Here is a 112865-nt window from a genome sequence, read left to right as displayed (position 1 = left end):
TCAGCTTCGATCCGCTCAGCTTCGATCCGCTCAGCTTCGATCCGCTCAGCTTCGATCCGCTCAGCTTCGATCCGCTCAGCTTCGATCCGCTCAGCTTCGATCCGCTCAGCTTCGATCCGCTCGGCCTCGATCCGTTCGGCTTCGGTCCGTTCGGCTTCGGTCCGTTCGGCTTCGGTCCGTTCGGCTTCGATCCGCTCGGCTTCGATCCGCTCGGCTTCGATCCGCTCGGCTTCGATCCGCTCAGCTTCGATCCGCTCGGCTTCGATCCGTTCGGCTTCGATCCGCTCGACTTCGATCCGCTTGACTTCGATCCGCTCGGCTTCGATCCGCTCGGCTTCGATCCGCTCGGCTTCGGTCCGCTCGGCTTCGGTCCGCTCGGCTTCGGTCCGCTCGGCTTCGACCCGCTCGCCTTCGATCCGCTCGCCTTCGATCCGCTCGGCTTCGATCCGCTCGGCTTCGATCCGCTCGGCTTCGATCCGCTCGGCTTCGATCCGCTCGGCTTCGATCCGCTCGGCTTCGATCCGCTCGGCTTCGGCCCGCTCCAGCTCGGCGCTTTCGGTATCAGTCAGCGTGGCCTCGTCAGCCACCCCGGCATCGTCGTCACCCGCATAGGGGGTCAGATCAACCATCGATATCCCGCTGGTGGCAACTGCCGGCAGTGGGACGTCGATGTCGACCAGTGGCCCCGATGCCCGCGCATCGGGCAGGCTGTCGCGCAATGCTCGCATCCGCTCGGCCACACCGGCGAACTCCGGCACCCGCGGCCGCTCCGATTGCAGTGCGGCAAGCGTGCTGGCGACGGCGGTCGCAACCCCGGCAATCGCCAAGACACCCTCGGCGGTGGCCGGCAATCCGGTGGCCAACAGTCGCCGGACATAGGCCTCTGCCGGCGTGGTGATCTCGGTAATGACGGGCACTTCCGTCATCGCGAACGCGCCATTGAGGGTGTGGATCGCACGCTGCAACTGGTCATCGGCCGGCTGCGGCTGATCCTGACAAGTGCTCAGCCAGTCCTGGATCGTGCCCAGGTGCCCGGTGACTTCGGTACCGAGGATCTCCAGCAATACCGGGTCGACCGACGCGGGAATTCCGGACGGTTCCTCGGCCAGCACTGGCGTCTCGAATCCTTCTGGCTCCGGTGCCCGGTCAGCCACGTCGGGTTCGGGTTCGGGCTCGCCAGCAGCGCCGATATCAACCGGGCTTTCCACCTCCACGGCCGTCGCGATGGTCGGGGTATGGAACGCTTCCTCGCCCTCGGCGATCCGGTCGGCAACAGACTGCAGGCCCTCCAGATCAGCGGTGATCTCCCCGACACCTTGCAGCGCCGCGTGCAACTGGGGCAGCGCGATGTGCGCATGCTCGACGATCGCCACGACTGCGGGGCTGGCCAGGCGCGTGCCTTCCAGTACGCGGTTGAGGACATTCTCGATCTTCCAGCTGAATTCACCCAGGGTGCTGGCCCCGACCAGGCGGCCGCTGCCCTTGAGGGTATGGAAGACGCGACGCAACGAGCGCAGCTGCTCCATGTTTTCAGGCGCCTGGCGCCAGACGGACAGCTGTGTCCCCAGATTACCGATCTCCTCCTCCAGCTCCTCCAGGAAGACTTCGCGGATCTCGTCGTCGATGTCGTCGTTGCTTCCAAAACCATCGACACCGCGGCCCACCAGGACGACCGGCCCGGAGCTATGCGCTTCGACTCCGGTCTTGACTGCTGGCGCGTCTGGCTCCGGCTCCGCGGTCTCGTGCAGGATTGGGGCATCGACCGACAACCGGTCGATCGCGGCGGCAGCCTCGTCCTCATCCCGCGACGACAGGGGTGATGGCGTCACGACCTGGTCGGCGTCGAGTGGTGCCGGCACTGGCCAGTAACCCAGTGTCGCCAGGCTATGACGGGCGATCTCCAGAATGCGGTCGCGGCTGGGCCGCTGCTCGCGCAGCGCTTCCAGGTAGTACTCGACACTGGCCAGGGCGTCGGCCATGGTGTCCAGCTGCTTCCCGTTGGGGACACGTTTGCGGTCGATCAGCTCGACCTCGACATAACGTTGTATCCCAAACAGGTAATCCGCCGGCAGGTTGAAATCCAGGATGCGCAATGCACCGCTGACCTCCCCGAGCAGGCGCGGAACCTCGACCAGCTCGGCGTGGTCCCAGTTGGTCTCCACGAACGCGACGAACGACTGGCGGGCGTCACCGAAGTTCGCAATCGCCTCGCGCACCACGACCTCAAGGATCTTGCGCGACTCGCTCGCCAGCAGATCCTCGTCGGCGTGATCGTCGGACAATCCCAACCGGGCGACTTGCTCGTCGAGCGAGGCGTCCACATACAAAAGCGCGCCGGCGACATCCAGCAAGACCGATTCTTCTGCCGCACGCTGGCCGGAGACGATCTCCTGCATCGCATCGCGTTGCTGCACCACCACGCCGCGAGCGATTCCAAGCCCGAGCATGCCGAGGGTGTCGCTGACCCGGCCAAGCGTCTCCACTTGCGGGCGCAGGTCCTCCACCCCGGTCTGACCCGTGCGCAGATGCAGATCGAGTGCGTCCTTCACTCGCAACAGGTCTTCCTTGAGCGCGCTGGATACGGTATCCAGCAACGCGCGATTGCGGCCACTCAGGCTGCCTCGAGCGTGCTCGAGCTCCGATACGGTGGGTGGTGCCACATCCAGCTCGAAGGTCTTGCGCAGACTGTCCAGTGCCGGATGGCCGTCGTCACTATGGGCAACGTGGTACAGCAGTTGTCGGGTTGGCTCGGCATTGGGCTCGCCGCCCGGTGCACGGTAGCCGGTTTCGCCCAGCAGCTGCCGCGCCTCACGTTCCACGCCGCCAAAGGCGAGGCGCAAGGTGCGCGTCGGAGGCAGTGCGCCGTCACGCAGCGCACCGGCAACCGATGATGCGACCCACAGCATGCGTCGCAATGGCTCGATCGAGACTTCCGAAAGCAGGCCATCGACCAACTGGGCCAGCCGCGCGGCATCCGCCGGCGCGCCGTTCTCGGGCCATTGCGCCAGCTCCCGACCCAGTGCCACGAGGTTCTCACTGGCCGGCTGTCGGCCGGTGCGAATCGTGTCCGCGCTCTGCCGGGGTGCCGGCAAGTCGACCGGCAACGGTCGGTTCATATTCGGCGCGAACAAGACACTTTCGTTCAGTCCGGCCTCGCCCCGCGTGGCGCGCAATTCGTTGAGCAGCGGCAGCAATACGATCGGAATATCCCGGTGGCCACCCTGCAGGCGCTCAAGGTAATCGGGCAACTGCACCACCCCGCGCATCAGCATCGTGCAGGCGTCGTCGCGATCGCTGATCTCGCCATGTAGCAAGGCCAGGGCCAGTCGCTCCATTTCCTCGGCAACCATTGCCGGCGCGTACAGCTCCACCATGCGCAAGGTCCCGTGGACCTGGTGCAGGTGGCTGGCGCAGGTCCGCATCGCGCTGCCGTCGCCAGGCGATTCGGCATACGCCTCGATCTCCTGGCGCGCCAGGCGCAAGGTCTCGTCCAGCTCCGGCTTGATCCAACCCAGCGTGGTGGTGTCGATCGCGTCGCGCATCACTGTCATCACGCAGCACTCCACTGGTTGGCGAGCGGGCGCAGGGGTTGCGAGCGACCGGGTGTCAGGCTGTTCATCCGTCGATCCAATTTTCGCCTCAGGCCGGGAGCTTGAAGTCGGCAACCGAACGCCGCAGGTCGGCGGCCAGTTGCGCCAGGTTTCCAATCGACTGCGCGGTCTGGTTGGCGCCCTCGGTGGTTTGCGAGGTGATCTGCTGGATCGTGTTCATGGTCTGGGTGATATTGGCCGCCGCGCCAGACTGCTGTTGCGCGGCCGTCGAGATCCCCTGGATCAATCCGGACAGATCCGAGGAGACCTTCTCGATCTCGCCCAGCGCGGTACCCGCGTCCTCCGCCAGGCGCGCACCTGACACCACCTCGGTGGTGGTCTGCTCCATCGAGCTGACAGCCTCGTTGGTATCGGATTGAATGGTCTGGACCAGCGACTCGATCCGCTTGGTCGCATTGGAGGAGCGTTCCGCAAGCCGCTGCACTTCATCGGCCACCACCGCAAACCCGCGGCCGGCCTCACCGGCCGAAGCCGCCTGGATGGCCGCGTTCAGCGCCAGGATGTTGGTCTGCTCGGAAATGTCGTTGATCAGCTCAACGATCGAGCCGATCTCCTGGGAGGACTCGCCCAGGCGCTTGATGCGCTTGGAGGTCTCCTGGATCTGGTCACGGATGTTGTCCATGCCCTGGATCGTCTGGCGCACCACGCCGGCACCGGCCGTCGCGATCTGCACCGAGCGCTGTGCCACGTCAGCCGATTCCGCGGAGTTCTTCGAGACCTGGTCGATACTGGCGGCAATTTCGCTGATACGACCCGAGGCGGAAGTAATCTCCTGCGCCTGATGCTGCGCCGCGTCGGCCAGGTGCATGGCCGTGGCCTGCGTCTCCTGCGCGCTGGAGGCGACCTGGACCGAGGTGTCGGTAATGGTCTGTACCAGGCTACGCAACTGCTCGACGGCGAAGTTGATGGAGTCTGCAATGGCGCCGGTCATGTCTTCCGTCACGGTCGCCTTGACGGTCAGATCGCCTTCTGCCAGCGAGCCCATTTCGTCCAGCAGGCGCATGATCGCCTCCTGGTTGCGGTCATTGAGCTCCTTGCTGGTGCTGTAGCGGGCATGCTGGGCGCGGTTCAGCGAGAACAGCAGTCCGGCAATCGCCAGCAACGCGACCAAACCGGAGATGATGGATACCCACAAGTTGCCCAGCAAGCTGGTGTCCTTCAATGAGCCGAATGCGTTGAAGGCATCAAACAGCGAGCGACTTTCGGACAGCAATTTGTCCGAGCCATTGGTGATCGCGTCGGCCGCGGCCTGGGCACTGAACAGGTTCTGTGAACTTCCCAGGATCGCATCCAGATCGGTCTTCATCGCCGTCCACAACGTTTCAGCCTGGCCCAGGGCGTTCAAGGCGTTGGCGTTGCTCAGCGCCGTGATGCCGGTGCCCTCATCGCCATTGCGCAAGCCGGCCAGCACGTTCCCGAATACCGCAGCGTCGCGAGCCAGGCCTTCGCCCGCGGCTTCGGCAGTGTTTCCGCCGGCGCGGATCTCGGTCACCCGCCGGGCCATGGTCCCCGACAACACGACCTGGCGCAGCGCGTAGTAGACCTGTGACGATGGCGAGCCGCTGGCGGACATCGCGCGCACCAGCTCGTCCAGCCGCGCCTGCAGGTCCGGGACCTGTTTGGTGAAGCTGTTGGCACTACCGGCCAGGCCAAGCACGGCCTTCTCGCTGGCGATTACCTGCTGTGCACTTTTGTCCAACGGCGCCCAGGTCTGGCTGACATCACCGATTGCCCCGGATACCCCGGGGGTGTCACCGAAGTTCGTGGTCAGGTCGCCGATGTTCGCATCGACTTCCGCCTTGGTTGCCTTGAACGAGGTGAACGCCGCCTGGTCGCCACCGACGGCCTCCCGGCCGCGCACTGCCAGCTGCTGCGACAGCACCTGCAGGTTCGAGGCCGATGTACTGGCACCACCCAGACGCGCGGCCTTCCAGGTTGCATAACCGGTATTCAGGCCGAAAATCAGCACCGAAAAGCCCAGCACGATCAACCAGGTATTGACCCCGATGTTGCGGGTCTTGCCGGCGACGGAATTCATTTCAGTGCTCATGTTCGACCTCAAGTGCGTTGCTGGCGTGGGTTTCATTGCCGTGGAGTTCGGCGCGCGGCGATTCAAAGGCCGCCTGCCTGAATTCCGGGGTTCGGGCCAGCCGGTCCAGGCTGAACACCCCCCAGGGATGCTCGCCGAGGCGGTAAGCCCGGCTGATGAAATGGGTATAACGGCCTTCGATCAAGCCGGCATGGCCTGATCCATCGGCGGGCTCCAGCTGGGACTCGTTGAAGCTTCGTTGGCCGAACAGCTCGTCGACCAACACCGCGACGTCGCCGCCCGGCTGGCGCACCAGCAATATGCGCTGGGCTTCGTGCAGCACGGTGCGCTCGCCTTCCATGAACTGGCGAAGGTCCACTACCGGCAACAGGTTTCCGCGCACGTTGGCCAGGCCCAGCAGCCATGAGCGCGCGCCCGGCACCGGTGTGACCTGGGGCAGCGGCAGGATCTCCAGCACCTCGTCAAACCCGGAGGCGAGCCGACGATTGCCTATGCGATAACCCACGCCGCGCCACAGGCCGGGCGCTTCCAGCTGCTCTGGCAGCCCGGCGACATGCGCCAGGCTGCGGCGCTCGTAATTGACCAGGATCGCAAACGGATCCGGCGCCGTCGCCGCCGGGTGGTTCACGGCCCCAGCAGCTCGTTGATGCGCGCGATCAACTCGTCTTCGCGTGGCGGCTTGACGATGTAGTCCCGGGCGCCCTGCCGCAGGCCCCAGGCCTTGTCGGTTTCCATGCCCTTGGTGCTGACGATCAATACCGGTATAGCCTTGGTGGCCTCATCGCGCGACAAGGCGCGAGTCGCCTGGAAACCATTCATCCCCGGCAGGATCACGTCCATCAACACCAGGTCCGGCTGCTCGCGGCGACAGGTATCGATGCCGTCCTCGGCGTTGCCCGAAGCGAGCACTTCATGTCCGTTGCGTTCCAGCAACTGGGTCAGGACCGCCGTATCAGTCGGCGAATCCTCGATCAGAAGAATACGTGCCATTGGTTGCCTTACCCCCCGGTCAGGCGTTGTTGACGTGCGTTCGTATGGCGTCGAGGAGTTCCCCGCGCGTAAATGGTTTGGTCAGGTACTGCTGGGAGCCCACGATGCGGCCACGCGCCTTGTCGAACAGGCCGTCCTTGGAGGACAGCATGATCACCGGCGTGCTCTTGAAAACCTGGTTGTTCTTGATCAGCGCACAGGTCTGGTAGCCATCCAGGCGCGGCATCATGATATCCACGAAGATGATCTGCGGCTGCTGGTCGGCGATCTTTGCCAGCGCCTCGAAACCATCGGTGGCGGTCACCACCTCGCAGCCCTCACGCTTGAGCAATGTCTCGGCGGTACGGCGGATGGTCTTGGAGTCATCAATCACCATGACCCGCAAACCATCAAGGCTGCCGTTGCGAACCTCGTCGTGCATCTTCAAATGTCCCCGATATCCCAATGCGAAGCGCCAATGCCAAATCCCCGGGCGCGTTGCGTAGGCTCCCTTTATTCCAAGCCAGATGCAAGCTGTCAAGCACGGAATCGTTCGCGATCAAGATGAATGCGCGCCGCTGCGCCGATCTGCCGGAGCCCCTGCTACCATCGTTGCCACTCCCTACAGCCAGTGTCGCCATGCCCCTCGACATCGTCGTCGTGATGGACCCGATCGGGTCGATCAAGATTGCCAAGGACTCCACCTTCGCCATGCTGCTGGAAGCCCAGCGGCGTTCGCACCGGTTGTGGTACGTGGTGCCGGGCGGACTCGGCCTGCGCGACGGCAAGGCGGTAGCGAAGGTTGCCCGGCTGCGTGTTCGCGACGACCCGGCCAACTGGTTCGAGCTGGAAGCGGAGACCCAGGTCGACCTTGGCGCCGGCCACGTGCTGTTGATGCGCAAGGACCCGCCGGTCGACAACGAATTCATCTACGACACCCAAGTCCTCAGTCTCGCCCAGGACGCCGGTGCGCTGGTGGTCAACGACCCGCAAGGCCTGCGCGACTACAACGAAAAACTGGCTGCATTGCTGTTTCCGCAGTGTTGCCCTCCTACTGTGGTCAGCCGCGACAAGGCAATGCTGAAGGCATTCATCGCCGAACAGGGCGAAGCTGTGTTGAAGCCGCTGGACGGAATGGGAGGACGCTCGATCTTCCGCGTCGGCCACGGCGATCCGAACACCAACGTGATCCTGGAGACCCTGCTCGGCGATGGGCCCCACATGGCGATGGCGCAACGCTATATCCCCGAGATCAGCGCCGGCGACAAGCGCATCCTGCTGGTTGACGGGGTGCCGGTCGACTACTGCCTGGCGCGCATTCCGCAGGGCGACGAGTTCCGCGGCAACCTCGCCGCCGGCGGACGTGGCGAAGGCCGCCCGCTGAGTGAGCGCGACCGCTGGATCGCCGCCCAGGTCGGGCCGCAGATGAAACGTCACGGGATGCTGTTCGTCGGTCTGGATGTGATCGGCGACTACCTGACCGAGGTCAACGTCACCAGCCCCACCTGCATCCGCGAGCTGGACGCACAGTTCGGCTTGAACATCGCCGCCAGCCTGTTCGATGCCATCGAGGCACGGGCGGCTGCCGACACGTGAGCGTGGCAGCCGCGCCAGTGATCGGTGAACAACAACGTCTGGGCGCGACACTGGTCCTGTCGTTGCTGGTCCATGGGATGCTGCTGCTCGGCGTCGGCTTCGCGCTGGAAAACGCCGCGCCGGTAGTCCCGACTCTTGACGTGATCCTGACCCAGACCCGCAGCGCGCTGACTCCGGAACAGGCCGACTTCCTGGCCCAGGCCAACAATCTGGGCGGCGGCGAACACGACAAGAGCACGCGCCCGAGCGAGCGCCAATCGGGGCCATTGCCACAGGCCACCGATGGCATTGCCCAGCGCCAATTGCGCGCGCAGTCGCCCGCCCCGCAACCACGATCGCGGGCACGGGTCATCAGCAGCACGCGTAGCGAGGCCGCCGTTGCCACCGCACTGGAAACTCCCGAGGCCAGCGACCGTCCACTGCCTCCCGGCCAGGAAAAGATCGATCGCGACGTCGCGATGGCCCGGCTGGCAGCGGAAATACACTTGCGCTCCGAGCGTTATGCCAAGCGCCCCAAGCGCAAGTTCGTCTCCGCCAGCACCGCCGAATACGCCTGGGCCAGCTACCTGCGTGGCTGGGTCGACCGGGTCGAGCGCGTCGGAAACCTCAACTATCCCGACGAGGCCCGTCGGCGCCGGCTGGCCGGACAGGTGGTCATCAGTATCGGGATCCGCCGCGATGGCACGGTGGAGCACTCGCAGATCGTGCTGACCAGCGGCATCGCGCTGTTGGATGCTTCCGCCTTGCGTATTGCCAAGCTGGCCGAACCTTACGCGCCATTACCGGCGACCGACGAGGATCCCGACATCCTGCACGTGACCCGCACCTGGGCATTCTTGCCGGACGGCCAGCTGCAAGACCGTTAGGGACGCGGCGGTTTGGAGGCCCGCAAAGCCTTTTGTTCTGCCGTTGTCAGGGCAACGTGATTGCGCAGGTAGGCCGGTTCGATCCGCTCCGGCGCGACTCCCTCACCGCGAGCCAACGCCGCCGCCGCGATCGTGGCGACCGCAGCCGCATGCGGCAACGCCGTCGCATCGATGCTCGCGAATCTGGCAGCAAGGCGTGATCCCAACGCGCCATCGCAAGCCTCAAAGCCGGTGCCAACCCCGTGCCAGTCGCCGGGTCCGGAGGGCAGTTGCGCCGCGTCCGGGGCAACCACAACTTCCTCGCTGATGGCGATGAGTCCGTCATTGCGCCACTCGAACGCACCGGAATAGATCTCGCCCATGCGCGCATCGATTGCAGCAAGAATGCGTCCATCGGGCCTGCCCGCGACTTGCCCGGGCAACTGGGCGGCACTGGCCGGACGACAGCCAGCCGCGAGCGCGGCGAGCGTGGATACCGGGACAATCGGGCAGTCCAGCGCCAACGCGATGCCCTGTCCAATGGCGATCGCCAGGCGCACGCCGGTAAATGCACCCGGCCCGCGGCCGACGGCGATTGCATCCAACTGCGACTTCTTCAAGCCCGCCTGCGCAAGCAAGGCTTCCGCCCACGGCAACGCAAGCTCGGCGTGCCGGCGCGGTGCAACCTCGAAACGCTCATGCACCTCGCCATCGATCCACAACGCGACCGAGCAGCCCTCGGTAGACAGTTCAAACGCGAGCAGCTTCATTTCATCGGCCCTGGTCACTCATTGATGGTCTCCGCCAGGAGTGATGACTGTGACGCAAAAAAGTCCTCCACCTCCTCGATGCGCCGCGTCTTTGGCAACGGCGGCAACGAGTCCAGGAACACCCGCCCGTAGCTCTTGGCCGACAGCCGCGGATCGCACAGCACCAATACACCGCGGTCGGTCTCGCTGCGGATCAGGCGCCCGGCGCCCTGCTTGAGCGCAATGACCGCCTGTGGCAGCTGCTCGTCGCGGAACGGGTTCCCACCGTCGCGCCGGATCGCTTCCAGCCGGGCTTCGAACACCGGATCATCGGGCGCGCCAAAGGGCAGTTTGTCGATGATCACCACACTGAGCGCATCGCCGGCCACGTCCACGCCCTCGCGAAAACTCGCGGCACCCAGCAACACCCCGTTACCCGACCCACGGAAGCGCTCCAGCAGCAGCGAGCGCGGACCCTCGCCCTGCACGAACAGCGGCCACGGGCCGCCGCGCAATAATTCGGCAGCCTCACGCAGCGCCCGGTGCGAAGCAAACAACACGAACGCACGGCCTGCGGACGCCTCCAGAACCGGCTTGATCGCCTCCACGATGGCGGCGGTGTAGTGACGCGCCGACGGCTCGGGCAGCCCCGGGGGCAGGTAACACAACGCTTGCTGCGGCCAATCGAACGGGCTGGGTGCCAGTAACGTGGTCGGCTCATGCAGGCCCAGCTTGATGGCGTAATGCTCGAAGCGGCCGCCGATCGCCAGTGTGGCCGAGGTGAATACCCAGGCCGCCTGCGAGCGTGCGCGGTGCTCGGCCAGCGGACCGGCAACATCCAGCGGCGTGCGGCTCAGGCGAAAACCACGCGCCGTCAGCTCGTACCACAACACGCTGGGCTCACTGCCATCCAGCAGCGGACCGCGATCGTCCGGGTCGGCGACCGGGACATCAACATGCTGCGGGGCGAACGGCGACGGATCGATACCGTCGACCCCGGCATCCGCCACGTTTTCCACAGCTCCTGCATCGTCGGCATCACGCCAACGCAACAGGCGTTTCTCGAACTCCCTGGCCCGCGCGGTGCAACTGTCGAAACCCGGCGCCGCCTCCCGCAGTGGCAACAACGCGGCGTGCAGGTCGCGTAACGCCTGCAGCAGGCCATCCAGTCCGGCCTCGGCGTTGGCGTCCTCAGCGGCGCGGCGACGGGTGCCACGCACTGGCAGCTCGTCCATTGACGCGCGCAGTTGGCGCACCGCCTGCTCCAGCGCGCGCGTGGGCTCCTGCAAAACGGCCAATGCCCCCGGAGTTTGCTTGCACTCGGCCAGCGCGTCGCGGGCCAACTCCACCAATGGCCGGGCACTTAGCGCTTCACCGAAAAATTGCGCCGCCAGCTCCGGCAACTGATGCGCCTCGTCGACCACGAACGCTTGGGCACCGGGCAGTATCTCGCCGAAGCCTTCCTGCTTCAGCGCCAGGTCGGCCAGCAGCAGGTGATGGTTGACCACCACCAGGTCGGCGGCCTGCGCACGTTGCCGCGCCTGGACCACGAAACACTCCGAGAAGAACGGGCACTCGCTGCCCAGGCAGTTATCGGCGGTGGAGGTCACCATTGGCAGCAGCGGCGAATCGTCCGGCAGGTCCTCCAGCTCGGCCATGTCACCCATCCGGGTGCGACTGGACCAAGCCACGATGCGCTGGAACTGCGAGGCCATCGCGAGAGAGTGGAAGCGCGGCTCGCCCTTGGCCTGCTGCAGCCGGTAATGACACATATAGTTGGACCGGCCTTTCAGCAACGCGGTCTTCAGGCCGACCCCGAGTGCGTCGCGCACCCGCGGCAAGTCGCGATGGTAGAGCTGGTCCTGCAGCGCGCGGGTGCCGGTGGACACGATGGTCTTCAGACCGGACAGGATCGCCGGAACCAGGTAGGCGAAGGTCTTGCCGGTACCGGTGCCGGCCTCCGCCAACAGCACGCCGCGGTGTTCGAACGCATTCGCAATCGCGGCGGAAAAATCCTGCTGCGCGCTGCGCGGCGTGAACGCGGCAATATTGCGCGCCAGCTCGCCGCCTTCGCTCAATGCGGCGCGGCTGGCGGTGCCAAGTCGACTTGTCGCGTGGTCCATCGGTCAATAACGCGGCGGTGCGGTGACGGTGCACGCGTCGCGTTGCTGGCGTGCCTGGGCGAGCTGTGCGGCTTCGCCTTCCACCGCCAGCACCTGGACCACGGTTTCCCAGTGCCGCCGGCACTGCGGACCCACCTCGGCGCCAATCGTGATCGCCTGGCGCGCGAGTCCTTCGGCCTGTGGCAGATCCCCCAGCAGCACGGCGGCCTCGGCGCGTTGTTGCAGCAGTTCCGGATCACCCGGATCAAGGGCCAGGGCCTGGTCGAGGATCACCGCAGCTTCGGCGTGGTGGCCTTGCGCGTGCCGTTGGCGGGCTTGCTCCTGCAGGTCGGTGACGTGTGTGCCGGCCAGGGGATTGACGACCAGCTCGGGTGTTGCGGAGGCGCCCGCGGCCTGGATCGCTTTCACCATGGCGACCGGATCGAACGACGGCGCGGGAGCGACCACCGGCGCGGCGGAGCAAGCACTGAGCACCAGTGCGAACGTGGCGGCAATCAGCAAACGAAGGTTCATCGTGTTTCCTGTGGCGGTAGCGGCTGGGCGGCGGGTTCGGGCTGGGGCTGGGGCTGGGGCTTGTCATCGTCACGACCAAACCCGAACCACTCACGCCAACCGCCTTGTCCCTGTTCCTGCCCCGGCACGATCTCGGGTTCGGGTGGCTGGCAAGGCTGGTGGGCGGGTGCAAAGCCGGCAACGAAGGCAAACCGGCGCGCGCCGGGGCAACCGGCATCGGTCGTGTTCGACCCGACCACCCAGCGCCAGTCCAGGCCTTCGTCGCCCACCGTCAACGGCGCACTGGGCAGGTGCTTGAACAACCGTGACCACACGCGCATGCCGCCGGTCGAGCCATACAGCCCGGTCGGCTTGTTGTCGTCGTTGCCTACCCAAACCACTGCCAGGTGATCACCGGTATAGCCGGCGAACCAGCTGTCGCGGCTGTCGTTGCTGGTGCCGGTCTTGCCCGCCGCATTGAGTCGGCCGAGCCCGTCGGATACCAGTTGTCGACCGGTGCCGTTGGAAACCGCGCGTTGCAGCGCGATCGTGATCAACCGCGCCGCCACCGCATCGCCCGCTTGCGCCGGCGCCGGCGCGGTGTCGTACCGGTTGAGCGCGCGACCGTCGGTATCCAGCACGCCACGCACCAGGTGCAGCGGCTGGATCTCGCCGCCGGACGCAAGGAACTGGTACAGCTGGGCCATCGCGTAGGGGCTCTGGTCGAGCGAACCGAGGATCAGCGACGGGTTGGGTTCGGCCTTGATCCCCGCCAGCGTCTGTACCAGATCGGCGATCCGCCGCGGATCGACCTGCATGCCGACCCGCACCGTTGCCTGGTTGTAGGAGTTCGCGAGCGCGTCGACCAGGTGCACGCTGCCGTGGCTGCGGCCATCGGAATTGCCCGGTTCCCAGCGTTTTCCGTTGCTGAGCGCCACCGTCACCGGGGCGTCGCTGACCCAACTGGCCATCGACCATTGACCCGGTGATGCCAGCGCGAGCAGGTACACGAACGGTTTGATCAGCGAGCCCACCGGACGATGCGCCTCCACCGCACGGTTGAAGCCGGGCAACGCCGGGGTCGCGCTGCCGACCACCGCCAGCACTTCGCCGTCATGGACGTCGGTCAGCACCAGCCCGGCCTGCAGGTCCGGCCGGTTTTTCCCGTCCAGGCCGTCCAGGGTGTGGGTAACCGCGCTTTCCGCATAGGCCTGCGCCGATGGCGCCATTCCGGTCATCACGCTCAGCCCGGCGCCCGCCAGCGCGTCAGCCGGATAGTCCCGCGCCAGCTGGCGCCGCATCAGGTCGACATAGGCGGGGAACCGGTTGGCCGAGGTGCTACCAGGTTGATCGGTGACGCCCAACGGCGCGGCGCGTGCACGCTGGTACTCGGCGTCGTCGATCAGCCCGGTTTCATGCATCTCGCCCAACACGAAATTACGCCGCTGGGTGGCCCGGTCCGGATGCCGCCGCGGGTCGTAGTAGGACGGTCCGCGCACGATCCCGATCAGCAAGGCGATCTGCTCGGTGCTGATATCGGCCAGATCGCGCCCAAACCAGAACTCCGCGGCCGCCGCCACGCCGTGGATCGCCTGCGCGCCGCGCTGGCCCAGGTAAACCTGGTTGAAATAGGCCTCCAGGATCACCTGCTTGTCGTAGCGCGCCTCGATCAGCAACGCGTAGATGATCTCGTTGAATTTGCGGGTGTAGGTGCGCTCGCGGCCGATCCCGAGCAAACCACTACGTGCCAGTTGCTGGGTCAGCGTACTGGCACCCTGGCGTGCTTCGCCCGAGCGCAGGTTGACCCAGGCGGCCCGCGCCATGCCGGACAGGTCGATGCCGTGGTGGTGGGCGAAATCCCGGTCCTCGACCGCCTGCAGGCCGGTCACCAGCAATTCGGGGACTTCGTCGAGTTGTACCAGCCGACGCTCCTGTTGCTGCTGGCCGTACAGGGTCGCGATGCGGGCCGGGTCCAGCCTGGCCAGCTTCAACGCCTCATCGGCGCCGGCCGCGCGCAGCCCAGTGACCTTGCCGCCCGACACCGTCACCTCGACCCGGCGGGGAGCAACCGGCCCATCCACGTCGTTGAAGCCGCGGCTGGAGATCACCCAGTGCGTGCCTTCGTTGGAATAGCTGCCGGCCCTGCGCCCGTCGCCGACGTGATAGCCGGCCGCGTGCAGCTCGGTCTTGAGCGTGCCGGCGTCCATCGCCAGACCCGGCACCAGCGCCAACGGTCGGCCGTATACCCGGGTCGGCAACTGCCAGCGGAGCTGGTCGAAGCGCTCCCCGACCTCGTGGTTGAGGTACAGCGAATACGGGATCAGAAACCCCAGCCCCAACCCGATCGCCGCCAGCACCCAGGTCACCACGCGGCGGCGCCATTGCGGTGTCCGATGTTCGTCGGAATTCGAGTGCTCGGAATTCAAATCGTCTTCGTCGTAATCGATTCGGGCCACGGCATGGGACAATGACAGGGCGGTGCCCTCGTGGACTGAAGTCTAACGCAGCCCGAGCCGGCGCCCGTAGCGTGGGCACTGGCGTGAATTGGGCGTCAGTTCAGCCCGTTGCGATAGCGTACGACGCGCTTTTCCCTACTATCGGAGTTGTAAAGCATGGCGATGTCGCGGGCCGATCTGCGGTTTCTGTTCGATCGCAGCACCGGCCTGGTCCAACGCGGGCTGACCAGTTTGCGCACCCGTGGCCTTCATGCCTCGTGGCAGCGCGTGCTCAAACAGTTGCGGTGGGTCCGGCCAACGCCGCGCAGCGATCTGTACCTTCCCGCGCCGACGCCTTTCGCCGGCTTCGCCGTGCCTGCCAGCCAAGCGCCCGTCGCCAGCATCGTGATTCCCGTCTACAACCAGTTCCCGCACACCCTGGGGTGCCTGCGCGCGCTGGCCGCGCATCCACCCGGGTTGCCGGTGGAGATCATCGTCATCGACGACGGCAGCACCGACGAAACGGCCGCCGCATTGGCGCAGGTGGACGGGCTGCGCTACTTCCGCCGTGTCGACAATGGCGGTTTCGTCGCCGCCTGCAACGACGGCCTGGCGAAGGCGCGTGGCGAGTTCGTGGTGTTCCTCAACAACGACACGGTTCCGCAACCGGGCTGGCTGGACGCGCTGTTGGCGACCTTTGACCAGCATCCCGGTACCGGACTGGTCGGTGCGCAGCTGCTGTATCCCGATGGTCGCTTGCAGGAGGCGGGCGGAATCGTGCGCAAGGACGGCTCCGCCGACAAGCTCGGCCGGCTGGAGTCCGCCGACCACTGCGCCTTCAACTACGTCCGCCGCGTGGACTACTGCTCCGGCGCGGCGATCGCCCTGCCGCGGGCGCTGCTGGAATCACTGGGAGGGTTCGACACCCGTTACGCGCCGGCATTCTACGAAGACACCGACCTGGGCATGCAGGTGCGTGCACGCGGGCTACAGGTGCTGTACCAGCCGGCGTCCAGGGTGGTACACACCGAGGGCGCAACCGCGGGCACCGATACACGCCATGGCGTCAAGGCCTACCAGGTGCGCAACCAGCAGTATTTCCGGGAGCGCTGGCACGCACTGCTGCCTGACCACCCTGGCCATACCGCCAGCGTGGCTGGACTGACCGACCGGTTGTACTCGCGCACCGTATTGGTCATCGACGCACTCACCCCGCGCCCGGACCGCGACTCCGGGTCGCTGCGGCTGGTCAACCTGATGCGCATGTTGCGCGAGGAAGGCGCGCACGTGGTGTTCATACCAGCCGATCGCGACCACGATGGCGATTACACCCGCACCTTGCAGCAGTTGGGGGTCGAGGTCTGGTACGTGCCATTCGCAGCGCGGCTGCCGAAATGGCTGGCCGGGCACGGCGCGCGCTTTTACAGCGTGCTCGTGTGCCGCCACTACGTGATGCGCGAGATGCTGCCATTGCTGCGCAGGTACGCGCCGCAGGCACGGCTCGTGTTCGATACCGTCGACCTGCACTACCTGCGCGAGCGCCGCGGCGGCGAGCTGGCCAACGACCCGGTCCGGACCCGCGCCGCCGAGCGTACCCGCACCCTGGAGCTGGACGTCATCGCCCGCAGCGACGCAACGCTGGTGGTCAGCGAGGTAGAGCGCGAACTGTTGACCCAGGACGCTCCGCAGGCCCGCGTGGAAGTGCTGTCCAACCTGCACCGAAGCGGTGGCCACGGCCTGCCTTTCGAGGAGCGCCGCGACCTGATGTTCGTCGGCGGTTTTCGCCATCCGCCCAACGTGGACGCGGTGTGCTGGTTTGTCGAATCGGTCTGGCCATTGCTGCGAGCCCATGAGCCGGACCTGCAATTCCACTGCATCGGCGGCGACGTGAACGCCGAGGTTGCGGCACTGGCGACATCACCGGGCGTCATCGTGCATGGGCACGTGCCCAACCTGACCCCGTACCTGGCAGAAGTACGGCTATCGGTCGCGCCACTGCGCTACGGCGCGGGGGTGAAGGGCAAGATCAACCAGCCCATGGCGCATGGCCAGCCCGTGGTAGCCACCACCTGCGCGATCGAAGGCATGCATCTGCGCGCCGGCCAGGACGTGCTGGTGGCCGACGATGCCGCCGACTTCGCCGCCGCCGTCCTGCGCGCTTATCACGACGGCGCCTTGTGGCAACAGCTGGGGGATAACGGCCGCGCCAACGTCGAGCAGCACTTCTCGCTGGACGCTGGCCGCGCCGTGGTGCAGCAAGTGCTGTTGGGTCGGAACTAGTCGGCCACTATCGACGCGGCGCGCACACGGTGGGCGAAGGCCTCCATGCCTTCTGCAAGCGGATCCAGCGCGCGCGCCGTGTCCAGGGCATGTCGCGCGGCCGGCAGCTCGCCGGCCCCCAGACGCTCGTCACCCACGGCAATCCAGCGCAATGCCAGCCGCTGGCGCGCTTTCCGCACGTTGCCGTCATCGCCTTCCAACACCGCGTAGGCGTCCAGGCAGGCGCCTGCGGTCGTCAGCCGGTTGCGCGGCAATGCCTGCTCAAAACACTCCCAGGCCGCCGGACGCAGGCGTGCCGCCATGGCGAGCACCGCCGGGTCCCGCGGTGCGATGGCGCGCGCGGTGCGCAACTTGTCATAGGCGCTCTCGCCCGGCGGCAACAGCAGGTCGCCGCGCGCTTCAGCGGCCCCGGCAGCAGCCAGCAGGTCAAGCACGCGTCGACGCTGGGCGGCGGACGGCACGCCATCGTTGAAACGTGCCTGCGACACCCGCGCCTCGGTCAGGTATCGCCGCGCGGCGACCACTGCTGCAGCCTGCGGTGCGATCGCCTCGGCCGCCAGCAACTCGGCTTGCGCCGGCCGAAGCTGAAAATCGGCGGCGTAGCGTCGACTGCGCGCGGCATGTGCATCGGCCACCCGTACCCGACCGCGGACCGCCGCGGTGTTACCGGGGTAGATCGTCGCCACCTGGTCATAACCCGCCAGTGCGGCCACCAGCTCACGTCCCGCCAGGTCATCGTCCGCTTTCGCCAGCCGACGCTCGATACCGGCTCCCAGTTCGGCCAGGGTTTGTGGCAGGTCGACGTGACCGGGATCCACCGCCTGCACGCGTGCAACCAACCTCGCCGCGTGGCTGAGATCGGCATCATTCACGGCCTTGCGCGCCTGTTGCAGCAAGTCGGCCAAAGTGTCCTCCCTGCCCTCCAACGCGGCAATGTTGTTGGGTTGCAGTGCCAGTACGCGCTCAAACAATGGCAGCGCAGCCCCCGCATCGCCGTCAAGATGACCCGCGCCGCGCGCCACGACCGCCTCGCTCAGCAGCCGGTCCACCCCGGTAGCGTCCACTTCCCGTTTGCGCAGCCGCGCCTCCAGCGCATCGGTCTGCGCCGTCGGCACGGCCAGGTCGCGGGCCAATTGCAGCGCGTCGCGCGCTTCCGCCGGATGTCCCTGTTCAATCGCCGCATTGGCACGTGCCAATGCGGCGTTGCCGACCGCGACCAACCCGTCACGTGCGCCAATCCGGTCGGGATCCAGCGCCAACGCGGCTTCATACAGCTCGCGTGCGCCGCGCCCGTCCGCGCGACTCAGCTCTCCGGCTCCCAGCGCCTGGGCGGCATCGATGCGCAGTTGCTGGATACGCGTGTCCGGCCACAACCACTGCGATATCGGTTGGCGGGCCACCAGCAGCGCCGCCACCCCGCCTATCGCCAACACCACGGCCAGCCAGCGATGCCAGGCAGGGACGCGCGGCGCGCGGTCATCGCGGTGATTGTTTCGACGTGAGTGCAGACGCATGACAGCAGCATAGTCCGCCGACCCACCGGGCTGGCGTCAGCTCCGTCGAGCGTGCTCCACTCCCGGTAGCGCGCAGAGCTTTCCCAACAGGGCCGAGAGCTGGCCGAAATCGCCTACCCGCAACCGCATCCGGATCCGGACGCGGGCACCGTTTCGCTGCAGGTCGCTGCGGATGCTGCCGACATGCACGTTGGCCTGGGCAATCACGTTGGTGACCTCCTTGAGCAACCATTTGCGATCCACCGCGACCACTTCCACGTCCACCTCGTAACCGCTGCTGGCACCCCACTCCACCGTCAGGATGCGCTGGGGCTCCTTGTCCGCCAGTCGCTGGAACATCGCGCAGCTGTCACGGTGCACGGTTACCCCGCGTCCACGGGTCAGGTAGCCGGCAATGGGTTCGCCCGGCAACGGCTGGCAACAACGTCCCAGCTGCACCAGCAGGTTGTCGAGCCCCTGCACGGTAAAGTCGCGCGCCTTGTTGCGCGGCGGCCTGACCGGGGCGGCGGCGACCTCCGGGGTCGGCGCGGAAGTGGCCCCGGCACGTTCATGCTCCAGCAATACCCGGCCGACCTGATGCGGCCCCAGGTCTCCCAGGGCGACCAGCACATGCAAGTCACCATCGTTGGCCAGCGCAAAGCGCTCGCGAGCCGGTGCCAGGTCCGCGCCCAGCAGGCCCAGCCGACGCAGCTCCTTGTCCAGCAGCTCCTTGCCGGCAACCTCGTTGCGCCCACGATCCAACTTGTGGAACCAGTTGCGCACCTTCTCGCGCGAACGGCTGCTGGCAAGGAAACCATTGGACTCGATCAGCCAATCGCGACGCGGCTCGCCGGTCTTGGCGGTCTTGATCTCGACCCGGTCACCACTGCTCAACCGATGATCCAGCGGCACGATGCGCCCATCCACCTTGGCGCCGCGACAACGGTGGCCGACCTCGGTATGCACGCGGTAGGCGAAGTCCAGCGGCGTGGAGCCCAGCGGCAGGTCGATCACCTCGCCCTTGGGCGTCAGCACATAGACCCGGTCCTCGACCAGCTCGGCATCCAACTCGCCGGCCAGCGCGGCGTCATCCGCGCCCGCTTCGGCAGCCGGTTCCAGCAGTTTGCGCATCCAGGCGATCTTGCGGTCGAATGCGGCGTCACCACCGCTGCCTTCCTTGTAGCGCCAGTGCGCCGCCACGCCCAGCTCGGCCTGGCTGTGCATGTCGAAGGTACGGATCTGCACTTCCAGGGTCTTGCCCTGTGGCCCGATCACCGCGGTGTGCAGCGAGCGGTAGTCATTGCGCTTGGGCCGGGCGATGTAATCATCAAACTCGCTGGAGATCGGCACCCACGTGGCGTGCACCACTCCGAGCGCGGCGTAGCAGGCCGCCACGTCGTCGACCAGGATGCGTACCGCACGCAGGTCGTACAGCTCGCTGATCGGCGCCTGCTTGCGCTGCATCTTCTTCCAGATGCTGTAGATGTGCTTTGGCCGACCGGCGATATCGGCCTTCAGCCCGTGGGCACCCAGGGCGGCGCGCAAGGTCTTCTGGACCTGGTCGATGTAGCTTTCCCGGTCGCGGCGTTTCTCGGCCAGCAGACGTGCGATCTGCTGGTAGGTGTCTTCGTGCAGGTAACGGAACGCCAGATCTTCCAGCTCCCATTTCAGCTGCCAGATGCCCAGTCGGTTGGCCAGCGGTGCATGGATATCGCGGGTGAGCGAGGCCAATGCCATACGCCGTTCCGGCGGCAGAGTATCGGCTTGCTGCATGCGGGCCAGCTGCCGCGAAAGCAGGATCGGCACTCCCCTCATGTCGCGCACGATCGCCAGCAACAAGCGGCGCAAACCCTCGCTGCTGCCACGGCCCTGTTGCTCGACATGCAGCGCCCACACCTGGCCGGCGGCACGCTGGCCTTCCAGCAAGGCACCGATCACCGGGAAGTCGCGTTCGAGCGTTTCACTGATCCGCGCCTGCAGGCCGGGATAGGTATGCACGATCGCCGCGGCGAGGCTGTCGCTGTCGGCGCCCAGTCGCTGCAGCGCCGTCAGCATCTTCGCAACCGTCTCGGGAGGGTCGCGTGGATCGTCGGAAGCGCTTGCGTCCGTCGCCGCCGCCTGCACCATCGCCGCCAGCAGACCCGGCTCAATGGTGTTTGCAGGTGCCTGCTCCAACAACGCCGCCAACGCGGCTGCCGGCGCGGAGGTCGAGGGCGCGTCGGCCACCGGAACAGCCGCCTTGGACGCAGTGGGTCGCGAAGTGCTCATCGCGGTATCGGTTCATCTGTGTGCAGGGGAGTGTCTACACTAGCGACCAAACACCCACAGGAACAACTCATGCAAACGACTGAACGCAATGGCCCTGCCTCGTATCGCCTCCGTCCGCTTGTCCTGGTCGGCCTGCTGCTGCTGGCCCCATTCGCATCGGCCCAGGATGCCACCCGGATCGAGCAGCAAATGACCGCCGAGCAGTTCCAGGCGGCCGGCCTTGACCAGCTCACCCCGGCGCAACTGAGCCAGCTGAACAACTGGCTCAACCGCACCCTGGATACCGAGACCAGCAAGGCCACCAAGGTCGCCGAGGAACGGATTGAACAGGAGCAACGCGGATTCGCCGCCAACCTCGCCAGCGAGCCGGTGATCGCGCATCTGCAAGGCAAGTTCGAGGGCTTCCGCGAAGGTCTCAAGTACACCCTGGACAACGGCCAAGTGTGGCGCCAGACCAATAATGCATCGCTGGTCGGCGTGCGCCTGGACAGCCCCCAGGTCACCATCACGCCCGGCATGTTTGGCGGTATCTGGTACCTGCGGGTCGAGGGCTACAACACCCGCGCGAAGGTGGAACGGGTCGAGTAGGCGGCGCACCAACGTCTGCCCGGCACGCGTTTGTCGTTCGCGCTACGGACGTAACTGCGCCAGGCGCGCGGCGAGCTTCTTCGGCGACACGCCGCGCGACCCCAACTCCTGGGCAAACAGCGACACCCGCAGCTCTTCCAGGTCCCAGCGCAACGCCTGCCACGGCGTTGCGCTGGCTTCGCCGCTGGCGTTTGCCGCCGCCAATGCATCAGCGAAAGGCTTGAGCTCCAGCATCCGAGCCTGATCACGCACCGGGTCGCGCAAGGCGCGCTCACCGCGTAGCGCCAGGGCTTTCAGGTAGCGCGGATACTCGGCCAGGGCCGGTGCTGGCACATCGCCGAGGAATCCCGGCAGCGTCAATCCCGCCAACTGCACACGCATGTCATCCAGGTTGGCGCCCGCCCAACCCATCAGCGGCGATTCCAGGCTGGCGCGCGCCTGCGACACCGCCGCAAGAATGATCTCCGCTTGCTGCAAGCGCTCCATGGATTCCGCAAACAGGCGCTTGGCCACGGCGTCGCGGCGCGCTGTGAACGCCGCGATATCGCGGACCTCGTCCAGCCCATCGGCCACCAGGGCGGCAAAGGCGCCATCGACCAGATCAGTGCGCAGATGATCGCCATCGCGACTGCCTTTCTCCCGCGGCGCGGCCGACTCGATGGCGGCGTACAACAAACCCGTCTTGGCCGATATCGGCAATTGCTTGCGTGCCTGTTTACGCGCATCGCCCAGCGCCAGCCACAGCAGCCGGCGCACCCCAGCGGGGTGATCCCGCAGTGCGATCTCGCGTTCGGCATGGACCTGGAGCGACACGCTGTCGCCGTCATCGTGCAGCGCCGGATACGCCGGCATGCCCGCCACGCCGGGCAAGCTGGCCGGGATGGCATCGTCGGGGAAGCTGACCAGCCCGCTTTGGCCCAGGCCATCGGCAGCGTGTGCGGCGAACGCCCGCGTCGAGCGTTCCCCGAAGCGCTCGCGCAACTCGCCCAGATCACGTGACTCCGCCAGCACCACGGCTTCACCGCGCTTGTCCGGCACATCCAGCAACCGCAGGTTGGCGCGCAGGTGCGGTTCCAGGCCGGACTCGTCAAACTCGTCGGCAGTGACAGCCGCGCCGGTGATCTGCTTCAGGAAATCCGCAAGCGCGCGGGTCATGGGTTGGGGTTCCGGTCCGGGGTGCGCTTCGTGGAAGGCCTTGGCGAAATCCGGTGCGGGGACGAAATTGCGACGTTGAGCCTTGGGCAAACTCTTGATCAGGGCGATGGCCTTGTCCTGGGTGAAACCCGGCGCCAACCAGCCCAACCGCGCCGGGTCCAGCGCATTGAGCAGGTGCAGCGGGACCGATATCGTCATCCCGTCATCGGGAGCGCCCGGCTCGAAGCGGTAGCGGACCGCCAGCCACGCGTCACCCAACGCGATCTGTGGTGGAAAGCGCGTCGCATCGGTCTCATCGCCGACCAGCAAGTCATCCAGCGCCCATTCCAGCGTGGCCTTCTGCGTTGCCGGCAACTTGCCGTACCAGGCATCCAGCGCCTGGGCGTTGTGGACATCAGGCGGCAACCGCTGCAGATACCAGTCGGCCATCCAGTCTTCGTCGACCACCAGTCCGGCGCGCCGCTGCTTGGCTTCCTCCTCGCGCGCCTTGTCGAGCAGCGCCAGGTTGCGCGCCAGGAACCCGCTGCGGGTGTTGATCTCGCCGGTGACCAAGGCGTCGCGAGCGAAGATCGCGCGGCTCTCCTGCGGGTACAACCCGCCGTAGTGGACGGGACGCTTGGGCGCCAGCACCAGACCGAACAGGCTGACCTGCTCGCTGCCCAGCACCCGGCCCTGCGAGCGCGACCAGCGCGGGTCATGGTGACGACGCGCGAGCAGGTGCGGCAACTCGTCGATCGCCCACTGCGGCTCAATCGAGGCGTTGCTCATCGCCCAGACTTTCTCGGTGTCGAGCAGGGTCGCCGACAGCACCCACGGCGGCGGCTTGCGGATCAGCCAGGAGCCCGGGAACAGCTGGAACTTGCGCCCGCGCGGGCCGTCGTAGACCGCGGCCGGCTTGCGTTCGCCGGGCTTCTTGCCGGGCCCCTTGCCGGGCGCCTTGTTCTCGGCCGGCGGCACCCGGTGGCCGATCTGGGTCGGCAAGCCGGCGATCAGTGCGCGATGCAGGTTGGCGTAGGCGCCGGCATCGAGTTCCGGCGTTTGCTGCGACGACTGCACCCAACCGAGTTCGTCCGCCATCAGTTTCAACTGGCGGTGAAGTTCGCGCCACTCGCGCATGCGCAGGAAACCGAGGAAGTTCTTCTCGCACCAGCGCCGTAACTGCGACTGGGTGGAGGCTTCATGGGTTTCCTGGTAAGCAGCCCACAGCTTCAGGATGCCGACGAACTCCGAGCTGTAGTCAACGAACCGGGCATGGGCATTGTCGGCGGCGGCACGCTGGTCGGCGGGGCGCTCGCGCGGGTCCTGGATGCCGAGGAACGACGCGATCACGAGCATCTCGCGCAGGCAACCGCGGGCATTGGCGGCGACCAGCATCCGTGCCAATTTGACGTCCACCGGCATCCGCGCCATCAATCGCCCGGTGGCGGTCAGCTGATTGCGCGCGGCCTTGTCGCTGGCCACTTCCACCGCCCCCAGCTCGCCCAGTTGCTGCCATCCATCGGCCACCGCGCGCGGCTCGGGGGGCTCCAGGAACGGAAAGTCGTCGATATCGCCCAGACCCAACGACAGCATCCGCAGGATCACCCCGGCCAGCGCAGCGCGGCGGATCTCAGGATCGGTATAGGCCGGGCGTGAGTCGAAATCCGCCTCGCTGTAGAGCCGGTAGCAGGTGCCCTCCGACACCCGCCCGCAGCGGCCCTTGCGCTGGTCGGCACTGGCCTGGCTGACGGGCTCGATACGCAGGCGATCCAGCTTGCTGCGCGGACTGTAACGCTTGATCCGGGCCACCCCGGGATCTACCACGTAGCGGATCCGCGGCACCGTCAAGGAAGTCTCCGCGACATTGGTAGCCAGCACGATGCGCCGCTGCGTACCGGGGTTGAACACCCGGTCCTGGTCGCGCACCGACAGCCGCGCGTAGAGCGGCAATACCTCGGTATGGCGGTATTTCCGGCGCTCCAGCGCCTGGTGTGCATCGCGGATCTCGCGCTCACCGGGCAGGAAGATCAGCACATCCCCACGAGGATCCTCGCCGGTGATCTCATCGCACGCGGCAACGATGCCGTCGTTGATGCTGCGCTCGCCATCACGGTCACCCTCGCCTTCCAGCGGCCGGTAACGCACCGACACCGGATGCCCGCGCCCCTCCACGTCAACCACCGGCGCGTCATCGAAATGCTCGGAGAACCGGGTGGTGTCGATCGTCGCCGAAGTGACGATGACCTTCAGGTCGCGACGCTTCTTCAGCAACTGCTTGAGGTAGCCGAGCAGGAAGTCGATGTTCAGGCTGCGCTCGTGCGCCTCGTCGATCAAGATCGTGTCGTAGCGCGACAACCAGCGGTCGGACTGGATCTCGGCCAGCAGGATGCCGTCGGTCATGAACTTGATCGCGGTCGATTCACTGACCTTCTCGTTGAACCGCACCTGGTAGCCGACCAGCCCGCCGAGTGGGGTGTGCAACTCCTCGGCAACGCGTTTGGCGACCGCTCGCGCGGCAATCCTGCGCGGCTGGGTGCAACCGATCATGCCAGCCGCGCCACGCCCGGCCGCCAGGCACAGTTTCGGCAACTGGGTGGTCTTGCCAGAGCCGGTCTCCCCGGCGATCACCACCACCTGATGCTCACGCAGCAGCGCGACAATGCGTTCTGCTTGGCTGGCAATCGGCAGCGACGGATCGACCGGTACTTGCGGCAACTGGGCGGCGCGCTGGCGACACTGACTGAGCGAGCTGTCCCGGGCCTTCTCGAATGCCGCGCGCGCGGTCGCGTCGGATGGCTTTGCACGCCAACGCGACCACAGGCCGTGCAGACGGCCACGATCCCGGCTCAGGGCCGCATCAATGCTGCGGCGCGCCTGCTCCAGTGCGGCCCTGTCCGGGTCGGTCCGCTTGGAGTCGGCCGCTTTTGGGCGAGGTTGTGCCGAGCCGGCCCGTGGTGAGCGAGCCGGCTTTGGACCAACGCGTCGTGACGCCGTCTTGTCGGGAACATCGGTAGGCTTCATGGATCCTTTCGCAGAAATTGCATAGTTCAACCGCGTGCACAGCGCCCTATTGTCACAGCAACATCCACCAGAGGAAAAAACCATGGCCAAATCGCAGCCCGCCAAGACCGCCAAGACCGCCAAGAAGAGCAAGTCCGCGACATCCGCCCAGCCGGCATCGGGCGCTCCAGCCATTGATATCGGCCTGCGCAATACAGATCGCAAGAAGATCGCCGACGGCCTGGCCCACTTCCTTGCCGATGCCTACACGCTGTACCTGAAGACCCACAACTTCCACTGGAACGTCACCGGGCCGATGTTCAACGCCCTGCACCTGATGTTCGAGACCCAGTACACCGAGCAATGGACGGCGCTGGACGAGATCGCCGAGCGCATTCGCGCGCTGGGCTACAACGCCCCGGGCTCGTATGCCGAGTTCATCGAACTGGCGTCGATCCCGGAAGAGGCGGGCCTGTCCGACATCCCCGACTGGAAGGAGATGGTGCGCCAGCTGACCGTCGGCAACGAAGCGGTCTGTCGCACCGCGCGCAAGGTGCTCAAGACCGCCGACGATGCCAGCGACGACCCGACCGTCGACCTGCTGACCCAGCGTCTGCACACCCACGAGAAGTACGCCTGGATGTTGCGTTCGCTGTTGCAGTAAGTTGCTAGTGCGTTAACTGCAGCCAGCAGTTGAAAGCTGGAAGCTCAGGAACCCCGGGGATCATCGCCTTGGGGTTTCTTGTATCCCGATCGCACGCGGCGGACGCGGGAGCCGGGCTGCGGGGGATTGCTTGATGCTCGGGCGGTGTTGTGTTCAGAGGCAAGAGCGGCCTCGTTATGGTTCGTCGCGGGAGGCGGCCGGCGGGGGGATTGCTCCAGCCCTTCATCAGGGCATCCTGCCCTGAGGCGGGCCGCAGGCCATCCATGGCCTGCTTTTCCGCAATCCCCCCGCCGTCCACCTCCTGCCGGACTTCGCTGACTTCGGGAAAAGCGAGGAGCGCGGATCGTCTAAGACCAGTCCGCTCTCACTGAAACAAGGCCGCAATACCCGGCCAGCCCCCGTGCGGCGTCCTGGCCGGGTATTGCGAAGAGTGCGCCATGGATGGCGCACGGCGGTGAGTGCGGCCAGGGACGGCCGCCCGAACCGAGTAGCAATACCCGGACAGGGCGCCGCCCCCGCCGAAGCCGGCGCACCCTACCGCTGTTGCTGTTGCTGTTGCCGTTCCCTGCTCCCAACCAGCAACCAGGCAAACCCCCACCAGCCGAAGTGGGATTCTCCGAGCATCCCCGAGACGCGCGCTTGCTACCCTGTGACGCATGGAAAACGCCGCACTCGACTTGCTTCGCACCACCTTCGGCCACCCGGAATTCCGCGGCGAACAGGCAGAAATCATCGACTGCCTGGTCAACGGCGGCGATGCCCTCGTCCTGATGCCGACCGGCGGCGGCAAGTCGTTGTGCTACCAACTCCCCGCCCTGCTGCGCAACGGCTGCGGCGTGGTCGTCTCACCGCTGATCGCCCTGATGCAGGACCAGGTCGAAGCCCTGCGCCAACTCGGCGTGCGCGCGGCCTACCTCAATTCCTCCCTCGACGCCGCCACCGCCGCCGAGGTCGAACGCGACCTGCTCGCCGGCGAGCTCGACCTGCTCTACGTCGCCCCCGAGCGCCTGCTGAGCGGCCGCTGCCTGAGCCTGCTCGACCGCGTCCATGCCGGCCCGGGTATCGCCCTGTTCGCGATCGACGAAGCCCACTGCGTCTCCCAATGGGGCCACGACTTCCGCCGCGAATACCGTGAACTGACCATCCTGCACGAACGCTGGCCCGACATCCCGCGCATCGCCCTGACCGCTACCGCCGACGAGCCGACCCGGCGCGAGATTGCCGAGCGCCTGGCACTGGACGATGCCCGCAAGTTCGTCAGCTCGTTCGACCGGCCCAACATCCGCTACCGGGTTGCACAAAAAGACGGCAGCGGCCAGCGCGCCCTGCTGGACTTCCTCGCCGGCCATCGTGGCGACAGCGGCATTGTCTATGCGTTCTCGCGCAAGCGGGTCGACAAGACCGCCGAGCAACTGCAGGCGGCCGGCATCGACGCGCTGCCCTACCACGCCGGCCTGCCCGCGGCCGAACGCGCCGCCAACCAGCGCCGATTCCTGCAGGCCGACGGCGTGGTCATGGTCGCCACCATTGCGTTCGGCATGGGCATCGACAAGCCCGACGTGCGCTTTGTCGCCCATGTCGACCTGCCCAAGTCGATCGAGGGCTACTACCAGGAAACCGGCCGTGCCGGACGCGATGGCGAACCGGCCGAGGCCTGGCTGAATTACGGCCTGGGCGACGTGGTCAACCTGCGCATGCTGATCAACCAGGGCGAGGCCAGTGACGAACGCAAGCGACTGGAGCTGCGCAAGCTGGATGCCTTGCTGGGTTACTGCGAGTCGACCCAGTGTCGCCGCCAGGCCCTGCTGGGCTGGTTCGCGGAAAGCCATCCGGGCGCCTGTGGCAACTGCGACAACTGCCTGAATCCACCGGAGAGCTGGGACGCCACCGAAGTGGCGCGCAAGGCTTTGTCGTGTGTCTATCGAACCGGACAGCGGTTTGGCGCCGGCCATGTCATCGACGTGTTACGCGGCACGGCGACCGACAAGGTCACGCAGCATGGCCACGACAAGCTCAGCACCTGGGCGATCGGCGATCACCTGGATGCGCGGCAATGGAGCAGCGTGTTCCGGCAACTGGTGGCCACCGGATTGCTGGAAGCCGACCACGAACGTCACGGTGCATTCCGGTTGACCAATGACGCCGGGCCGGTGCTGCGCGGAGAGCGCCAACTGCGCTTTCGTCGGGACGCGCCGAAACCGGTTGGGCGCCGCAATCGCAGCGGCTCCGCACCCGCGCCGATCGACCTCGCCCCCGAGCCTGCGGCGCGCTTCCGCTCGCTGCGTGGATGGCGCGCTGAAATGGCCCGCGAGCAGAACGTCCCCGCTTACGTGATCTTCCACGATGCAACGCTGCGCGCCATTGCCGAATCCGACCCCGGCGACCTCGACGAGTTGAGCCACATTCCCGGCATCGGCGCCAGCAAGCTGGAACGCTATGGCGAGGCGGTATTGCAGCAGTTGCTGGATTGCGACGTGGCGTGATGCGAAAACTGGTGGGCCGTGATGGATTCGAACCATCGACCAGCGGATTAAAAGTCCGATGCTCTACCGACTGAGCTAACGGCCCACGCGACCCGGCCTTGCGCCGGGGGCGTGAATTCTAACGCAACTGGGCGCTCAGGTGCGAAGCGCACGAGCCGAGGACCGGGAAAGACGGCGGGTGCAAACGACCCCCGTGCGCCGACGCCGGTGCCCAGGGTTCAGACATACCGGGTCGGATCGGCAACCCCGGCGCCGGCGAAGCCCGCCGCGCGCAACCGGCAAGCGTCGCAGTGACCGCAGGCAAGACCCTTATCGTCGGCCTTGTAGCACGATACGGTCTCGGCGAAATCGACCCCCAGGCGCACGCCTTCACGCACGATCTCGGCCTTGCTCATGGTTTGCAATGGTGCATGCACGTGCAGCCCCGGCCCTTCGACACCGGCCTTGGTGGCCAGGTTGGCGAGCTTCTCGAAAGCGCTGATGAACTCGGGACGGCAGTCGGGGTATCCCGAGTAGTCCACGGCATTGACGCCGCAGAACAGGTCGGCCGCACCGAGCACTTCGGCCCAGCCGAGTGCGACCGACAACATGATGGTGTTGCGTGCCGGCACGTAGGTCACCGGGATGGCGTTGGCGCCCGCAGGCTCGTCCAGCGGCACCGCGATGGACTCATCGGTCAACGCGGAGCCACCGATGGCACCCAGATCAACGCTGACGATCTTGTGCGCGACCGCGCCCAGTGACGTCGCCACGCGGGCGGCAGCGGCGAGCTCGGAGGTGTGGCGCTGGCCGTAGTTCACGCTCAATGCGTGCACGGCAAAGCCCTGTTCGCGGGCGATGGCGACGACGACCGCGGAGTCCATCCCCCCGGAGAGCAGTACAACGGCTTTTTTCATGGTTGGTCTTCTTGAGTGACAACAAGGAAAGACGAGTCCAGGTCAGCGACCGGGCTCGTCGTCCCACAGGATCTTGTGCAGTTGCAACTGGAAGCGCACCGGCAAATGGTCGGCCACGATCCAGTCGGCCAGCTCGCGCGGGCTGATCTGGCTGAAACTGGGTGAGAACATCACGTCGCAGATCCCGTCCAACCGGTATTCGGCCACCACGGTCTTCGCCCAGTCGTAGTCCTCACGCGAGCAGATCACGAACTTGACCTGGTCGTGCGCGGTCAGCAGGGCGATGTTGCTCCACAAGTTGCGATCGACCTCGGCCGACCCGGGTGTCTTGATGTCCAGCACCCGCGAAACCCGCGCGTCGACCTGACTGATGTCGATCGAGCCGGAAGTCTCCAAGGACACCTCGTAACCGGCTTCGCACAGTCGTTGCAACAGGCCGATGCAACGCTTCTGCGCGAGCGGTTCGCCGCCGGTGACACAGACGTGGCGGGTTTGATGGCGCGCCACCTCAGCCAGGATGGTGTCGTAGTCCCACCACTGGCCGCCATGGAAGGCGTAGGCGGTATCGCAGTACTGGCAACGCAGCGGGCAACCGGTCAGGCGCACGAATACCGTCGGCCAGCCGATGCTGCGCGATTCGCCCTGCAGCGACAGGAAGATCTCGGTCAGCCGCAGGCGCTCCGGCGCCGCGTTGGGCGCCTGGGGGGAAACAACGTTCATCGCGCCATTTTAGCCGAGCAAGCGAAGCCCTGCCGTGGCCGCTTCCATTACTGGATGCGGCCGAGCTGGATGGCGCCCAGACGGTCGGCGGCGATCCGCGCGGCGTCGGTGCCGGGATAGCGTTCGGTAACTTCGGTGAGGGTTCGCTCGGCCGCGTCGGGCTGCTCCAGACCCTGCTGTGACAGACCCACCTTGAGCATCGCGCCAGGCGCCTTGTCATGGGTCGGGTAGCGCTGCAGCAACGCCTCGAACTGCTCCAGCGCGAGCTGGTAGTTCTGGGTGACGTAGTAGCTCTCGCCCAGCCAGTACAACGCGTTGGGCGCGTAGGCCCCACCCGGGTAGTGGCCAAGGAAGGAATGGAACAGTCGCGCCGACTCGACGTACTCGCCGGTCCGCAACGCGTCAAAGGCGACATCGTAGGCCTCGCGCTCCCCGGCCGTCTGGTCCAGCTTGCCCGGATCTCCGTAGATGGCCGGGATGCTGTCGACGGGAGCGGCTGCCGCGCCAGGCGCCGGTGGATCTACAGGCGCTGCCTGGTCCATTCCAGGGTCCACTCCAGAAGCGTCCAGCTCGGATGTGCCAGCGCCGCCCTGTAGCCGGTTGATTCGGCCATCCAGATCGAGATACTGGGCGCGGGCGATACCTTGGAGCTGTTCCTGCTGATGATGGAGCTGCTCGACCTGGGACCGCAGCGCGGTCACCTCTTCCTTGAGCAGGTTGACTTGGCGTAACAGGTCGACGGTCGCCTGGTTGTTGCCCGCCTGCTGTTCCAGCAGGGACACCCGCTCAGCCAGGCTCATGCGCTGGGCAGAAGCAGGTGCGGCGGCCACCAGGGCCGCCGCTGCAACCAGCGATGTCGCAATTGCAATTGACAACTTGCGCATCATGGATTGCCTTTATTACTTCGCGGTGTAGATGATCTCGACGCGACGATTCTGGGCCCAGCAATCCTCACTTGAGGTGGTGCACACCGGACGCTCTTCGCCGTAGCTGACTACGGTCTGCTGGCTGCCCGAGCCGCCATTGGCCTGGATTGCCGAGGACACCGCATTGCCGCGACGCTCGCCCAGGCCCAGGTTGTACTCACGGCTGCCGCGCTCATCGGCGTGGCCTTCCAGGGTCATGCGCGAGGAAGGACGGTCACGCAGGTACTTGGCGTGGCAGCCGACCAGGGCCTGGAACTCCGGACGCAGCGCGTCGCGATCCAGGTCGAAGTACACCACGCGCTGGCGCAGGCAGGCATCGGTGTCCAGATCGCCTGGGCCGTACGCGCCCTGCGTCGTCGGGGTGGTGTCAGTGGCCGGGGCGGTGGTCACGGGAGTCTCCGGCGGAGCTTCCTTGACCTTCTTGGAACAGCCGACTGCAGCGACGCAAAAAAGAGCGGTCATCAATAAACGCGTGGTGGTATTCATCATTGTTTCCTCGTCGTGGCTGGGACAGGTGGAACTGTGGGAAAAACGTTTTAAAGATGATGTCAGCTGATCAGGAGGACATCAGCGCGGTGTACGGAATGGCCCCCAGGCTGGCTCGCGCACGTTGCCATCCGCCAATACCAGACGCTGGCGCACCCGGCCATCGGACGATACGGCATACAGCACCCCACGCGTGCCTTCACGAGCAGCATAGATGATCATCGCGCCATTTGGGGCAAAGCTGGGTGACTCGTCCAATGAGCCGGGCGAAAGCGTGCTCCAGCGTGCCGACCCCAGACTCGAGTCCATCATCGCGATGCGGTAGGTATTGCCCGCCCCCTGGGCGACGGCAATCTTGCTGCCGTCCATCGAAACCGTTGCGCTGGCGTTGTAATTGCCCTGGAATGTCACCCGGCTGGCACTGCCGCCGCCCGCGGACACCTGGTAGATCTGTGGCGCACCGCCACGGTCGGAGGTGAAGTACAGCGAGCTGCCGTCGGCGCTCCAGGTCGGCTCGGTGTCGATGCCGAAATGGTTGGTCACCTGGGTCAGCGCGCGGCTGCCCACGTTCATCACGTAGACCTCGGGATTGCCACTGCGCGACAGCGTCAACGCCAGGCGGTTGCCATCCGGGGAGAACGCCGGCGCGCCATTGATGCCGCGGAACTTGGACACCACCTCGCGGCTGCCGGTGTTGATGTCCTGGATATAGATGGCCGAGTTGCCGCTTTCGAAGCTGACGTACGCCAGCTTGTTTCCGTCCGGGCTCCACGATGGCGACATCAGCGGCTCGGGCGAGCTGACCACGGTCTGCGGGTTGTAGCCGTCCGAATCGGCGACCATCAACGAGAAGCTGGCCGTCGGGCCCACGCCGGTGGCGGTGATATAGGCGATACGGGTGAAGAACGCACCCGGCACGCCGAGGATCTTCTCGTAGATGGCGTCGGCGACCTGGTGGGCCACATCGCGCATCGCATTGGCCCGGGCGGTCATCGCGAAGCCCAGCAAGCGCTGCTGGGTGGCGACGTCAAACAGTTCGTACTCGACCCGGTAGCTGCCACTGCCGCCGTCCACGACCCGTCCGACTACCAGGTAGTCCTGGTTGAGTGCACGCCAGGTCGGGTAATTGACCTCGGCGCCGCTGGTGGGTCGCTCGACCAGGTCGGACTCGGGCAGGCTGCGGAACTGGCCGGAGCGGTTCAAATCGGCAGCGATCACCGCCGCGACATCGGTCTCAGGCGCGGTCGCACTGCCCTGGTAGGGCATCGGCACCACCGCGATCGGCAACGCGGCGGCATTGCCGCCGACGATGTCCAGTTCCAGTCCCTGCTGCTGCGCGACAGCAGCGAACGGGGCACTGATCGTGAAAACCAGGGCCGCAAGCAATGCGGCCAGTCTTGGGGTGAATCGTTTCATCGGCAGGACCTGACGGAGAAGCAGAAGTTTTAACAGCATCCATGTGAACGCTTTCTCAAAGCTGAACACGACGGACGCAACGGGCGCGGCAATTTTGGGGGCGGCTCAGCGATCGCGCGCCTCGAAATTAAGCGTCAAAGTGCGCGCAAACACACTCTCGAAGCCCGCGTAGGGCAGCGGCTGCGCCTTGAGCACGGCGGCCTCGATCGATCGTTGTCCCTGTTCATCGTAGGCGCAGGGCGACGAGACCTTCGCATCCATCACCTCGCCGCCGGGCAGCTGGGTGATGACCAGACGGCACTTGGCGCCCAGCGGGACGGTTTCAGGACGGGTCCACTTGGCCAGGATCGCTTCCTGCAGCGCTGCCCCATACCGAGCCTCCAGCCCGGTGTCGGTGCCGTTGTTGCCCGGCGGCGGACTGGCGCCACTGCTCGCGGTGCTGTTGTCCCTGGACTCGGCGAGCGCGCGGGCGGCGGCGATCTGCTTGAGTTTCTGCTCCGCCAGTTCCGCCTGGCGCGCTGCAGCGGCACGCTGGCGACGGATCTCAGCCAGTTTCTTCTCGCGCTCTTCCGCCTGCGCGGCCAGACGGCGCGTACGCTCCGCCTCGGCCTGACGTTTCTTCTCGGTCAGGTCGATCTGGGCCTGGCGCCGCTTTTCCTCCTGCAGCTTCTCCTCATCCGCCGGGGTCGGCGTCGGCTCGGCCACGACCTCGTCCTGCTCCACGGTGTCGGGTTCGATCACGAAGTCCTGCGGCTGCGATTGCGGTGGCGTGGGCGCGTCCTCGGGGATGGGTTCCGGCTCCGGTTGCGGCAGCGGCGCGGCATCCTCCTCAACCGGCTCGGGCTCGGGCAGCGGTTCGGGCAGCGGCTCCTCGGCCGGCTCGGGCCGGTCCTTGAGCACCTCGCGCATCGACGCCGACAACGCGTTGGGATCAATCAGCTCGGCCTCGATTGGCGACCCTGCGGCAGACACGGTAACCGCGCTGCGGGTCCACCACATGCCGGCGAACATCAGCGCGAACAGCGCCACATGCAGCACGATCGCCTGCACGATGGCCCGTTGGTTGTCGGCGCGGCTTTCCCTCACTTGCGCACCGTCTCCGACGGCGCACTCATCAACCCGACTCGCGGCACGTCCGCGTTCTGCAGCAATACCATCGCTTGCAGCACGACTTCATAATTGGCGGCCCGGTCACCGGCCACATATACCGGCACGCCGGGATTGTTGCGTACGAACGCGGCTACCTTTGCCGACAGCTCCTCCGCGCCCAGCGCCTCCTGCTCCGCACCCTGCAGGGTCAGGAAATAATTGCCGTTGGCATCCACGCTGACAATCACCGGCTCCTGGTTCTGGGAGATGGTCTTGGCATCGGACTTGGGCAGCTCGATGTCAACGCCCAGGTTCATCAGCGGCGCGGTGACCATGAAGATGATCAACAGCACCAGCATGACGTCGATATAGGGCACGACGTTGATCTCGGACTGGAGTTTGCGTTTGCGGCGGCGGCCGGTGGCGACGGACATGCGGTGTTCCCGAGTGGCGGCGAGTTCAGTGGACGGTGGGTTGATCGATGGGTGCCGGAATTGCGTGCGGCCGCAAGCATGCGGTCACGCGCGCGGCCGGCGCCGGATCACTCCTGCGGCACCTGCCGCTCCAGGATCGAGGAGAACTCCTCGGCGAAGGCGTCATAGCGCACGGCGATGCGCTCGACCTTGGTGGCGAAGCGGTTGTAGGCCCATACCGCCGGAATCGCCGCGAACAGACCCATCGCGGTGGCGATCAACGCCTCCGAGATGCCCGGCGCGACGCTGGCAATGGTCGCCTCGGTCATCGTGGCCAGACCCTGGAACGAGATCATGATCCCCCACACGGTGCCGAACAGGCCCACATACGGCGCAATCGAGCCGACGTTGGCCAGGAACTCCAGGTTGCGCTCCAACCCGTCCAGTTCGCGCGCGGTCGCCACCCGCATCCCGCGCTGGGCGGTTTCCAGCTGCATCCGGATATCGGCGATGCGGCGCTGGCGCGAGAACTCGCGGAAGCCGGCCTCGAAGATCGATTCCATGCCGCCGGTGTCGCGGTTCCGGCTGGTCGCACCGGTATAGAGTTTGCTCAGCTCGGTGCCCGACCAGAAGCGCTCCTCGAAGGTCTCCGCCTCGCGGTCGGCGCGCCCAAGCAGCTTGATCTTGCGGAAGATGATCACCCACGAGGCCACCGAGGCGAACAGCAGCAACACCAGCACCAGCTGCACCGGCAGCGAGGCGTGCAGTATCAGCTGCAACATGTCGACGCCGCCATCGCCCGCGACCGCGCCAGGCAGGGCGGCTGCGGTGCTGGCAACGGCACTGGCCGGGTCCTGGGGCAATGGCTCGACGACGGTGGTGGCCTGCAACAAGCTCAACAATGGGGTCATGCCTGGATCTCCGCTGCCCGCGCTCGCGGGCTTGTGATGGATGAATGTCGGTAGTGCCGTGTTGCCAGGTCCTGCTATCGCGTCGTTTGCAGCGCAGTGAGCTCATCGAGCAGTGGTTGCGGGATCGCCCGGGGACGAAAACCCTGCGTGTCGAGCGCCGCCACGCGCACCGTCGCGGCCAGCAACAACTCACCGTCGCGCCGCACCTGCTGCAGGAACACCGCACTCGCGCGACGGCATTGCTGCAGTGACGCGTCCACCTGCAAAAGGTCGTCCAACCGCGCCGGCTGATGGAAATCGACCTGCATGGCGCGCACCGCAAACACCAGTCCATGCTCGAGCTGCAACTGCTTTTGCCCGTATCCCTGCTCGCGCAACCACTCGGTCCGCGCGCGTTCCAGGAACGCGACATACCGCGCGTGGTAGACCACGCCGCCGGCATCGGTATCTTCCCAGTAAATGCGGATCGGGAGGCTGAACAAAGGCAAAGCGGAAATCTCCGGGAGCTTCAAATGAGACAGGCCGCCAGGATGGCGCTACTGGTCATCGCTGGTTCCGACCGGCATTGAGCGCAACAGTTCCCCATCCTTGCCGCGCGGGGTCAGCCCGACATGCTGGTAGGCCTTGGGCGAGGCCATCCGGCCGCGGGCGGTGCGGATCAGGTACCCCTGCTGGATCAGGTACGGCTCGATCACGTCCTCCAGCGTGCCGCGCTCTTCGCTGAGTGCGGCAGCCAGCGACTCGACCCCGACCGGACCACCGTCGAAGGACTCGATGATGGTCCGCAGCAGACGCCGGTCCAGTTCGTCGAAGCCCTCCGGATCGACCTTCAACATCGCCATCGCGGCACCGGCGGTGTCCAGGTCGATATCACCGCCGGCGCGGACCTGGGCGTAATCACGCACCCGTCGCAGCAGCCGATTGGCAATCCTAGGGGTTCCGCGCGAGCGCCTGGCGATCTCCGCCGCGCCCTCCGGCGTGCAGGAAATCCCGAGGATCCCCGCCGAGCGCCGCACGATCCGGGTCAACTCCTGGGCGCTGTAGAACTCCAACCGCTGGACGATGCCAAAACGGTCGCGCAGCGGCGCAGTCAGCAGTCCGGCCCGGGTGGTCGCGCCAATCAGGGTGAACGGCGGCAGGTCCAGCTTGATCGACCGCGCGGCCGGACCCTCGCCGATCATGATGTCCAGCTGGTAGTCCTCCATCGCCGGATACAGGACCTCCTCGATCGCCGGCGACAGCCGATGGATCTCATCGATGAACAACACGTCGAACGGCTGCAGGTTGGTCAGCAAAGCGGCCAGATCGCCCGCCTTCTCGATCACCGGCCCGGACGTCTGCCGCAACCCGACCCCCAGCTCATTGGCAATGACATGGCTCAGCGTGGTCTTGCCCAGGCCGGGCGGCCCGAAGATCAGCACATGGTCGAGCGCCTCGTTACGCCCCTTGGCCGCCTCGATGTAGATCGTCATCTGCTCGCGGACCGGGACCTGGCCCAGGTATTCGTCCAGCCGCCTGGGGCGAATCGATGCCTCCACGGCGTCATCGCCGAAGGCCTGGTCCGCAGCGATGATGCGCTCGTCATTCATCCGTCTATGGTCGCATGGCGGACGGCCTAGATCTCGACCTGCGCCCCCAGCTCGACCAATCGGTTACCGGGGATACGGAAGAAGCTCGTCGCCGGCGCCGCGTTGCGATGCATGAACGCGAACAGGCGGTCACGCCATACCGGCATTCCGCGGTGCGCGGCGGCCACTACGGTTTCGTGGCTGGCGAAATAGGTGGTATCCATCGGATCGAAATAGATCCCGTCCTGGTCGCAACTGCGCATCAGTGCCACCGGCACGTCCGGCGTTTCCATGAACCCGAACCGTATCAACACCCGGTGGAAGTCGTCGCCGATCTCGGTGATCTTCAACCGCTTGTCGATCGGCGCGTACGGCACCGACAGCGTCTCCACGGTCAGGAACACATTGCGCTCATGCAACACCTTGTTGTGCTTGAGGTTGTGCATCAGCGCATGCGGGACCACGCCCTTGTCGGTGGTCATGAAGACCGCCGTGCCCGGCACCCGCACCGGCGGCGCCAGCATCAGCCCCGGCAGGAAGCTGTCCAACGGGATGCCGCCCTTCTGGATTTCCTCGCGCAGCAATTCGCGGCCACGCCGCCAGGTCCGCAACAGAATGAACAGGACGATCCCGAGCGCCAGCGGGAACCAGCCGCCCTGCAGGAGCTTGACGCCGTTGGCGATCACGAAGGCGATGTCGCCGATCAGGAACAGCGCGCAGCACGGCAGCACCCACCAGCGCCAGTTCGGCCACAGCGCGCGAGCCACCAGGGCCAGCAACAGGGTATCGATCAGCATCGTGCCCGAGACCGAGATGCCGTAGGCGGTGGCGAGGTTGGAGGAGCTGCCGAACGCCAGCACCAGCGCGATCACCACCAGCATCATCGACCAGTTCACCAGCGGGATGTAGATCTGGCCGATGGTGTCGCTGGAGGTGTGCTTGATCCGCATGCGCGGGATGTAGCCCAGTTGCATCGCCTGGCGGGTGATCGAGAACGCGCCGGTGATGACCGCCTGCGAGGCGATCACCGTGGCCGCGGTGGCGAGCACGATCATCGGGATCCGGCCCCACTCCGGCACGCCGATGAAGAACGGGTTGCGGATGGCGGCCGGGTCTTCCAGCACCAGCGCGCCTTGCCCGAGGTAATTCAGCATCAGCGCCGGCAGCACGAAGTAATACCAGGCATAACGGATCGGTTTGGCGCCGAAATGGCCCATGTCGGTGTAGATGGCCTCACCGCCGGTCACCGCCAACACTACAGCGCCAAGGATGAAGACCCCGCCCCAGTGATGGGTGACGAAGAAGTTGACCGCCCACCAGGGGTTGATCGCGTGCAGCACCTCCGGCTCGTGCAGGATGTTGACCACGCCCAGCACCGCCAGCGTGATGAACCACAGGCCGGTGATCGGGCCGAAGACCTTGCCGACCCGGGCGCTGCCGAACCGCTGGCTGGCGAACAGGGCCACCAGCACCACGATCGTCAACGGGACCACCCAGGCGCCCAACTCGGGCGCGACGACCTCCAGGCCCTCCAGTGCGGACAACACCGATATCGCCGGGGTGATCACTCCGTCGCCGAAAAACAGCGCCGCACCGAACACCCCGATCACGCCGACCAGGTAGGCCGACCTGGAGCCCTTGGGCAGGGTGCGCTGGGCCAGCGCCATCAGCGCCATGATGCCGCCCTCGCCCTCGTTGTCGGCCCGCATGATGATCGTCACGTACTTCAGCGTGACCACCAGCATCAGCGCCCAGAACACCAGCGACAGGATGCCCAGCACGGTGTCGTGGTTGGCGACCAGGCCGTAGTGCGGGCTGAAGGCTTCCCTCAGCGTGTACAGCGGGCTGGTACCGATATCGCCGAACACCACCCCGATCGCACCGACCACCAGGCCGGCCATCCCGGGCTTGTCGTGGCCATCACGGGCAGTCTTTCTGCTCACTGACTTGATCGCAGGTAGGGACATCGGGTGCTCGGTTCTGCGCCGTTGGCGAGGCTACGGCGCCTCAGCGAAGCGCGGACTGTAACGCCTTACGGATGATGGTGGCAGCGTCGGCGTCGGACTCCGTTGCCGCCTCGCGCACCATGCGGGCCGCGTCGGCGGGCTTGTAACCCAATTGTTGCAAGGCGATCACCGCCTCGCTTTGCGGATCGCGGGGCACATCCCCACCCGAAATGACCACGCCGTCACCGCCGGTCATGTCGCTGGCGCGATCGCGAAGTTCCACCACCATGCGCTCGGCGGTCTTCTTGCCAATGCCCGGGACCCGGGTCAGCGCGGTGACGTCGCTGGCCTGGACCATGCGTGCAAACTCATCGACGCTGACCCCGGACAGGACCGCCAGGGCGATCTTCGCGCCGATGCCCTTGACCTTCTGCACCTCGCGGAACAAGCGTCGCTCCGAGTCGCGCAGGAAGCCGTACAACGAGACGCTGTCTTCCTTCTGCGCGTAATGGGTGAACAGCGACACCTCGCGGCCCAGTTCGGGCAGGTCGTAGAAGGTGCTCATCGGCGCCTCCAACTCGTAACCCACGCCGTTGACGTCCACCACCAGCCACGGTGGCTGCTTGTGGATGACGATTCCCTTGAGCCTGCCAATCATGTGCCACGTCTCCGTAAATCAGCCACGCCCAATCCGGTGCGGATCGCGGTTGCGCTCATGTGAGCATGGGTGAGTGCGACCGCCAATGCATCCGCGGCATCGGCCTGCAGCTTCCTGTCGGCCAGGTTCAACAGCAGCCGGACCATGTGCTGCACCTGCAACTTGTCGGCCGCGCCGCGACCGACCAGCGACTGCTTGATCACCCGCGGCGCGTATTCGCTGACCACCAGCTTGCGCCGCACCACCGTCACCAGGGCCGCGCCACGCGCATGGCCGAGCTTCAAGGCCGACATCGCCGACTTGCCCATGAACACGGTCTCGATCGCCACCTGATGCGGTTGCCACTCATCCAGCACCCGCTCCAGGCCGTCGCACAGCAAGCCCAGCCGCGACGGGAAGTCGGGCGCGTCAAGCAACTTCAGTGCCTCGCAGTGGACGAACCTGCAACGTCCATCGCGGGCCACGTCGATCACGCCGATGCCGGTTCGCTGGGAACCGGGGTCGATACCCAGGATTCTGATCACGTCGCCAGCTTACGCCGTCAGGCGTAGGCGTCCTCGCCCAGATCGGCATTGGAGTAGACGGCCTGCACATCGTCCAGGTCTTCCAGCCAGTCCAGCAGCTTGACCACCTGTTGCGCGGTCTCGCCCTCGACCACGATATCGTTGTCGGCGCGGAAGGTGACCTCGGCGTGCGCAGGCTCCAGCCCGGCGCCGATCATTGCCGCCTTCACCGCATCAAATGCGTCGGCCGGGGTGAGCACGTCGATCGCGCCATCGGGCGGATACACCACGACATCATCGGCGCCGCTGTCGATTGCCACCTCGGTGATCGCGTCCTCGTCCGCACCGGCAGCGAAACCCAGCACGCCCACCTTGTGGAACATGAAAGCAACCGATCCGTCGGTGCCCAGGTTGCCGCCGAACTTGCCAAACGCATGGCGCACATCGGCGACGGTGCGGACCTTGTTGTCGGTCAGGCAGTCGACGATCACCGCGACCCCGCCCGGGGCATAGCCCTCGTAGCGGATCTCTTCGTAGTTGACGCCTTCCAGCTCACCGCTGGCCTTCTTGACCGCCCGCTCGACCACGTCCTTGGTCATGTTGGCGGCGTACGCCTTCTCGATCGCGGTACGCAGGCGCGGATTGCTCGCCGGGTCACTGCCGCCAGCTCGCGCGGAAACCGAGATCTCGCGAATGAGCTTGGTGAAAATCTTGCCGCGCTTGGCGTCCGAGGCGTTCTTGCGACCCTCGATTGACGGTCCCCTACCCATGAAAAGTTCCATTAAGTGTGCTGTATCAGCCCGCTACTTTACTCGAACCGGGAATCTTCGGCGGGATGCCGTCAATGCTCGAACCGGCCGTGGGCGAGGAAATGAATGGCCTGAGCGGACACCTGCGGCGATAGCAACATGCCGCTGTGGCTGGTTGGCAACACAATGTGGTCGGACTCGCCAGCCAGCCGGGTTTCATCCACCGCGACGGTGCCGTCGTTGTTGCCGTCGGGGAAGCGGCCAAACACCCGCCCCAACCCGAGGCCAAGGTTGCCGGCCACCACGCCCAGTTGCGCCGGCCCCTGCCATGGCCCACACCCATCGCGCAGCAGGTCCGCGCTGCGTCCCAGTGACGCACTGCCCATACCGAACCGACCCATCCCGCGAGCCGCCGCGCTGCCGCACAACGGCGAGCCCAGACAGACCACCCGCCGTACCGGCAACGCCGGATCCCGCTCCAACGCCTGCACCGCGATCAGCCCGCCCAAGCTGTGGGCGAGGATGTCGCAGGGCTCGCGCAACGCCGCTCGCAACCGCGATATCGCCGCCTCGGGGCCGCCGGCAATGCCCGCGTAACCGACCAGAACAGGACTGAAGCCGGCCCGACGCAACCGCCGGGCGTGCCACTGCATCGACAACCGCGGCATCCACAGCCCATGCAGAAGCACCACCCGTCGCCCAGTCGCTGTCGTGGCGCCCTGCTCCGCGCCGACCTGATCCGCCGCAGCGCCACCTGAATCAGCCATCACAATCTCTTGAACCGGCTCCGCAGCCAGTCATCGAGCAGCTGTTTCTCGTACCGCAGCGGGTCGCTGTTGCGATGGCTGACGGACCGCGACAGGTAATCGCTGCCGACCAGTTGCTGTTCCCCCTCGGCCACTATCTGGCCGTCCGCACCCGAATGCCGGAACTCCAGCCGGATCCGCGGCGGGTAGATGTCGCGCATGATCCGCACATCGTCATATCGCGAACCAAGCCAGGGCTCGTACCCGCCGGCCCGGTCGATGTCGATGAACGTGACCTGCAATCGCTCGCCCGGCGGCAACCGGTGCCCAGCCTCGCTACGCAGGTACTGCGCCAACTGTCGCGCCGAGACGCCGCGCAGCCTGTCGACCCGGTCCTGCCCACGGGCGATCTCCCGGAACCCGGCCGGGTCATGCCACGCGACCTGCACCGCTCCGACATCGGCCAGCTGCCCGGGGCCGCTACTGATGACCGGCGTGGTAACACAGCCTGCCAGGCCCAGTGACAGCGCGAACATCAGCACAGCGGTGATCGGGAAGGTCATGGCGTGTTCCTCGCGGGTGATCTGCTTGGCGTCTGAGTTGAACCGGCCTGCGAAGCAGGTTCGGCTTGAGCGAACTGTCAGGCGTCGCGCCCATCCCGCATTTTGCCAAGTAGCGCGCCGATGACGAGGCCAACGAACGTTGACGGAAAGGTCTGGCCAAAGAAGTAGCTGCCGATGATGCCACCCGCTGTGAGCCCGAGAAGCCCGCCAACAGCGATCCATTTGCGGTCTGCAAGCGACTGCCGGCGATCAGCCCGTTTTGCAGCGTTAGCCTCTTGTCTGGACTGCATGTCCTGGAGCAGTACGTCCGCTGCAGCATTTGCTTGTTCTTTGGTGAGCATGCGTGCGTCTCCGCCGAGGTTTAGGGGGGAATGCCTGGGCACTTGTTGTCATCCCCGCGAATTATCGTCATCCCCGCGAAAGCGGGGATCCATGGACTTTAACCCGTTGAGTGGGAACGTCCCTGGACTCCCGCCTGCGCGGGAGTGACGATCAAAACGCGGGTGTGACGATCAAAACGTGGGTGTGACGATCAAAAACGCGGGTGTGACGATCAAAAGCGAGTTGCTCAGAGTCTCCTTGCAGGGGTGTCGGCTCAGCGAGGGGTGCCGATCTCAGCGAGGGGTGCCGATCTCAGCCGGTCCAGTCAGCAGGCCGGCGCAGGATGAATTCGTGGTCGCGCACGCTGCCGACCGCGAACTCGTAATCGCCCACGTGCTCGAAACCGTGGCGCGCATAAAAGCGTTGCGCACCCAGGTTCTGCGACCACACCCCGATCCACAGGGTGCGCGGGCCATCGCGCTGCAGCCAGTCAAGGGCGATCTGGAACAGCCGGCCGCCCCAGCCGCCGTTCTGTTCACCTTGCACCAGGTACAGGCGCTTGAGCTCGCCATCGTCGGGACGGGCCGCGGCATGCGGCAAGCCGCACGGACCGGCTGCGGCATGCCCGATCGCCTCGCCTTCGCGCTCCAGCAGCCAGACCGCGTAGTCGGGATGGGCCAGGATCGTGCGTTGGCGTTCGACCGCATAGCTCTCGGCCAGGAACGCCTGCAGGTCCGCATCCGGATACAGATGGCCGAACGTCTCGACGAACGTGCGCGTGGCCAGCTGCGACAACACCGCGGCATCGGCCGGCGTCGCGCGGCGGATGACCGGGACGGCATTCTCGGGACTGGCGCCCATCTAGCCTGCCGCGGGCTCGTCGGCCTTGGCCGGCTTCGGCCGCACCGACACATGCACCTCGGCCAGTTGCGCGTCGGGGATCGGCGACGGCGCGCCGGTCATCATGCATTGCGCGCCGGTGGTCTTGGGGAAGGCGATCACGTCGCGGATCGACTCGGTGCCGGCCATCAGCGCGGCGATACGGTCGATGCCGAACGCGATACCGCCATGCGGCGGCGCGCCGTACTTGAGCGCGTCGAGCAGGAAACCGAACTTGGCCTGCGCTTCCTCGGCATCGATACCCAACAGCTCGAACACCGCCGACTGCATCGCCGGGCGGTGGATACGGATCGAACCACCGCCGATCTCGTTGCCGTTGAGCACCATGTCGTAGCCACGCGAAACCGCGGTCTTCGCGTTCGCCTTCAGCTCGGCGACGTCATCCACCGCCGGCGCGGTGAACGGGTGATGCAGGGCCACGTAGCGACTGGCCTCCGCGTCCCACTCGAACATCGGGAAATCGGTTACCCACAACGGCGCCCAGCCTTCGCGCACCAGCCCCAGGTCCTTGCCCAGCTTGAGACGCACCGCGCCCATGAAGTCCGAGGCAGTGTTGTAGCTCGCCGCGCCGAACAGGATCAGGTCGCCGGCCTGCGCGTCGGTCGCCTGCAGGATCGCGGCAAGGGTCGCGTCGTCGAGGAACTTCGCGATCGGCGAGTTCACGCCCTCGCGGCCCTTCGCCGGGTCTTCAACCTTCATCCACGCCACGCCCTTGGCGCCGTACTTGGCCGCGTGCGCACCGACCTCGTCGATCTGCTTGCGCGACAGCTTCGCCGCGCCCGGGACGCGCAGCGCGACCACGCGACCGTCCTCGGCGTTGGCCCAGTCGGTGAACACCTTGAACTCGCAGCCCTTGACCAGAGCGGCAATGTCGGTGAATTCCATCTCGATGCGCAGGTCCGGCTTGTCAGACCCGAAGCGGCGCATCGCCTCGGCATGGGTGATGCGCGGAAACTCGCCCAAGTCGACGTCCATGACCTCGCGAAACACCTCACAGATCAGCGCCTCGGCGGTGTCCTGCACGTCGCGCTCCTCGACCCAGGCGAACTCCATGTCGAGCTGGGTGAATTCGAGCTGGCGGTCGGCGCGCAGGGCCTCGTCGCGGAAGCAGCGCGCGATCTGGTAGTAGCGGTCGAAGCCAGCCACCATCAGGATCTGCTTGAACAGCTGCGGGCTCTGCGGCAGCGCGTAGAACTCACCCGGATGCATCCGCGCCGGCACCAGGAAGTCGCGCGCGCCTTCGGGCGTCGCCTTGGTCAGGATCGGGGTCTCGATATCCTGGAAGTCACGCGCGTCCAGCCAGCGTCGCAGCGCCTGCACCAGTTTGGTCCGGGTGCGCATCTTGCGCTGCATCTCCGGCGTGCGCAGGTCCAGGTAGCGGTACTTCAGGCGAATGTCCTCGCCCGGGTTCTCATGGGCGTGGAACGGCAGCGGCTCGGCCTTGTTGAGCACTTCGATGGCCGCGGCCACCACTTCCACCTGGCCGGTACGGATCTTGTTGTTGACCGCCTGGCGTTGCCGCACCACGCCGGTGACGCGCAGGCAATCCTCGTAACCCACATGCCCGGCAGCAGCGATGACAGCCGCGTTGCCGGCCGCATCCGATGGCTCGGCGACCACCTGGACGATGCCCTCATGGTCGCGCAGGTCGATGAAACACAGGCCGCCAAGGTCGCGGGCGACATCGGCCCAGCCGCACAAGGTAACGGTCTGGCCGATCATGGATTCATCGATCAGGCCGCAAAAATGGGTACGCATGGAGGCTCCGGTTCAGCAGTGGCACGCCGGCACGAACCGGCTGGCCCGTTAGTTTAGTGGCGCAATGCGCGATGTCACACCCGGCACCGCGACAGCCCATCGCGCTGCGTCGCCCGGCAACGGCCCACAACCATCAGCCAGCCGCTGGCTTGTTTCCCACCGGCTTGGCCGTGGCCGCACTGGCTGCAGGCTTCGCGTCGGCTTTGGATTCGCTCTTGGCGTCGGACTTGGCGTCGGTGGTTGTCGCGTCCTTGCCACCATCACCGGCCAGGTTGCGCTTCTTCTCGCCGTCCTTCTTGAAGTCGGTCTCGTACCAACCGGTGCCGGACAGACGGAACTGGGGCGCGGTCAACTGCCGCGTCAATTGCGGTTTGCCGCATTCCGGGCAATCGGTCGGATCGGCATCGGACAACTTCTGCAGGCGGTCGAAATCGTGGCCACAAGCAGCGCACTCGAAAGCATAGATCGGCATGGAGACGTGACCTTGGGGTTGGGCAATGCACTGGCAAAGCGGAATTGGCGACCCGGCCAACACGGAAGGGGCCAGACGGCCCAAGCCAACCCGATATTGGGGACGCATCCCGGCAACTCAAGGCGGCGACGGTTCGATCGCGGTTGCACCGCTGCGCTCAGGTCTTGGTCGCCGGCGGATAACCGTTCGGCGTCGGCTCTGCACGCATGCGGTCTTCCGGGTGTTGCCGGGAACCGGGCTCGATGGTGTCGACGTCAAAGGGCGAGTGCAGCACCAGCGACGGCAGCAGGGTGTTGAGGGTGGTGTAGAGGATCAACCCGCCAAACAGGGTCCCGGATATCTGGAACTGCTGGTGCAGGATGGTGGCGATCACCAGGGTGAACACCAGCGTCGGCGCCAGCGCGACGGAGACCTTCAAACTGCTGTTGTAAGCCTCGCCAAACATCAGCCGGCGCTGCAACCACACCAGTCCGACCCGCAACGGAACAAACACCACGGTCAGCAGGACGCCCAGCCCCGCCGCCTCCCACGTCAGCGCATCGCGGGTGATCTCGGTACCGGCGTGGAAGAAATAGACCGGCACGAAGAAAGTGGCAAACAGCCGTAATGCGTGGATATTCTCGTCCGAGGCCAGTCGTGGCATGCGCACCCGCAGCAGCCGGGCAACCAGCCCGGCCACGAATGCGCCCACCAGGTAATACACCCCCAGCTTGAAGGTGATGAACGCGGCGACCAGCCCGACCATCACCAGTAACGAGAATTCCGAGCCCGGCGCATGCGGCACCACCCAGCGGCCCAGCGCGATGAACAGCAACGGCAGCCCGACCAGCATCGCCAGCATCACCAGCGACGAGATCCCCAACTGCACCGGATCGTCGGCCTGCAGCACCACGAACAGCACCGCCAGCGCCAGCAACTCGCCGGCGATCGCCTTGCTGGTGACCCAGAACCGTTCTTCCGGGTTCAGGCCCAGCCGCTCCAGGGTATCGAGGATGAAACCGGTCGAGGGCGTCAGCAATGCCAGCGCCACCAGCGCCGCCGGCTGCCAGTCCAGATCCAGGTAACGCCACGCCAGCCAGCTCACCGCGCTCAGCGAGACCACCCGCATCAGCAGGTAAACCGTCAGCCCGCCCAGCCCCTTGCGCAGGGACGCCAGCTCGACTTCCAGTCCGGCAAACAGGAACAACGACGAGATCCCCAGCGTCGACAACAGCACGATGACCGGGTCGTGGACGCGGTCGGCCCACAGCAGCATCGCCCCGACGCCCAGCAGCAGGCAGGTAATCGGGGCGGGGACCTTGAAGCGCTGCAGCGCGCGCGGGATCACCAGCAAACCGAATATCAACAGCAGGTAGATCAACTCGTTGGTCATGCGCGTGCCGGTGGCGAGGAATGAATGCTTCCGGCGCATGGTCGGCGCAGGTCGCCGCCACTGGCAACCCCCGGTCACAACTCGACTGATGCTTGCCGCCTCCATGCCGCGTTCACCCGATTCGGGTACGCTGCCGCTCCACGTGTCCTGGAGCCCTACCGATGCCCACTCATCCGCCGCGCGCCACCCTTGTGATTGCCGCCGCCCTGCTGGCCCTCGGCGTGGCCGGTGCCGGCTGGTTGGCCGGCCAGGGCATGGAACGGCTGAAGACCGCCGACCGCTACGTCACCGTCAAGGGTTCGGCCGAGAAGACCGTCGAGGCCGACCGGGTGGTCTGGCCGCTGCCGCACAGCGTCGGTGGCAACGATCTGGCCGAGGTCCAGCGCCAGCTGGAAACCAATACCGCCGCCATCCGCGACTTCTTCACCGACGCCGGCTTCAAACCCGAGGAAATCGTGGTCTCTCCGCCGCGGCTGGAAGATCGCTGGGCGTGGGCCTACGGCGACAACCGGCCACCGGAGCGCTACCGCTACTCGACCACGGTGAGCCTGCGTACCGACGATGTACCCAAGGCGCTGAGCGTGCTCCGCCGCAGCGGTGAGCTGGTCGGCCAGGGCGTGATGATCGGCGAAGGCAGCGCACCGGACTTCGACTACACCAAGCTCAACGACATCAAACCGGAACTGATTGCCGAAGCCACCGCCGCCGCGCGTGATTCCGCGGTGCAATTCGCCAAGGATTCCGACTCGCGCCTGGGCGGTATCCGCAGCGCCAACCAGGGCGTGGTCAGCATCACCGACCGTGACCAGAGCAGCCCGCAGGTCAAGCGGGTGCGGGTGGTGACCACGGTGGAATACTTCCTGCGCGATTAACTTCTGGCGCGATTAACGTCGACGGACTGTAGTAGCGGCTTCAGCCGCGATCGGGAGTCGGACAAGCCCGAAATTTACACGTCGACTTGGCGTTGGTTTTATGCGGCGTCGGCTTCGTACAAGGCCAACAGCTCGGCTTCGGCCTGTTCCAGCTCGGCGCGTCGCTGTACCTGCTGCTTGCCCAGCTCCACGCCGCGGGCACCGCCGTCTGCATACACGGCCGGGTCCGCCAACTCGGCTTCCAGCGCCGTCAACTGCGCTTCCAACTCCGCCACGCTGGCCTCGGCCTTGGCCAGCTTGTACGGATTGGCCTTGCCCTTGCGCGGCTTGGTTGGCGGGGGCGCGATCGCCGCCTGGTCAGCGGCCGGAGCGGACGCTGGCCGGCCCTGACCATCGTTGGAATTGTCGCGCGTGCGCAACCAGCTCGCGTATTCGTCCAGATCGCCGTCGAACGGCTGGGCGACGCCGTCGGCAACCCGCCAGAAGGTGTCGCAGACCAGCCCGATCAAGTGCCGATCATGCGAGACCAGCACGATTGCCCCCTCGAACACCGCCAGCGCCTCGGCCAGTGCCTCGCGCATGTCCAGGTCCAAGTGGTTGGTGGGCTCATCGAGCAACAGCACGTTGGGTTTGCGCCAGGCGATCAATGCCAGCGCCAGGCGCGCGCGCTCGCCGCCGGAGAACACATCGACCGTCTCGAACGCGCGGTCACCCGGGAAATTCCACTTGCCGAGGAAGTCACGCAACTGCTGGGTGGCCACGCCCGGTGCGATATCGGCGATATGGTCGATCGCGCTGGTGCCGGCACGCAGCGACTCGACCGTGTGCTGGGCGAAGTAACCAATCCGCAGGTCGGGATGGCCATGGCGCTCCCCGGCCAGCAGCTCCAGATCGCCCACCAGTGATTTGACCAACGTCGACTTGCCGGCACCGTTGGGGCCGAGCAAGGCCACCCGGTCGCCGGCTTCGAGGATGAAGCCGACGTCGCGGAGGATGGTGGTGACTCCCCGCGCTTTTGCAGGTGCGGCCGCAACGTAGCCGCAGTCGGCATGCGCCAGGCGCAACAACGCATGCGGCAGCTTGGCCGGGGCCGGAAACTCGATCCGCAGCGCGCGCTCGATCCGTACCGCCTCGGTGCCGGCCATCTTGGCCAGGCGCTTGACCCGCGACTGCGCCTGCTTGGCCTTGGTCGCGCTGGCGCCAAACCGGTCGATGAAGCTCTGCAGGTGGGCACGTTCGGCCTGCGCCTTCACATGGGTGATCTGCTGCAGGCGCAGGTGCTCGGCGCGTTGGCGCTCAAAGGCGGTGTAGTTGCCCGCATACAGCTTGGCCTTGCCGTCATGCAGGTGCAGGGTGTGGTTGGTGACTTCGTCCAGGAACTCACGGTCATGGCTGATCAGCAGCAAGGTGCCGGGGTACTTCAACAACCACTGCTCCAGCCACAGCACCGCATCCAGATCGAGATGGTTGGTCGGCTCATCGAGCAGCAACAGGTCCGACGGTGTCATCAGCGCACGGGCCAGGTTCAGGCGCACCCGCCAGCCGCCCGAGAACGTGCTGACGGCACGTCCGTGCGTATCGGCGGCAAACCCAAGGCCATGCAGCAACTTGCCGGCGCGCGCGCTGGCGTCGTAGCCATTGAGCTCCTCGAGCCGGTGGTGGGCCGTGGCGACCGCCTCCCAATCCTCATTGGCGACCGCCTGCGCCTCGGCCTGGATCGCCGCGTGCACCAGCGCATCTCCCGACAGCACGAAGTCCAGCGCCGGGTCCGGCAGCGACGGGGTTTCCTGGGCGACGCTGGCGATGCGGACCCGGCTGGGAATACCCAGATCGCCCTTGTCGGCTTCCAACTGGCCCTGCAATGCGGCGAACAACGATGACTTCCCGCTGCCGTTGCGGCCGATCACGCCCACCCGCCAGCCGGCCTGCAGGACCAGGTCGACTTTGGACAACAGCAGCCGCTCGCCGCGACGGAGGGCAAAATCCTTGAAAGCAATCATGCGGTCATTGTACGGGTGCAGGCTCGACCTGCCGAGGTTATCGCTTGCCTGATCCGGCAACGGCCTACATGATTGACCGGCTAAGCCCAATGGAGTCCTGATGCCGCACGAAACCGACCTGATCAGCATCATCGCCGTGGGGCTGCTGCTGGCATTCCTGTTCGGCGCGCTGGCGAATCGATTGCGGCTCTCCCCACTGGTGGGTTACCTGGCGGCGGGCATCGTTGCCGGCCCGTTCACGCCCGGCTTCGTCGGCGACCAGGGCCTGGCCAACCAACTGGCCGAGATCGGCGTGATGCTGCTGATGTTCGGCGTCGGCCTGCATTTCTCGGTCAAGGACCTGATGGCGGTCAAGTGGATCGCGATCCCCGGCGCCATGGTCCAGATCACCGTCGCCACCCTGCTCGGTTGGGGCCTGGCCGCGCTGATGGGCTGGTCGACCGTGCACGGACTGGTGTTCGGTTTTTCGCTCGCCACCGCCAGTACCGTGGTGCTGCTGCGGGCGATGGAGGACCGCCGCCTGCTGGACACCAACCGCGGCAAGATCGCGGTGGGCTGGCTGATCGTGGAAGACCTGGCCTGCGTGATAGCGCTGGTGCTGATGCCGGTGCTGGCCGAGATCACCAATCCCACCGCCGGTGCGGAAACCCACACGTTTGGCTCCATCGTGGTGGCCATCTTCCTGACCCTGGTGCAGGTCGCGGCCTTCGTCGCGGTGATGATGGTGGTCGGCCGGCGGGTGATCCCCTGGGTATTGGAACGCACCGCCGGTACCGGCTCGCGCGAGCTGTTCACCCTGTCGGTATTGTCGATCGCGCTGGGAGTGGCGTACGGTTCTGCGGAGTTGTTCGGGGTCTCGTTTGCACTGGGCGCATTCTTCGCCGGCCTGCTGCTCAACGAGTCCGAGCTCAGCCACAAGGCCGCCAGTGATTCGCTGCCGCTGCGCGATGCGTTCGCGGTGCTGTTTTTCGTCTCGGTCGGGATGTTGTTCGACCCGATGATCCTGATCGAGCAGCCGCTGCACGTGCTGGCGACGGTGCTGATCATCCTGTTCGGCAAGTCCGCGGCCGCGTACGTGATCGTGCGCGCGTTCGGCTATCCCAACATCACCGCCCTCACCATCTCCGCCAGCCTGGCGCAGATCGGCGAGTTCGCCTTCATCATTGCCGGTCTCGGCGTCACATTGCAGATCATGAACGAGGAAGCGCAGGACCTGGTCCTGGCCGGCGCCCTGATCACGATCATGCTCAACCCGCTGATCTTCGTGCTGGTCGATCGGTGGCAAGCCAGGCACATCCGGTTGGCCGAGGAGCAGGTCGAAACCGGACCCCTGCCCGGCCCATCACTGGACCTGAGAGATCACGCCATCGTGATCGGTTTCGGCAGCGTCGGCACCGAGCTGGTCAAGCTGCTACGTGGCCACGACATACCGGTGATCGTCATCGACGACAGCAGCCACCACGTCGAACGCGCGCACGCCGCGGGCATCCCGGCAATCCGCGGCAGTGCGGCCGCCGACCTGGTACTGGAAGAGGCCCACCCCGAGCGTGCCACCATCGCGATCCTGGCGATCCCGCAGCCGCTGGAAGCGGGCGAGACCATGGCCAAGCTGCGCGCCATCAACCCGTCACTGACCTTGCTGGCACGAGCGCACAGTGATGCGGAGGTCAAACACCTGTTGGAGCGTGGCGCCGACGGCGTGGTGCTGGCCGAGCGCGAACTTGCCCACAGCCTGGCCGAGATGGTGATTGCGACCCCGGCTTATCGGGGTGATCACCACTTGCCACGGACCAGCCGCGCCTGACGGCCATCGGGCCTGATCACCTGGTTGCGCGCAGGCCCGGCCGATCGTTCCAGTAACGGACTTCCATCGTTCCATCAAGATGGTTTGACGGGAGCGTTAATTTCGGGTTAATCAAGGGAACGCCGCCATTGCGGTCTTCCCCCGAGAACCCACCATGACCCCGACCCGCCTGCCGCTGGCCATCGCCATTGCACTCGCCGCTCCCGGAGCCTTTGCCCAGACCGCGCCCGTCCCGGTCGACGACGCCACCACGCTTGACCAGGTGATCGTCACCGGCACCCGGGTGACCGGCCGTACCATCGCCGAGTCGGCGTCACCGATCGACATCATCACCCCGGAGGTGCTGCGGGCCACCGGCACCACCGAGCTGGCCACGGCGTTGTCGCGGGCATTGCCATCGCTCAACTTCCCGCGTCCGGCGGTCACCGACGGCACCAGCGCGATCCGGCCGGCACAGCTGCGTGGCCTCGCACCCGACCAGGTGCTGGTGCTGGTCAACGGCAAGCGCCGCCACACTACCGCGCTGCTCAACGTCAACGGCAGCCAGGGTCGCGGCTCGTCCCCGGTCGACCTCAACGCCATCCCGGTCTCGGCGATCGAGCGGGTCGAGGTATTGCGCGACGGCGCCTCGGCGCAATACGGCTCCGATGCCATTGCCGGGGTGGTCAACATCGTCCTCAAGGGGGCCGGCAGCGGCGGTAGCCTGGATGCGAGCTACGGCCAGTACTCCGCAGGCGACGGCAAGCAGCACCAGGTTTCCGGTGATGCCGGGATCACGATCGGCGAGGAAGGTTTCCTGCACCTGGCCGGACAGTTCGGCGAGCAGGACTTCACCAATCGCGCGCGTCCTTTCGCGGGCACACCCAGCCCGACCCAACCCGAGCTCGGCCAGAAGGCCTTTGTCTATGGCGATCCGTCCGTCGAGCACTGGGCGTTTTCGGCCAACTCCGAGATCCCGTTGACCGACACCATCGACCTGTACGCCTTCGGCATGGCCAGCGAACGCGACATCACTTCGTTCGCCTTCTTCCGCGCACCGGGCAACCCCAACCAGAACATTCCCTCGATCCATCCCGACGGCTTCGTGCCGCAGATCAACAACATCGCCAATGACCGCTCACTGGTGGCCGGGTTGCGCGGCGACACCGCCGGCTGGGCCTGGGACCTGAGCTACAACTACGGCTACAACCACCTCGAGTTCTTCACCCGCAACTCGCTCAACGCCAGCCTTGGGCCCAATTCACCGACGTCGTTCTTCGCCGGCGCACTGGAGACGACCCAGAACATCGTCAACCTCGACCTCAGCCGCCAGTTCGACTGGGGCCTGGCCTACCCGGTCAACTTCGCGATGGGTACCGAGTACCGCGAAGAGAAATGGAACCAGTCCCCGGGTGAGCCGGACTCCTGGAGCCAGGGACCGCTGCCGCAGCCTATCGCCTCGGGTGCGCAGGGCTTTCCGGGCTACCGCCCGAGCGATGCCGGCCACTATTCGCGCGACAGCTACGCGCTGTATGCCGACCTTGAGGCCGACCTCACCGATCGCTTCTCCGGTGGCGCTGCGGTGCGTTACGAGGACTACAGCGACTTCGGCAACCAGTCCTCCTTCAAGCTGTCGGGGCGTTACGAGTTCAGTGACGCCGTTGCCCTGCGCGGCACCGTTTCCAGCGGCTTCCGCGCACCATCGTTGTCGCAGCAGAACTTCCAGACCACCAGCACCACCTTCATCGCCGGCATCAGCGACCCGTTCGAGATCCGCACCTTCCCGGCTTCCAGCCCGATCGCCGAGGCCCTGGGTGCCGAGCCACTGCAACCGGAGGAGTCGCTGTCCTACAGTCTTGGCGTGGTGTTGCAGCCGGTGGACCGCCTGTACGTCACCGTCGATGCCTACCAGGTCGACGTCGACGACCGCATCGTGCTCTCGTCCAACCTCACCGGTGATGATGTGCGCGACTTCCTCGAGGCACGCGGCATCTTCGGCGTCACCGGTGGTCGCTACTTCACCAACGCCATCGACACCCGCAGCCGCGGCATCGACGTCCTCGGCAGCTACCGCTGGGACCTGGCCGCCGGCACCCTGGACGTGACCGCCGGCTACAACTACTCGAAAACCGAGATCACCCGCATCGCGCCCAATCCGCCGGAGCTGGAGACCGGTGGTCTGGACCTGGACCGACTGGACCGCGCCGAACAGGGCCGGATCGAGAAGGGTTTCCCGCGCGACAAGTTCGTACTCAACGGCACCTGGAACCTGGGCGACTGGACCCTGCTGGCCGGCACGACGCGCTACGGCAGCTTTGAGACCACGCCCAACAACGCCGACAACGACCAGACCTACGACCCCAAGTGGCTGGTCGACCTGGCCGCGACCTATCACCTGGATCGTTGGAGCTTCACCCTGGGTGGGGACAACGTGCTGAATGAATATCCGGAGGAGAACATCTTCGGCAACTCGACCAGCGGCCAGTTCCCGTACAACTCGGCCTCGCCGTTCGGCTTCAACGGCGCCTACATGTACGCGAAGGTGGGCTACCGCTGGTAAGACCCTCCGCAACACGTGTGTGAAACGAAGCCTCCCTGCCTCATTGGCGGGGAGGCTTTTTTACGTGCGACCGCGAACCGGAATGGTGATTGGTGATTGGTGATTGGTGGTTGGTGGTTGGTGGTTGGTGGTTGGTGGTTGGTGGTTGGTGACTGAGAGAAAGCGGGCTTGGTTTCTGGCTTCGGAAGCAGCGACGCCCTGTCGGGGTATTGCTCCTCGGCTCGATCGGCCATCCATGGCCGACTCGCCGCCGCGGACATCCATGTCCGCTCTACGCAATACCCCAACAGGACGCCGCGTCGGTCATTGATTGTCGTCGGCCGGTGGAAACAAGAGCAGAGACAAGGCTGGAAACTCGGCTTTTGCTCGTCATCCTCGCGAAGGCGGGGATCCATGGACTTTGATCTTCGGGCACGTAACGTCCATGGATCCCCGCCTTCGCGGGAATGACGGCAAGGGTTAAGCAACTGTCTCGTGATCGACCGATCTCATCGCTCACCGATTGGGCGTCAACCGGTAACGCGAACCGCTTTCCTCCCCGGAGCCAGCGCAACTGTCCGCGGGTGTCGGGGTGTGGGGTATTGCGGAAAGCAGGCCATGGGTGAGCGGGGCCCGTTTGCGCGGCATTGCCGCGCGGGCCCCGTGAACGCCCGGCGCGCTGCGCCGGGCCGGACCGCGAAGCGGGCCTGCGGCCCCGAGTCAGGGCAGGACGCCCTGACCGAGGGGTGGAGCAATCGCCCCCGCAGCCCGACACCCGCCCAACCGAAGCCTTACCCCGGAGCCAGCACCCGCACACCGAAGCCGCTCACCCCTTCCGGAATACCAGCCCACCACCTTCGGCATCCACGTGGATGACCTCACCACTGGCGAACTCACCCGACAGGATCTTCGTCGCCAACGGGTTTTCCAGCTGCTGCTGGATCGCCCGCTTCAACGGCCGTGCGCCATACACCGGATCGAAGCCGACATTGGCCAGCAGCGCCAGCGCGCTGTCGGACAACTCGAGCGTCAACCCGCGCTCGGCCAGCCGCTTGTCCAGACCGTGCAGCTGGATCCGGGCGATCTCGCGGATCTGCTGCTTGTCCAGCGAATGGAACACCACGATGTCATCCAGCCGGTTGATGAACTCCGGGCGGAAGTGGCTCTGCACCACGCCCATCACCGCGGCCTTCATCTGGGTGTAGCCCTCGGGCGTGTCGTCGGCGTCCATCTCCTGGATCATCTGGCTGCCCAGGTTGCTGGTCATCACGATCACCGTATTGCGAAAGTCGACCGTGCGGCCCTGGCCATCGGTCAGGCGGCCGTCGTCGAGCACCTGCAGCAGGATGTTGAACACATCCGGGTGCGCCTTCTCGACCTCGTCCAGCAGGATCACGCTGTATGGCCGCCGCCGCACCGCCTCAGTGAGGTAGCCGCCTTCCTCGTAGCCGACATAGCCCGGGGGCGCACCGACCAGACGGCTGACCGAATGCTTCTCCATGAACTCGCTCATGTCGATCCGGATCATCGCGTCGGCGCTGTCGAACAGGAACTCCGCCAGCGCCTTGCACAGCTCGGTCTTGCCGACACCGGTGGGCCCCAGAAACAGGAACGAGCCGCTGGGCCGGTTCGGGTCCGACAAGCCCGCGCGTGAGCGCCGCACCGAATCCGACACGACCTTGATCGCCTCGTCCTGGCCGACCACCCGGGTGTGCAGGTGCTGCTCCATCTGCAGTAGTTTCTCGCGCTCGCCTTCGAGCATCTTCGACACCGGAATGCCCGTCCAGCGGCTGACCACCTCAGCGATCTCCTCCGCGGTGACCTTGTCCTGCAACAGGGTGAAGCCCCGGGTCTCGGCCTCGTGCGCGGCCTTGGCCTGCTTCTCCAACTCCGGCAGGCGGCCGTACTGGATCTCGCTCATCTTCGCGAAGTCCTGCTTGCGCTGTGCGGCTTCCAGCTCGAGTTTGGCGGCCTCGATCTGTTCCTTTATTTTCGTCGCGCCCTGCAGCATCGCCTTCTCGGCCTTCCAGACTTCCTCCAGGTCGTTGAACTCCCGCTCCAACACGTCGATCTCGGCCTGCAGGTCGGCAAGACGCTGCTTGCTGGCGGCGTCCTTTTCCTTCTTCAGCGCCTCGCGCTGGATCTTCAGCTGGATCAGCCGGCGTTCCTTGCGGTCCAGCTCCTCGGGCTTGGAATCGATCTCCATGCGGATCCGGCTGGCCGCCTCGTCCATCAGGTCGATCGCCTTGTCGGGCAGCTGGCGGTCGGCGATGTAGCGGTGGCTCAAGGTCGCCGCGGCGACGACAGCCGGATCGGTAATTTCCACGCCATGGTGGACGGCGTACTTCTCTTTCAACCCGCGCAAGATCGCGATGGTGTCCTCCACGCTCGGCTCATCGACCAGTACCTTCTGGAACCGGCGCTCCAGCGCGGCATCCTTCTCGATGTACTTGCGGTACTCGTCCAGCGTGGTCGCGCCGATGCAGTGCAACTCGCCGCGTGCCAGTGCCGGCTTGAGCATGTTGCCGGCGTCCATCGAACCCTCGGCCTTGCCGGCACCCACCACGGTGTGCAGCTCGTCGATGAACAGGATCACCTGGCCTTCGTTCTTGGCCAGATCACTCAGTACGCCCTTCAGGCGCTCCTCGAACTCGCCACGGAATTTCGCCCCGGCGATCAGCGCGCCCATGTCCAGGCTGAGCACGCGCTTGCCGCGCAGGCCCTCGGGCACTTCGTTGTTGATGATGCGCTGGGCCAGGCCTTCCGCGATGGCAGTCTTGCCGACGCCGGGCGCGCCGATCAGCACCGGGTTGTTCTTGGTCCGGCGCTGCAGCACCTGAATGGTGCGGCGGATCTCCTCATCGCGGCCAATCACCGGATCGAGCTTGCCGGACTCGGCGCGCGCGGTCAGGTCGATGGTGTACTTCTCCAGCGCCTGGCGCTGGTCCTCGGCATTTTCGGATTGCACGGTTTCGCCTCCACGGACTTTCTCGATCGCCGCCTCAAGACGGGACTTGTCGCCACCGGCGGCCTTCAGCGCGCGCCCGGTCTCGCCACTGTCCTCCAGCGCGGCCAGCACGAACAACTCGCTGGCGATGAACGCATCGCCGCGCTGTTGGGCGTACTTGTCGGTCAGGTTGAGCAGCCGCGATAGATCATTGCCGACACTGACACTGCCGGCCTGCCCGGAGACGGTCGGCAGTTTGTCGAGCGCCTCGCCCAACCGCTCACGCAGCACCGGCACGTTGACGCCGGCCTGGGACAGCAGCGGTCGGGTGCTGCCGCCGGACTGGTCGATCAGCGCCACCAGCAGGTGCGCCGGTTCGATGACGTTGTGGTCGCGCCCGACCGCCAGCGACTGCGCGTCGGCAAGCGCCTGCTGGAAGCGCGATGTGAGCTTGTCCATTCGCATGGTGGAATTCCTCATGTACGGGCGGCCGACAAGGCCACGATGCAAAGGAAGTGCGGATCGTTGCAGCCGGGTTCAAGCATTGCCTGCACTTTCCAGCGACCGCGTCCACCCAATGCTGGCACGCGGGTGGCCACAGCCGTGTGCACGGATGCGCTTTACGGGGCCTGATCGGCCCTCGCGCCGGAACGTGCCATCCGACGCCGCAGCACCCGGAGATTCAAGATTTTTCCCTTGCTGCCGATATCCATCAAGCAGCCGTGGGGAGGCATGGGTATGGGGATGATTGACCCGGGTAGTCGGTGGCATCTTCGTGTCGTGACGGCGACACCATGGCTGGGGGCTGCCTTGCTCGCACTCTGGCTGGGTTTCGTGATCCCCGCCTTCGCTGCCCTCTATGCCCCCCGATCGCAACCACTGCCGGATGCCGCATTCATCGTTGACTGGTTGCAGGCAACGGGCCAACTGCGATCCGCCGCGGGCGCCGGCATCGCGGTGCGCATGCCCGCACCAGCCTGCGCCTGCGGCAACGCCGGCTGGGCCGCCACCGAGCAGGCCCTGATGCAGGCCCAACTGGAACTCGTCGACCTGGGTGCGATGCCGGCATCTCCAGCCCTGCCGTTCGAGCTGGTGGTGCTGGATGCCCGCTCGCAGCTGGTGTACGCCGGGCCGTTGCGGTTCGACGATCTCTGCGGCGGCCACGGAATTGCCGTCGCCGCCCTGTTGCCCGGCCTGCTGCGCGAGCCGCCGGCCGCTTTTATCTCCGCCGCTGGCTGTCGCTGCTGACAGCCTGCCGAACCAAGCCCGCCAAGTCATGGGAGACATCACGATGTCCACAAATTCAATGCCGCACTGGGTGGGACCCGAGCGATACGCCTACCTGCAGCAACTGGCCGCCGGCGCCGACCGCCTGTTCGTGGGAGTCGGCCTGCTGCTGGGCGCGGTATCCGCGGCGCTGGCCGGATACCACGGGCAGTGGCAGCCCTTCTTCGCCATCACCGTGCCCAGCGTCGCGCTCATCGCGTGCCAGGTCGCGCTGTTCCCCGGTACCCGCCTCAGCCGGGTGAGCGTGGCGCTCGTGTTGATGGTTCTGTCGGCGGTGATGATCCACCAGTCCGGCGGCATGGTCGAAGTCCACTTCGGCGTGATCCTGCTGATCGCGCTGCTGCTGTACTACCGCGACTGGGTACCGATCGTGGTCGCCGCGGCGGCGATCGCCGTGCACCACGTGGTGTTCTTCTACCTGCAGGCCCGCGGCCTGCCGTTCCCGACCTTCCCGCCCGGCAGCGGCTTCGGCATCGTCGTGCTGCATGCGGCCTACGTGGTCGCGGAAACCGGCCTGCTGGTGGTGATGGCGGTGCAGATGCGTCGCGAGTTGTTGTGTCTGGGCCATGCACCCGAGCAGTTGACCAGGGTGGCGATCGACCTGGCCAACGAGCGTCCGCTAGCCGCCGATGTCGCCGCGATGACGTTCCCCCGGGCCTCGCTCGCCGAGGCGCTGCAGAGCAGCAGCCTGCAACTCCAGCAACGCCTGCAAAGCGAGCGCGCCCTGGGCTCGGAGAACCTGCGCATCCGTACCGCGCTGGACGACGTCACCGCCAACGTGATGATCGCCGACAGCGACCGCACCATCGTGTACGTCAACCGTCCGCTGCTGAGGATGCTTGGCGACGCGCAGGAAGCGCTGCGCCGGGATCTGCCGGAGTTCGATATCGACCACCTGGTCGGCACCAGCATCGACACGTTCCATCGCCACCCCGAGGATCAGGCCGGTCTGCTGGCCGGGCTGGCGGGCAGCCATGAGACCCGGATCGAGGTCGGCGGCCGGATCATGCGCCTGACCATCAGTCCGGTCATCGACGCCGACGACCAACGCCAGGGGTATGTGGTGGAGTGGTACGACCGCACCGCCGAGGTAGCGGTGGAGGAAGAGGTAGCGCAAGTGGTGCGCGCGGCGGCCGCGGGCGACCTCTCCGGCCGCATCGCCACCGAGGGCAAGCACGGGTTCTTCCTGCAACTGGCGGGGCAGCTCAACGGCCTGCTCGATGCCAACGCCGGCAGCCTGTCGGAAGTATCGCGCCTGTTCGGCGCGCTCGCCCGCGGCGACCTCGGCGCGCGCATGCAAGGCGATTTCCATGGCGTATTCGCGCAGATACGCAGCGATGCCGACACCACGGCCGAGCAACTCGCGCGCATCGTCGGCGGTATCCAGCAGTCGTCGCAGGCGATCAGTGACACCGCGACCGGGATCGCCACCGGCAACAACGACCTGTCGCAGCGCACGGCGCAACAGGCAGCCAGCCTGGAGACCGCGGCCGCCTCGATGCAGCAACTGACCGAAGCGGTGCGCCGCAACGCCGAGCACGCCGGCCAGGCACGCGAGCTGTCGGTCGCCGCGGCGGAGGTCGCGACGCAAGGAGGTGAGGTCGTCGGCGAGGTGGTCAGCACGATGCACGGCATCGAGTCCGCCTCGAACAAGATCGCCGAGATCATCGGGGTCATCGACGGCATCGCCTTCCAGACCAATATCCTCGCGCTCAATGCCGCGGTCGAAGCAGCACGGGCCGGCGAGCAGGGCCGTGGCTTCGCGGTAGTCGCCTCGGAGGTTCGCCTGCTCGCGCAGCGCTCGGCGGCCTCGGCCAAGGAGATCAAGGGCCTGATCGAGGACTCGGTTGACAAGATCGCTGGCGGCAGGGCGCTGGCCGACCGGGCGGGCCGGACGATGGGCGACATCGTCACCAGCGTCCGCCACGTGACCGACATCATCACCGGGATCTCCACCGCGTCCCAGGAGCAGTCCGCGGGGATATTGCAGGTCGGCCAGACCATCACCGAGATGGACGAGGCGACCCAGCACAACGCCCGGGTGGTCGACGATGCCAGCATGGCCGCGGGCAGCATGGCGCAACAGGCTGGGCAGCTCATTCAGGCGGTGTCGGTGTTCCGTCTGGACGGGCAGCCAACGGCTGACGCAGCGCTTGCTCCCAAGCCGTTGGCCCTCAAGCGGCTTGCCGGCCGCGGGTGATTGGCTGACGGACTCCGCCCCGCAGCCGTCGGTTCGCTGCGGGGCCGACGCAAGGCTTGGATACCAAGGGGCCGATGCGCTCCCGGATCCGCCCGGTGCGCTCGATAGCCGACGGTCGCCCCGGTCGTGATAACCACCGGGTAGGGCCCGCAACGGCTCGGTTCAAGTTGCCCATGCAGTGATTGCACGCCTTACCGGCGGGGTTGCCACCACGGTGTGCACCGGATGCTGACACCTCGATGCGCACAATGGCGTGTATGCGCACGTCCCGTCACCTCACGTCCCGTCACCTCAGGCCCGCACCAGAGATCGCCGATGACTGGGCGCTGTTGCTGGACGTGGACGGAACCTTGCTCGATTTTGCCCCGACCCCGGACGCCGTCGTGGTACCGGCTGGTCTGGTGGATACCCTGCAGTCGCTCCAGCAAAAACTGGACGGTGCGCTGGCGCTGGTCAGCGGGCGGCCACTGGCGCAACTGGACCGGTTGTTCGCCCCGTTGCAGCTGCCGGCGGCCGGCCTGCACGGGCTGGAAATGCGCCACGACACAACCCGCGCCACCACGCCCGCGCCACCGGTTCCGCTGCAAGCCTTGCTGCACAAGGCGCAGTCACTGGTCAATGGCTACCCGGGCGCTCTGGTGGAGGACAAGGGCGCGACCGTGGCGCTGCACTGGCGCGGCAATCGCGACGCCAAGCCGGCATTGATGTCGCTGGCCGAGGCGGCGCTGACCTGGTTGCCCGGTTATCACCTGCAACCTGGCGACCAGGTGCTGGAACTGCGTCCCGATGGCGCGGACAAGGGAGTGGCCATCGCGGCGCTGATTGCCACCGATCCGTTCCGGGGCCGCCGGCCGGTGTTCGTCGGCGATGACCTCACCGACGAGCATGGCTTCCGGGTGGTGCGCGAACACGCCGGCCTGGCGGTCCTGGTCGGGGACCGGCAACCCAGCGCCGCCGACCACCGCCTGGCCGACCCGACGACTGTGCGCGATTGGCTGTGTCGCGGCGCGGGACGGGAGACCGCACCATGAGTCGGCTGGTCATCGTCTCCAACCGGGTCGCCCTGCCTGGCCAGCCAAGCTCGGGCGGGCTCGCCGTGGCCCTGCACGCAGCGCTGGAGGAGACCGGGGGAATGTGGTTCGGCTGGAGCGGACGGATCACCGGCCAATCCGGAGAACTTCATGAACTCGACGAGTCCAGCCACGGCGAAGCACCGATCCACTACGCCACCATCGATCTCTCGCAGCGCGACCATGACGACTACTACAACGGGTTTGCCAACCGCACCCTGTGGCCGTTGCTGCACTTCCGGGTCGACCTGGTCGACTACAGTCGCGAGACCTACGACGGCTACCGGCGGGTCAATGCCCTGTTCGCCGACAAGCTCGCGCCACTGCTGCGCCAGGACGATATCGTCTGGATCCACGACTACCACCTGATACCGCTGGCGGCGTTGCTGCGCGAGCGCGGCGTGCGCTGCAAGCTGGGTTTCTTCCTGCACGTCCCAATGCCGTCGTCGGACCTGCTGGCCGCACTTCCCCATCACAAGCGCTTGTTCGAAGGCTTGTCGGCGCACGACCTGATCGGCTTCCAGACCCAGCGTGACCTGGAGCGTTTCCAGGATTACGTGCGCCTGTTCGGGCGTGGCCGGGTGATCGACAGCGGCGTGCTGGAAACCGCCGGTGGCCGTCGGCTGCGCGCCGGCGCCTTCCCGATCAGCATCGACACCCGCCACATCGCGCAACAGGCCGCTGCCGCAGTCGACCGGCCCAGCTTCCAGCGATTGGTGGGCAGCCTGTCGGGACGGGCCCTGGCGATCGGTGTCGACCGGCTGGACTACTCCAAGGGACTGCCCGAGCGCTTCCGCGCCTTCGAGCGCTACCTGCGCCAATACCCGGACCAGTTGGGTCACCTGACCTACCTGCAGATCGCCCCGGTCTCACGCGGAGAGGTGCCCGAATACCAGGAGTTGCGGGCTGAGCTGGAGCGCCTGTCGGGTCATATCAATGGCACCCACGCCCGGCCGGACTGGACGCCGATGCGCTACGTCAACCGCAACTTCGCCCATCCCGCGCTGACCGGGTTCTACCGTCTGGCGCGGGTCGCACTGGTGACCCCACTACGCGACGGCATGAACCTGGTTGCCAAGGAGTACATCGCCGCCCAGGACTCCGACGACCCAGGCGTGCTGGTGCTGTCGAGCTTTGCCGGCGCGGCGCGTGAGCTGGGTCAGGCCTTGCTGGTCAATCCCTACGACCTGGATGGCGTCGCCGCGGCCATCGCCCAGGCAATGGACATGCCCCTGGCGGAGCGCCGCGAGCGCTGGCGCTCGATGATGGACTGGCTGCAGGTACACGACATCACCGCATGGCGACGCAGCTATTTACAGGCGCTGCGGGAGAGCTAGGAAAGGCCGAACCATTGCCGTCATTCCCGCGATTGCCGTCATTCCCGCGACTGCCGTCATTCCCGCAACTGCCGTCATTCCCGCGCAGGCGGGAACCCATGGACGTTAAGCCGGTCGAATGCAAAGTCCATGGATCCCCGCCTTCGCGAGGATGACGATCAAAAAAACTTGCGGGACATCACGCTAGCGTGTCGGCTCCATCCATACCAGCGAGGCCATCCGGCCGGTCCGCTGGTCGCGGCGGTGCGAATAGAACCGTTGCGGCTCGGCGATCGTGCACAGGCCGCCGCCAAAGATCCGGTCGGCGCCGAGTCCGGCCTGTTCCAGTCGACGCCGCGCCAACGCGTACAAGTCGACATGCCAGTGACCCGGCCGGGTGCCGATGAACGCATTGCCGGCGGCGCCATCCTGCGAGACGAAGGCGTCGTACACCTCCGCCCCGACCTCGTAGCGCTGCGGCCCTGCCGCCGGGCCGAGCCAGGCGATCAATCCCCCGGGCGCGGTCTCCATCGCCGCGACCGTCGCTTCCAGCACGCCGGCCGCCAACCCGCGCCAGCCGGCGTGGGCGGCGCCGATTTCACGGCCGTCATCGGCGCAGAACAACACCGGCAGGCAGTCGGCGGTGAGGATTGCCAGGACTGTGCCGGGGACGGAGGTGACGGCGGCATCAGCTTCTGGCGCCCCGGCATCCGCGCCCATGTCCGCGCCCATGTCCGCGTCCATGTTCATGTTCATGTCCGGACCAGCACGAAACACCGCCGTTCCATGCACCTGCCGCATCCATACCGGCGCTGCCGGCAGTCCGGCAACGGTGACCAGCGCTGCCCGGTTGGCCTCGACCGTCGCCGGATCGTCGCCATCCGTCGGATTCTTGTTGCCCAGGTTGAAGCGGTCGAACGGCGGCAGCGACGACCCGGCGCCATGACGCAGCGTCGTGAACCCGTGCACCCCGGTTGGCGCGGCCCAGTCCGCCGGCAGCAGTGGTGAGTTTTTCACTCAGCGCTCGCGCTCAGCCGCTTCGTGGGTGTCATCCTGCAGCGCCTTCACCAGCGCCTGCATATCAGGCGGCATCAGCGCACTGCACCGCACCGGCTCACCACTCACCGGATGCACGAATTCCAGCGTCTCGGCGTGCAACGCCTGGCGCTTGAAGCCTTTCAGGGCAGTCACCAGCGCCTCGTTGGCGCCGCGCGGGAGCTTCAGCGACCCGCCATACAACGAGTCGCCGATGATCGGGTGCTTCAGGTGTGCCATGTGCACCCGGATCTGGTGGGTACGACCGGTTTCCAGGCGGCACTCCAGCAAGGTGTGGGCGCGGAAGCGTTCACGCAGGCGGTAATGGGTGATCGCGTCGCGGCCGTCGTCGCGCACTGCCATCCGGATCCGGTCGCGCGGGTGGCGGTCGATCGGCGCGTTCGCGGTTCCGCCCGAGACCAGCGCACCCGACACCACGGCCAGGTATTGCCGGTGCACGTCACGCGCCGACAACTGGGCGACCAGCGCGGTATGCGCGACCAGGCTGCGCGCAACCACCATTACCCCCGAGGTGTTCTTGTCGAGACGATGCACGATGCCCGCCCGGGGCAGCGCGTTCAGCTCCGGGTGCCGGAACAGCAGCGCGTTGACCAGAGTGCCGTCCGGGTTGCCCGCGCCCGGATGCACCACCAGGCCCGCCGGCTTGTCGATCACGATCACATGCTCGTCCTCGAACAAAATCCGCAGCGGAATATCCTCGGCCTCGGAACGGGTCTGGACCTCGGGCACCGCATGCAGGACAACCGATTCGCCACCGCGGACCGGGTCACGCGGGCGCGCTTCACGCCCGTCCAGCAGGACTTCCCCGGACTTGATCCAGCTGGCCAGCCGGCTGCGCGAATACGACGGGAACAGTTCGGCCAGCACCGCATCGAAGCGACGTCCGGCGGCGGCATCAGGCACGACGGCCTGCAGGGAGATGGCAGGTTGGCTCATTGGATGGACACGGTTAAGGGCACACGGCGCGGGACTGCTATTATCGGCGCTTCGTGCCTCCGGCGCCCGTTGATCCCGACCATGACTGATCGTTCCGCCTCAATTCGCCTGTTTTCGCTGATGCTGGTTGTGCTGTTTGTCGGCACCGGCTGCTCAATGTTCAAGAAGAAGGACGCCCCGGAGAACGCGCCGGTAGAGCAGTTGTACGAGAAGGCCCATACCGCGATGACCCACGGCAACTGGTCAAGCGCCGCGACGACCTTCCGCGGCCTCATCGCCCAGTACCCGTATGGCCCGTACACCGAGCAGGCGTTCATGGAAACCGCCTACGCGCAGTACAAGTCCGGCGCGCACGAGGAGGCGATCAGCAGCATCGACCGCTTCATCCGGACCTACCCGACCCACCGCAACATCGCCTACATGTACTACCTGCGCGGGTTGGTGAACTCCAACCGCGACGCGGTGTTCCTGCAGAAGGTTTGGCGGCTGGACGCCAGCCGGCGCGACCTGGCCACCCCGACCCAGGCCTACAACGACTTCTCGATCGTCACCAGCCGTTATCCCAATAGCCGCTTTGCCGCCGATGCGCACAAACGCATGGCCGATCTGCGCGACACCTTCGCACGCCACGAGCTGGAAACGGCCCTGTACTACTTGCGCCGCACTGCGTACGTCGCCGCTGCCGATCGTGCGACCTACCTGCTGGAAACCTATCCCGAGAGCATCTACCAGAACGACGCCGTCGCGACGCTGGCATCCGCTTACGAGGGATTGGGCAACGAGACCCTCGCCGCCGATGCGCGCCGGGTGCTGGCCCAGAACGAACCCGACCATCCGTACCTGAGCGGAAACTGGCCCGACTTCCCCAGCGACTGGCGCAAGCTGAACCCGTTTGCCGGCGAGAAGTCCGCGCTCGACAACTAATGGGGACCCCGCTATCCCTTGTACCCGTTGCTGATGGGGTAGCGGCGCTCGCGACCGAACGCGCGGCGTGACACCTTCGGCCCGGGCGCGGCCTGATGGCGCTTCCATTCGCTGATCCGCACCAGCCGCAATACCTTGTCGACGGTGGCGGCATCGAAGCCGGCTTCGATGATCTCTTCGCGCGATTGTTCCTGGTCCACGTAGCGCACCAGGATCGCGTCAAGCACGTCGTAGGGCGGCAACGAGTCCTGGTCCGTCTGGTCGGCACGCAACTCGGCCGATGGCGGCCGCTCGATCACCCCGACCGGGATGACTCCGACCCCATCGCTGCTGTCACCGACCGTATTGCGCCAGCGCGCCAACTCGAACACCTCGGTCTTGTACAGGTCCTTCAACGGCGCGTAACCGCCGGCCATGTCGCCATAGATGGTCGCGTAGCCGACCGCGTACTCGCTCTTGTTGCCGGTGGTCAGCAGCAAGCCGCCGAACTTGTTGCTCAACGCCATCAGGATCCCGCCACGGGTCCGCGACTGCAGGTTCTCCTCGGTGGTGTCGGCCGGCTCGCCCTCGAACAATTCCGCGAGGGTATCGAGATAGCCCTGGAAAGGCTTCTCGATCGGCAATGTCAGCAGGCGCACGCCCTGCTCGGCGCACTGCTCGGCGGCCAGGTCGTTGGACAGGTCGGCGGTATAGCGCGACGGCATCCGCACGGCGGTGACGTTTTCCGCACCCAGCGCATCCACCGCGATGGCCAGGCACACGGCCGAATCCAGCCCACCCGACAAGCCCAGCCAGACCTTGCCGAAGCCATTTTTCCGGCAATAGTCCCGTGTCCCATACACCACCGCGCGCCAAGCCAGCGCATCCCGGCTTTCATCGCCGTCGTGCGGCCACAGCACCGACTGGAAACGGCGCTGCACCGGGTCGAAATCGACCACCAGCCATTGCTCCTGGAACGCCGCCGCCGGCGGATGCACATGGCCGTCGCCATCAGCCACCATCGAATCACCATCAAACACCACCGCATCCTGGCCGCCGACCCCGTTGAGGTAGGCAATCGGCACGCCGCTACCGCGGGTCGCTTCCTCCAGCAACGCGACACGCCGGCCGTGCTTGTCGCGTTCGAACGGCGAGGCATTGATCGACAACACCAGCTCCGCGCCGGCGGCAATCGTGGAGGCGAGCGGCTCCTGGAACCACAAATCCTCGCAGATCAACAATCCCAGCCGGATCCCGTTGAGCTCGAACACGCAGTCACCCCCGTCCGGGTCGACCACGAAATACCGCCGCTCGTCGAACACCGCGTAATTGGGCAACTCACGCTTGCGGTAGGTCCGCTCGATGCGCCCATCGCGCAGGACGCTGGCCGCGTTGTAGACCACCGACCCGGCCGTTTCCGGCCAACCCACCACCGCGGTGATCCCGGTGGCCGCGCGCGCGATCCGCCGCATCGCCGTATCGCAGTCGGCCAGGAAGCCCGGACGCAACAGCAAGTCCTCCGGTGGATAGCCAGACAGTGCCAACTCGGGGAACAGCACCAGATCGGCCCCGTACTCATCGCGCGCCTGGCCGATGAACGCGACGATCCGGTTGGCGTTGTCCTCGACCGCGCCGACCGGAAAGTCGAACTGCGCGAGCGCGATGCGGATGGGTTGGGCCATGTCAGTCCTCTGCCGGATGTGGAGTGTGAACCAGTGCTTCGCAGATGCACGCCAGCACCGGTCCGATGTCGCTCAAGACGTCATTGTTCCAGAACCGGAGCAGGCTAAAGCCCTGCTCGCGAAGGAACCGGTCGCGGATCGCGTCATGCATGGAGCCATTGTGCTGGCCACCGTCGATCTCGACGATCAAACCGGCATCGAGACAGACGAAATCCACGACATACCGACCGATCGGGAATTGCCGCCTGAATTTGGCGTCCAACAGCCTGCGATCTCGCAGCTGATACCAGACCTTCCGCTCGGCATCGGTCATCGTCGCACGCAACCCACGCGCGAAATTACGTTTCTGCCCTTCGCGCATCCTTGCGCTCCTTCGATGAATATGACGGTGATCGTGGCAATCCTGCGGGCCGGGCGCAACTTCCCTTCTCCCGCCTGCGGGAGAAGGTGCCCGAAGGGCGGATGAGGGCACGCGGAAAAAAAGGTGCCAGTGGACCTTGGCTGCAAGCGCCCTCACCCCAGCCCTCTCCCGCAAGCGGGAGAGGGGGAAAAATCAGATCGGCTCACCCACACAAAAAAGGCCACCCGAAGGTGGCCTTTTTCTCGTTACCTGCGGTCTGGCTTACTTCGCCAAGCGCTTCGCAATCGCCGCGCCCAGGTCGCCCGGCGACTTGACCGTGGTCACGCCGGCCTTTTCCATCGCGGCGAACTTGCCCGCCGCCGTACCCTGGCCGCCCGAGGCGATCGCACCGGCGTGGCCCATGCGCTTGCCTTCCGGGGCGCTGGCACCGGCGATGAAACCCACCACAGGCTTGGTCACGTACTGGGCGATGAACTCGGCCGCTTCTTCCTCGGCGCTGCCGCCGATCTCGCCGACCATGATGATGCCTTCGGTCTGCTCATCGTCCTGGAACAGCTTCAGGCAATCGATGAAGTCCAGGCCGTGGATCGGGTCGCCGCCAATACCAATGACGGTCGACTGGCCCAGGCCCACGTCGGTGGTCTGCTTGACCGCTTCGTAGGTCAGGGTGCCGGAACGGCTGACGATGCCGATCTTGCCGACGGTGTGGATGTGGCCGGGCATGATCCCGATCTTGCACTCGCCGGGAGTGATCACGCCGGGGCAGTTCGGGCCGATCAACACGACATCGTCGTAGTCGTTCAGCACGTTCTTGACCCGCAGCATGTCCAGCACCGGAATGCCCTCGGTGATGCACACGATGACGGTGATGCCGGCATCGGCCGCTTCCAGGATCGCGTCGGCGGCAAAGGCCGGCGGCACGTAGATGACCGACGCATCGGCGCCGGTCTGGTCGACGGCATCGGCGACGGTGTTGAAGACCGGCAGGTTCAGGTGCGTGGTGCCGCCCTTGCCCGGGGTCACGCCACCCACGACCTGGGTGCCGTAGTCGAGCATCTGCTCGGCGTGGAAGGTTCCCTGCGAGCCGGTGAAGCCCTGCACGATCACCTTGGTGTTCTTGTTGATCAAAACGCTCATGTGTATCGAATCCTGGTGAGGGTGTCAGGCGGCAACGGCGGCAACGGCCTTGCGCGCGCCGTCGTTGATGTCGTCGGCCGGCGTGATGGCAAGGCCGGAGTTCTTCAGCAACTCCTTGCCCGCTTCCACGTTGGTACCGGCCAGGCGCACGATCACCGGCACCTTGACGTCGACTTCCTTGACCGCCGCGATGATGCCCTCGGCAATCATGTCGCAACGCACGATGCCGCCGAAGATGTTGACGAAGATCGCCTTCACGTCGTCGCTCGACAGGATCAGCTTGAACGCCTCGGTCACGCGCTCCTTGGTGGCGCCGCCGCCAACGTCCAGGAAGTTCGCCGGCGAGCCGCCGTTGAGCGAGATCACGTCCATCGTCGCCATTGCCAGGCCCGCGCCGTTGACCATGCAACCGATGTTGCCGTCCATGGTCACGTAGTTCAGGTCGTGCTGGCTGGCCTTGACCTCGGCCTCGTCTTCCTGGCGGATGTCGCGCATCTGGGCCAGGTCGGCGTGGCGGAAGGTGGCGCTGTCATCGGAGTTGATCTTGCCGTCCAGCACCGCCAGGTTGCCATCGGTGAGGATTGCCAGCGGGTTCAGCTCGACCAGCGCCAGGTCCTTCTCGTGGAACAGCTTGAACAGCCCCATCATGATCTTGGTCAGCTGGTTGGACTGCTTGGAGGTCAGGCCCATGTCGAAGCCGAGCGCGCGGCACTGGTAGGGCTGCAGGCCTTCCACGTAGTTGACGTGGATGGTCTTGATCGCCTCGGGCTTCTCGCGGGCGACCTGCTCGATCTCCATACCGCCTTCGGCCGACGCGATGAAGGTCACCGTCTGCGTGCTGCGGTCGACCAGCACCGACAGGTACAGCTCCTTGTCGATATCGGTGCCTTCGCACACCAGCACGGTGTCGATCGGCAACTCGACGCCAGCGGTCTGGTAGGTTTCCATCTTGGTGCCCAGCATCGCCGCGGCGTACTGTTTTACTTCGTCATACGACCGGGCGAGCTTGACGCCGCCGGCCTTGCCGCGACCACCGGCATGGATCTGCGCCTTGACGACCCACAGGTCGCCGGGGATGGACTTGGCCGCTTCGACCGCTTCTTCCGGAGTGCGCGCAATGCGCCCGGCCGGCACCGCAATGCCGTAGTCGGCAAACAGCTGCTTTGCCTGGTATTCGTGAAAATTCATGCGTCACCGAGGGGAGTGGAAGACGTCCCACGCGGAGGCCACCGAAAAACGGCGCGGCGCGAGGGGGCCAAGTATTGTCGCCGATCGCGGCGGGGTGAGCAAAAACCGTCCGCCTGCTGACCTCAAGTCATTGAAAGCAGAGGCTCTGGGGCACTCGGCTTTTGTTCGTCATCCCCGCGAAGGCGGGGATCCATGGACGTTACGTGCCTGAATATCAAAGTCCATGGATGACCAGCCCTTTGGACTGTTGTGAAGCGCTTCCCGCCTTCGCGGGAATGACGGCAATTGTTCAGCGATTCCCTAGTGTGCTCCGGCGGTGGCGCTTGGCTGCCCTGCCGGCGCGGACAGCGGCAGGTCCCAATGGCGCCCGCTGCCTTGCTGCAGCGCGATGCGCAGGGCCTGCCCACCGTTGACGATCTCGATCAGGTGCTGCGGGCTGTGCAGCTCCGCCGGTCGTGCCGCCAGTCGCTCGGCCAACGGCCGGCGGTCGTCGGGATGGGTCTGCAACCAGTACACCGTCGAGCCCAGCCGCATCTTCGCGCCGGTGTCCTGGGCATTTTTCAGGTAGTCCTGATAAGCCGGGCCCGAGATGTGGGTCAATATGCAGCCAACCGGATTGCGGATGCAGCTGAAGTCGAATGCTGCCGGCAGTGCCGACGGCGGTAACGGGCGGTCGTTGACAATCGCGCGCTCGGTCGCTTCATCGCAGCCCACCGCCATGATGGCGGCGCTGCGCATATAGGTGCCCTCGCGGTCATACAACAGGTTGCTGTCAGGAAAACCCGCCGCCGCCAGCCCGGCCCGCATGAAGGCAAACTCGCCCTTCATCACTTCGCACATCGACAGTTCCTGCGGCCGTGGCGGTGCCAGGGCGGCCCCACAGACGGGGGGCAGTGATTCGCCGGCTGGCGCGCGCGCCAGCATTTCAGCGAACATCCTCAAAGAGCCATCAACAAAGCCGGACGCTATCCCCTTCCCGAGCAGAGTGTCCGCGTTCGTACCCAGACGCCGCCAGGTATTGATGTCGTGGCAGACGCCGGAAAATGCCGCCTCGCGGTCGCCGGTAACGAAGTCCAGCGCCTGACTGGCCCGGCGCGCCCGCGCGCCGACACTGAAGTTCGGCGACGGGCGATAAATGGCCGGCTCGAACGGATTGCGGTAGTAATCGGTCCCGTCCAGTGCCGCACGCTCGATCAATGCCCGATTGTGCGTGCGCCAGCCTTGGTAGTCCGCCTCCCTGGCGCTGACGTGCTGCAGGCAGGCCACCGGGTCCGCCAGGCACGACATCGGCAAGTCGCTTTCATCGCGCGACCGCCGCGTGAACTGTCCCTGCGCCACGCTGGCAAAATTCGCCATCGTCGATCCAGCGTCGACGGGCTGTCCGTTGGGAGCGGACAAGGCATTGAACCGCCGCCCATCAGTGGCCGCGATCGCCGCGACCTGGTCGGGCGGCACGTCATAGGGCATCAGCCATAGCGCCGCAAACGCGTTGGTTCCGGTGACCGGCTCGCGGTCGCTCATCAACGCCAGTGCGCGCTCGTGCTGGTCACTCGGACCCAGTGCCCGCGAGATCACGTACAAGCCAATAACCACCATGACTACCGCTCCGGTTGCCACGGCCGCCCATTTCAGAAAACGTTTCATCCCCATCCCCATCCCCATCCCCACATCCATATCAAGGCCGCGCCACTGTCGCCCGGGCGCACGACACCACAACGACGTCACTTCCCCTTGGTTCGTCCGATACTGTCATCGACCATCGGCGCCCGCAATCTGGAAGCCCCGGTCGATCTGCCTATACTCCGCGTGACCGCAACGGGGACTCGCGCTTGCCACTGACCATCGCCGCCATCCCGGCCGAAGACGCCGACAACGCACTGCGCCGTGAGCTGTACCTGTGCACCCTGTACCGGCTGCTGGAAGCGTCGTTGTTGGTGCTGGTGTTGTTTGGCCCGGTCGCCGACATGATCGACCCGCCCCGGCACCAGCTGGTCGCGCAGGCGGGCGCGCTGTCGTATGTCTTCCTGTCGGCGCTGCTGTTTGCATTCCGCAATCGCGGCGAGCTTCGCAACCAGGCTTTGACCGGGATCGCCTGCGACCTGTTTTTCGGCCTGCTGGCCATCCACGCCATCCCTGCGGTAGGCACCGGCATTGCGTTGATGCTGATGTTCAACGTGGGCGCCGCCGCGTTGCTGCTGCCGGCGCGGCTGGGACTGGCGGCGGCATTCCTCGCGGTGGGCGGGATTATCGGCGAACACCTGTGGAGCGTGGCACTGGAAGCCAGCGACCGCGCCCTGGCTGAGCCGCTGATGTTCGCCGTCGGTTACCTCGCCATTGCCACCACCACCAGCGTGCTGGGCCGGCAGATGCGCGACAGCTACGACCTGGCCGAGCACCGCGGCGTGCAGACCGCCCACCTGACCGAGGTCAACGAGCTGATCATCCGCCGGTTGCGCACCGGCGTGCTGCTGGTCGACGGCCACAACCGGGTACAGCTGGCCAACGAAGCCGCCAACCTGCTGCTGGGTGATGCCGGTGAAGGCAACCGCGACCTGGGCATGGCCCTGCCCGAGCTGGCCAAGCGCCTGGCCAGTTGGCGCGAAACCGGCAAGGCCAACGAGGACCCGCTATTGGTCGCCGCCGACCAGAACGAGGTGGTGCCGCGTTTCACCCGCCTGCTGGCCGGCAGCGACCAGACCCTGGTGTTCCTTGACGACACCTCACTGGTCTCGCGGCGCGCCGAATCGATGACCCTGGCCACCCTTGGGCGCTTCTCCGCCAGCCTCGCCCACGAGATCCGCAACCCGCTGGCGGCGATCAACTACGCCGTGCAACTGCTGGAGGAATCCGACGACGTCGCCACCGCCGACCGTCGCCTGCTGCAGATCATCCGCCAGCAGGGTCAACGCATGAACGGCATCGTCGAGAACGTGCTCGGTATGGCGCGCCGTGACCCGGCCAAGCCCGACTACATCGAGCTGATTGGCATGACCCGCCATTTCGTTGAGGACTATCGCGCCGGGCACCCCCTGGAACAGGACAGTTTGTTGACGACCAGCGAATTGCCCCGGATTGCCGCGCTGGTCGACCCGCGCCAGCTGCACCAGATCCTCACCGTGCTGGTCCACAACGCCCTGACCTACGGACGCATCCCGGGCGAACCGGCGCGGGTGACCCTGCATGTGTACCTGGACAGCCATCAGCACCCGGTCATCGACGTCACCGACCGTGGCCCGGGGATCCCCGAGCGCGTGGCGCAGCAGTTGTTCCGGCCCTTTTTCACCACCTCCGGCCATGGCACCGGGCTGGGGCTGTACATCGCCCGCGAGTTGTCGCGCGCCAACCAGGCCTCGCTTGACCACATCGCCCTGCCGGCCGGCGGCAGTTGCTTCCGCCTGCGCCTGTCGTCCACCGGCACGGACAAGCGTGTGCCCGATAACGGTACTCACGGCAATCCGCGCCGCCAGCGGTCATGATCGATTAAGCTGTCACCATGACCGGAGGAGCAATGACAGACACCCGCAGCGCATTGGTGATCGACGACGAGCGCGACATCCGCGAGTTGCTGGTCATGACCCTGGGACGGATGGGCCTGCGGTGCGACACCGCATCCAGCCTGTCTGACGCCCGGGCCCAACTGGCACGCAACCAGTACGACCTGTGCCTGACCGACATGCGGCTGCCGGATGGCTCGGGTCTGGACCTGGTCGCGGAGATCGCCCACCGCCACCCCGACACCCCGGTCGCGATGATCACCGCATTCGGCAATGTCGACTCGGCCGTGGAGGCACTCAAGGCCGGCGCATTCGACTTCGTCGCCAAGCCGGTGGAATTGTCGGTGTTGCGCGACCTGGTCCGCCACGCCCTGGAGCTGAAGGACAAGCCGGCTCCCGTCCACAACCCGGAAGCCGTCGCCACCCGCCTGTACGGCGAGTCGCCGGCGATGGTCAGCCTGCGCCATACCATCACCAAGGTCGCCCGCAGCCAGGCTCCGGTCTACATCGCCGGCGAGTCCGGCGTCGGCAAGGAGCTGGTCGCCCGCACCATCCATTCCGAAGGGGGCCGCGGTGCCAGCCCGTTCGTGCCGGTCAACTGCGGCGCGATCCCTTCGGAGTTGATGGAAAGCGAGTTCTTCGGCCACAAGAAGGGCAGCTTTACCGGCGCCCACGCCGACAAGCCGGGCCTGTTCCAGAGCGCCGACGGCGGCACCTTGTTCCTGGACGAGGTTGCCGAGCTGCCACTGGCGATGCAGGTCAAGTTGCTGCGCGCGATCCAGGAAAAATCGATCAAGCCGGTTGGTGCCAACGCCGAGATTCCGGTCGATGTGCGCATCCTGTCGGCCACCCACAAGGACCTCGCGCGCATGGTGGCCGATGGCCGCTTCCGCCAGGATCTGTACTACCGCATCAACGTCATCGAGCTGCACGTGCCACCGCTGCGCGGCCGACGGGAGGACCTGCCCGGCCTGTCGGCCAAGATCCTCCAGCGTCTGTCCGCCGACCTGGGCTGCCAAACGCCAAGCCTGAGCGCCGATGCCGTGGCGGCGCTGGGGCAATACCATTTCCCCGGCAACGTACGTGAACTGGAGAACATCCTCGAACGCGCCATGGCGTTGACCGATGGCGGCAGCCTGACCGCCGCCGACCTGTCGCTGCCGCAACATTCCGGCTTCAGCAACCCACCTGGCAATCCCCAGCACCCCGGCATCTCCCACCCGCAGGCCCCGCAGACCGCCGCGGCAGCGGCCGGCATCGACCCGCGCACCATCGACCCGCGCGATACCGCAACCAGCGCCCTGCCCTCGTATATCGAGGAGATCGAGCGCGCCGCGATCAACCACGCCCTGCAGGAAAACCGCTACAACAAGACCCGTACCGCCGCCGCGCTGGGCATCACTTTCCGCGCATTGCGCTACAAGCTGAAGAAACTCGGCATCGACTGAACCAAGGATGGAAACCATGGATACGGATATCCAGTCACTCGCAGCAACCGCCCGGCGATGGTCGACGCTGCTGTCGCAAGACACCCGCCTGATCGAGATCGACACCGCGCCGTCCGGCGCGCTGGTGGTCGAACGTTTCGACGGCCGCGAATCGGTCTGCGACGACTTCACCTTCAACATCGACTGCCTGTCGATGTCGGCGTTCCTGGACGCCAAGGCACTGATCGGGCAACCGCTGGCGCTACGCTTGCGGCAGGCCGACGGGTCACATCGCCATTGGCACGGCTACTGCACCCAGGTGGCGCCGCTTGGCAGCGACGGCGGCCTGGCCCGTTATCGGCTGACGATGGAGCCGTGGACCGCATTCCTGAAACTGCGCCGCAACGCACTGGTGTTCCAGAACCTGGACGCGCTGGGCGTGGTCGAGCGGGTTCTCGCCGACTACCCGCAAGCCGCCTTCCGGGTCGACGCCAACCAGTCACTGGCGTGCTACCCCACCACCACCCAATACCGCGAGACCGACCACGCCTTCGTATTCCGCCTGCTGGCCGACGCCGGCCTTGCCTGGCGCTTCGAACACTCCGGCCCGGCCACCACCCACACCCTGGTGATTTTCGACCGCGACGCCGAACCCCCTGCCGCCAGCCCGGCCACGTTGCGCTTCCACCGCAGCGATGCCGCCGAGTCGCGTGACGCGATCAACCACTTCACAGAGCAGCGCCAAGCCACCACCAACGCCTTCACCACCGCCAGCTGGCAAGCCGAGCAGGTCGAAGCCACCGCAGCCAGCCTGACCACCAACCCCGCCGGCCCGCACCTGCCGACCCGCGAGGTCTACACCGTCCCGCGCGCCGGCCGTTTTGCCGTGCGCACGCATGCCGACCTCGCCGCCGCGCTGCAACTTGATGCCTTGCGCCTGCCGCAGCGCCTGCATGCGGGCACCGGCAGCGGTCGTGGACTGGCGCCCGGGTTCGTCTTCACCCTGTCCCAGCATCCCGGCCTATCCGACCAGCGCTTCCTCCCGCTGGTGATCGAGCACATCGCCGCCAACAACCTGGGCAGCGGCATCGTCGCCCTGCTCGACAGCGCATTCACCGGCAGCGGCGACCTGGAGCGCGGCAGCTACCGCAACCGCTTCCTGGCGGTCACCGCCGACACCCCCATCGTTCCGGTCTCGCGGCCCCGACCGACCGTGCATGGCCTGCAGACCGCCCACGTGGTCGGCCTGCCCGATGCCAGCATCACCTCCACCCGCGACCACCAGGTCCGCATCCAGTTCCCGTGGCAACGCGGCGTCGCCCCCAACCGCGGCGGCCTCACCGAGACCGGCTCCAGCACCCACCCCGACGGCCACGCCCCCGGCGACCACAGCAGCGGCACCTGGGTGCGGGTATCGGAATGGCAGGCCGGTCCCAACTGGGGCAGCCACGCCCTGCCGCGTATCGGTAGCGAGGTGCTGGTCGAGTTCCTGCATGGCGACATCGACCAGCCCGTGATCGTCGGCCAGCTCTACAACGGTGCGATTCCCCCACCGTTCGCCCTGGCCGATGCCAGCAACCATCCCGGTACCTTCAGCGGCCTGCACAGCCAATCACTCGACGGCAGCGGCACCCAGCAATGGCTGATGGACGATGCCAGCGGTCAGCTGCGCCAGCGCCTGCACACCAGCCTCGCCGACAGCCGGCTGGAACTCGGCTACCTGATCGACCCCAATAACGCCCGCCGCGGCGAGCTTCGTGGGCAGGGCTTCGACCTGGCCACCCTCGGCTGGGCCAACCTGCGCGCCGGTCAGGGCGTGTTGCTGTCGACCACCGCAAGAAGCAACGCCACCTCGACCCAGTTGGACACGTCCGACGCGCTGGCCCAACTCAAGGGCGCCGAGCGCACCGCGCAAGCCCTGAGCGACGCCGCCCAAGGCAGCGAAGTCGCCGCGCTGGCCGCCAACCCCGCCCAGACCGACCTGATCACCGCGCTGGACCCCGAGCAGGACGGCAAGCACCCGGCCACCGTCAACGGCCAAAGCGCCACCAAGCCAAACGCCAGCGCCCGTGACGGCGGCGACGCCGTCGAGAAGTTCGCGACGCCGCTGCTACTGGCAGAATCCCCCGACGCCATCGCACTGACCACGCCCAACAGCGCCCTGGCCTACGCCGGCGGCAACACCCACCTGACCAGCCAACAAGACACCCATATGGCGGCCGGCCACACCTTTGCCGGCGTCAGCGGCGGCCACGTCGCCCTGTTCGCCCAGCACGGCCCGATCAAGGCGATCGCCGCCAACGGCCCGGTGACTCTGCAGGCCCACTCCGGCCCATTGGAACTACTGGCCGACCAATCCGTCACCATCACCGCCACCGACGAACGCATCGACGTACTGGCGAAGCAGAAGATCGTCCTGCAGGCGGGTCAGACCCAGATCACCCTGGAAGGCGGCGACATCAAGTTCGCCTGCCCGGGCAACTTCACGGTGAAGGCCGGGCAGGTGCCGTTTCGGGGTGGGGCGAGTGCGGCGGCGATGTTGGCGGCATTGCCGGATAGCAAACTTAAACTGGACAACTGGATCGAAGTCAATCATCGCGACGCAGACAACCAGCCGTTCGCAGGACAGGGCTACACGATATTTTTCGAAGGCGGTCAAACGATCAAGGGCAAGCTCGATGCCGGCGGCCACGCGCGGCATGAGAATGTGCCTGAGAAGGCCGAACGAGTGGAGTACGAGCCGCGCAAACCATTGGACGATGAGCCGTGGAAGCCGACCAGATCGATCATGCAAGCTGCAATTGCAAAGTTAGGTTAAGGACAACCGAACATGGAGTGGGACGAACTGGAAAACGCGCTCGCGTGGTTCACATCCGCGCCGGCCGAATGGATCGACAGTGCAGGCGAGAGTCTTGCAGCGGCAGCCGAGTGGATCTGGGAGGTGCTGCAAGGCGACTTCAACGAGGAGCAAAGCAACGCCCAGATGATTACAGGCATGGTGGTCTCGATGATCCCCGGCGTCGATCAGCTCTGCGACGTGCGTGATGTAGTTGCCAACTGCAGGAAGATCAACGAAGACACGTCCAACACGTGGGCATGGATCGGCTTGACCATCACCCTGATCGGGCTGATTCCCGTCTTGGGCTCACTGGCCAAGGGCTGCTTCAAGATTCTGGTCGCCTCTAGCCGCAAAGCCACGATCCGGGTTGCCAAGAACACTGTCGATACCGACCTGTGGAAGCACACTTCCTACTGGGTGGACGTGGGCATCGGCAAGCTCAACAAACACCTGGACACGCCGGCCGTGCGCGCCACCCTCCGGTTCATGAAATTGGACAACCCATACAAATGGTTGGCCGGGAAGGTGCGCGAAGTTGCCGGCGCGCTCAACGTTTCGCTTCTGACCAAAGCCTTTGACGAGATCGTGTCGGCACTGCGTGATCTGGTGGACTTGATCCAGCGCTGGGGCTCGGCTGCGATGGGCAGTCAAGCCGGACAACTGCTGCAGATGGTGTTGACCATCCGCAGGGCAGCCAATACGCAGTTGGCCAAGGTGCTGCGGCCGGTGACGAACTGGCTGGATCGCGTCGCGCGGCGGCTGGACGTCGAGGCCGACCAGGCCTATCGGGCACGGGTCAATTCGATCAATCCGCATTTCTTCAAGCGTCCCGCCAACGAAGCCGAGTTGGAGACGTTCAGGCGAGACAAGCCCGACTGGGTGGATGAGGGAAGCGACCTCTCGTATGACGCGTTAGAAGATGCTCCGCCGGGAAGGCTGGGGTATCCCGACATGGGCGACACGGTGAAGGGGCCGACCAAAGGGGGTTACAAGACCTTCCACGGCACGCTCAACGCCGTCGCCTACCCGCCCGGCACGGTGCTGTACCGCATCGTCGATCCAAAATCGTACGACAACTCGATCTGCTGGATGACCAAGTCTGAGTTCGACCAGCTCAAGAGCAAGGCCGAGTGGCGGCGCCGGTTCGCGGTCAAGGCCGAATGGAACAGCAACGGCGAGTACGTCACCTACACCGTGCCGCCGGGCAAAGGTTTGAAGGCTTGGGAAGGAACGGTGGCGTCGCAGGCGTACAAAAACCCCACGACCAAGCGAGCCGAATATGTACTCGAAGGCGGAGCGCGTCAGATCGTGCTCGATCCTGCCGATCTGGATGTCGCCTACTTGGGCCAACGTCACGCCACCGGGTGGGGCTACCGTAGTCTGGCCGGTGAGCCGCTCAGCCTGGTCGGCGTGCCGGTGCTGAAGAACAATCTGTATGCAAGCAAGGACTGATCATGGCAACACCACTGATTCCACAAGAGGTGTATCTGCTGGAACGCTTCAGCACCCTCGACTACTTTCGGGCGGTCCGCGACAACTACGAGGCGACGATCAAGTACGCCGAGCAGTGCCTTGACGCATTCGTCAACAACCTGCCGCCGGACTATCGCAGCCGTCATCTGAGCCGGCAGCCGGATGTGGTCTGGGGGGAGAGCGTATTGCCGAACATGCGCAGCACGCTGAGGAGCCTGTGCGAGGGGTACATCATGGTGTCGCATGGTGAGCTCAACGGACTCGGAGCAGCATCTGAAGTCGGCAGCGACCACCGCGGTATCATCGAGCACGACTGGACCTGGATGGACGAACCGCAGGTGACAGCGGTGGTGCAGGGAGGCAGTGACAAGTTCTGGGACCTTCTTGGGGACACGCTCCGGCCGGCAAGCATGGTGACGAATACGATTGATCGTTACTGGAACCCAGGTACTCTCACGGAGCGCTACTCGGAGGGTAGCTTTGGTCCACTGGAGCCGCCGCAACGCTGGTCGCGTTACCATCTCAATTCGTCAGTACAGGTCGCGACTGGTGAGCCGATTCCGAAGAGCGGCATCTATTTGCCGGACATCGATCGCAGCTGCGCCTCGCTGCTGGTCACCGGCGACAAGGCACCCAAAGCCCGGCACTTGATCCGTATTGATGAGAGCATCGACGAGAATGGTGTTGTCTGGCAGAAGGTCCCGATCTCGGAAAAGCGCCCCACGTCGTGGACTTTGATTGAGCGTGTGCCAGGCGAATCAATCCCATTCGAGGAAGGCCTTGGCCCGATCGAATCCGCGCCTCTGCGTGTCCCAGCCAACAAGGCCTGCCCACGTACCGGCTACTGGTTCACTCCCGCCAAGCAAGGCAGCCGTCGCTACTTCAAGCAGGGCGACGCGTTCCCCGTGATAGATGGCAGCAGCTACGGCGCCACGTTCTGGCAATGGTCGCCCGATCAGTCCGACCCCACGCTGTAGATGGAGGCCGATATGCAAGTAGATATTCGACGCCGGGATCAGAGGAGTTGCAGTGATCAGGTTTCAGTACCCTGCCTCGCGCACATGCCGTACCGCTAACACGACCACCTCGCGACCGTCGTAGCGATACAACACCACATAACCACCCGCTGCAAACTCGACCAGCCACTCGCGGAACTCCGGTGCCATTTCAGGCGTGGGGCGCCCGGCTTCTGGATGCTGCGTCAAGACCCCCACACCCTCACGGATCACCCGGATCGCTCGTCGCGCGGCATCCGGGCTTTTCGCCTCCAGGAAGGCGTGCAGCCGCGCAATGTCCCCCAGCGCGTCGGACGTCCACTTCAGCCGTGACATTCCGGCATATCCGCATCCTTGCCCGATTCAAGCTTGGCCATCCAGGCATCCGCTTCCGCCGCTGTCACGTGCAGACCCGTCTCTTGGTAGGCCGCCCATGCCGCAAGTCCCGCCTGACGGAAACTCTCGCGCTTTTCCTCACGCTCGACGTACTGCTCGACCGCTTCGCGTAACAGCCAATGGCTCGAACGATGCCTCGCTTCCGCGAGCCGTTGTATCCGGACCTTGATATCCGGATCGATCTTCACGCTGGTAGTGGGCGCCGCCATGACCTTCCTCAAAGGTGTTACCTCTTAACACCCTACGCCGATCACTCAGGGGCGGCAAGCAGCGCCAAAGCCGGCGACGCGTACGCGCACCGCGGATCCTTCCCCTGCTGGATGACACCGTGGAGCGTGTCAACATCACACTGCCACGGTGCGTACTGAAACGCCTGGATGCCAACGCAAAGCAACTGGGCGAAACCCGCCTCCAGCTACATCGCCCACGTGGCCATCGGTTGATTGATGGCCCCTTGAGTTCCGCCGGTCAGGTTGCCCCGCCCTTCCAGTTCGAGCTCCCAACGGCGAGCCATCGCATCCAGCTTTGCGCAACCCGGCCTTGTGGCGTCCATGTCCTTTTGCGCGTCCGCGCCAGTTTTGGACTGGTCAAGTAAAATCGGTATGATTCAACATGATTAACCATAGAGTCCAATCCATGAACACCAAAGTAGTGACCGCCCACCTGCCACAGCCGCTCGCCGACAAGGTCGACCTGCTGGCCGCCCGGATGGAACGCTCGCGCGGGTGGATCGTCAAGCAGGCATTGAGTGCTTGGGTCGATCAAGAGGAAGAACGACGACAGCTGACGCTTGAGGCTTTGGCAGATGTCGACAGCGGCAATGTCATTGACCACCAGGCGATGCAGGCTTGGGCCGACAGCCTGTCCGGCGACCAGCCGCTTCCGCCGCCGCGTTGATGGACCTGCAGTGGACTGCCCAGGCGACGTCGGACGTGACTCGCCTCCACGGGTTTTTGCTGGCTGCCAACCCCGGCGCGGCGACTCGCACCGTACAAGCGCTGATAGCAGTGCCATGGCGATTGCGGGAACAGCCCCGGCTGGGGGAACGACTCGATGAGTTCGATCCCCGCGAAGTCCGCCGCATCCTGGTAGGCCATTACGAAATGCGCTACGAAATCCACGCCTCCGGCCTGTACGTGCTTCGCGTATGGCATACCCGCGAAAACCGGTGATCCGGCCCACTTAGCTACCGTCAGTAGTGATATCGCAACTGAGCGATAAGCAAAGAATCATCGGCCACTTTGTAGACGATTCGGTGCTCGTCATTGACGCGTCGCGACCAGTAACCGGACAACGCATGCCTCAGTGGCTCTGGCTTCCCGGTGCCTGTATGCGGCGTCCTGGTGATCACTTTGATCAGGCCGTTGATACGCTGCACCAGCTTCTTGTCGATCTTCTGCCAGTACAAATAGTCTTCCCACGCTTGCTCGGAGAAGACTAGCTTCACTCAGCCAAGCTCCGCTCTCTGCCCTTCCCAGACTCAAGAGCTGCAATGCTCTCGAGCAAACGCTGAGCGTTCCTGGGGCTGCGCAACAGGTAGGCGGTTTCCTCAAGCGCTTTGAAATCATCCAGCGCAATCATCACAACAGCCTGCTGGCCATTGCGGGTGATGATGACAGGCTCGTGGTCACCGCATACGCGGTCCATCGTATCGGCCAATTTGGCTCGTGCAGCGCTGTAGGTAATCGTGTTCATAGCGCACCTCCAGTTGTACGCATATCTGTACAAGTGTAGATGCATCTTGTCAAGAGCCAGCCCCTGACAATTACGTAAGGAAACTCCGCGCCCGACTGGACTTCCTACGGTCACAGGCGGGAGCCCAGGGACGTCGGTTGCCTGGCAGGCAATCGTGGCGCTGTCTTCGCTCGATCAAAAACACTTCTTAAATCAATCGCTATCTACGCAGATCATCGCGTCTGCCGGTCAGCTCCGGCGCAGCAGGCGTAAGCAGCAACGTACGGGCGCAATCAGCCGTGTTTGCGCTTTGGTCGCTCAGTCAAGGCCTTGCGTGCGGCTTCGGTCTTGGCCATGTTCTCGGCAATCGTGTGCAACTCGGTACGGGCGAACCGGTTGAGCACGTCGCGCATCAATGGCTGGTAGCCGATGCCGTGGTAGTCGGCGATCAACTTCATGTCCTTGATCAATGCGCTCTGCAGACGAACCGAGATCAGTTTCAGGCCAAGTGCTTCATCCAGCGCCGCCTCTTCAGACGAGTCGGCCACGCGCACGTGTGCCTCGTCGCGACCGAGCTTGCCCGATTCCCAGTCGCACTCTTCAACTCGTAGCGCGGGGCGGGAAGTCTTGCGGGAAGTGGTGCTCATGGTGTTCTCCATCAATGGGTCAGCAGCAACAGGGTCGGCTTCATTGGCCAAACTTGCGATAGATACGCAACTCTTCCGCATTCGGGCCGTAAGCGGTCTTCAGGAACACGTCCTCGCCGCTCTGAACGAAGACGATTTTCAGCGACCGTCCGTGGTGTGTTTGCGCGATGAACCAGCGCGTCGGCGGATTGGTACGGTTCTCGGCGCGGTCATCGATCAGCAAGCGGCCCGTGCGGTTGGCAAAACACTCTTCCACATCGCGCGCGGTGACGTCATGTCGCTTGAGAAGTTTGGACTGGATGGCGGGACTGATGATCAAGGGCATCCCGGGCAAGCTCCTGCGGCCAGGCCGGCATTGTATATCTAAAAGAGATACAAGTCGATCTCAGCACTGGCTTGTACCGGATTACAGCCCCGACGAGCCGCCTCATGGGATGCCGACGGACCGAGTTGCGGCCACAACAATGCCTTCAGCGGCTATGAGCCCGAAGAGGCTCGCCCACTCCCGGCCGTGGTCAACCTGTTCCGCCTGTTGAACAAGCACCCCGAGCAGCTGGCAGAACTGACGCACTGAACCGTGGAGACTTGTGGCGCTCAATCACAGCGAGCGATGGGTCAGGGCGGACATGGATCTGGCTTTTCCCCGGACAGTAATGCAAAAAGCGGGAACCCAGCCCCTTCAGCCCTCAAAGGCCCGAAGTCGCTGGATCCCCGCTCCGTCACAAACGATTCGCAGACTTCCTAGAAGTCAAACCGCAGCTGCACCTGGGCCAGGTCGACGTCGATATCGTCCATCTCGAACCGGCTGTACTCGCCGCGCAGGGCGACAGCGTCGGTGAAACGGTACTGCAGGCCGAGGCCGTATGTCGCATCGGTACCGTCATCGTCCGCGCTGATCACTCCCGGGATACGCGCCTCGGCGTCCCAGACATGGAAGCCTGCCTTGGCGTAACCGGAAAACTTATCGGTGAATGGCAGGGTACCGACGGCGGTCAGGTAGGCCGTCTCGGCCTCGACGTTACCGGGCACGCCGCGGGGCTCGATCTCGCCGAAGTCGGCATAGCCGGCCTCGATACCGAAATAGCGGTTGACCTGGTAACCACCGAATACCGAGAACGCGGTGTCCTCGTCATCCAGGATGCCTTCGTCGACGATGGACTGGCCGGCACCGACGCCGGCATAGAAACCGGGCTGCTCGGTGGCCTGCGCGCCAAAGGCGGCGGCGCCGATAACGACGGCCAAAAGGGTACGGGACAGGATGTTGGTCTTGTTCATGGTGTTGCTGGCTCCTGCATCCGGACATCGCGGCAAAGGGGAGGGAGCGGCGAGTCGTCCGTGCGATGGGCCCCGGCGGAATGCCTGGACTGCCATCGCTGCAGAACAGAAAATGGGGCCCCGGAACGGGTTGAAAAGGGCGTAAGCAGGGATGGATCGTCCCGCGCGTGGGACTGGCTGCCCACCCCGATGTGACGCAAACCGTCACTCAGCCCGCAGCCAAACCGACCTTCCGCGTCACCCTGCCAACACACATGCCCCATCCAAACGTGACCCGGCATTCAGTTTCGCGACTTAGCCTCAGCGAAAGGCCCATAACACTGTACTTGGCACGGCTCATGCGTACTCTTCCCTGCACGTGCAGCACGCACGGCGGTGCCGACGGACCGGAACAGCCGGACTGCAGGTACGTGAAGTAACAATCACTCCTAGGGGAAACACCATGAAGAACAACCAGCAAGGCTTCACCCTCATCGAACTGATGATCGTTGTGGCGATCATCGCCATCCTGGCCGCGATTGCGCTGCCGGCTTATCAGGATTACACCGTCCGCGCTCGCGTGGCCGAGGGCATGGGTCTCGCATCGGCCGCCAAGGTCAGCGTCATCGAGAACGCAGCCAATGGAAGCGCCTTCGATAGCGGCTACACTGCGCCGCTCGCTACCAACAACATCGAGAGCGTGACTGTGGACGGCGCCAGCGGCGTTATCACTGTCACCACCACCACCCGCGCCGGCGCGGGTACGCTCATCTTTACCCCCACCCCTGCGCTGGTCGCGGGCACTCCGCCTGCTTCCAACGTGACATGGAATTGCACCACCGGCACCTTGCTTCCCAAGTTCCGTCCGGCAGAATGCCGCGCTTAACTTCGGTTTCCGCGTGAACAGAACCCCGGCGCTCGCCGGGGTTTTGCTTTTTGGGGCGAGCCAGTCAGGATCTCGGCATGGATGGCCACCTGAACGAAGCCGCACCCATCTGATCGAGTATCCAGCGCGAAAAGGGTCAGAGTGGAGAACATTTCCACTTGAATCGGCAACCCTGAAGTTACAGGCACCGATTCACTCGACCTCGCTTCCTGGCAACACAAAGAACCCCGGCACCCGCCGGGGTTTTTTGTTGGCGCAAGACAAGCCGCCAGCCCGTCCCGCCAATAACCCATCGCCCCCTTTTCCTCGCTGCCATGCGCACTGGGCCGATACAGGACTCCCCAGGCAACGACCACGCTGAGCACTTTCAACCAGTGGAGTGCCATGCATGCGTCGCCCCCGACTGGAGTTGCCTGGCATCCCGATGCATATCACCCATCGCGGGGTCAATCGCGGCGCCACCTTCATCGATGACGAGGATCACGCCGCTTATTTCGATGCGCTGACGATTGCGGCCACCGCACATGATGTGGCGGTGCATGGCTGGGTACTGATGGACAATCACGTGCACCTGTTGGTAAGCGCCGCGGTGACGGGGGCGGTGTCGCGGATGATACAGTCACTCGGAAGGCGCTACGTGCGCGCCTTCAACCACAAATACGCCCGTACCGGAACGTTGTGGGAGGGTCGGTTCCGCTCATGCCTGGTGGACAGCGACCGCTACTTGTTGACGTGCCTGCGCTACATCGAGCTCAATCCCGTGCGCGCGGGGCTGGCTGCATTGCCGTGGGAGTATCGGTGGTCGAGCGTGCACGCCAACCTCGGTCTGCAGCCATGCCCCTTGCTGCAACCGCACCCGTCCTTCATCGCGCTGGGCGCGGATGCCGCCATCCGCGTTGCGCGCTATCGGGCCGTGCTGATGGAACCGCTTGACCAGGACCAGTTGAATGCGGTGCGCGAGCACATGCGCCAGGAGCGTGCATTGGGCTCGCCACGGTTCCAGGCAATGTTGGAGAAGACGCTGCAACGGCCAGTCCGCGTGCGCAGCGTGGGGCGGCCCGCGAAGGCAGCAGCGGATGCGCATGCGCTGGATTCAAACGGAAATGTTCTCTGACCCCAGCTGCCGACCCCAGCTGCCTCACCCTCATCGAACTGATGATCGTTGTTGTGTTGCGATCATCGCCATCCTGGCCGCGATCGCGCTGCCGGCTTATCAGGACTACGTCGTGAAGTCGCGCGTGTCTGAAGCGATGGTGTTGGCCGATGGCCTCAAGTCCGTCGTTGCCGTCAATGCCGCGGAAGGCGAAGACCTCGATACCGGCGCAACTCTGACCACTACCGCCGATGGATCCGACAATGTGACGTCGACCTTGGTCGATGCCGCAAGCGGTGTCATCACGGTGGCCACGACCTCGCGCGCCGCGCCGGTAACGGCAACGCTATCTTTACCCCAAGCATCGCCGCTGGCGCGTTGGTCTCGGGCACCCCGCCGACCGGCATCATCACCTGGGCCTGCACCTCGACGATCAAGCAGCAGTATCTGCCGAGCAGCTGCACCGGCGTGTAATTGCGAACCGGTAAACCGACACAAGACCCCGTCGGCTTACCTTGCAACGAGAAGCCCCTGCCGTAAGGTGGGGGCTTTCTTTTTCGGGACACGGAAAATCCGGCTTCAGATGGTTGGCATCATTATTGCTTCATAAATTGAAGTAACTCGCCATCCGGCGAGCCTTCGGGGGGAGGCAAGATCATGATGACTGGCAGCGCCGAGAAAGGATTCACCCTGATCGAGCTGATGATCGTGGTCGCGATCATCGCCATCCTTGCCGTCATTGCCATGCCGGCTTACCAGGATTACGTGGTCCGGTCGCGGGTATCGGAGGCGTTCACCTTGGCCAGCGCCCTCAAGGCCGGGATCGTGGTCAATGCATCCGAGGGGGCAGTCAATCTCGCGGTCAACGCCACGCTGATCCAACCCAGTGACGGTTCGGCCAACGTGGCGTCCGCTGCGGTCGATGCAATCTCCGGCGCAATCTCCATCTCGACCACCGCACGCGCCGGCAACGGCACCATAGTGCTGACTCCCTTCGGCGCCGCGCACGCGCCGCTGGTCGCAGGGACCATACCGAGCGGGAATATCTACTGGGCCTGTACCTCCTCCCTCGCGCAAAAATACCTGCCGAGCAGCTGTACCGGCACCTGAGCAACTGCCAACGCTTGCCCCAGGCCGGCAAAGTCCCAAGTAACGTGCCGCCCCGCACAACGCGCGCCCGCCGCTGCCCTGCCAACGGGTGATTGCAGTAAAGTTGTCTGCAAGGGACCACAGGGGATCACATGAACGCCGTAGCTACTGCCAACCTGGTAGGGATCACCGGTATTGCCCGGCGACTGGTGCTGGACGGTGCGCTGAGCGAGGCCGCTGCCCGCGAAGCCATGGCCGCGGCCAGCGACGAGCGCAAGCCGCTGGCGAACTACATTGTCGACAAGCGCCTGGTCACGCCGGCCAACCTGGCGGCGGCCAACTCGATCGAGTTCGGGGTGCCGTTGTTTGATGCCGCGGCGATGGACCCGGAGCAATCGGCGGTCAAGCTGGTCAAAGAGGAATTGCTGCGCAAGCACTGCGTGCTGCCATTGTTCAGGCGCGGCAACCGGCTGTTCGTGGGTGTCGCCGACCCGACCAACACCCATGCGCTGTCGGAGATCAAGTTCCAGACCAACTTTACCATCGAGGCGATTCTGGTCGATGAGGAGAGCATCAAGCGCCACCTGGACCGCTGGCTGGAAACCGCCGATGCGATGGGCGATGCGATGGGCGGCGACGACGAGGGGCTGGAGAACCTCGACGTCAGTACCGACGAGGACGACTCCGACGCCGGGGTCGACGCCAAGACGGACGACACGCCGGTCGTCAAGTTCATCAACAAGGTGTTGGTCGACGCAATCCGCCGCGGCGCATCGGACATCCACTTCGAGCCCTACGAGACCGAGTATCGGGTACGCCTGCGCATCGATGGCCTGCTCAAGCAGTCGGCACGGGTGCCGGTGAAGCTGCAGCCACGCATCTCCGCACGCCTGAAGGTGATGGCGCAACTGGACATCGCCGAGAAGCGGGCACCCCAGGACGGGCGCATAAAGCTCAACCTGAGCAAGACCCGGCAGATCGACTTCCGCGTCAGCACCTTGCCAACCCTGTTTGGCGAGAAGATCGTGCTGCGCATCCTGGACGGCAGCGCTGCCAAGATGGGCATCGAGAAGCTGGGCTACGAGGACGAGCAGCGCGACCTGTTCCTGGGCGCGGTGCAGCGGCCTTACGGCATGGTGCTGGTCACCGGCCCCACCGGCTCGGGCAAGACGGTGTCGCTGTACACCGCGCTGAACATCCTCAATGACGAGACCCGCAACATCTCCACGGTCGAGGATCCGGTCGAGATCCGGGTGCCCGGCATCAACCAGGTGCAGATGAACATCAAGCGCGGCATGACCTTTGCCGCCGCGCTGCGCAGCTTCCTGCGCCAGGATCCGGACGTGATCATGGTCGGTGAGATCCGCGACCTGGAAACCGCCGAGATCGGCATCAAGGCGGCCCAGACCGGGCACATGGTGCTGTCCACCCTGCATACCAACGACGCCCCGCAAACCATCGCGCGGTTGATGAACATGGGCGTGGCACCGTTCAACATCACCTCCTCGGTCACCCTGGTGATCGCCCAGCGGCTGGCGCGGCGGCTGCACAGCTGCAAGCGGCCGGTGGACCTGCCGGAGCATGCCTTGCTGGCTGAAGGGTTTACCGCCGAGGAAATCGCCGACCCCGAGTTCAAGCTGTACGAGGCGGTCGGATGCGGCGACTGCACCGAGGGCTACAAGGGCCGGACCGGTATCTACCAGGTGATGCCGATGAGCGAGGAGATCCAGATGATCGTGCTGGCCGGTGGCAATGCGATGCAGATTGCCGAGGCGGCGCAGACGGCCGGCGTGCGTGATCTGCGGCAATCGGCATTGTTGAAAGCCCGCAACGGGGTCACCAGCCTGGCGGAGATCAACCGGGTGACCAAGGACTGAGAAGCCGTCATTCCCGCGAAAGAGGCCGTCATTCCCGCGAAGGCGGGAATCCATGGACGTTACGTGGGTGAATCTCAAAGTCCGCTCCGTGACCGGCGTAGCTATCGCGACGTGGAAGGTCAGGATATGCTGGCCTACGGCATGCTTGGCATTTTATGCGGGGCGTGCCGGGTAGTCCGCAGCCGGGGAGGCGCGGCCTACACTGGGGAATGATGTGTCACCACTGACCCATCACATTGGTCGAATTGCTACGCGTTACTGGGGCCCAACCATGTCCGTTACCCGATCTGCTGCCACCAAGTCTGCCGCTGCGGTACGCCGCGCCGAGCCGTCTCCGATGTTTGTCTGGGAGGGCACCGACAAGCGCGGCGTCGTCATGAAGGGCGAGCAGACCGCGAAGAACGCCAACTTCGTGCGCGCCGAGCTGCGCAAGATGGGCATCACCCCGAAGGTGGTCAAGGTCAAGCCCAAACCGCTGTTCGGCAGTACCGGCAAGCGGGTCACGCCGCAGGACATCGCGATCTTCGCCCGTCAGGTCGCCACCATGATGAAGGCCGGCGTGCCGATCGTGGGTTCGCTGGAGATCATCGCCAGCGGCAACAAGAACCCGAAGATGCAGAAGCTGGTCAACTCGATCCGCTCGGAGGTCGAGAGTGGCTCGTCGTTGAGCGAAGCATTGGGCAGGCATCCGGTGGAGTTCGACGAACTGTTCCGCAACCTGGTCAAGGCCGGTGAGTCGGCCGGTGTGCTGGAAACGGTGCTCGACACCGTGGCGACCTACAAGGAAAACACCGAGGCGCTGAAGGGCAAGATCAAGAAGGCGATGTTCTACCCGGCCGCAGTGGTGGCGGTGGCGTTGATCGTCAGCGCGATCCTGCTGGTGTTCGTGGTGCCGATGTTCGAGGACGTATTTGCCAGCTTCGGTGCCGAGCTACCAGCGTTCACGCAGATGGTCGTCAGCCTGAGCCGCTTCATGGTGGCGTGGTGGTGGTTGATCCTGATCGGCTGCGTCGCGGCTGTGGTCGCCTTCATCATGGCCAAGAACCGCTCGACGGCATTCCAGTACTTCCTCGACCGCCTGATCCTCAAGGTGCCGGTGGTGGGCGCGATCATCCACAACTCGGCGATCTCCCGTTTTGCGCGGACCCTGGCGGTGACCTTCAAGGCCGGCGTGCCGTTGGTGGAGGGGCTGGACACCGTGGCCGGCGCGACCGGCAACATCGTCTACGAGAAGGCCGTGAACCGGGTTCGCGACGACGTGGCGGTGGGCTACTCGGTCAACATGGCGATGAAGCAGACCAACCAGTTCCCGCACATGGTGGTACAGATGACCGCGATCGGCGAGGAGGCCGGCGCCCTGGACGATATGCTGTTCAAGGTCGCCGAGTTTTACGAGCGCGAGGTCAATGACGCGGTCGACGCGCTGTCGAGCCTGCTGGAGCCGATGATCATGGTGTTCCTGGGCGTGGTGGTCGGCGGCATGGTGATCGCGATGTACCTGCCGATCTTCAAGCTCGGCGCGGTAGTCGGATAAGCTCAGCCGATGGCATTCCTCGACCAGAATCCTGAAATCGGCTATCCATTGGTGGCCGGTTTCGGCCTGCTGCTGGGCAGCTTCATCAACGTGGTGATCCTGCGCCTGCCCAAGCGGCTGGAGTGGCAGTGGCAGCGCGACAGCCGCGAGGTGCTGGGCGAGCCGGATGATTACGATCCGCCGCCGCCAGGCATCGTGGTGGAGCGCTCGCATTGCCCGCAATGCAAGCGTCAGCTGAGCTGGTACGAGAACATCCCGGTGCTCAGCTGGGTGATCCAGCGCGGCCGCTGCCGTGGCTGTGCGGCCCGGATATCGATCCAGTACCCGCTGGTGGAGCTGTTGACCGCAGTGTTGATGGTCGCCTGCGTGTGGCGCTTCGGCTTCGGCTGGCAGGGTTTCGGGGCGATGGTGTTTACCGGCTTTCTGATCTCGCTGTCGGGGATCGACCTGCGGACCCAGTTGTTGCCCGACCAGTTGACGTTGCCGCTGATGTGGCTGGGGTTGATCGCCGCGGCGGACAATCTGTACATGGCCACCAAGCCTGCGCTGCTGGGCGCGGTGGCCGGCTACCTGTCGTTGTGGCTGGTCTGGTGGGTGTTCAAGCAGGTCACCGGCAAGGAAGGCATGGGCCACGGCGACTTCAAGCTGCTGGCCGCGATCGGCGCCTGGGTCGGCCTCAACGGCATCCTGCCGACGGTACTGCTGTCATCGCTGGTCGGGGCCATCATCGGTTCGGTCTGGCTGGCCGCCAAAGGCCGCGACAAGGCCACTCCAATCCCGTTCGGCCCCTACCTCGCCGTCGCCGGCTGGCTGGCGTTCTTCTGGGGCGACCAGATGGTTGACAGCTACCTGCGGGTCGCGGGACTGGCCTGACCGGTCACATGGCATCCTGTGCGGTATGAGCAACTGCATCATCGGCGTCACCGGCGGAGTCGCCTCGGGCAAGAGCGCGGTCACGCGGCGTTTTGAGTCGTTGGGCATCTTCGTGGCCGATGCGGACCTTGCCGCGCGTGAGGCGGTGGCGCCGGGCTCGGAAGGCCTGACCGAGGTGGTGCAGGCATTTGGTGCCGAAGTCCTGCTCGGCGATGGTCAACTGGACCGCGCGGGGATGCGCGAGCGGGTGTTCGCCGATGCCGGTGCCCGGACCGAACTGGAGGCCATCATCCATCCACGGGTACGCGCCCGGCTGCATGTGCTGTGCGAGGCTGCCGGCGGGCCGTATGCGATTGCCGCGATCCCGTTGCTGGCTGAAGGCGGCGGGCGCGAGGCGTATCCCTGGCTGGACCGGATCCTGGTGGTGGACGTGCCGGTGCAGGTACAGCGCGAGCGCCTGATCAAACGCGATGGCGTGGACCTGGCGCTCGCCGAGTCGATGATTGCGGCGCAGGCGACGCGGGCCCAGAGGCTGGCGATTGCCGATGACCTGATTGTTAATGATGGCCCGTTGGAAGCGTTGGGCGCGCATGTGGAAGCGCTGGATCGGCGGTATCGAGTGGTGGCAGCCGAGAGATAACACCCCGGTGGTGGATTGCGGTGGCGCATTGAAATACGCCCTACGATAGCGGGTGCCACCGGCCATTACGGCCTACGCGGGGCGGCGCATTGTTAATGCGCCCTACTTGCTGCGGTGTATTGCGCGGTGGCGCATTGAAATACGCCCTACCCACACCCAACGTAGGGCGCATTAACAATTCGCCATGGCATGGCGACCGGGGCTAAACGATATCCGTGGGCCATAACGCGCGGATGGCGGCGATGCCTTGCGCGCCGTGCTGGCGGGCTTCGGCGAGGTCATCGGGGCCGAGGCCGCCGATGGCGTACAACGGCAGGCTGACGTGCTCGCGCAGGCGGGCAAAGCCGTCCCAACCGATGCCAGGGGCGCCCGGATGGCTGGCGGTGGGCTTGATGCTGCCAACGACGGCGATGTCGCAACCCAGTGCTTCGGCGGCGCGGAGGTCTTCAATGGTGTGGCAGGACGCGGCGAGCAAGACGTCGTCGGCGACCGGGCGGGTTGTCGTGGACGATAGTTGCGCCGCGCGCAGGTGCAGGCCGACGCCAAGTGCGCTCGCCAGTGCGGCATCGCCGTTGACCAGCACCTCCGCGCCGGCGGCAAGACAGCGCGCCGCCGCGATGGCGGCCAGTTCCGGCCAGCGCTTGGGATCCACACTCGGCGCGCGCAGCTGGACCCGGCGAATGCCCTGGGCGAGTGCGCGATCCAGCTCAGTCAGCCATTCCTCTTCCGCATTCGTGTGCGTCTCCGCAGTCAGCGAATCAAGGGCGGTAGGCACCGACGGCGCGAGTCGGCCGGCAGTCGTTGTCCCTATATCCGGCGTCACCAGATACAGCTCCGGCTGCAGCAACGCGGCGACGACCGGGCGGTCGGCAGGCGGCATCGGATAGCTGGACAGCTTGTGCGGGGGGACCCAGGCCAGCGCCTGGCCTTCGCAGCCACGGGGGCGTCCGCGCCACTCGGCGATCTCACGGACGTCCAGGGTCAGCCGCTTGTCGGGGTATATCTGCGGGACCTTGATCAACGCCGCGCCGACGTCGACCTGGATACCGAGTTCCTCGTCCAGCTCGCGCGCGAGAGCGGCTTCGGCCGATTCACCGGGGTCGATCTTGCCGCCGGGAAACTCCCACCGCCCGGCCAGGTCACGACCTTCGGTGCGCCGGGTCAACAGGATCCGCCCGCGGGCGTCGCGGATGACTCCGGCGACGACCTGGACGACGCGCGATGGAGGGTCGCCGCTCATCGGGTCAGGGAGGCGGCGTCGCTGGATTGGCGCGCGCGCTCATCGTCGTGCGCGCTCGGTGAAGGCTCGTCAGGCCAGCTGTCCATGGCAGTGCTTGTATTTCTTGCCGCTGCCGCAGGGGCACGGTTCATTGCGACCGACTTTGGGCAATGCCGGTTCAGCGGCCTGACGCGCCAGACCTGGGCCACCGGCCTGGGCGATGGCGGCCTGTGCCTGCTCGGCCTCTTCATCGGCGCCGTAGCCACCCGCCGAAGCATGCTGGAACTGCATGTTCCGGGCCTGCGCCTCGGCCTGCGCACGCTCCTCGGCTTCCAGCGCGGCGACTTCCTCCTCGCTGCGGATGCGCACGCGTGCCAGCATCGAGATGACCTCGCGCTTGACCTTCTCCAGCATGTCGCTGAACAGGATAAATGCCTCGGACTTGTACTCCTGCTTGGGCTGCTTCTGGGCGTAACCGCGCAAGTGGATGCCCTGGCGCAGGAAATCCATCTGCGCCAGGTGCTCTTTCCAGCTCTGGTCCAGGACGTTGAGCATGATGTGCTTCTCGAGCATGCGCGTGGTATCGGGACCCAACTGCAACTCGCGCTCGGCAACGTGGGCAGCCACCTGCTCGTTGACGTACTCGGCGATGGCCTCGGCATCGATCTCGGCGTTGTCGCGCACCTTGGCCTGTACGTCCACGCGCAGGTTGAAGTCGCTGACCAGCGCGGTTTCCAGCCCCGGCAGGTCCCACTGCTCGTCGATCGAGTTGAGCGGCACGTAGCGGGCCACGGTCTCGGCGACCACGTCCTCGCGGATGTTGTCGATGTTTTCCTTGACGTCCTGCGCCTCCAGCAACTCGTTGCGTTGGCCGTAGATCACCTTGCGCTGGTCGTTGTTGACGTCGTCAAAGTCCAGCAGGTTCTTGCGGATGTCGAAGTTGTGCGCCTCGACCTTGCGCTGCGCGCTGGCGATCTGCTTGGACACCAGCGGGCTTTCGATGATGTCGTCTTCCTTCAGGCCCATCCGGGTCATGACCCGCTGCACCCAGTCGGCCGCGAAGATGCGCATCAGGTTGTCTTCCAGCGACAGGTAGAAGCGCGACGACCCCGGGTCACCCTGGCGGCCGGCGCGACCGCGCAGCTGGTTGTCGATCCGCCGCGACTCGTGGCGCTCGGTACCCACGATGTGCAAGCCGCCGGCGGCCTTGACCGCGTCATGACGCACCTTCCATTCGGCCTTCAGGCGCGCGCGGGTAACCTCGTCCACCGGCTCGCCGGTCTCGGCCTCGATCTGCTCGATCTCGTTCTCCCACGACCCGCCCAGCACGATATCGGTACCGCGACCGGCCATGTTGGTGGCGATGGTGATCGCACCGGGCCGGCCGGCTTGGGCAACGATGGTCGCCTCACGCTCATGCTGCTTGGCGTTGAGCACTTCGTGGTCGATGCCGGCCTCGCGCAGCTGCTGGCTGAGCATTTCGGAGACCTCGATGGAGGTGGTCCCCACCAGCACCGGCTGGCCTTTCGCGTGCGCTTCCTTGATCTCGGCGGCTACCGCGCGGTACTTGCCGGCGCGGTTGAGGAACACCGCATCGGCGCTGTCCTTGCGCTGCACTGGACGGTTGGGCGGGATAACCACGACTTCCAGCGAGTAGATGCTCTCGAACTCGAACGCCTCGGTATCCGCGGTACCGGTCATGCCGGCAAGCTTGTTGTACATCCGGAACAGGTTCTGGAAGGTGATCGACGCCAGGGTCTGGTTGTCGCGCTGGACCGGCACGCCCTCCTTCGCCTCGACCGCCTGGTGCAGACCGTCCGACCAACGCCGCCCAGCCAGGGTGCGGCCGGTGAACTCATCGACGATCACCACCTCGCCATCGCGGACGATGTAGTCCACGTCACGCTGGTAGATCGCATGGGCGCGCAAGGCGGCATTGAGGTGATGGACGATGGCGAGGTTCTGCGGCGAATACAGCCCGCCCTCCTCCTCGTTCGCATCGAGGATGCCGGCGTCGCGCAGCAACTGCTCGGCGTTCTCTTGCCCGGTCTCGGACAGGTGCACCTGCTTGCCCTTTTCGTCGACCCAGTAGTCGCCTTCGCCTTCCTCTTCTTTCTGCCGGGTCAGCGACGGCACGATCCGGTTGGTCTTGATGTACAGCTCGGGCGAATCCTCGGCGGGGCCGGAGATGATCAGCGGCGTGCGCGCTTCATCGATCAGGATCGAGTCGACCTCATCGACAATCGCGAAATTAAGGCCGCGTTGGTGACGGTCCTCCTTCGACAGCGCCATGTTGTCGCGCAGGTAGTCGAAGCCGAACTCGTTGTTGGTGCCGTAGGTGATATCGGCGCTGTAGGCCTCGGCCTTGTCGCCGTGCGGCATGCCCGGGTAGACCACCCCGACCGACAGGCCCAGGAAGTTGTACACCTTGCCCATCCATGCCGAGTCGCGCCGGGCCAGGTAGTCGTTGACGGTGACCAGGTGCACGCCATCGCCACTGAGGGCGTTGAGGTAGACCGGCAAGGTGCCGACCAGGGTCTTGCCCTCACCGGTGCGCATCTCGGCGATCTTGCCCAGGTGCAGGACCATGCCGCCAACCAGCTGCACGTCGTAGTGGCGCATCCCCAGCACCCGGCGGGAGGCTTCGCGACAGACGGCAAATGCCTCCGGCAGGATCTGATCGAGGGTGGCGCCATCGGCCAGGCGCTGCTTGAACTCGGGGGTCTTGGCTTGCAGCTCGGCGTCGCTGAGCTTCTCCATCTCCGGCTCAAGCGCGTTGATCTTGATTACGGAGCGTTGCAATTGGCGCAGCAGGCGGTCATTGCGGCTGCCAAAGACGCGAGTAAGCATGTTGTTGAGCATTGATTGGTCCAGAACGAATCAGGCGAGCGCGACACCACGGAAGCAAGAATGCATCGCGAAAACGAAAACAGGGCGCTGGGCACCCTGTCATGGCAAAGCCTATTCTACCGTGGGGGCGCGCAGACGCCTATCAAGGGGCCAATGGCGATCTCAGCCCCGCAGCTCAGCCCCGCAGCGGAGAACGCTGGGCAAGAAACTTCTTGGGGTTGACCGCCCGGCCGTCCTGCCAGACCTCGAAGTGCACGTGGGCGCCGGTGGAGCGCCCGGTGGAACCGGCCTTGGCGACCTGCTGCCCGGCGCGGACCAGCGCCCCCACCTTGAGAGTCAGCTTGGAGTTGTGGGCATAGCGGGTCACGTAGCCGTTGCCGTGGTCGATCTCCACGGTATTGCCGTAGCCGGAGCGGCTACCGGAGAAGCTGACCACGCCATCGGCAACGGCCATCACCGGGTCGCCGACATTGGCTTCGAAATCAATGCCCTTGTGGAGCGCGCGGCCGCCACGGATCGGGTCCGCCCGATAGCCGAAGTTGGAGGTGATGTAACTGTCGATCGGCTCGCCTGAAGGCACCGAGTTCATATCCAGCTGACGGTTGAACAGCAGCGACTCCAGAACCGACAGCTGCTCACCGGAGGCTTGGAACTGCGCGCCCAGCTCAACCAGGCCCTGGTTGAGCTCGCTCTTGGGCATGTCCTGGACGATGCCGCCACCACCAAGACCCACCGGTTTGTTGAAGTTGAACTCGCCATCCTGCAGTTGACCGATGCGGGTCAGGCGCTCACCCAGGGCATTGAGCCGGTTGGCCTCGGCCTGCAGTTCGCCCAGACGGGCCGCCAGCGCGTTGATTTCGCGTTGCGCCTCGGCCTGGGTGGTCTGCAATTGCGCTTGCTGGGCGTCCACCTGGTGACGCAGCGACAGGTTGCCGGCGACTCCGGCACCGATGCCGAGCGCCAGGCCACCGCCCAGCAGCAACGCGGCGGTCGGGCCCGGGCGGCGCGACGCTTGCCGGGTCATGGTGTCCATCAGGCGTTGCGCCATTAACGCCCACCTGCCACGCGATTTGTTTACGATGTCTTGATAGGTCATAGGTCCAATGTCTGATTCCCGATCCAACCCGCCGCGTCGTCCATCGACTCCTGTTGCAGCGCTCGATGCGCTGCTGGCAGAGCCGGCTGGCGACCCGATTCGTCGTGCCCTCTGGCTCGACGAGCTGGACCGTCGTTTACGCCCCCTCCTGCCGCCCCCGCTTGCCGCGCATGCGCGACTGGCGAATTACGAGCGCGGCAGGCTCGTGTATTTGGTTGACTCCCCGGTGTGGCGGACAAAATTGCGTCTACTTGCTCCGGAACTGTTGGCGGGTGCCCGATCAATTGGACTGGGTGTGACCGAGTTCGCTATCAAGACGAGCCTCGTATCCAGTGCGCCCCCCCAACCTGCGCCCCGGAAACCGGTCACCATGTCCGCCGCTGCACACCAAGCGTTGCAGGCCGCGCTGGCGTCGTTGAAGCCTTCCAATCCGGACGAGCCCGACGACGCCGGATGAGCACTTGTTCCCGCTGGCATGTTGTATGCCGTGAAGATCAAGTGAGCACCGACGTCGCATGCTAAAGCTCCGAAACCCTCAATTTGTTAAGGGACCGGGAATAATGTGTATGTAAGTCGTTATTTCGAGGTAGTGGGTTCACTTCCGTGACGACGCGCACGGCGCACTCGCGGCGGCGCGCAGCTCGTCCAGCACCATCAACCGCAGCGTCGCTGAATCCCGACCCCGGAACCGGAAGCCTTGCGAGGTAGTGCGATCACACCAACGATGGAATGCCGTAGGCCACCGATACGGCTTCTGGTTCTTCTGCGTCGGGGTAGCTGACGATTTCCCAGGCGGCCTGTTCAGCCAGCAATGCGCGCACCAGCTTGTTGTTCAGCGCATGGCCAGACTTGAAGCCCTCATAGGCCCCGATGACCGCATGGCCCGCCAGGTACAGGTCACCAATGGCATCCAGGATCTTGTGGCGGACAAATTCGTCGGCGTAGCGCAGCCCGTCCTCGTTGAGGACCCGGAACTCATCCAGCACGATGGCATTGTCCATCGAACCGCCCAGCCCGAGGTTGCGCTCGCGCATGTATTCCAGGTCGGTCATGAAGCCAAAGGTGCGGGCGCGGCTGACTTCCTTGATGTAGTTGCTGGTGGAGAACTCCACTTGCGCACGCGACTGCGCGTCGGGGATTGCCGGGTGGCGGAACTCCACGGTAAAGCCAACCCGGAAGCCCTCATAGGGCTCGAACCGGGCGCTCTTGTCGCCATCACGAACCTCGACCGGATGCTTGATGCGGATGAACCGCTTGGCCTCGTCCTGCTCGGCAATGCCGGCGGACTGCAACAGGAACACGAACGGACCGGCCGAGCCGTCCATGATCGGCACTTCCGGTGCCGACAGGTCGATGTAGGCATTGTCGATGCCCAGTCCTGCCAGTGCGGACATCAGGTGCTCGACGGTCTGCACGTTGGCCGGGCCAAGGCTGAGACCGGTGCACAGGGTGGTCTCGGTGACCAGATCGGCGCGCGCGGGTATCTCGACCACCGGGTCCAGGTCGATACGACGGAATATGATCCCGGCGTCAACCGGGGCCGGGCGCAAGGTCAGAAATACCTTCTCGCCGCTATGCAGGCCCACGCCGGTGGCGCGGGTGACGTTCTTGAGGGTGCGCTGGCGCAACATGGGTGTAGGGGCAGGCCTTGTGACGGAATTTTTACAGCGCGCAAGATTAACACGCGGCGTCGCTGCCTCCGGTCAATACGGGGGCTGGCCCAGGAGGCCGAGGAAAATGACCGGTCACCGCCCATCGGGCAGGTGACCGGTCCAAACGTCCCGCGCAATCAAGCCACGGAACCAATCGAACTGGACATTGGCGTTACTTCAACTCGCTTTCATCGTCACTCCCGCGTCCGACTGGACTCCCTTCGGTCGAAGGCGGGAGTCCAAGGACGTTGCCCATCGGCGGCTTAGGGTCCATGGATCCCCGCCTTCGACCGAAGGAAGTCCAGTCGGACGCGGGGATGACGACAATTGTTCAAGCATTACCGGGTTAACAAGCCCGATCAATCAACGTGATCAATCTGCCTGCCGGCGCAGGAATGCCGGGATATCCAGATAGTTGGTGTCGTTGCCGAACTCCGCCGCGGCCGGAGCCGAAGACGGCATCTCGGACGGGGAGGCGCTGCTGCTGCCGCGCAAACTGCCGCCGAAGCTCGGCATCGCCGGCGCAATCGCGTCGTCCATCGGGAACTCCGGCTCGCCGGTAGTGGCGTTGCGGACCAGTTGGATCGGCGGACGGTTGCCCTCGCCCGGACGGGCCTGGCGCACGACCGCGCGGTTCAGGCCGGTCGCGACCACGGTGACACGGACCTCGTCCTGCATGTCCGGGTCGAGCACGGTACCGATGACCACGGTCGCATCCTCGGACGCAAACGCCTCCACGGTGCGGCCGACTTCGTCGAACTCGGCCATGGTGAAATCCGGACCGGCGGTGATGTTGACCAGGATGCCGTTGGCGCCCTGCAGATTGACGTCGTCCAGCAGCGGGTTCTGCACCGCCGCCTCGGCCGCGGCCTGCGCACGGTCGTCGCCGCGGGCGGAGCCGCTGCCCATCATCGCCAGACCCATCTCGGACATCACGGTACGCACGTCGGCGAAGTCGACGTTGATCAGGCCGGGACGCACGATCAGGTCGGCAATGCCCTGCACGGCGCCCAGCAGCACGTCGTTGGCGGCACGGAAGGCCTGGATCATGGTCGCGTTGCGGCCCAGCACGGTGATCAGCTTCTCGTTGGGGATGGTGATCAACGAGTCGACATGATGGCTGAGCTCCTCGATGCCCTTGAGTGCGACCTGCATGCGGCGGCGACCTTCAAACGGGAACGGTTTGGTCACCACCGCGACGGTCAGGATGCCCATCTCCTTGGCCAGTTGTGCGACCACGGGGGCCGCGCCGGTGCCGGTGCCGCCGCCCATGCCGGCGGTGATGAACACCATGTCGGCGCCCTCCATCGCGTCCATCAGCCGCTCGCGGTCTTCCAGTGCGGCCTGGCGACCGACCTCCGGGTTCGCGCCTGCGCCCAGGCCCTTGGTGACGTTGGTGCCAAGTTGCAGCTGCAGCTTCGCGCCGCAGTTCTTGATTGCCTGCGAGTCGGTGTTGGCGGTGATGAACTCCACCCCATCGACGTTGTTGCTGACCATGTGGGCAACCGCGTTGCCGCCACCACCCCCGACGCCGATCACCTTGATGATCGCGTTGGGGGCCATGTTTTCTACCAGTTCAAAGTGCGCCATGTCCGTGTCCTCGTTGGTCTAGTTATGTAGTGCTGGGTGTCGCGTGGTGCTGCGTCTTGCGGGGGAACTCAGAACTGGCCGCGATACCAGTCCTTGAGCTTGTTGAAAATGGATCCGGCCCGGCCGGTATTGATCACCGGTCGACGCGGGTTTTCGATCTGGCTGCCCATCAGCAGCAGGCCGACGCCAGTGGCATGGACGGGGTTGCCGACCACCTCGCCCAGGCCGGTGACGTGTTGCGGGATGCCGACGCGAACCGGCATCTGCAGCATTTCCTCGGCCAGCTCGACCACGCCTTCCATCTTTGCGGCGCCGCCGGTCAGGACCATGCCGGCCCGGACGTGCTGCTCGAAGCCACTGCGGCGCAGTTCGGCCTGGACCATCTCGAAGATTTCCTCGTAGCGCGCCTGCACCGCCTGGGCCAGCGACGCCCGCGGCATCCGGCGCGGCGGGCGGTCGCCGACCGACGGCACCTGGATCGACTCCTCGGCCGTGGCCATCTGGGCCAGCGCGCAGGCGTAGCGGACCTTGATCTGCTCCGCATCCGGGGTCGGCGTGCGCAGCATGTGGGCGATGTCCTCGGTGACCTTGTCGCCGGCGATGCCGAGGCTGGCCGAGTGGGCGATCGCGCCCTGCACGAACACCGCGATGTCGGTGGTGCCGGCGCCGATGTCGACCAGCACCACGCCCAGCTCGCGCTCGTCACTGGTCAGCACCGCGTTGCTGGATGCCAGTACCCCCAGGATCAGGTTGTCCACCTGCAATCCGCAGCGCTGCACGCACTTGCTGACGTTGGCCGCGGCTGATTGCGCGCAGACCACCAGGTGGGCATGCACTTCCAGGCGCACGCCGGTCATCCCGACCGGATTGCGGATGCCCTCCTGCGAGTCGTCGAGCACGTAGTCGCGCGGGATGGCGTGCAGGATCCGCTGGTCGGCCGGGATAGCTACCGCCTTGGCGGCTTCCAGCACCCGGTCCAGGTCGCCGAAGGTGACTTCACCGTCACGGATCGGCGCGATGCCCTGCGAATTGCGGCATTGCACGTGGCTGCCTGAGATCGATGCATACACCGAGCGGATCTCGCAGCCGGCCATCAGCTCGGCTTCCTCGATCGCGCGCTGGATCGACTGCACGGTCGACTCGATATCGACCACCACGCCGCGGCGCAGCCCACGCGATTCGTGCGAGCCGATCCCGATCACCTCGATCGGGTTGTCCGGTCCGCTGTATCCGGGGGTGTACTCGCCCACCAGCGCGACCACCTTGGAGGTGCCGATGTCCAGGCCGACGATCAATGATTTGTCACCCTTGCGATTCATGTCTTTCCCTGCTTGTCCGCGGCCGGGTCGCGCGGGGTTGATTGGTTGCTCGCGGCCCAGGTCAATGCGAAGCCATTGGTGTAACGAAGGTCGGCGCGGACCAGCGCCTGCTCCTGTTGCCCGAGCAGCTGTGGCATCAGGCGTACGAAGCGTTCGATCCGGGCATGGGCCTGGTTGCGCCCGAGCACCACCTGGGCGCCGTTGCCCAGACCCAGGGTCCAGCTGCCGCGCGGGTCCAGCAGGACCACCCGGACGTCCAGCCCGATCGGACTGAACAAGCTGCGCGACTCGTTGTAGAGCGCCACCACGTCCTTGATCCGGGACTCGGGACCATCCAGTTGCGGCAGGCCGTCGGGTATTTCGACGCCGTCGGCCGGGAACAACCGGCCATGCTCGGACAGCAGTTGGTCCTCGCCCCATCGCGCATACGGCACGTGCTCGATCACCTGAACTTCCAGCACGTCCGGCCAGCGCTTGCGGACCTCGGCGTGCTCGACCCACGGCAACGCGGCAATCGCGGCGCGCGCATCATCAAGGCGCACCGCGAAGAACCCCTGGCGCGCATACGGCAGTACGGTCTGGCGCAGCAGCGCCTCGTCCACGCGCTCGAACTGGCCGGTCGCGCGCAGCTTGGTCAGCGGCCACTGGTCCGCGCCCACCCAGCCGTTGAGCACGGCCGCGACCGGCAGCACGACCAGTGCTACCGCGAGCAGCCAACCCAGCAGGCGCAGCAGCGCATTCACCGGTGCGAGCCCTCCTGCATCGATGACTCCAGCACGCGCCAGCACAGGTCTTCGAAGTCGATCCCGACCTGGCCGGCCGCCTTGGGCACCAGCGAGTGGCTGGTCATCCCCGGCGCGGTATTCACCTCCAGCAGGTGGAACGCGCCGGTGCTGCGGTCGCGCATGACATCCACCCGCCCCCAGCCATGGCAGCCGGCGGCTTCAAAGGCGGCCAGTGCAATCCGGCGAATCTCTTCTTCGGCGTCGCCCTCCAGGCCGGGACACAGATACTGGGTGTCATCGGCCACGTATTTGGCGTTGTAGTCGTACCACTCGCCCTTGGGCACGATGCGGATCGACGGCAGCGCGTAATGGGTACTGCCGTGGCCAAGGATGCCGACCGTCAGCTCGTCGCCGACCACCATCTGCTCCATCAGCAGCTCGCCCGGGTAACGCGCCGCCAGCGCCACCGCATCGTCCAGTCCGGCTTCGTCCAGCACGCGCGAGATGCCGACGCTGGAGCCTTCGCTGGATGGCTTGATGATGACCGGCAGGCCGAGTTCGCGCGCGGCGCGGCGCACGTCCTCGCGGCTACGTCCGGCGCCTTCGGCCAGACACTGGTAACGCGGGGTGGGCAGGCCGGAACTGAGCCAGACCTGTTTGGTGCGGATCTTGTCCATGCTCAACGCCGAACCGAGCACGTCGGAGCCGGTGCAGGGCACGCCAAGCGCTTCCAGCAGGCCCTGCAGTACGCCGTCCTCGCCACCACCCTTGTTGCCATGCAGGATGTTGAATACCCGGTCGACCCGGCCGTTGCGCACCGCGTCGACCAGTGCCGGGATGCCGTCGATCGCGAACGCGTTGACGCCGCGGGCCTGCAGGGCTTCCAGCACGTTGCGGCCGGAGTCCAGCGAGACCTCGCGCTCGGCGCTGGTGCCGCCCATCAATACCGCGACGCGGCCAAAGTCGGCAGGATTGGTTACCCGCGGCGGGGGCAATGCGGCAGTCATGGCTGGCCCTCCTTTTCATCGGCGGGCTCGGCGTTGACAAACCCGTGGGTCGCGATCTGCTGGGCGGCCTGGCCGATGTCGCCGGCGCCCATCAGCAACAACAGGTCGCCGTCCTCGAGCACGTCATCCAGCACGCCGGGCAGCTCGTGCGCGGCGCCCACCACCACCGGGTCGACCCGGCCGCGTGCACGGATCGCGCGCGCCAATGCCTTCTCGTCGGCACCGGCAATCGGCTGCTCGCCGGCGGCGTAGACCTCGGTCAGCACCAGCGCGTCGACGCTGGACAGCACCGCCGCGAACTCATCGAACAGGTCCCGGGTGCGGCTGTGGCGATGCGGCTGGAACGCGACCACCAACCGTTTGTCCGGCCAACCGCCGCGGGCGGCGGCAAACACCGCTTCCAGCTCCCGCGGGTGGTGCCCGTAGTCATCGACCACGGTGACCATGCCGCCCTTGGACAGCGGCGTCTGGGAAAGCAGGTTGAAGCGTCGGCCAATCCCGGCGAAACCCTCCAGTGCGCGGCTGATCGCGCTGGGTTCCACGCCCAGTTGCCAGCCCACCGTCGCCGCGGCCAGGGCGTTGAGCACGTTGTGCTCGCCGGGCATTGCCAGGGTCACCGGACAGCGCGCGCCGTCGGGCAGGCACAGGTCAAAGTGCATCCGCGCGCCCTGCTGGGTGACGTCTTCGGCGCGCACGTCGGCATCGGCGGACAAGCCGTAGGTCATCACGTGGCGCGGGGTGCGCTCGGCCAGCGCGGCGACTTCCGGGTCGTCGATGCACAACACCGCCAGGCCGTAGAACGGCAGCCGCAGCATGAACTCGCCGAATGCGGCCTGGACGTTGGCGAAGTCGCCGCCGTAGTTCTCCAGGTGATCCGCGTCGATGTTGGTGACCACCGCGATCTGCGGGCTCAGGCGCAGGAAGCTGCCGTCGCTCTCGTCGGCCTCGGCCACCAGCCAGTCGCCGCTGCCCAGCCGGGCGTTGGCGCCGGCGGCAAGCAGCTGACCACCGATAACGAAGGTCGGGTCGATCCCGCCTTCGGCCAGCACACTGGCGGTCAGCGAGGTGGTGGTGGTCTTGCCATGGGTGCCGGCGACGGCGATTCCGCGCTTGAAGCGCATCAACTCGGCCAGCATCTCCGCACGCGGCACCACCGGTATGCGCTGCGCGCGCGCTTCCAGCAATTCCGGGTTGTCAGTCTTGATCGCGCTGGACACCACCACGCAATCAGTGCCCAGCACGTTCGCCGCGGCATGACCGCGGTGCACGGCAATGCCCAGACCGGCAAGCCGACGGGTGACGGCGTTGTCGGCCTGGTCCGAGCCCGACACCTGATAGCCCAGGGTGCTCATCACCTCGGCGATACCACTCATGCCGGTGCCGCCGATGCCGATGAAATGAACCCGCGGAAAGGCTTGGGCGAGATCGCCGCTGTGTTGCAGGCGGCGGCGCACGGTAGTGCTCATGCAGCGGGCTCCTGTTGGGAAGATGGGGAGGCAGGATTGGTGTGTTGCAGCACGATGTCCGCGACCCGCGCCGCGGCATCGGGGCGGGCCAGTGCGCGTGCGGCCTGAGCCAGGCGCAACAGCTCCGCGCGATCGGCAAGACCCTGCAGGGTGTCCGCCAGGCGCGCGGCCAGGTCATCAGCCGTGCCTTGCGGCAGCAGTTGCGCCGCGCCGCGGTCGACCAGGTACTGCGCGTTGCGGGTCTGGTGGTCGTCGACCGCCTGCGGGAACGGCACCAGCACACTGCCCACGCCAACCGCGCACAGCTCGGCCAGGGTCAAAGCACCGGCGCGGCATACCACCAGGTCGGCCCAGCCGTAGGCGTCCGCCATGTCGGCGATGAACGGCTCAACGCTGGCGGCGATCCCGGCATCGGCGTACCGGCGCTCGGCATCGGTCTGTTGCTGCGCTCCGCACTGGTGGCGGACGTCGAACTGGATCCGCTCGCGAACCCGGCCCAGCGCCTGGGGCACCGCATCGTTGAGGGCACGTGCGCCCTGGCTGCCGCCCAGCACCAGCAGCCGCAATGGCCCCTGGCGACCGGCAAAGCGATGCTCCGGGCCAGCCACCGCGGCAATCTCGGCGCGCACCGGATTGCCCACGACCACCTCGTTGGCGAACGTATCGGGAAAGCCGGTCATCACGCGCGCGGCCAGCCGGGCCAATACCCGGTTGGTCATGCCCGGCGCACGGTTCTGCTCATGCACCAGCAACGGCACGCCGGCCAACCTGGCGGCGAGGCCACCCGGACCCGCCGCGTAGCCACCAAAACTGATCACCACCTGCGGCTTGCGCGCACGCAGCACGGCGGCGGCCGCACGCACGGCACCGGCCACTTTGTATGGCGCGCCCAGCAAGGTGCGCAGTCCCTTGCCGCGGACACCGCGCACCGCGATGGTGTCGATCTGGATACCGTGCTCCGGCACCAGGCGCGTCTCCATTCCGCCCTCCGCGCCCAGCCAGGTCACCGGCACACCGCGATTAAGCAGCTCCCGCGCCACGGCCAGGCCCGGGAAGATATGCCCGCCGGTGCCGCCGGCAAGGATCATCACTGGATACGATTGCAGGGCCGCGTTCATCCCAGGCCTCCGAAGGTCGGCTCGACGCGACCGCGCAGGCGGCTGGTGCCGCGAGCGGTGTTGGCCGTGACTTCGCCAACCGGTACCGATGCGGGCGCGCGGGCGCTGCTGGTCGACAGCTCGGAACCGTCCGCCGTCACGGCGCTCTCCTTCTCGCCGCGCAGGCGCGCGACCTGGCGCTCGGCGCGATCGAGTTCATAGGACACCCGCAACAGCAGGCCCATGGCTGCGCAGGTCATCAACACGCTGGAGCCACCCGAGGAGACCAGCGGCAACGTCAGCCCTTTGGTCGGCAACAGGCCCAGGTTGACGCCGATCGAGACAAAGCTTTGCAGGCCGATCCACAACGCAATACCGAATGCGCAGTAGCCGGAGAAATGGCGGCGCATCTCCACGCACTTCAGGCCCAGCCACAATGCCCGCCCGACCAGCAAGGCGTACAGGGCAATCACGGTGCAGACGCCGACGAAGCCGAGCTCCTCCCCGATCACCGCGAGGATGAAGTCGGTGTGGGCTTCCGGCAGGTACGACAGCTTCTGCACCGAGCCGCCAAGGCCGACGCCGAACCATTCACCGCGACCTACCGCCATCAAGGCATTGGTCAGCTGGTAGCCGGAGTTGAACGGATCCGCCCACGGGTCCAGGAACGAGGTCAGCCGACGCACGCGGTAGGGTTCAGCGATCGCGACCACTGCCAGCGCCGGCAGCAACACCAGCACCGGGCCGAACATCCGCGGCATGTTGACCCCGCCCAGCACCAGCATGCCGCCGGTGATTGCCAGGATCAGCGCCAGCGAGCCGAAGTCGGGCTGGAAGATCAACAGCACCACCATCAGCAACGCCACGCCGAGCGGCTTCAGCATCGCGGTCCAGGTGGCGGTTACTTCATCGCTGTAACGCTTGAGATAGCTGGCCAGCCAGATGATGTAGAGCAGCTTGACCGCCTCGACTGCCTGGAAGCTTGATACCCGCAGGTTGATCCAGCGGCTGGCGCCGTTGACCTCGTTGCCGATACCGGGAATGAACACCGCGACCAGCAGGCCGAAACAGGCCAGCAGCAACCATTGATTGAGGTTCTCGACCGTCTTCAGCTCAGTGCGCATCAGCCACAGCCCCAGCCCCGCGCCGATGCCGAGGAAGGCAACGTGCCGGACCAGGTAGTGGAACGGACCAACGCCGTAGTCGATCGCGATCGCAATGGAGCTGGAACCGACCATCACCACGCCCAGGCACGCAAGCGCGCACACCACCCCGATCAGCCAGCGGTCGTAGTGACCGCTGATCGCGTCGAGGCGTGTTGCCTGATGCGTGGTGTCGTTCATCAGCGCACCTTCAACGTCGCCAGGCCGACCAGCACCAGCACCACCGAGATGATCCAGAAGCGCACGATCACGCGTGGTTCCGGCCAGCCCTTGAGCTCGAAGTGGTGGTGGATCGGCGCCATCTTGAACACGCGCTTGCCGGTGAGCTTGAACGAGGCGACCTGGATCATCACCGACAGCGTCTCGATCACGAACACGCCGCCCATGATCACCAGCACCAGCTCCTGGCGGACGATGATCGCGACCGTCCCCAGCACCGCGCCCAGCGCCAGCGCGCCGACATCGCCCATGAACACCATCGCCGGGTAGGTGTTGAACCACAGGAACCCGAGCCCGGCCCCGGCGATTGCCGCACAGATGATCACCAGCTCGCCGGCCCCCGGCACCGGCGGGATCTGCAGGTATTCGGAGAACACCGCGTTGCCCGAGGCGTACGCGAACACGCCCAGCGCACAGGCGACCAGCACGGTCGGCATGATCGCCAGGCCGTCCAGCCCGTCGGTCAGATTGACCGCATTGGAGAAGCCGACGATCCAGAAGTACGCGACCACGATCAGCCCGGCTCCCATCGGGAAGGCCAGCGACTTGAACATCGGGATGTAGAACGTGGTCGCCGCAGGCACGTCGGCGGTCAGGTAGAGGAACACGCCTGCCGCCAGTCCGAAGATCGATTGCAACAGGTATTTCCAGCGCGATTTCATGCCGTTGGGATCGCGCTTGACGATCTTCATCCAGTCGTCGTACCAGCCGATCGCGCCGAACGCGACCATCACCGCCAGCACGACCCAGACGTAGCGGTTGCGCAAGTCGCCCCACAGCAATACCGAGGCCAGCACGGTCAACAGGATCAGCCCGCCGCCCATGGTCGGGGTGCCGGCCTTGGAGAAATGCGACTTGGGCCCGTCGGTGCGGATCGGCTGGCCACCCTTGTACATGGCCAGTTTGCGGATCACCGCCGGGCCCCACCACAACGACAGGGCCAACGCGGTGAGCGCGCTCAGGATGCCGCGGAAGGTCAGGTAGTTGAACAACCCGAACAGGCTGTCCAACTGTTCCAGCCAACGTGCCAGTTCAAGCAGCATCTATGTTGTCCTCCGGACCTTGTGGGCGTTGTCCAGACAGCAACGCGGTCACGATCTTGTCCATCGCGCTGCCGCGCGAACCTTTCACCAGCACGCGGATCGGCGTTGCGGTCGGTGTTGCCGCGCCGGCCTGCGCCAACGCGCTCCACAATGCCGTGGTCAGCGCGTCGTGATTCGGGTACTCGTCACCGCCGTCGCCAAATGCGCGCGCTGCCGCGGCACTCAGTTGGCCAAGCGCGAACACACGTTTGATGCCGGCCGCCCTTGCATGTCGTCCGGCCTGGGCGTGCATGGCTTCGGCGTCGACGCCCAGCTCACGCATGTCGCCCAGCACCAGCCAACCCTCGCCAGGCGCTTCTGCCAGCGTGTCGATGGCGGCGGCCAATGAACCGGGGTTGGCGTTGTAGCTGTCGTCGATCAGCACCGCGTTGTTGTCGAGGGCGTGGGTCACCAGCCGCCCGGCAACCGGCTCCGCGGCGTTCAAGCCCTGCGCGACCAGTTCCATGGATACGCCCAGGCCGATCGCCAGCGACGCCGCCGCCAACGCATTGCGCACGTTGTGGCGTCCGTGCAGCGCCAGCGTGATCGCCACCTCGCCGCCTGGGGCGACCAGGGTGAAGTGCGAGCCCGCCGCGTTCGCCGCGATGTCCCGAGCGCTGATCTCGGCGCTGGCATCAAGGCCGAAGCGGATCAAACGGCGCCCGTGTGCGCGCTCGGCGAAATACGGTGCAAAGGCATCGTCGGCGTTGATCACCGCCACCCCATCCAGTGGCAGCGCGTCGTAGATCGCCGCCTTGGTGTCAGCCACGCCCAGCAGGCTGCCCATCCGCTCCAGGTGGGCGGGGGCAACGTTGTTGACCAGGGCGACGTCGGGGCGTGCGATCACGGCCAGGTAGGCGATGTCGCCGGGCTTACCGGCGCCCATTTCGTAGATCGCGAACTGCGCATCGTCCGGCGCGTCGATGACCGCCAGCGGCAGGCCGATTTCATTGTTGTGGTTGCCCGGGTTGGCATGGGTCGAACCGGCCCGCTTCAGGATCTCCAGCAACAAGGCCTTGACGCTGGTCTTGCCGTTGCTGCCGGTGATCGCCACCACCCGGGTACTGCGGGCACGTTGCAGGGCGCCCGCCAGTTCACCCAGCGCGCGCTCGGTGTCTGCGACCAACACCTGCGGGATGGCCACATCGACCGGGCGCGACACCAGCGCCGCGGCGATGGCATTCGACGCCGCAGCGGCCAGGTGATCGTGGCCGTCGAAGTGCTCGCCCTTGAGGGCGACAAACAGATTGGCTCCCGCCGCCGGCAACGCCCGGGTGTCGGTGACGATCGCGTCGATCGCAAGGTCGTCGCCCTGCAACCGGCCCCCGCTCATGTGTGCGATATCGGACAGCTGGAGACGCTTCATGGGCGGTCCTCCAGTGCAGCCCGCGCCACCAGGGTGTCGTCGAAAGGGTGTCGCACGCCGGCGATTTCCTGGTACGGCTCGTGACCTTTTCCCGCGACCAGCACGATGTCGTCCGGCCCGGCCTCGCCCACCGCCCGCGCGATCGCCGCGGCGCGGTCGCGCTGCACGATGACGGCGCCGGGGTTCGCGAAACCGGCCATGATTTCGGCGACGATCGCATCGCCGTCCTCATTGCGCGGGTTGTCGTCGGTGACGATCACCACGTCGGCATGCGCCTGGGCAATGGCCGCCATTTGCGGCCGCTTGCCGCGGTCGCGTTCACCGCCGCAGCCAAACACGCAGACCAGGCGCGCAGCGGCGTGCGCCTGCAACGAAACCAGCGCCTGCTCCAGCGCGTCCGGTGTGTGGGCATAGTCGATCACCACCAACGGCTGGCCGGCCGTGCCACCGAGCCGGTTCATCCGCCCGTGGACCGGCTGCAGCCGGGACAAGGTGCCGGCAATGGTGGCCGGCTGCTCGCCCAACGCGAGCAAGGCGCCGGCGACGGCCAGCAGGTTGTCGACGTTGAACCGACCCAGCAGCGGTGAACGCACCGGGTGGTGTTCATCGCCGGTTGGCGTGCGCATGGCCAGCTCGAATGCAATCCCGGCGTTGTCCAGTTGCAAGGCCTGCGCCTGCACCATCGCATCGGAATTGCCGCGGGAACTCAAGCCGATGCCCCGCAGCCCGGACGCCCGGACCTCATGCATCACCCGACCGTGGGCGTCGTCCAGGTTGATCACCGCGGCACGCAATCCCGGCCAGGCAAACAAGAGCGCCTTGGCGGCGCCATACGTCGCCATGTCGCCGTGATAGTCGAGATGGTCACGGCTGAGGTTGGTGAACACCGCCACATCGAAATGCACCGCATCCACGCGGCCCTGGTCGAGCGCGTGCGAGCTGACTTCCATCGCCACCGCCTGCGCACCGGCGTCGTGCAGTTCTGCCAGCAGCGCATGCACCTGCAGCACCAGCGGTGTGGTGAATCCAGTCGGGATGACCCGCCCACCGATGCCAACCCCCAGGGTGCCGATGCTGGCGCCGCGCCGGCCGAGCAGCTCCCAGGCCTGGGCGAGCAGCTGCACGACGGAGGTCTTGCCGTTGGTGCCGGTGACGCCAACCATGTCCATGCCGGCACTTGGACGGTCGTGGAACTGGTCGGCCATCGCGCCCATCCGCGCACGCAGGCCCGGCACCGCAATCGCATCGGCGGGCGCCGGGATGGCTTCGGATGCCGGCGGCTCGAACAGGATCGCGCCGGCCTTGGCCGCCCGCGCCTGCTCGACAAACTTCAAGCCATGGGTGCCGAAGCCGCCGATCGCCACGAAAGCGTCACCGGGCCTGATCGCCCGGCTGTCCTGGACCAGGCCATTGATGATCCGGTCCGGCGCGATACCGGCGACGTCCGGCAGCAGCTCGGCCAGCGGCATGCTACGAGGCGGCATGCGGCGAGGTGTACGAGCGACGGTCACCGTGCGCCTCCCTGGCGTGATGACACTGCCGACGATGTCGCCGACACATCCACCGGGTCGGGCAAGTCGGACTGCGAGGCGACGGTCGCGGTGGGGTCGGGCAATACCGGCGCATCCTCGGCCGGCTTGCCACCATTGGCCTTCAGTCGCTTGGCGCGCGCCGCCGATTGCGCGGCCAGCCAGGTCTCGATGTCGTCTGGTGGCACGTCCATCAGCCGCAAAGCGCCTTCCATCACCCGCTTGAACACTGGCGCCGCAGTCGCGCCGCCACCATAACCATGGCCGGCGCTGGCATCGGGCTCATCGATGATCACCACCATCGCGAAGCGCGGATGCTCCACCGGCACCACGCCGGCGAACAACGCCACGTACTCGTCCGAGTACCCGCCGCTGGCGCTGAACTTGCGCGAGGTGCCGGTCTTGCCAGCGACGTGGTAACCGAGGATTGCGGCGTTGGTCGCGGTGCCGCCGGTCTCGGTCACCGTCTGCATCGCCCTCAGCACCTGATGCGCGATCTCCGGCTTGACCGCCTGCTCCGATTCATTGCGCTGGCCCTTGACGAACGTCGGTGCGATCACCCGGCCGCCGTTGGCCAGCGAGGCATAGGCCACCGCAATCTGCAGCGGGGTCGCCGAAAGCCCATAGCCGTAGGACATGGTCGCCTTGGTCGTGCCGCTCCACTGCCGGGGCGCGGCCAGCAGGCCGGACGCCTCGCCGGGAAAGCCGCTGCCGGGCTTGGTGCCGTAACCAAAGCGGTGGATGACGTTGTAGAAGTAGTCGTCCGGCATCGCCAGCGCCAGCTTGGCCGCGCCCACGTTGGAGCTTTTGGTCAGCACGCCGGT

At 65.8% G+C, this 112865-nt stretch carries 94 protein-coding genes, 1 tRNA gene and 5 pseudogenes (1 of these 100 running past the window's edge); 34 read left to right on the top strand and 66 right to left on the bottom strand.

The window, feature by feature from the left end; translation table 11 throughout:
• Nucleotides 1–79 (bottom strand): pentapeptide repeat-containing protein (locus tag ACW7G6_RS09320; RefSeq protein WP_456998157.1); only part of this gene is annotated, 79 nt, incomplete at its 3' end.
• Here ACW7G6_RS09320 and ACW7G6_RS09315 point away from each other — a divergent pair.
• Together ACW7G6_RS09315 and ACW7G6_RS09310 are read left to right on the top strand one after the other, a co-directional pair.
• Nucleotides 65–304: pseudogene (locus tag ACW7G6_RS09315) on the top strand (pentapeptide repeat-containing protein); the annotation flags it as partial. The gene ACW7G6_RS09320 and the pseudogene ACW7G6_RS09315 overlap by 15 nt on opposite strands.
• A gap of 51 nt (nucleotides 305–355) precedes the next feature.
• Nucleotides 356–898 (top strand): annotated as a pseudogene (locus ACW7G6_RS09310) (pentapeptide repeat-containing protein); the annotation flags it as partial.
• Here ACW7G6_RS09310 and ACW7G6_RS09305 read toward each other — a convergent pair.
• From ACW7G6_RS09305 to pilG, 5 genes and pseudogenes are all read right to left on the bottom strand, one after another.
• Nucleotides 861–3542: pseudogene (locus ACW7G6_RS09305) on the bottom strand (Hpt domain-containing protein); the annotation flags it as partial. The pseudogenes ACW7G6_RS09310 and ACW7G6_RS09305 overlap by 38 nt on opposite strands.
• A 97-nt stretch (nucleotides 3543–3639) precedes the next feature.
• Nucleotides 3640–5661, bottom strand: coding sequence for a methyl-accepting chemotaxis protein (locus tag ACW7G6_RS09300; RefSeq protein WP_456998101.1), 2022 nt, complete (start codon nucleotides 5659–5661; stop codon nucleotides 3640–3642).
• Between the two features lie 67 nt (nucleotides 5662–5728).
• Nucleotides 5729–6289, bottom strand: a pseudogene (locus ACW7G6_RS09295) (chemotaxis protein CheW); the annotation flags it as partial.
• Entirely contained in the window at nucleotides 6286–6651 is a 366-nt protein-coding gene (locus ACW7G6_RS09290; RefSeq protein WP_456962301.1) for a response regulator, read from the bottom strand. The pseudogene ACW7G6_RS09295 and the gene ACW7G6_RS09290, both read right to left, overlap by 4 nt.
• Before the next feature lie 19 nt (nucleotides 6652–6670).
• On the bottom strand, nucleotides 6671–7072 hold the full coding sequence (gene pilG / locus ACW7G6_RS09285) for a twitching motility response regulator PilG (RefSeq protein WP_456978410.1): 402 nt from the start codon (nucleotides 7070–7072) through the stop codon (nucleotides 6671–6673).
• Nucleotides 7073–7269: 197 nt separating this feature from the next.
• Here pilG and gshB point away from each other — a divergent pair, with 197 nt between their 5' ends.
• Entirely contained in the window at nucleotides 7270–8226 is a 957-nt protein-coding gene (gene gshB, locus ACW7G6_RS09280; RefSeq protein WP_456978409.1) for a glutathione synthase, read from the top strand.
• Entirely contained in the window at nucleotides 8223–9092 is an 870-nt protein-coding gene (locus ACW7G6_RS09275) for an energy transducer TonB (RefSeq protein WP_456978408.1), read from the top strand. Before gshB ends, ACW7G6_RS09275 begins: the two co-directional genes overlap by 4 nt.
• Here ACW7G6_RS09275 and tsaB read toward each other — a convergent pair.
• The 4 genes from tsaB to mrcB are packed head-to-tail and all read right to left on the bottom strand — an operon-like array spanning nucleotide 9089 to nucleotide 14891.
• A complete protein-coding gene (tsaB, locus tag ACW7G6_RS09270) occupies nucleotides 9089–9841 on the bottom strand; it encodes a tRNA (adenosine(37)-N6)-threonylcarbamoyltransferase complex dimerization subunit type 1 TsaB (protein WP_456978407.1) in 753 nt (250 codons plus the stop codon). The genes ACW7G6_RS09275 and tsaB overlap by 4 nt on opposite strands.
• Before the next feature lie 14 nt (nucleotides 9842–9855).
• Nucleotides 9856–11943, bottom strand: a complete 2088-nt coding sequence (locus ACW7G6_RS09265; RefSeq protein ID WP_456978405.1) for an ATP-dependent DNA helicase — start codon at nucleotides 11941–11943, stop codon at nucleotides 9856–9858.
• Between the two features lie 3 nt (nucleotides 11944–11946).
• Complete coding sequence (locus ACW7G6_RS09260) at nucleotides 11947–12456, bottom strand: tetratricopeptide repeat protein (RefSeq protein WP_456978404.1); 510 nt, start codon at nucleotides 12454–12456, stop codon at nucleotides 11947–11949.
• A complete protein-coding gene (mrcB, locus tag ACW7G6_RS09255) occupies nucleotides 12453–14891 on the bottom strand; it encodes a penicillin-binding protein 1B (RefSeq protein WP_456998100.1) in 2439 nt (812 codons plus the stop codon). The genes ACW7G6_RS09260 and mrcB overlap by 4 nt, the downstream gene beginning before the upstream one ends.
• Before the next feature lie 156 nt (nucleotides 14892–15047).
• Between mrcB and ACW7G6_RS09250 the strand changes: the two genes are divergently transcribed.
• Entirely contained in the window at nucleotides 15048–17150 is a 2103-nt protein-coding gene (locus ACW7G6_RS09250; protein ID WP_456978402.1) for a glycosyltransferase, read from the top strand.
• On the opposite strand, the gene ACW7G6_RS09245 is transcribed toward ACW7G6_RS09250, so the two are convergent.
• Nucleotides 17147–18664: a hypothetical protein gene (locus ACW7G6_RS09245; RefSeq protein WP_456998099.1), complete on the bottom strand. Its 1518-nt coding sequence runs from the start codon at nucleotides 18662–18664 to the stop codon at nucleotides 17147–17149. The two genes, ACW7G6_RS09250 and ACW7G6_RS09245, sit on opposite strands and share 4 nt — an antisense overlap.
• 36 nt (nucleotides 18665–18700) lie before the next feature.
• Nucleotides 18701–20911, bottom strand: coding sequence for a RelA/SpoT family protein (locus ACW7G6_RS09240; RefSeq protein WP_456978400.1), 2211 nt, complete (start codon nucleotides 20909–20911; stop codon nucleotides 18701–18703).
• Nucleotides 20912–20980: 69 nt separating this feature from the next.
• On the opposite strand from ACW7G6_RS09240, the gene ACW7G6_RS09235 reads away from it, so the two are divergent.
• Entirely contained in the window at nucleotides 20981–21499 is a 519-nt protein-coding gene (locus ACW7G6_RS09235; RefSeq protein ID WP_456978399.1) for a hypothetical protein, read from the top strand.
• 42 nt (nucleotides 21500–21541) lie between these two features.
• Here the strand turns inward: ACW7G6_RS09235 and hrpA are convergent, their stop codons facing one another.
• A complete protein-coding gene (gene hrpA / locus ACW7G6_RS09230) occupies nucleotides 21542–25654 on the bottom strand; it encodes an ATP-dependent RNA helicase HrpA (protein WP_456998098.1) in 4113 nt (1370 codons plus the stop codon).
• 82 nt (nucleotides 25655–25736) lie between these two features.
• Between hrpA and ACW7G6_RS09225 the strand changes: the two genes are divergently transcribed.
• The gene (locus ACW7G6_RS09225) at nucleotides 25737–26297 is read left to right on the top strand and encodes a Dps family protein (protein WP_456998097.1); all 561 of its coding nucleotides are present in this window, start codon (nucleotides 25737–25739) and stop codon (nucleotides 26295–26297) included.
• Between the two features lie 656 nt (nucleotides 26298–26953).
• Entirely contained in the window at nucleotides 26954–28780 is a 1827-nt protein-coding gene (recQ, locus tag ACW7G6_RS09220; RefSeq protein WP_456978396.1) for a DNA helicase RecQ, read from the top strand.
• 9 nt (nucleotides 28781–28789) lie between these two features.
• On the opposite strand, the gene ACW7G6_RS09215 is transcribed toward recQ, so the two are convergent.
• The 22 genes from ACW7G6_RS09215 to ACW7G6_RS09110 form a co-directional block, all read right to left on the bottom strand.
• Nucleotides 28790–28865 (bottom strand) — tRNA-Lys (locus ACW7G6_RS09215).
• A gap of 133 nt (nucleotides 28866–28998) precedes the next feature.
• Nucleotides 28999–29676: a 7-cyano-7-deazaguanine synthase QueC gene (queC, locus tag ACW7G6_RS09210; protein WP_456978395.1), complete on the bottom strand. Its 678-nt coding sequence runs from the start codon at nucleotides 29674–29676 to the stop codon at nucleotides 28999–29001.
• A 42-nt stretch (nucleotides 29677–29718) separates the two neighbouring features.
• Nucleotides 29719–30396 carry a 7-carboxy-7-deazaguanine synthase QueE gene (gene queE / locus ACW7G6_RS09205; RefSeq protein WP_456978394.1) on the bottom strand — a complete coding sequence of 226 codons (678 nt, stop codon included), beginning with the start codon at nucleotides 30394–30396 and terminating at the stop codon, nucleotides 29719–29721.
• 47 nt (nucleotides 30397–30443) lie between these two features.
• Entirely contained in the window at nucleotides 30444–31280 is an 837-nt protein-coding gene (ybgF, locus tag ACW7G6_RS09200; RefSeq protein WP_456998096.1) for a tol-pal system protein YbgF, read from the bottom strand.
• Nucleotides 31281–31295: 15 nt separating this feature from the next.
• Entirely contained in the window at nucleotides 31296–31808 is a 513-nt protein-coding gene (gene pal, locus ACW7G6_RS09195) for a peptidoglycan-associated lipoprotein Pal (protein ID WP_456978392.1), read from the bottom strand.
• Nucleotides 31809–31889: 81 nt separating this feature from the next.
• Nucleotides 31890–33224, bottom strand: a complete 1335-nt coding sequence (tolB, locus tag ACW7G6_RS09190; RefSeq protein WP_456978391.1) for a Tol-Pal system beta propeller repeat protein TolB — start codon at nucleotides 33222–33224, stop codon at nucleotides 31890–31892.
• A gap of 105 nt (nucleotides 33225–33329) precedes the next feature.
• Complete coding sequence (gene tolA, locus ACW7G6_RS09185) at nucleotides 33330–34310, bottom strand: cell envelope integrity protein TolA (RefSeq protein WP_456978390.1); 981 nt, start codon at nucleotides 34308–34310, stop codon at nucleotides 33330–33332.
• Nucleotides 34307–34747, bottom strand: a complete 441-nt coding sequence (gene tolR, locus ACW7G6_RS09180) for a protein TolR (RefSeq protein WP_456978389.1) — start codon at nucleotides 34745–34747, stop codon at nucleotides 34307–34309. Before tolR ends, tolA begins: the two co-directional genes overlap by 4 nt.
• Nucleotides 34748–34854: 107 nt before the next feature.
• A complete protein-coding gene (tolQ, locus tag ACW7G6_RS09175) occupies nucleotides 34855–35637 on the bottom strand; it encodes a protein TolQ (RefSeq protein WP_456978388.1) in 783 nt (260 codons plus the stop codon).
• 74 nt (nucleotides 35638–35711) lie between these two features.
• Nucleotides 35712–36134: a tol-pal system-associated acyl-CoA thioesterase gene (gene ybgC, locus ACW7G6_RS09170; RefSeq protein WP_456998156.1), complete on the bottom strand. Its 423-nt coding sequence runs from the start codon at nucleotides 36132–36134 to the stop codon at nucleotides 35712–35714.
• 39 nt (nucleotides 36135–36173) lie between these two features.
• A complete protein-coding gene (ruvB, locus tag ACW7G6_RS09165; RefSeq protein WP_456998095.1) occupies nucleotides 36174–37226 on the bottom strand; it encodes a Holliday junction branch migration DNA helicase RuvB in 1053 nt (350 codons plus the stop codon).
• Between the two features lie 26 nt (nucleotides 37227–37252).
• Nucleotides 37253–39106 carry a potassium transporter Kup gene (locus ACW7G6_RS09160; RefSeq protein WP_456978834.1) on the bottom strand — a complete coding sequence of 618 codons (1854 nt, stop codon included), beginning with the start codon at nucleotides 39104–39106 and terminating at the stop codon, nucleotides 37253–37255.
• Nucleotides 39107–39212: 106 nt separating this feature from the next.
• Complete coding sequence (gene ruvA / locus ACW7G6_RS09155) at nucleotides 39213–39809, bottom strand: Holliday junction branch migration protein RuvA (RefSeq protein WP_456998094.1); 597 nt, start codon at nucleotides 39807–39809, stop codon at nucleotides 39213–39215.
• Nucleotides 39806–40333: a crossover junction endodeoxyribonuclease RuvC gene (ruvC, locus tag ACW7G6_RS09150; protein ID WP_456978385.1), complete on the bottom strand. Its 528-nt coding sequence runs from the start codon at nucleotides 40331–40333 to the stop codon at nucleotides 39806–39808. The genes ruvA and ruvC overlap by 4 nt, the downstream gene beginning before the upstream one ends.
• 17 nt (nucleotides 40334–40350) lie before the next feature.
• Nucleotides 40351–41082, bottom strand: a complete 732-nt coding sequence (locus ACW7G6_RS09145) for a YebC/PmpR family DNA-binding transcriptional regulator (protein ID WP_456978384.1) — start codon at nucleotides 41080–41082, stop codon at nucleotides 40351–40353.
• A gap of 71 nt (nucleotides 41083–41153) precedes the next feature.
• Nucleotides 41154–41828 carry an esterase/lipase family protein gene (locus ACW7G6_RS09140; protein ID WP_456978383.1) on the bottom strand — a complete coding sequence of 225 codons (675 nt, stop codon included), beginning with the start codon at nucleotides 41826–41828 and terminating at the stop codon, nucleotides 41154–41156.
• Nucleotides 41828–42370, bottom strand: coding sequence for a DUF3016 domain-containing protein (locus ACW7G6_RS09135; protein WP_456998093.1), 543 nt, complete (start codon nucleotides 42368–42370; stop codon nucleotides 41828–41830). The genes ACW7G6_RS09140 and ACW7G6_RS09135 overlap by 1 nt, the downstream gene beginning before the upstream one ends.
• 77 nt (nucleotides 42371–42447) lie before the next feature.
• On the bottom strand, nucleotides 42448–42711 hold the full coding sequence (locus tag ACW7G6_RS09130) for a hypothetical protein (protein WP_456998092.1): 264 nt from the start codon (nucleotides 42709–42711) through the stop codon (nucleotides 42448–42450).
• A gap of 292 nt (nucleotides 42712–43003) precedes the next feature.
• The gene (locus ACW7G6_RS09125) at nucleotides 43004–43552 is read right to left on the bottom strand and encodes an N-acetyltransferase family protein (RefSeq protein WP_456978380.1); all 549 of its coding nucleotides are present in this window, start codon (nucleotides 43550–43552) and stop codon (nucleotides 43004–43006) included.
• Nucleotides 43553–45349 carry an aspartate--tRNA ligase gene (aspS, locus tag ACW7G6_RS09120; protein ID WP_456998091.1) on the bottom strand — a complete coding sequence of 599 codons (1797 nt, stop codon included), beginning with the start codon at nucleotides 45347–45349 and terminating at the stop codon, nucleotides 43553–43555.
• 133 nt (nucleotides 45350–45482) lie between these two features.
• The gene (locus tag ACW7G6_RS09115) at nucleotides 45483–45821 is read right to left on the bottom strand and encodes an FmdB family zinc ribbon protein (RefSeq protein WP_456998090.1); all 339 of its coding nucleotides are present in this window, start codon (nucleotides 45819–45821) and stop codon (nucleotides 45483–45485) included.
• A 157-nt stretch (nucleotides 45822–45978) separates the two neighbouring features.
• Nucleotides 45979–47193 (bottom strand): cation:proton antiporter, encoded by a 1215-nt coding sequence (locus tag ACW7G6_RS09110; protein ID WP_456978377.1) that lies wholly within the window; start codon nucleotides 47191–47193, stop codon nucleotides 45979–45981.
• 161 nt (nucleotides 47194–47354) lie between these two features.
• On the opposite strand from ACW7G6_RS09110, the gene ACW7G6_RS09105 reads away from it, so the two are divergent.
• On the top strand, nucleotides 47355–48065 hold the full coding sequence (locus ACW7G6_RS09105; RefSeq protein ID WP_456998089.1) for an SIMPL domain-containing protein: 711 nt from the start codon (nucleotides 47355–47357) through the stop codon (nucleotides 48063–48065).
• A gap of 98 nt (nucleotides 48066–48163) precedes the next feature.
• On the opposite strand, the gene ACW7G6_RS09100 is transcribed toward ACW7G6_RS09105, so the two are convergent.
• On the bottom strand, nucleotides 48164–50065 hold the full coding sequence (locus ACW7G6_RS09100) for an ABC-F family ATP-binding cassette domain-containing protein (protein ID WP_456998088.1): 1902 nt from the start codon (nucleotides 50063–50065) through the stop codon (nucleotides 48164–48166).
• Nucleotides 50066–50165: 100 nt separating this feature from the next.
• On the opposite strand from ACW7G6_RS09100, the gene ybaL reads away from it, so the two are divergent.
• Together ybaL and ACW7G6_RS09090 are read left to right on the top strand one after the other, a co-directional pair.
• The gene (gene ybaL, locus ACW7G6_RS09095) at nucleotides 50166–51869 is read left to right on the top strand and encodes a YbaL family putative K(+) efflux transporter (protein WP_456998087.1); all 1704 of its coding nucleotides are present in this window, start codon (nucleotides 50166–50168) and stop codon (nucleotides 51867–51869) included.
• Nucleotides 51870–52023: 154 nt separating this feature from the next.
• On the top strand, nucleotides 52024–54408 hold the full coding sequence (locus ACW7G6_RS09090; RefSeq protein ID WP_456998086.1) for a TonB-dependent receptor plug domain-containing protein: 2385 nt from the start codon (nucleotides 52024–52026) through the stop codon (nucleotides 54406–54408).
• An 805-nt stretch (nucleotides 54409–55213) separates the two neighbouring features.
• On the opposite strand, the gene clpB is transcribed toward ACW7G6_RS09090, so the two are convergent.
• A complete protein-coding gene (clpB, locus tag ACW7G6_RS09085; RefSeq protein WP_456998085.1) occupies nucleotides 55214–57799 on the bottom strand; it encodes an ATP-dependent chaperone ClpB in 2586 nt (861 codons plus the stop codon).
• Nucleotides 57800–58114: 315 nt separating this feature from the next.
• Here clpB and ACW7G6_RS09080 point away from each other — a divergent pair, with 315 nt between their 5' ends.
• The 4 genes from ACW7G6_RS09080 to otsA all read left to right on the top strand — a co-directional run bounded on the left by ACW7G6_RS09080 (nucleotide 58115) and on the right by otsA (nucleotide 63228).
• Complete coding sequence (locus ACW7G6_RS09080) at nucleotides 58115–58582, top strand: hypothetical protein (RefSeq protein ID WP_456998084.1); 468 nt, start codon at nucleotides 58115–58117, stop codon at nucleotides 58580–58582.
• A gap of 43 nt (nucleotides 58583–58625) precedes the next feature.
• Nucleotides 58626–60821: a methyl-accepting chemotaxis protein gene (locus tag ACW7G6_RS09075; protein ID WP_456998083.1), complete on the top strand. Its 2196-nt coding sequence runs from the start codon at nucleotides 58626–58628 to the stop codon at nucleotides 60819–60821.
• 257 nt (nucleotides 60822–61078) lie between these two features.
• Nucleotides 61079–61852, top strand: a complete 774-nt coding sequence (otsB, locus tag ACW7G6_RS09070) for a trehalose-phosphatase (protein WP_456978369.1) — start codon at nucleotides 61079–61081, stop codon at nucleotides 61850–61852.
• Nucleotides 61849–63228 carry an alpha,alpha-trehalose-phosphate synthase (UDP-forming) gene (gene otsA / locus ACW7G6_RS09065; protein WP_456998082.1) on the top strand — a complete coding sequence of 460 codons (1380 nt, stop codon included), beginning with the start codon at nucleotides 61849–61851 and terminating at the stop codon, nucleotides 63226–63228. The genes otsB and otsA overlap by 4 nt, the downstream gene beginning before the upstream one ends.
• 183 nt (nucleotides 63229–63411) lie before the next feature.
• On the opposite strand, the gene pgeF is transcribed toward otsA, so the two are convergent.
• On the bottom strand, nucleotides 63412–64224 hold the full coding sequence (pgeF, locus tag ACW7G6_RS09060) for a peptidoglycan editing factor PgeF (protein WP_456998081.1): 813 nt from the start codon (nucleotides 64222–64224) through the stop codon (nucleotides 63412–63414).
• Nucleotides 64225–65199, bottom strand: coding sequence for a 23S rRNA pseudouridine(1911/1915/1917) synthase RluD (rluD, locus tag ACW7G6_RS09055; RefSeq protein WP_456978365.1), 975 nt, complete (start codon nucleotides 65197–65199; stop codon nucleotides 64225–64227).
• A gap of 81 nt (nucleotides 65200–65280) precedes the next feature.
• Between rluD and ACW7G6_RS09050 the strand changes: the two genes are divergently transcribed.
• A complete protein-coding gene (locus tag ACW7G6_RS09050) occupies nucleotides 65281–66123 on the top strand; it encodes an outer membrane protein assembly factor BamD (RefSeq protein ID WP_456978364.1) in 843 nt (280 codons plus the stop codon).
• Between the two features lie 11 nt (nucleotides 66124–66134).
• Here the strand turns inward: ACW7G6_RS09050 and ACW7G6_RS09045 are convergent, their stop codons facing one another.
• The 5 genes from ACW7G6_RS09045 to ACW7G6_RS09025 form a co-directional block, all read right to left on the bottom strand.
• Nucleotides 66135–67784: an NAD+ synthase gene (locus ACW7G6_RS09045; protein ID WP_456998080.1), complete on the bottom strand. Its 1650-nt coding sequence runs from the start codon at nucleotides 67782–67784 to the stop codon at nucleotides 66135–66137.
• Between the two features lies 1 nt (nucleotide 67785).
• Nucleotides 67786–68145 carry an endonuclease domain-containing protein gene (locus ACW7G6_RS09040; protein WP_456978362.1) on the bottom strand — a complete coding sequence of 120 codons (360 nt, stop codon included), beginning with the start codon at nucleotides 68143–68145 and terminating at the stop codon, nucleotides 67786–67788.
• Nucleotides 68146–68406: 261 nt separating this feature from the next.
• On the bottom strand, nucleotides 68407–69282 hold the full coding sequence (gene sucD / locus ACW7G6_RS09035) for a succinate--CoA ligase subunit alpha (RefSeq protein ID WP_456962344.1): 876 nt from the start codon (nucleotides 69280–69282) through the stop codon (nucleotides 68407–68409).
• A 24-nt stretch (nucleotides 69283–69306) separates the two neighbouring features.
• Nucleotides 69307–70470, bottom strand: coding sequence for an ADP-forming succinate--CoA ligase subunit beta (gene sucC, locus ACW7G6_RS09030; protein WP_456978361.1), 1164 nt, complete (start codon nucleotides 70468–70470; stop codon nucleotides 69307–69309).
• A gap of 300 nt (nucleotides 70471–70770) precedes the next feature.
• A complete protein-coding gene (locus ACW7G6_RS09025) occupies nucleotides 70771–72114 on the bottom strand; it encodes a hypothetical protein (RefSeq protein WP_456998079.1) in 1344 nt (447 codons plus the stop codon).
• A 191-nt stretch (nucleotides 72115–72305) separates the two neighbouring features.
• On the opposite strand from ACW7G6_RS09025, the gene ACW7G6_RS09020 reads away from it, so the two are divergent.
• The 5 genes from ACW7G6_RS09020 to ACW7G6_RS09000 are packed head-to-tail and all read left to right on the top strand — an operon-like array spanning nucleotide 72306 to nucleotide 80680.
• Nucleotides 72306–73946 (top strand): sensor histidine kinase, encoded by a 1641-nt coding sequence (locus ACW7G6_RS09020; protein ID WP_456978833.1) that lies wholly within the window; start codon nucleotides 72306–72308, stop codon nucleotides 73944–73946.
• A 32-nt stretch (nucleotides 73947–73978) separates the two neighbouring features.
• A complete protein-coding gene (locus ACW7G6_RS09015; RefSeq protein ID WP_456978359.1) occupies nucleotides 73979–75412 on the top strand; it encodes a sigma-54-dependent transcriptional regulator in 1434 nt (477 codons plus the stop codon).
• A 16-nt stretch (nucleotides 75413–75428) separates the two neighbouring features.
• Nucleotides 75429–78209 (top strand): type VI secretion system Vgr family protein, encoded by a 2781-nt coding sequence (locus tag ACW7G6_RS09010; RefSeq protein WP_456998078.1) that lies wholly within the window; start codon nucleotides 75429–75431, stop codon nucleotides 78207–78209.
• 12 nt (nucleotides 78210–78221) lie between these two features.
• The gene (locus tag ACW7G6_RS09005) at nucleotides 78222–79682 is read left to right on the top strand and encodes a hypothetical protein (protein WP_456978357.1); all 1461 of its coding nucleotides are present in this window, start codon (nucleotides 78222–78224) and stop codon (nucleotides 79680–79682) included.
• A 2-nt stretch (nucleotides 79683–79684) separates the two neighbouring features.
• Nucleotides 79685–80680, top strand: a complete 996-nt coding sequence (locus ACW7G6_RS09000) for a hypothetical protein (RefSeq protein ID WP_456998077.1) — start codon at nucleotides 79685–79687, stop codon at nucleotides 80678–80680.
• A gap of 63 nt (nucleotides 80681–80743) precedes the next feature.
• Here the strand turns inward: ACW7G6_RS09000 and ACW7G6_RS08995 are convergent, their stop codons facing one another.
• Both ACW7G6_RS08995 and ACW7G6_RS08990 read right to left on the bottom strand, forming a co-directional pair.
• Nucleotides 80744–81034 (bottom strand): type II toxin-antitoxin system RelE/ParE family toxin, encoded by a 291-nt coding sequence (locus ACW7G6_RS08995; RefSeq protein WP_456978355.1) that lies wholly within the window; start codon nucleotides 81032–81034, stop codon nucleotides 80744–80746.
• On the bottom strand, nucleotides 81022–81303 hold the full coding sequence (locus ACW7G6_RS08990) for a CopG family ribbon-helix-helix protein (protein ID WP_456998076.1): 282 nt from the start codon (nucleotides 81301–81303) through the stop codon (nucleotides 81022–81024). Before ACW7G6_RS08990 ends, ACW7G6_RS08995 begins: the two co-directional genes overlap by 13 nt.
• A gap of 14 nt (nucleotides 81304–81317) precedes the next feature.
• Between ACW7G6_RS08990 and ACW7G6_RS08985 the strand changes: the two genes are divergently transcribed.
• From ACW7G6_RS08985 to ACW7G6_RS08975, 3 genes are read left to right on the top strand one after another with little or no spacing between them, the layout of a single operon-like run.
• A complete protein-coding gene (locus ACW7G6_RS08985) occupies nucleotides 81318–81689 on the top strand; it encodes a type II toxin-antitoxin system HicB family antitoxin (RefSeq protein WP_456978352.1) in 372 nt (123 codons plus the stop codon).
• Between the two features lie 41 nt (nucleotides 81690–81730).
• Nucleotides 81731–81991: a CopG family ribbon-helix-helix protein gene (locus tag ACW7G6_RS08980; RefSeq protein WP_456978351.1), complete on the top strand. Its 261-nt coding sequence runs from the start codon at nucleotides 81731–81733 to the stop codon at nucleotides 81989–81991.
• Entirely contained in the window at nucleotides 81991–82266 is a 276-nt protein-coding gene (locus ACW7G6_RS08975; protein WP_456978350.1) for a type II toxin-antitoxin system RelE/ParE family toxin, read from the top strand. Before ACW7G6_RS08980 ends, ACW7G6_RS08975 begins: the two co-directional genes overlap by 1 nt.
• Before the next feature lie 20 nt (nucleotides 82267–82286).
• Here ACW7G6_RS08975 and ACW7G6_RS08970 read toward each other — a convergent pair whose 3' ends face one another.
• From ACW7G6_RS08970 to ACW7G6_RS08955, 4 genes are all read right to left on the bottom strand, one after another.
• Nucleotides 82287–82541, bottom strand: a complete 255-nt coding sequence (locus tag ACW7G6_RS08970; RefSeq protein WP_456978349.1) for a Txe/YoeB family addiction module toxin — start codon at nucleotides 82539–82541, stop codon at nucleotides 82287–82289.
• A complete protein-coding gene (locus ACW7G6_RS08965) occupies nucleotides 82538–82789 on the bottom strand; it encodes a type II toxin-antitoxin system Phd/YefM family antitoxin (protein ID WP_456978348.1) in 252 nt (83 codons plus the stop codon). Before ACW7G6_RS08965 ends, ACW7G6_RS08970 begins: the two co-directional genes overlap by 4 nt.
• Before the next feature lie 272 nt (nucleotides 82790–83061).
• Nucleotides 83062–83415, bottom strand: a complete 354-nt coding sequence (locus ACW7G6_RS08960; protein WP_456978347.1) for a hypothetical protein — start codon at nucleotides 83413–83415, stop codon at nucleotides 83062–83064.
• 40 nt (nucleotides 83416–83455) lie between these two features.
• On the bottom strand, nucleotides 83456–83740 hold the full coding sequence (locus ACW7G6_RS08955) for a DUF4258 domain-containing protein (RefSeq protein WP_456978346.1): 285 nt from the start codon (nucleotides 83738–83740) through the stop codon (nucleotides 83456–83458).
• 57 nt (nucleotides 83741–83797) lie between these two features.
• Between ACW7G6_RS08955 and ACW7G6_RS08950 the strand changes: the two genes are divergently transcribed.
• Nucleotides 83798–83989 carry a type II toxin-antitoxin system MqsA family antitoxin gene (locus ACW7G6_RS08950; RefSeq protein ID WP_456998155.1) on the top strand — a complete coding sequence of 64 codons (192 nt, stop codon included), beginning with the start codon at nucleotides 83798–83800 and terminating at the stop codon, nucleotides 83987–83989.
• Nucleotides 83990–84156: 167 nt separating this feature from the next.
• Here ACW7G6_RS08950 and ACW7G6_RS08945 read toward each other — a convergent pair whose 3' ends face one another.
• Nucleotides 84157–84690 carry an outer membrane beta-barrel protein gene (locus tag ACW7G6_RS08945; RefSeq protein WP_456978345.1) on the bottom strand — a complete coding sequence of 178 codons (534 nt, stop codon included), beginning with the start codon at nucleotides 84688–84690 and terminating at the stop codon, nucleotides 84157–84159.
• Nucleotides 84691–85132: 442 nt separating this feature from the next.
• Here ACW7G6_RS08945 and ACW7G6_RS08940 point away from each other — a divergent pair, with 442 nt between their 5' ends.
• The 8 genes and pseudogenes from ACW7G6_RS08940 to coaE all read left to right on the top strand — a co-directional run bounded on the left by ACW7G6_RS08940 (nucleotide 85133) and on the right by coaE (nucleotide 92661).
• The gene (locus ACW7G6_RS08940; protein WP_456998075.1) at nucleotides 85133–85555 is read left to right on the top strand and encodes a pilin; all 423 of its coding nucleotides are present in this window, start codon (nucleotides 85133–85135) and stop codon (nucleotides 85553–85555) included.
• A gap of 388 nt (nucleotides 85556–85943) precedes the next feature.
• Nucleotides 85944–86669, top strand: a complete 726-nt coding sequence (locus ACW7G6_RS08935) for a transposase (protein WP_456998074.1) — start codon at nucleotides 85944–85946, stop codon at nucleotides 86667–86669.
• 41 nt (nucleotides 86670–86710) lie between these two features.
• Nucleotides 86711–87122 (top strand): annotated as a pseudogene (locus tag ACW7G6_RS08930) (pilin).
• Between the two features lie 183 nt (nucleotides 87123–87305).
• A complete protein-coding gene (locus ACW7G6_RS08925) occupies nucleotides 87306–87758 on the top strand; it encodes a pilin (protein ID WP_456998073.1) in 453 nt (150 codons plus the stop codon).
• 131 nt (nucleotides 87759–87889) lie between these two features.
• The gene (pilB, locus tag ACW7G6_RS08920; RefSeq protein WP_456998072.1) at nucleotides 87890–89614 is read left to right on the top strand and encodes a type IV-A pilus assembly ATPase PilB; all 1725 of its coding nucleotides are present in this window, start codon (nucleotides 87890–87892) and stop codon (nucleotides 89612–89614) included.
• Nucleotides 89615–89885: 271 nt separating this feature from the next.
• A complete protein-coding gene (locus tag ACW7G6_RS08915) occupies nucleotides 89886–91148 on the top strand; it encodes a type II secretion system F family protein (protein ID WP_456998071.1) in 1263 nt (420 codons plus the stop codon).
• Nucleotides 91149–91157: 9 nt separating this feature from the next.
• Nucleotides 91158–92021 (top strand): prepilin peptidase, encoded by an 864-nt coding sequence (locus ACW7G6_RS08910; protein ID WP_456978335.1) that lies wholly within the window; start codon nucleotides 91158–91160, stop codon nucleotides 92019–92021.
• A 25-nt stretch (nucleotides 92022–92046) separates the two neighbouring features.
• Entirely contained in the window at nucleotides 92047–92661 is a 615-nt protein-coding gene (gene coaE / locus ACW7G6_RS08905; protein WP_456998070.1) for a dephospho-CoA kinase, read from the top strand.
• A gap of 202 nt (nucleotides 92662–92863) precedes the next feature.
• On the opposite strand, the gene mutT is transcribed toward coaE, so the two are convergent.
• From mutT to ACW7G6_RS08890, 3 genes are all read right to left on the bottom strand, one after another.
• Nucleotides 92864–93901 (bottom strand): 8-oxo-dGTP diphosphatase MutT, encoded by a 1038-nt coding sequence (gene mutT, locus ACW7G6_RS08900; protein ID WP_456998069.1) that lies wholly within the window; start codon nucleotides 93899–93901, stop codon nucleotides 92864–92866.
• A 69-nt stretch (nucleotides 93902–93970) separates the two neighbouring features.
• The gene (secA, locus tag ACW7G6_RS08895) at nucleotides 93971–96742 is read right to left on the bottom strand and encodes a preprotein translocase subunit SecA (protein WP_456998068.1); all 2772 of its coding nucleotides are present in this window, start codon (nucleotides 96740–96742) and stop codon (nucleotides 93971–93973) included.
• 163 nt (nucleotides 96743–96905) lie between these two features.
• Nucleotides 96906–97826 carry a M23 family metallopeptidase gene (locus ACW7G6_RS08890; protein ID WP_456978331.1) on the bottom strand — a complete coding sequence of 307 codons (921 nt, stop codon included), beginning with the start codon at nucleotides 97824–97826 and terminating at the stop codon, nucleotides 96906–96908.
• Nucleotides 97827–97833: 7 nt separating this feature from the next.
• Between ACW7G6_RS08890 and ACW7G6_RS08885 the strand changes: the two genes are divergently transcribed.
• A complete protein-coding gene (locus ACW7G6_RS08885; RefSeq protein ID WP_456962367.1) occupies nucleotides 97834–98283 on the top strand; it encodes a DciA family protein in 450 nt (149 codons plus the stop codon).
• A gap of 256 nt (nucleotides 98284–98539) precedes the next feature.
• On the opposite strand, the gene lpxC is transcribed toward ACW7G6_RS08885, so the two are convergent.
• From lpxC to ACW7G6_RS08825, 12 genes are all read right to left on the bottom strand, one after another.
• Entirely contained in the window at nucleotides 98540–99457 is a 918-nt protein-coding gene (gene lpxC / locus ACW7G6_RS08880; RefSeq protein ID WP_456998067.1) for a UDP-3-O-acyl-N-acetylglucosamine deacetylase, read from the bottom strand.
• 393 nt (nucleotides 99458–99850) lie between these two features.
• Nucleotides 99851–101068: a cell division protein FtsZ gene (gene ftsZ, locus ACW7G6_RS08875; RefSeq protein ID WP_456998066.1), complete on the bottom strand. Its 1218-nt coding sequence runs from the start codon at nucleotides 101066–101068 to the stop codon at nucleotides 99851–99853.
• A 68-nt stretch (nucleotides 101069–101136) separates the two neighbouring features.
• The gene (gene ftsA / locus ACW7G6_RS08870; RefSeq protein ID WP_456962370.1) at nucleotides 101137–102387 is read right to left on the bottom strand and encodes a cell division protein FtsA; all 1251 of its coding nucleotides are present in this window, start codon (nucleotides 102385–102387) and stop codon (nucleotides 101137–101139) included.
• On the bottom strand, nucleotides 102384–103130 hold the full coding sequence (locus ACW7G6_RS08865) for a cell division protein FtsQ/DivIB (RefSeq protein WP_456998065.1): 747 nt from the start codon (nucleotides 103128–103130) through the stop codon (nucleotides 102384–102386). The genes ftsA and ACW7G6_RS08865 overlap by 4 nt, the downstream gene beginning before the upstream one ends.
• A complete protein-coding gene (locus tag ACW7G6_RS08860) occupies nucleotides 103127–104119 on the bottom strand; it encodes a D-alanine--D-alanine ligase (RefSeq protein ID WP_456978327.1) in 993 nt (330 codons plus the stop codon). The genes ACW7G6_RS08865 and ACW7G6_RS08860 overlap by 4 nt, the downstream gene beginning before the upstream one ends.
• Nucleotides 104116–105573, bottom strand: coding sequence for a UDP-N-acetylmuramate--L-alanine ligase (gene murC, locus ACW7G6_RS08855; protein WP_456998154.1), 1458 nt, complete (start codon nucleotides 105571–105573; stop codon nucleotides 104116–104118). The genes ACW7G6_RS08860 and murC overlap by 4 nt, the downstream gene beginning before the upstream one ends.
• 8 nt (nucleotides 105574–105581) lie before the next feature.
• Nucleotides 105582–106703 carry an undecaprenyldiphospho-muramoylpentapeptide beta-N-acetylglucosaminyltransferase gene (gene murG, locus ACW7G6_RS08850; RefSeq protein WP_456998064.1) on the bottom strand — a complete coding sequence of 374 codons (1122 nt, stop codon included), beginning with the start codon at nucleotides 106701–106703 and terminating at the stop codon, nucleotides 105582–105584.
• Nucleotides 106700–108025: a putative lipid II flippase FtsW gene (gene ftsW / locus ACW7G6_RS08845; protein WP_456998063.1), complete on the bottom strand. Its 1326-nt coding sequence runs from the start codon at nucleotides 108023–108025 to the stop codon at nucleotides 106700–106702. Before ftsW ends, murG begins: the two co-directional genes overlap by 4 nt.
• Entirely contained in the window at nucleotides 108025–109107 is a 1083-nt protein-coding gene (gene mraY, locus ACW7G6_RS08840) for a phospho-N-acetylmuramoyl-pentapeptide-transferase (protein ID WP_456978324.1), read from the bottom strand. The genes ftsW and mraY overlap by 1 nt, the downstream gene beginning before the upstream one ends.
• On the bottom strand, nucleotides 109097–110512 hold the full coding sequence (locus ACW7G6_RS08835) for a UDP-N-acetylmuramoyl-tripeptide--D-alanyl-D-alanine ligase (protein WP_456998062.1): 1416 nt from the start codon (nucleotides 110510–110512) through the stop codon (nucleotides 109097–109099). The genes mraY and ACW7G6_RS08835 overlap by 11 nt, the downstream gene beginning before the upstream one ends.
• Complete coding sequence (locus ACW7G6_RS08830; protein WP_456998153.1) at nucleotides 110509–111981, bottom strand: UDP-N-acetylmuramoyl-L-alanyl-D-glutamate--2,6-diaminopimelate ligase; 1473 nt, start codon at nucleotides 111979–111981, stop codon at nucleotides 110509–110511. Before ACW7G6_RS08830 ends, ACW7G6_RS08835 begins: the two co-directional genes overlap by 4 nt.
• A 38-nt stretch (nucleotides 111982–112019) precedes the next feature.
• A protein-coding gene (locus ACW7G6_RS08825; protein WP_456998152.1) for a peptidoglycan D,D-transpeptidase FtsI family protein crosses the window boundary here: on the bottom strand, nucleotides 112020–112865 show its 3' end. 1005 nt of this gene lie beyond the right edge of the window; the window shows 846 of its 1851 coding nt (coding positions 1006–1851); the start codon falls outside the window, past its right edge — the gene reads right to left on this strand; the stop codon is at nucleotides 112020–112022.

This window comes from Lysobacter sp. A421, from assembly GCF_054052145.1.
The sequence above is the reverse complement of the archived record's forward strand: the minus strand, read 5'-3'. Positions and strand labels throughout refer to the sequence as shown.

Excerpts from the sequence above, each read along its gene's own strand:
- ACW7G6_RS09300 (WP_456998101.1), bottom strand. The coding sequence starts at position 5,661 with ATGAGCACTGAAATGAATTCCGTCGCCGGCAAGACCCGCAACATCGGG.
- ACW7G6_RS09290 (WP_456962301.1), bottom strand. The coding sequence starts at position 6,651 with ATGGCACGTATTCTTCTGATCGAGGATTCGCCGACTGATACGGCGGTC.
- pilG (WP_456978410.1), bottom strand. The coding sequence starts at position 7,072 with ATGCACGACGAGGTTCGCAACGGCAGCCTTGATGGTTTGCGGGTCATG.
- gshB (WP_456978409.1), top strand. The coding sequence starts at position 7,270 with ATGCCCCTCGACATCGTCGTCGTGATGGACCCGATCGGGTCGATCAAG.
- tsaB (WP_456978407.1), bottom strand. The coding sequence starts at position 9,841 with ATGAAGCTGCTCGCGTTTGAACTGTCTACCGAGGGCTGCTCGGTCGCG.
- ACW7G6_RS09265 (WP_456978405.1), bottom strand. The coding sequence starts at position 11,943 with ATGGACCACGCGACAAGTCGACTTGGCACCGCCAGCCGCGCCGCATTG.
- ACW7G6_RS09260 (WP_456978404.1), bottom strand. The coding sequence starts at position 12,456 with ATGAACCTTCGTTTGCTGATTGCCGCCACGTTCGCACTGGTGCTCAGT.
- ACW7G6_RS09250 (WP_456978402.1), top strand. The coding sequence starts at position 15,048 with ATGGCGATGTCGCGGGCCGATCTGCGGTTTCTGTTCGATCGCAGCACC.
- ACW7G6_RS09245 (WP_456998099.1), bottom strand. The coding sequence starts at position 18,664 with ATGCGTCTGCACTCACGTCGAAACAATCACCGCGATGACCGCGCGCCG.
- ACW7G6_RS09240 (WP_456978400.1), bottom strand. The coding sequence starts at position 20,911 with ATGAGCACTTCGCGACCCACTGCGTCCAAGGCGGCTGTTCCGGTGGCC.
- ACW7G6_RS09235 (WP_456978399.1), top strand. The coding sequence starts at position 20,981 with ATGCAAACGACTGAACGCAATGGCCCTGCCTCGTATCGCCTCCGTCCG.
- hrpA (WP_456998098.1), bottom strand. The coding sequence starts at position 25,654 with ATGAAGCCTACCGATGTTCCCGACAAGACGGCGTCACGACGCGTTGGT.
- ACW7G6_RS09225 (WP_456998097.1), top strand. The coding sequence starts at position 25,737 with ATGGCCAAATCGCAGCCCGCCAAGACCGCCAAGACCGCCAAGAAGAGC.
- recQ (WP_456978396.1), top strand. The coding sequence starts at position 26,954 with ATGGAAAACGCCGCACTCGACTTGCTTCGCACCACCTTCGGCCACCCG.
- queC (WP_456978395.1), bottom strand. The coding sequence starts at position 29,676 with ATGAAAAAAGCCGTTGTACTGCTCTCCGGGGGGATGGACTCCGCGGTC.
- queE (WP_456978394.1), bottom strand. The coding sequence starts at position 30,396 with ATGAACGTTGTTTCCCCCCAGGCGCCCAACGCGGCGCCGGAGCGCCTG.
- ybgF (WP_456998096.1), bottom strand. The coding sequence starts at position 31,280 with ATGCGCAAGTTGTCAATTGCAATTGCGACATCGCTGGTTGCAGCGGCG.
- pal (WP_456978392.1), bottom strand. The coding sequence starts at position 31,808 with ATGAATACCACCACGCGTTTATTGATGACCGCTCTTTTTTGCGTCGCT.
- tolB (WP_456978391.1), bottom strand. The coding sequence starts at position 33,224 with ATGAAACGATTCACCCCAAGACTGGCCGCATTGCTTGCGGCCCTGGTT.
- tolR (WP_456978389.1), bottom strand. The coding sequence starts at position 34,747 with ATGTCCGTCGCCACCGGCCGCCGCCGCAAACGCAAACTCCAGTCCGAG.
- tolQ (WP_456978388.1), bottom strand. The coding sequence starts at position 35,637 with ATGACCCCATTGTTGAGCTTGTTGCAGGCCACCACCGTCGTCGAGCCA.
- ruvB (WP_456998095.1), bottom strand. The coding sequence starts at position 37,226 with ATGAATGACGAGCGCATCATCGCTGCGGACCAGGCCTTCGGCGATGAC.
- ACW7G6_RS09160 (WP_456978834.1), bottom strand. The coding sequence starts at position 39,106 with ATGGCCGGCCTGGTGGTCGGTGCGATCGGGGTGGTGTTCGGCGATATC.
- ruvA (WP_456998094.1), bottom strand. The coding sequence starts at position 39,809 with ATGATTGGCAGGCTCAAGGGAATCGTCATCCACAAGCAGCCACCGTGG.
- ACW7G6_RS09145 (WP_456978384.1), bottom strand. The coding sequence starts at position 41,082 with ATGGGTAGGGGACCGTCAATCGAGGGTCGCAAGAACGCCTCGGACGCC.
- ACW7G6_RS09140 (WP_456978383.1), bottom strand. The coding sequence starts at position 41,828 with ATGGCTGATTCAGGTGGCGCTGCGGCGGATCAGGTCGGCGCGGAGCAG.
- ACW7G6_RS09135 (WP_456998093.1), bottom strand. The coding sequence starts at position 42,370 with ATGACCTTCCCGATCACCGCTGTGCTGATGTTCGCGCTGTCACTGGGC.
- ACW7G6_RS09130 (WP_456998092.1), bottom strand. The coding sequence starts at position 42,711 with ATGCTCACCAAAGAACAAGCAAATGCTGCAGCGGACGTACTGCTCCAG.
- ACW7G6_RS09125 (WP_456978380.1), bottom strand. The coding sequence starts at position 43,552 with ATGGGCGCCAGTCCCGAGAATGCCGTCCCGGTCATCCGCCGCGCGACG.
- aspS (WP_456998091.1), bottom strand. The coding sequence starts at position 45,349 with ATGCGTACCCATTTTTGCGGCCTGATCGATGAATCCATGATCGGCCAG.
- ACW7G6_RS09115 (WP_456998090.1), bottom strand. The coding sequence starts at position 45,821 with ATGCCGATCTATGCTTTCGAGTGCGCTGCTTGTGGCCACGATTTCGAC.
- ACW7G6_RS09110 (WP_456978377.1), bottom strand. The coding sequence starts at position 47,193 with ATGACCAACGAGTTGATCTACCTGCTGTTGATATTCGGTTTGCTGGTG.
- ACW7G6_RS09105 (WP_456998089.1), top strand. The coding sequence starts at position 47,355 with ATGCCCACTCATCCGCCGCGCGCCACCCTTGTGATTGCCGCCGCCCTG.
- ACW7G6_RS09100 (WP_456998088.1), bottom strand. The coding sequence starts at position 50,065 with ATGATTGCTTTCAAGGATTTTGCCCTCCGTCGCGGCGAGCGGCTGCTG.
- ybaL (WP_456998087.1), top strand. The coding sequence starts at position 50,166 with ATGCCGCACGAAACCGACCTGATCAGCATCATCGCCGTGGGGCTGCTG.
- ACW7G6_RS09090 (WP_456998086.1), top strand. The coding sequence starts at position 52,024 with ATGACCCCGACCCGCCTGCCGCTGGCCATCGCCATTGCACTCGCCGCT.
- clpB (WP_456998085.1), bottom strand. The coding sequence starts at position 57,799 with ATGCGAATGGACAAGCTCACATCGCGCTTCCAGCAGGCGCTTGCCGAC.
- ACW7G6_RS09075 (WP_456998083.1), top strand. The coding sequence starts at position 58,626 with ATGTCCACAAATTCAATGCCGCACTGGGTGGGACCCGAGCGATACGCC.
- otsB (WP_456978369.1), top strand. The coding sequence starts at position 61,079 with ATGCGCACGTCCCGTCACCTCACGTCCCGTCACCTCAGGCCCGCACCA.
- otsA (WP_456998082.1), top strand. The coding sequence starts at position 61,849 with ATGAGTCGGCTGGTCATCGTCTCCAACCGGGTCGCCCTGCCTGGCCAG.
- rluD (WP_456978365.1), bottom strand. The coding sequence starts at position 65,199 with ATGAGCCAACCTGCCATCTCCCTGCAGGCCGTCGTGCCTGATGCCGCC.
- ACW7G6_RS09050 (WP_456978364.1), top strand. The coding sequence starts at position 65,281 with ATGACTGATCGTTCCGCCTCAATTCGCCTGTTTTCGCTGATGCTGGTT.
- ACW7G6_RS09045 (WP_456998080.1), bottom strand. The coding sequence starts at position 67,784 with ATGGCCCAACCCATCCGCATCGCGCTCGCGCAGTTCGACTTTCCGGTC.
- ACW7G6_RS09040 (WP_456978362.1), bottom strand. The coding sequence starts at position 68,145 with ATGCGCGAAGGGCAGAAACGTAATTTCGCGCGTGGGTTGCGTGCGACG.
- sucD (WP_456962344.1), bottom strand. The coding sequence starts at position 69,282 with ATGAGCGTTTTGATCAACAAGAACACCAAGGTGATCGTGCAGGGCTTC.
- sucC (WP_456978361.1), bottom strand. The coding sequence starts at position 70,470 with ATGAATTTTCACGAATACCAGGCAAAGCAGCTGTTTGCCGACTACGGC.
- ACW7G6_RS09025 (WP_456998079.1), bottom strand. The coding sequence starts at position 72,114 with ATGAAACGTTTTCTGAAATGGGCGGCCGTGGCAACCGGAGCGGTAGTC.
- ACW7G6_RS09015 (WP_456978359.1), top strand. The coding sequence starts at position 73,979 with ATGACAGACACCCGCAGCGCATTGGTGATCGACGACGAGCGCGACATC.
- ACW7G6_RS09010 (WP_456998078.1), top strand. The coding sequence starts at position 75,429 with ATGGATACGGATATCCAGTCACTCGCAGCAACCGCCCGGCGATGGTCG.
- ACW7G6_RS09005 (WP_456978357.1), top strand. The coding sequence starts at position 78,222 with ATGGAGTGGGACGAACTGGAAAACGCGCTCGCGTGGTTCACATCCGCG.
- ACW7G6_RS09000 (WP_456998077.1), top strand. The coding sequence starts at position 79,685 with ATGGCAACACCACTGATTCCACAAGAGGTGTATCTGCTGGAACGCTTC.
- ACW7G6_RS08995 (WP_456978355.1), bottom strand. The coding sequence starts at position 81,034 with ATGTCACGGCTGAAGTGGACGTCCGACGCGCTGGGGGACATTGCGCGG.
- ACW7G6_RS08990 (WP_456998076.1), bottom strand. The coding sequence starts at position 81,303 with ATGGCGGCGCCCACTACCAGCGTGAAGATCGATCCGGATATCAAGGTC.
- ACW7G6_RS08980 (WP_456978351.1), top strand. The coding sequence starts at position 81,731 with ATGAACACCAAAGTAGTGACCGCCCACCTGCCACAGCCGCTCGCCGAC.
- ACW7G6_RS08975 (WP_456978350.1), top strand. The coding sequence starts at position 81,991 with ATGGACCTGCAGTGGACTGCCCAGGCGACGTCGGACGTGACTCGCCTC.
- ACW7G6_RS08965 (WP_456978348.1), bottom strand. The coding sequence starts at position 82,789 with ATGAACACGATTACCTACAGCGCTGCACGAGCCAAATTGGCCGATACG.
- ACW7G6_RS08960 (WP_456978347.1), bottom strand. The coding sequence starts at position 83,415 with ATGAGCACCACTTCCCGCAAGACTTCCCGCCCCGCGCTACGAGTTGAA.
- ACW7G6_RS08955 (WP_456978346.1), bottom strand. The coding sequence starts at position 83,740 with ATGCCCTTGATCATCAGTCCCGCCATCCAGTCCAAACTTCTCAAGCGA.
- ACW7G6_RS08945 (WP_456978345.1), bottom strand. The coding sequence starts at position 84,690 with ATGAACAAGACCAACATCCTGTCCCGTACCCTTTTGGCCGTCGTTATC.
- ACW7G6_RS08940 (WP_456998075.1), top strand. The coding sequence starts at position 85,133 with ATGAAGAACAACCAGCAAGGCTTCACCCTCATCGAACTGATGATCGTT.
- ACW7G6_RS08935 (WP_456998074.1), top strand. The coding sequence starts at position 85,944 with ATGCGTCGCCCCCGACTGGAGTTGCCTGGCATCCCGATGCATATCACC.
- ACW7G6_RS08925 (WP_456998073.1), top strand. The coding sequence starts at position 87,306 with ATGATGACTGGCAGCGCCGAGAAAGGATTCACCCTGATCGAGCTGATG.
- pilB (WP_456998072.1), top strand. The coding sequence starts at position 87,890 with ATGAACGCCGTAGCTACTGCCAACCTGGTAGGGATCACCGGTATTGCC.
- ACW7G6_RS08915 (WP_456998071.1), top strand. The coding sequence starts at position 89,886 with ATGTCCGTTACCCGATCTGCTGCCACCAAGTCTGCCGCTGCGGTACGC.
- ACW7G6_RS08910 (WP_456978335.1), top strand. The coding sequence starts at position 91,158 with ATGGCATTCCTCGACCAGAATCCTGAAATCGGCTATCCATTGGTGGCC.
- coaE (WP_456998070.1), top strand. The coding sequence starts at position 92,047 with ATGAGCAACTGCATCATCGGCGTCACCGGCGGAGTCGCCTCGGGCAAG.
- mutT (WP_456998069.1), bottom strand. The coding sequence starts at position 93,901 with ATGAGCGGCGACCCTCCATCGCGCGTCGTCCAGGTCGTCGCCGGAGTC.
- secA (WP_456998068.1), bottom strand. The coding sequence starts at position 96,742 with ATGCTCAACAACATGCTTACTCGCGTCTTTGGCAGCCGCAATGACCGC.
- ACW7G6_RS08890 (WP_456978331.1), bottom strand. The coding sequence starts at position 97,826 with ATGACCTATCAAGACATCGTAAACAAATCGCGTGGCAGGTGGGCGTTA.
- ACW7G6_RS08885 (WP_456962367.1), top strand. The coding sequence starts at position 97,834 with ATGTCTGATTCCCGATCCAACCCGCCGCGTCGTCCATCGACTCCTGTT.
- lpxC (WP_456998067.1), bottom strand. The coding sequence starts at position 99,457 with ATGTTGCGCCAGCGCACCCTCAAGAACGTCACCCGCGCCACCGGCGTG.
- ftsZ (WP_456998066.1), bottom strand. The coding sequence starts at position 101,068 with ATGGCGCACTTTGAACTGGTAGAAAACATGGCCCCCAACGCGATCATC.
- ftsA (WP_456962370.1), bottom strand. The coding sequence starts at position 102,387 with ATGAATCGCAAGGGTGACAAATCATTGATCGTCGGCCTGGACATCGGC.
- ACW7G6_RS08860 (WP_456978327.1), bottom strand. The coding sequence starts at position 104,119 with ATGACTGCCGCATTGCCCCCGCCGCGGGTAACCAATCCTGCCGACTTT.
- murG (WP_456998064.1), bottom strand. The coding sequence starts at position 106,703 with ATGAACGCGGCCCTGCAATCGTATCCAGTGATGATCCTTGCCGGCGGC.
- ftsW (WP_456998063.1), bottom strand. The coding sequence starts at position 108,025 with ATGAACGACACCACGCATCAGGCAACACGCCTCGACGCGATCAGCGGT.
- mraY (WP_456978324.1), bottom strand. The coding sequence starts at position 109,107 with ATGCTGCTTGAACTGGCACGTTGGCTGGAACAGTTGGACAGCCTGTTC.
- ACW7G6_RS08835 (WP_456998062.1), bottom strand. The coding sequence starts at position 110,512 with ATGAAGCGTCTCCAGCTGTCCGATATCGCACACATGAGCGGGGGCCGG.
- ACW7G6_RS08830 (WP_456998153.1), bottom strand. The coding sequence starts at position 111,981 with ATGCCGCTGGCCGAGCTGCTGCCGGACGTCGCCGGTATCGCGCCGGAC.